Genomic DNA, 111,426 nt, shown 5'->3' on the forward strand with positions numbered 1-111,426 from the left:
CAATCATGTCCATGGTGATCACCTCTTACATCCCCGCTGAAAGTTTCAGCAGAGCAGTGGAACACCCCTGTCAATTTTCAATCGGCACTTGCCCTTTCAGACTGTCAATTTTCGGTCGGCGGCAACAGGGCTAAGCCCAAGACCATCAAAGGAATGCGTGGTGTTGACCTGGAAGTTCGATACGTTCAGGAGGATGCTGCCAACGTTTCAAAGCGTGAACTCGCAAGGTGGCTTGTAATCCCGAAGTAGGGCGTATGAACCAGCCCGGGGCGGTTCAGTACACATCTTGATTGTTTGGCTGTGCACTGCTGTGGCGTCGTTTACGAGCGCAACCACTTGCGTTACTTTCCATCGTAAATTTGATGGAACACAAAGACCATTGAGTGAACTTCAGCAACACGGAGAGTTGGTTCTCCAAATCGATGCGATAGAGTCCTGTAGGATGTTGGCAACCTATCTGAGAATCAGCAAATAGTCTTTATCAAAATACTTGCAAAGATCGTTGATCTGTATCGCCACTGGTGTGCATCTTTTCTGAGACCCTACAGATGGCGACACCGCACACCAAAACCAAACCACCCACCTCCGCTAGATTTTCAATGCACGTCCACAGAAATTTGCAACCGCCGCCCTCTCAACCGCCACCGATACCACAGCCACTGTTTCGCCCAGCTCCGCCATGACATCGCCCGCCCTTACCGACCGTGACCCCCAGACGAGTGCTGCGCCCGACGGCATTGAATGGCCTACGTGGGTGCTCTGGTTTTCGATTTGGTTTGTCTGGGGCGCTTTGCTGCATTGGTATGCGGAACTGCCCGTCTGGGTCAGCACACCCCTGATGGTGGTGGTGCTCGCGTGGTACTTGAGTTTTCAGCACGAACTCACCCATGGCCACCCCACCCGCAACCCGACCATCAATCGGCTCATCGGTTTGCCGCCGCTGGCGATTTGGTACCCGTTTGACACTTACAAGATCGACCACCTCAAGCACCACGAAGACGCGCACCTGACCGTGCCTGGCGTGGACACCGAGAGCAACTACATCACATCCGAGCAGGCTGCAAACATGGGCGCGGTCGCCCTGTGGCTCTACCGTACACAGCGCACCTTCTTGGGCCGGTTGCTCATTGGCCCGGCCATCGTTATCGTCAGCCTCGCCAGCAAAGCGGCGCGCCAACTGGCCACGGGCCAATGGCAAGAGCTCAAGGTGTGGGCGGTCCACTTGCCTTTAGTGGCGCTGTTGTTGTGGTGCCTTGAGAGCTTTACCAGCGTCTCGGCCTGGACGTATTGCTTCGGCATGGCCTACCCCGCGCTGGGCCTCGTGATGTTGCGCTCTTTGTACGAGCACCGTCCTGGCGCATTGCCAGCGCACCGCACGGTGATCAACGAAGCTGGGTGGTTCTGGCGCTTGCTGTTCTTGAATAACAACTACCACGTGGTGCACCATGCCCACCCCGAACTGGCTTGGTACCGCATCCCTGCTGCCTATGCCGCAGACCGCGCGGGCTACCACGCCCGCAACGCGGGCTTTGTGGTGCCGGGCTATGGCTGGCTGATTCGCAAGTTCGCTTGGCGGATGGTGGACAGCCCGATTTTGAGCAGTTCACAAGAGGCACCCCAGCGCACCCCCAACCCCGGCACATCGGCGGCCAAGCTGTAAGCGCATGGTCGCCGCGCTGCCCATGTATTTCCCCCCTGCGGGGACGGTGGACGCTTTCTGGTCGGCGCTTGCCCAGCGCCTGCGCGATGGGCCTTGGCCATCGCTTGCCGCACCCATCCCTGCGCAGCTGAGTTGGCCCAGCGACTACCACGCCCACTGGGCCGGTGGCGATTTTCTGATCAGCCAAACTTGCGGCTATCCACTCACTACGGCGCTGTTTGACAAAGTACAAGTCGTGGGCGCCTTTGCCTACGAGGTTGCCGGCGCCCAAGGGGTGCTGTGCACCAGCCAGCTCATTTGCCGGCAAGACGACGCCCGCAGCACGCTGGTCGACTTCCAAGGCTGCACCTTGGCATTCAACGCAACCGACTCGCAATCGGGCTACAACGCATTGCGCGCATTGGTGGCCACCAGCAGCGACGCGCGCCCGTTTTTTGGCGCCTCACTGGAGGTCGGCTCCCACGCAAACGCGATTGAAAGTGTGCGCTCTGGCCGCGCAGACCTGGCCGCCATCGACTGCGTCACGCTGGCCTTGTGGCAACAGAGCAATCCGGCGCTGGCACCACAGATTCGGGTATTTGGGCGCACCGCGCCCTATCCTGGGTTGCCGCTGGTGACGGGCTTGGGCACGCCACCTGCGGCGCTGGCTGCCCTGCGCGCGGGCTTGGCCGATGTAGCCAAAGATGCGCGCTTTGCTCGCGTCCGGACGCCTTTGCTGGTGTGCGGTTTTGTGCCGCTCGAACTCACTGACTACGCAAGCTGCCTAGAGATGCGCGCGCAGGCATTGGCGCGCGGCGTCGAGGTGCTCTAGAGTTTTGGAGCGCCGCTGGGTGCGCACGGGCCCCAGCAAGCCAGCCCAATCTTCAGGTGTGCCGCCACACCTGCCCCAGCGCGAACACCGAATTGGGCGCAGTGGGGCGCGGCGGATCGAGTTTGAGCTTTTGCAGGACACCCTTCTTGCTGGCTTTGCGCTCTTGCACCTTGAAGCCCCGGGCACGTTGGTCGTCAGCCAAGCTTTTCAGGGTGATAGTTTTCATGTGCTCGAACAAGGCGCTGTGCAAGGAGTCCCACAAAGCCTGGGTGTTGAGTACGCCCTCGCGTTCGCGCTCATCGGCCGCGTCGCGCGGGTCTTCGATGGCACCGATGATGTCCGCCACGGTGATTTGGTCGCCGCGAAAACCCAGGGTGTAACCTCCGCCGGGGCCACGGGTGCTCTCCACCAGGCCTTGTTGGCGCAGCTTGCTAAACACCTGCTCCAGGTAGGACAACGAAATGCCATGGCGCAAGGCCAGGTCCGACAGAGGCACTGGGTAGGCCTTGTCGCGCAATGCCAAGTCAATCATGGCAGTGATTGCAAAACGTCCACGGGTACTGAGTCGCATAGGAGGTCTCCTTATCGGCGCAATGGCGCCGGGTGGAGACAATGTAGGGATAATGATGCTTCGTGAAAATTCGTATTTAAGAAATTTTTACTTCGAAAATACCGATGAATTTCAAGCACCTGCATTATTTTTGGGTCACCGCCAAAGCCGGCGGCGTGATGCGCGCCGGAGAACAACTGCATACCACGCCCCAGACGCTGTCGGGACAGATCCATTTGTTGGAGGAGTGGTTGGGCCGCAAGCTCTTCAAAAAGCGAGGGCGCAACTTGGAGTTGACCGAAGACGGGCGCATTGCGCTGGCCTACGCAGACCAGATCTTTGCGCTGGGCAGCGAGCTCGAGTCCGCCGTGCGCGCCGCCCGTGGCGGCAGCAAGGTGCTAGAGTTTTCGGTGGGTGTAGCCGACTCGGTGTCCAAGTCGATTGCATACCGGCTGCTGGAGCCCGCGTTGTCGCTGAGCATGCCCGTGCGCATGATCTGCAGCGAGGGCAAGTTCCCCGATTTGCTGGCGCAACTCGCCCTCAACAAGCTCGATTTGGTGATCGCCGACGAGCCGATGTCGCGGCGCCTTAGCGTCAAGGCGTTTAACCATGCGCTGGGCCACACGGCCATGGGCTTTTTTTGCACGCCGGAGCTGCGCAGCACCCTGTTGGGACCATTCCCACAATGCTTGAATGACCAACCCATGCTGATCCAGGGCGCGCACGCGTCCGTCCGTCAGCAACTCGAAGGTTGGCTCACTCGCCACCAAATCCACCCGCGGATCTTGGGCGAGTTCGACGATGGCGCTTTAATGACAGCCTTCGGTCGTGAAGGACGAGGCGTGTTCATGGCGCCGCATGTGCTGGCAGCAGAAACCGTGGCGCAATTCGGTGTGGAGCTGATCGGCCACACCGACGAGCTGCTGGAGGAGTTTTTTGCGGTCACGGTGGAGCGGCGGATCACACACCCTTGCGTGGTAGCCATCACCGATGCGGCGCGGGGACGCCTGTTTGGTTGAGCCTCCAGCGTAAACACCAACGCGCACCACCGTGCGCGTGGACCTCCGTTGCCGCGCCCTTGCATGACCCACTTGCGTGGCGATAGCGCGCGTTGGCATATGCAAACAACCAACAATTCGTTGGCATCGGCGCGCCCGCCCCACACAATCGCCGCCTTTGCCAATGCACCGGGCGCCCCTAGGCGCTGTGCCCTACGTTTTGAGGTCCATGATGTATTCCACCCGCAGCGCCAAGCTGACCATCGCCCGCACGTTCGCAGCCGCAGTGCTTGCAGCCACCACGCTCGCCTGGAGCACAGTTGCCAGTGCGCAGAACACCTTGCTCAACGTGTCCTACGACGTATCGCGCGAGTTCTATAAGGACATCAACGCCGCCTTCATCGCCAGCTACAAAAAGAGCACCGGTAAAGATATCAAGATCGACCAGTCGCACGCCGGCTCCAGCGCCCAGGCACGCGCGGTCAACGACGGGCTAGACGCTGACGTGGTGACCATGAACACCACCGCCGATGTTGACTTTCTGGCCAGCACCGGCGTGGTCGCCAAAGACTGGAACAGGCGCTTCCCGAATAACGCCGCGCCCACCAGCTCGACCATGCTGTTCTTGGTGCGCAATGGCAACCCCAAGGGCATCAAAGACTGGGACGACCTGATCAAGCCCGGCATCCAAGTCATTGTGGTCAACCCCAAAACGGGTGGCAATGGCCGCATGGCCTACCTCGCCGCTTGGGGTTCGGTGCGTAAAAAGGGCGGCACCGACGCCCAAGCTGCAGAGTTCGTGAGCAAGCTTTACAAAAATGTGCCGGTTCTGGCCAAGGGCGGACGCGATGCCACCACCATCTTCCTACAGCGCAACATCGGCGATGTACTGATCACCTTCGAGTCGGAGGTGGTGTCGGTAGACCGAGAATTTGGCGCCGGCAAAGTGGACGCCATCCACCCCAGCAGCTCCATCGTGGCGGAAAACCCGGTGGCGGTGGTGGAACGCACCGTAGCGAAGAAGGGTACGGCGGAACTGGCAAAGGCTTACCTGAATTTCCTCTACACCGAAGAGGCGCAAGAGATTGCCGCGCAACACGCCATCCGTCCGCGCAGCCCTGCGGTGCTCAGGAAGTACGCCAGCACCTTCAAGCCCCTGGCACTGTTCACGGCAGAGGAGTACTTCGGCTCACTGGCACAAGCACAGCAGGTGCACTTCAACGATGGCGGTCAGTTCGACAAGATCTACACCGTGAAGTAAATGGGTACCTCCCGCCGCGTGCTCCCGGGGTTCCGTGTGACCCTGGGTTACACGATTTTTTACCTCTGCTTGATCGTGCTGATTCCACTGTCAGCGCTACTGTTCAAGACCTTCACGCTCACTTGGGAGCAGTTTGTGTTGGCCGTCAGCAGCCCGCGCGTCCTGGCATCGTACCGCCTGACATTTGGTGCGTCGTTCCTGGCAGCCTTGGTCAACGCCGTGTTTGGCTTGCTATTGGCCTGGGTGCTGGTGCGCTACCAATTCCCTGGAAAAAAAATCGTTGACGCCTTGGTGGACCTGCCGTTTGCATTGCCCACTGCGGTGGCCGGCATTTCGCTGACCGCTCTGCTGGCCGGCAACGGTTGGATTGGCAGCTTGTTGGAGCCGCACGGCATTCAATTGGCGTTCAACCCCAATGGCGTGGTCATTGCGCTCATCTTCATCGGCCTGCCCTTCGTAGTGCGTACGGTGCAGCCGGTGCTGGAAGATGCGGAGAAGGAGCTTGAAGAAGCCGCCACCTGCCTGGGTGCCACCCGCTGGCAGACCTTTCGCTACGTCATTTTTCCCAGCATCGCACCAGCCTTACTGACCGGCTTTGCAATGGCCTTCGCGCGCGGCGTGGGCGAGTACGGCTCGGTGATTTTTATTGCCGGCAACATGCCCATGGTGTCGGAGATCACCCCGCTGATCATCATCGGCAAGCTCGAGCAGTACGACTACGCGGGTGCCACCGCCGTGGCCACTGTGATGTTGCTGGCATCCTTTGCCATGCTGCTGGTCATCAACGCACTGCAGTCCTGGCAGCGCAAGCAAACCGGAGCGCAAACATGAGCCGCGCACCAAGCGCCGTCCGTGCGCAAACCGGAACCACCGAACCCGCATGGGTGAAGTGGGCGCTGATCAGCGTGGCCCTGACGTTTGTCGTGCTGTTTTTGGTGTTGCCGCTGGCGGCGGTGTTCACCGAGGCGCTGCGCAAAGGTTCGGATGCCTTTTTGGAAGCGCTCAAGGAGCCCGACGCCTGGAGCGCCATCCGCCTGACGCTCCTGGTGGCGGCGGTGTCGGTGCCCCTCAACCTGGTGTTTGGTGTATGCGCCGCCTGGGCCATTGCCAAGTACGAGTTCCGCGGCAAGGCGTTCTTGACAACCTTGGTAGACCTGCCGTTTTCTGTGTCACCCGTGGTTGCAGGCCTGATCTATGTGCTGGTGTTTGGTGCCCACGGCTGGTTTGGGCCTTGGCTGATGGCGCATGACATCAAGATCGTGTTTGCGGTGCCAGGCATCATTTTGGCGACCGTGTTTGTCACCTTCCCCTTCGTCGCCCGTGAGCTGATCCCGCTGATGCAAGCGCAGGGCACCGAAGAGGAGCAAGCCGCCTTGGTGCTGGGCGCCACCGGCTGGCAGACCTTTTGGCATGTGACGCTGCCCAACATCAAATGGGGCTTGTTGTACGGCGTCATTCTGTGCAACGCCCGCGCCATGGGCGAGTTTGGCGCGGTGTCGGTGGTGTCAGGGCACATCCGCGGCCAAACCAACACCATGCCTTTGCATGTCGAGATTTTGTACAACGAGTACCAGTCGGTGGCGGCGTTTGCCGTGGCGTCGCTGCTGGCGCTCCTGGCCTTGGTCACGCTGGTGGTCAAGCAATGGGTGGAGTGGCGCGCCCGCAGTGAGCAGTCCATGAACGCCTCGCTGCCTCCCGAGCGACCCAGCGGCCTGGTGGCCAGCAGTGCGGGCGCCGCCTTCAGGCCAGAGGGTGCGACCGGCTCGGCATCCGCCGCGCCGCGCCCCTAACGCGCAACCCCACGCAGAGAGACACACCATGAGCATTGCCATCCGCAATATCAGCAAAGAATTCGGTACCTTCAAGGCCCTCAACGACGTCAGTCTGGACATCGACTCGGGCGAACTGGTCGCGCTGCTCGGGCCCTCGGGCTGCGGCAAGACCACGCTGCTGCGCATCATCGCCGGGCTAGAGACTGCCGACCAGGGCAGCATTCTTTTCAGCGGCGAAGACACCACCGACGTGCATGTGCGCGAGCGCAAGGTGGGCTTTGTGTTCCAGCACTACGCGCTGTTTCGCCATATGACGGTGTTTGACAACGTGGCCTTCGGGCTGCGCATGAAGCCACGCGCCACCCGGCCTTCCGACGCCATCATCCAAGACAAGGTACACGAGTTGCTCAACCTCGTGCAGCTCGACTGGCTGGCCGACCGCTACCCCGCGCAGCTCTCGGGTGGTCAGCGCCAACGCATCGCCTTGGCGCGCGCGCTGGCCGTGGAGCCCAAAGTGCTGCTGCTCGACGAACCGTTTGGCGCACTCGATGCCAAGGTGCGCAAAGAGTTGCGCCGCTGGCTGCGCCGACTGCACGACGACTTGCATGTGACCAGCATTTTCGTCACCCATGATCAAGAGGAGGCGCTCGAAGTTGCTGACCGCGTGGTGCTAATGAACAGCGGCAAGGTCGAGCAAATTGGTTCGCCCCAAGAGGTGTGGGACCACCCGGCCAGCCCGTTCGTGTATGGCTTTCTGGGCGATGTGAACCTGTTCCATGGCCGCGCACACGAAGGCGAAATGCAGATTGGCGCGGGCAAGCAAGGTGTGCGCCTGGCCAGCCCCGAACACAGCGCCACCCAGGACAGCAAAGCGTTTGCTTATGTGCGCCCGCACGACCTGGACGTGCGCCGCTACCAAGCTGGCGAGGAGCAACACATCGGCAGCTACCAGCCCCAGCGCGGCATACCCGCCAAGCTGGTGCGCGCCATTGTGGTGGGACCGATCGCGCGCCTGGAGCTGCTGCCCTTGGACACCGCTGCCGCTGGCAGTGGCGACATCATCGAAGCGCAGATGGGCGTGCAGCAGTACACCGAACAAGCCTTCAAAGAGGGTGAGGTCTTGGTACTCACGCCGCGCAAAGCGCGTGTGTTTGTCGCCTGAAACCGTAGGCGTGACTTACAGGCCGCAGCCCCGCAGAATCAGCGACACCACATGCTCGGTGGCGCGGGCGTGGTCGGCGGTGCTAAGCGACTTGCGGCCCAACACCGCACACACCTGCACATCAAAGTCGGCATAGGTTTGGGTTGCGGCCCAGATCGTGAAGAACAGGTGCAAGGCGTCGACTGGGGCCATGCGGCCTGCATTGATCCAGCCCTGCACCACCGCGGCCTTGCCTTCCACCAGCTCGCGCAAATCGGTGGCCAAGAGGGTGCGCACCACCGGCGCGCCATGCAGCAACTCGTTAGCAAACACCTTGGAGCCGTCGGGCCGCTGGGCCGACAGCGCCATCTTGGCGCGGATGTACTGCTCCAGCGCAGCGCGTGGCTCGGCATCGACCGTGATGCCATGCGTGGGCAGCAGCCAATCGTTGAGGATGCGGGCCAGCACAGCGCGGTACAGGTCCTCTTTGCTGCCAAAGTAATAGTGCAAGTTGGCCTTGGGCAAGCCACTGCCCTGCGCAATGGCGGCCATGGTTGCGCCTTTGAGACCGGCGCGGGCAAACACCCTCTCTGCTGCAAAAAGAATCAGGGCCTCGTTCGACTGGCGAATGAGGCCCTTGGAGGCGTCTGGCGCTTTGATCATGCTTCGGGAAGCTCAAGGTTAATGTGCGCCAAGCGACACGGCACGGTGCCTGCATTCGGGTCTCTTGCCAGCAAGGCAAGAGACCCTTTAGCGCCTATGCACACGCGCCTATGCAAAGAAATGCACGGGGCTTACCTCACACGAGTTACTTCTGCGCCGCCTCCCACACCACGTGGGTGTAGGCAGCCTTACCCGGGTCCTTCTTGATGACCGGGTCGCTGCCACCACTCAAGAGGCCCTTGACGGTGCGCTCGTAGGCGGCGGGCTCCAGATAACCCAGCTTCTTGGTGCCAGCATTGGTGATCAGCTTGGCCACGTTTTCCATTTGGCGCTTTTGCACCTTGAGGTTGGAGCTGCCCGAAGTGTCGGCGGCAACCACCGCCTTGGCAGCACCCTCCGGGTCTTTCACTGCATCACTCCAACCCTTGAGCGAGGCCTTAACAAACTTGCCCATGCGGGCCACAAAGGCTGGATCTTTCAGCTTGGACTCCATCACGTACAGGCCGTCTTCCAGCGATGCCACGCCTTCCTTCTCATAGAAGAAGGTCACCAGGTCCGCTTCCTTGACGCCCGCATCGATGATCTGCCAGTACTCGTTGTAGATCATGGTGGAGATGCAGGCCGCCTGGTTTTGCAGCAGAGGATCGACGTTGAAGCCTTGCTTCATGATCTTGATGTCGGTACCGGGCTTGTTGCCCAGCTTGGCCATCCAGTTGAGGAAGGGGTACTCATTGCCACCGTACCAAACGCCCAGGGTCTTACCCTTGAGGTCTTTGGGGCTGGTCACGCCACTGGATTTTTTGCACGTCAGCATCAGGCCAGACTGGTTGAACACCTGGGCGATGTTGACCAAGGGCACACCGGCTTCGCGGGCGGCCAGGGCGTCAGGCATCCAGTTCACCACCACGTCGGCCTGGTTGCCCGCCAGCACCTGCACCGGCGAGATGTCGGGGCCGCCGGGTTTGATGGTGACATCCAAGCCTTCGGCTTTGTAGTAGCCCTTGGCAGCGGCCATGTAGTAGCCGGCAAACTGCGCTTGCGGCACCCATTTGAGTTGCACCGTCACCTTCTCTTGTGCCAACGCACCGGTGGCCACGCCCACGCCGGCCAAAGCCACAGCCAGCGCCACCACGCGTTTGGCGAAATTGGGAGAACGAATCATGAAAAGCTCCTTCAGGTTAAAAGTCAACACACCACACACATCACGCTGAGCGCACCGACGGATGCCAGAACGCCGCGCGCCGCTCCAACTGGACCAGCAACGCATACACCACCGAGCCTGTCACCGCAGCGACCACAATCGCGCCCCACACCAAGGGCATATTCATCTTGGCGGCCTCGGTCGAAATTCGAAAACCCAAGCCCTGGGTTGGCGAACCAAAAAACTCCGCCACGATGGCGCCAATCAGGGCCAATGTGGCGTTGATCTTGAGCGCGCCAAAAACAAATGGCAGTGCAGAGGGTAAGCGCAGCGCCAATAGCGTGCGGCTGTAGCTGGCGGCGTAGCTGTACATCAATTCGCGCTCGAGCTTGCCGGCGGCTTTGAGGCCGGCCAAGGTGGAGACCAGCATCGGAAAAAAGGTCATCAGCACCACCACCGCGGCTTTGGACGGCCACTCAAAGCCAAACCACATCACCGCGATCGGCGCCACACCCACCAGCGGAACCGCGCTGGTCAAAGACGCCACCGGCAGCAGGCCGCGCTGCAAAAAAGGCAGACGATCAATGGCCAGCGCTACCCCAAAACCTAGGGTGCATCCCAGCACCCAGCCCACCAGCACACCCTTGCCCACGGTCTGCACAAAGTCGTCCCACAGCTTGGGCGCATGCATCACCATCGAGTCCAGAATCAGCACCGGCGCCGGCAACAACACACGCGGCACCTCCAGCGCCGTCACCAGCAGTTGCCAAAAGTACACCACCCACAAGCCAAACACCCCAGCCGTTAGCGTGCCCACCCAGCGCGTACCTTCCAGCGCAGCAGTGCGGTGAATGCTCCACAGTGCCAACGCCGCCACGGCCAAGGTGGCCCACCAAAATCCACCGGTCGCAGTGCCTGCGCCCTGTGCAGCAGGAAACTGCAGCAGCGCCGCGGCGCACACCAAGCACGTGCCCAGCAAGGCAGTCGTTCGCAACATCACGCTGCCCATGAAAATGCCCTCATGGCCGGGCCCTCATACGCCACCCCGGTTGCGCAAGACCAAGCGCTCTGCCAGCGACACCGCCGCCGTGAGCAGCAAGCCAAGCAAGGCCGACATCAGCAAGGCCGACCAGATCTGCACCGTCTGACCGTAGTACGAGCCGGTCAGCAGCCTGGCACCCAGCCCCGCCTGCGCGCCCGTAGGAAGCTCGGCCACCATAGCGCCCACCAGCCCCGCCGCTACACCCACCCGCAACGCCGGAAACAAAAACGGTAAGGCCGCGGGCAAGCGCAAGCACCACAGGGTCTGCCAGCGCGAGGCGGCGTAGGTGTGCAGCATTTCCATCTCGATGCGCTCGGGCGAGCGCAAACCTTGCACCATGGCCACCGTGACCGGGAAGAAGCAAAGGTACATCGCGATCACCGCCTTGGGCGCCACCCCGGAAAAGCCCAAGCTACCCAGAATGACCAAGACGATGGGCGCAATCGCCAGCACCGGCACCGTCTGCGAGGCGACGATCCACGGCATGAGCGCGCGGTCCAGCGTACGCGAATGCACCACCAGCACCGACAACAGCAAGCCCAACCCCGTACCCATCGCAAAGCCCAGCAGGGTGGACTGCGCGGTCACCGCCACATGGAAAAGCAAGTTGCGGGGCGACTCCAGCGGCCATTCGGTCAGGCTCTCGTGGATGTCCTGCAGCACCTGGTGCGGCGCGGGCATCAGGGGGCGCTCCATCGCCATGGTTGCCGCAAACAAGTCTTGCGCCGAGTAGCCTGCTTGGGCATCGAGCACCCGCTCAATGGCGCCCGGCGCATTGAGCGCCCAGGCCGCGCCGTACCAAGCAAGCACGGCGCACAGCAGTACCGTCAGCACCGGCAGCGCGTCTTGCTGTACCCGCCGCCACGCAGCACCGCCCCAGGCCGGGCGCGGCGCGGCAAGCGCTGGAGCCAGGGCGTCAGCCATGGTGACCATCCGCCAGGGCCTCGCGCACTTCATGCGCCAAGGCAATGAATTCGGGGGCGTCGCGCAAGCCCAGGTGGCGCGCGTCAGGCAAAGGTGAGTCAATCACCTTGACGATGCGTCCGGGCCGGGGCGACATCACCACAATCTTGGTCGACAGGTACACCGCTTCGGCAATCGAGTGGGTGACAAACAGCACGGTGCGCCGCTCGCGTTGCCACAGTTGTTGGAGCTGCTCGTTGAGCCGGTCTCGGGTGATTTCATCGAGCGCACCGAAGGGCTCGTCCATCATCAAAATCTTGGGCTCGAACGACAGCGCGCGCGCAATCGACACACGCTGCTGCATGCCACCCGAGAGCTGCCAGGGGTACTTGCCTTCAAAGCCTTGAAGGCCCACCCGCTCAAGGTGCTCGCGCGCGACCGACTTGGCCTGGGCCTGCGCCATGCCCTGGATTTGCAGTGGCAGCGTTACGTTGGCCAACACGGTGCGCCACGGGAACAATGCTGGGGCCTGGAAAACATAGCCATAGGCGCGGGCCACGCGGGCGGCATGCGGTGTGACACCGTTGACCAGCACCTCGCCAGCGCTGGTCTTCTCCAAATCGGCCACCACCCGCATCAAAGTGGTTTTGCCACAGCCCGAGGGGCCGATGAGCGCGACGAACTCGCCGTCGGCAATGTCCAGGTCGATATTGCTCAGCGCATGCACCGGACTGTCGGCAGTGGTGTAGACCACACTGGCGTTGCGCACCGAAACGGCAGGGCGCTTGGGCGGCTTGGAATAGGATGCAGTGTCTTCGGTGGTGCTCATGGCCAGGTGCGGATTGCGCGGTTCGCAAGCTAACCAATTGGTCAACTTCCTTGGCGATACTAGCGAGTTCCATGCCAAGGCCACCACTGGGGTTTGTACTGCATCGAAATAACTGAAGGAGCGCAGCCATGTCCATCTGGCAAACCCCTGTGAGCGTAGCCAGCCTCACGCACATGAGCGAGAACACGGCGGTGTCCCATGTCGGTATTGAATTCCTGGAGGTGGGTAGCGACTACCTGGTCGGCCGCATCCCCGTCGATGCGCGCACCCGCCAGCCCTTTGGTTTGCTGCACGGTGGCGTCTCGGTCGTGCTGGCAGAAACACTGGGTTCCTGCGGCGCGGGCTTTAGCTGCACACCGGGCCACCAAGCGGTGGGGCTGGACATCAACGCCAACCACCTCAGAGGCGTTCAAAGCGGCTGGGTCACGGGCACGGCGCGCCCGGTGCACCTGGGCCGCAGCACCCATGTCTGGCAGATAGATTTGCGCAACGACGCCGGTGAACTGTGCTGCGTGTCGCGCCTGACGGTGTCGATCTTGGCGCCGCGCTGAGCCCGCGCGCAGCGCGGGGCACCACCGCCTAATACGCGCCTAACACGTGCCTGATGCGCGACTACTTCACGATGGCTGCTCCACCAAGGTGCAGCTACTGTGGCGATGCTGCTTGGCGCATGCGCTCGCTGCGCCAGTACACATCGTCGCCCACGCTGCCATCCGTGCGGTGGCGGTTGAGCGCGCGGGCCAGCACAAACATTAGGTCGGAGAGGCGGTTGAGGTACTGGCGGGGCGTTTCTTTGAGCGCCTCTTCGTTGCCCAAGGCCACCACCGCCCGCTCAGCGCGCCGGGCCACGGTGCGGCACACATGGGCCAGTGAAGCCGCGCGGTTGCCGGCGGGCAAGATGAACTCCTGCAAAACAGGCAGGGTGGCGTTGTAGTCGGCCAACGCTTGGTCGAGCTGCAGCACCGCCTCGGCCTTGAGCAGTTCGTAACCGGGAATGGAGAGCTCGCCACCCAGATTGAACAGCTGGTGTTGGATTTCTACCAGCACCGCACGGATGCCCGCCGGCATGTCCTCGCACAGCAGTACGCCCATGTGGGAGTTGAGCTCATCCACATCGCCCATGGCGTGCACCCGCAGGCTGTTTTTGGACACCCGCGTGTTGTCGCCCAGCCCGGTCGTGCCAGCGTCACCGGTGCGGGTCGCGATTTGTGTGAGGCGGTTGCCCATGCGTGTCTCCTTGAATCAAAATGGGATTATTCACCCAGAACCGATTGGCACCCCATGAACGCTCCCGCATTGCCCCAGCACCTGATCCCCCAAGCCCAGCCACGCGAGGTGCCGCAGGCCTTGCTAGACGCTTTGCAGGCGCGGTTTGGCGAACAGTTTTCAGCCGCCTTGGTGGTGCGCGAACAGCACGGGCGCGACGAGTCGGCCTTTAGCATGCCGCCGCCCGCAGCTGTGGTGTTTGCCCAAAGCACCCGAGATGTGGCCGATGCAGTGCGGCTGGCGGCCAGCGACCGGGTGCCTGTCATCCCGTTTGGCGTGGGCTCATCCCTTGAGGGACATTTGCTGGCGGTGCAAGGTGGCATCAGCATCGATGTGGGCCGCATGAGCCAGGTGCTGTCCATCAACGCCGAGGACTTGACGGTGACGGTGCAGCCCGGCGTGACGCGCAAGCAGCTCAACGAGGCGGTCAAGTCCACGGGGCTGTTCTTTCCAATCGACCCCGGCGCCGACGCCTCGCTGGGCGGCATGGCAGCCACCCGCGCCAGTGGCACCAACGCGGTGCGCTACGGCACCATGCGCGAGAACGTGCTGGCACTGGAAGTGGTCACCGCCAGCGGCGAAGTCATTCGCACCGGCACCCGCGCCAAAAAATCGTCAGCCGGCTACGACCTGACGCGCCTGATGGTGGGCTCGGAAGGTACGCTGGGTGTGATGACCGAAATCACCCTCAAGCTCTACCCGCTACCCGAAGCGGTGATGGCCGCCACCTGCAGCTTCAGCAGCCTGGCCGACGCGGTCAACACCACGATTGCCATCATCCAAATGGGCGTGCCCATTGCGCGCTGCGAGCTGCTCGACGACAACACCATCCGCATGGTCAACGCGCACTCCAAGCTCAGCCTGCGCGAAGGCGCCATGCTGCTGATGGAGTTCCACGGCTCGCCCGACAGCGTCAAAGAGCAGGTGCAAACCGTGCAAGATATCGCCAGCGACCACGGCGGGCAGGCCTTTGAGTGGGCCGACACGCCCGAGGCGCGCACCAAGCTGTGGACCGCGCGGCACAACGCTTACTTTGCCGGCATCCAATCACGCCCCGGTTGCCGCGCCATCACCACCGACACCTGCGTGCCCATCTCGCGCCTGGCCGATGCGCTCTTGGACTCGGTGGCCGAGGCGCAAGCGGCCAAACTGCCGTACTTTTTGGTCGGCCATGTGGGCGATGGCAACTTTCACATGGGGTACTTGATCGACCCGGACATTCCCGAAGAGCGGGTGCGGGCCGAGCAACTCAACTCCCAGCTGGTCGAACGCGCGCTCAAACTAGGCGGCACCTGCACCGGCGAACACGGTGTGGGCTTGCACAAGATGGAGTTTTTGCGCAGCGAAGCAGGGGATGGCGCGGTGGAGATGATGCGCACCATCAAGCGCGCGCTCGACCCGGACAACATCCTCAACCCGGGCAAAATTTTTTCGCTCTGATCGACGAAGGCCAGACCAAAACCGCTTTGAAATACCACCGCCCCAGCTGAACTACTGTGACGCGTTAAGCCGCGCGTACATGAAAAGGCGCGCGGTACATCCAGACGGTTTTGCCACCCGGCGCCGTGTAGCTGGCGGTGGGTTGCAAAACAAGCGCTTCAAACTCCAGGCTCACCAGCCACGCGCCGGGACGCAGCTCCGCCGCCTTGCGCACCGCGCGCGGCATGCTTTCGGGCCGTTGGAACAGGTACACCATGTCGTAGGTGGACCAATCTGCACGCCACATATCACCTGGGCGCACACGGGCCCAGGGGCAACGCAACGCAGCGATTAAGCACAACGGCCAACTCCGCTCCAAGCCCTGCAGACGGGCCGCCGGGTAAGCGGCGCGCAGCGCGCGCAAACCGGCACCGGTGCCGCAGCCCGCGTCCAGAATGCGCGCGCCATCCGACAAGGATGCGTGCTGTGGCAGCGCCTGCAGCGCGTCGCGCGGCGTGGGAAACAAAGGCGCATCGCGCCAAGCGTTGATCGGGTAAATCAGCAACAACACGCCCAGAGGCACCAGCCAGGCCCAGGCAGGCACCGCTGCCAGGCCCAAGGCGGGCATCGACAAAGCCACCGACAGCGGAAAGCCGCCGCCAATCCAAAGCCGGCGCCACCAGGTGCCGCCCAAGAGGCTGGCCGCCACGCCCAACGCGGTGGCCACTGCCAATCCCGTGGTAACAGATGCGCCTTGGTCCAGCAGCTGGCGAAAGACCCACCACGCAGCCGCCCAGGCACACAGCGCCGGCAAGGGCCACACATGCATCACCCTCCACCAGCGCGCAGTCCCTGCCACAAGCGGCCCTAGCGGCTGGCGCCAGGTGCGAGGCGCTCGATCAGCCCGTTGAGTTCGTCGAGCGAGCCAAAGTGGATAGTGATCTCACCCATTTCTTCCATGCGGCCATTGCGTTTGACGCGCTTTTTGACCTGCACATCGACCTGCGCAGCCAACAGATCCGACAGCTCTTCTTCCAAGCGCTTGAGGTCGCGCGACTTTTCTTTCTTGGGTTTGGGGCTGGTGAGCGAAAACTCGGCCCCCAGCTTTTTGACCAGGCGCTCGGCTTCGCGCACCGAAAGCTTCTTGCTGGCAATTTGATGGGCGGCAGTGATCTGAGTTGCACGGTCCAGGGCCAAGAGGGCGCGGGCATGGCCCATATCGATGTCACCGGCCATCAACATGGTTTGGACCGGCTCGGCCAACTGGAGCAGCCGCAACAGGTTGCTGGCCGCGCTGCGGGAACGCCCGACCGCCTGCGCTGCGGTTTCGTGAGTGAGTCCAAACTCTTTGATGAGGCGTTGCAGGCCTTGGGCTTCTTCCAGCGGATTGAGGTCTTCGCGCTGCATGTTCTCGATCAAGGCCATCGCAGCCGCAGCCTCGTTGGGCACATCGCGCACCAGCACCGGGACGCGGTCCAAGCCCGCCAGCTTGGCCGCGCGAAAGCGTCGCTCGCCCGCGATGATCTCGAACTTGCCAGCATCGGGCCCGTCGCTGCGCTTGCGCACCAGGATGGGCTGCATGATGCCCTGTGCCTTGATGCTCTCGGCCAGCTCGTACAAAGCACCCTCGTCAATGTGGGTGCGCGGTTGGTATTGGCCAGGCACCAGCTCGGTCAACAGCAATGCGCTGGGCTGGCTGGCGTCGAGTTCGGCCTGCTCTTGCGCAGTGCGCTCCACAACCTTAGGGCCCAGCAAAGCCTCCAAACCCATCCCCAGCCCCTTGGGCCTTTTCGTGACCATGTCTGTACTTCCTTATGGCTGGGCCGGCGGGGTCGAACACCCCGCAAGCAGCGAATCTACAAAAACCCGACCCTCGGGCCAGTCACCCAAACCTGAGTCAGCATTGAGGTGGCCGCGCGCGCCGTAGTCCACCCAAGTGCTGCCCCAGGCGCGGGCAAAGGCCTGCGCGCGCGCGATGTCGCAATAAGGGTCGTCGCGGCTGCCCACCAGCGTGCTTGGAAACGGCAAGGGCCGTAACACCACCGGCGACCATGAAGGCAGCACAGTGCGCAAGGCCTCGCGCTCGGGGTCGCCAGGTCCCACCAGCAACGCGCCTTGCACCTTGTGCGTATTCCGCGAAACCGCCGCCCAGGCCGCCGTCAACATGCAGCCCAAACTGTGGGCCACCAAAACGCAGGGGACACTTTGCTCCAGCACCACCTCTTCGAGCCGGGCGATCCAGTCGCCGCGCAGGGCTCGCATCCAATCGTGCTGCTCGACACGCAAGTCGCCATAGCATTGCTCCCACCGGCTTTGCCAGTGCGCGGGCCCGGAGTTTTGCCAACCGGGAAGCAACAAGACCACGGGGCTGGCCATGCTCACATGGTGCGGATACGCACGACCATCTCTTGCGCAAAGGCGATGAACGCCTGAGCGCCTTTGGACTGCGGATCAAACACCACCCCCGGCACACCATAGCTGGGCGCCTCGGCCAAGCGCACATTGCGCGGAATCACGGTGTCGAACACCTTGTCGGAGAAGTGGGCCTTGAGCTGATCGCTCACCTGCTGCTGCAGGGTAATGCGTGGGTCGAACATCATGCGCAGCAAGCCAATGATCTGCAGGTCGTCATTGAGGTTGGCCTTGACCTGCTTGATGGTGTTGACCAAGTCGGTAAGGCCTTCGAGCGCGAAGTATTCGCACTGCATCGGCACGATCACGCCGTGTGCGCAGCACAGGCCGTTGAGGGTCAGCATGGACAAAGCAGGCGGGCAGTCGATCAGCACAAAGTCGTACTCGGCGGCCACTTCAGCGACCGCTTGCTTGAGTCGCTTTTCGCGCCGGTCCAACTCGACTAGCTCCACCTCGGCGCCTGCGAGTTCGCGGTTGGCGCCCAAGATGTGGTAACCGCAGCCCGCTTGCTGTAGCTTGTCGCTGTGCACACGTGCTTGCGCAATCGACGCAGACTCGATCAACACGTCGTACACGGTGTACTCCAGCTTGCGCTTGTCCACCCCAGAGCCCATGGTGGCATTGCCCTGGGGATCGAGGTCGATCATCAGCACCCGCTGGCCCACTTTGGCCAAACCCGCAGCCAAGTTCACCGTGGTGGTGGTTTTGCCCACCCCACCCTTTTGGTTGGCAACGCAGAAAACCTTGGCCATTAAAGAAATGCCCCCACGCTTATCACTGCGTGTAGTGCGCTGCCCCCCGAGGGGGCGATCTCCGAGCGGTTTGGCATGTGCAGCGCCGTCGGCGAAGTGGGGTTGGGATGGGTGCGGTTCACTTGGACAAGGCCAATCTGATACCGAAGCCAACCAAGAACAGGCCAGCTATTTTTTCCAGAACGCGCCCCATCCACGGATTGGCACGCATGCGCTGTGCCAGAAAGTGGGTCAGCAGCGTTGCCGCCAAGCCGTACAAAAAAGTAAGTGCAGCAATGGTGCTGGCCATAAAAGCGTAAGTAACCCAGCCTTGTTGGCGCGCCGGGTCCACGAACAGCGGGAAGAAGGCCATGTAAAACAAAATGGCCTTGGGGTTAAGCAGCGTGATCATCAGCGCTTGGCGCAGGTAGTGGCGCGGTTTGATGTCCAAAACGGGCGCGGCGCCAGGTTTGGCCAACAGCATCTTGGCGCCCAACCATGCAAGGTAGGCAGCGCCCAACCACTGCACCACATGGAACGCATCCGGGTACGCGCTCAAAAGCGCGGCAACGCCTGCCACTGCCGACCACATCAGAATCTGGTCACCCAAGATCACACCCATGGTGGCGGCCAAGCCACCTGCAATGCGGCCCTTGCTGGTGGAGGTCACCAGCGCCAGATTGCCTGGCCCGGGAATGAGCAGAAAAACAATGATGGTGACGACAAAGGTGCCGTAGTCGGTGACGCCTAGCATGGGGGCCTTCCGTGGGGGAGCGCCGAGTTTACGCCAGCTTCTGGGCGGCGTTGGGCCAAGTCAGGCGGGGGAGCGACGCAACCAGACGATGCAACGTTCTGCATCCAAGCCCGGCACCTGCAATGGTTCCACGTGAAACACTGCGACACCGTCAGGCAGTGCCGTGACCTCGCTGGCTGGGTTTTTGCCCTTGAGGGCCATCCACACCCCGCCCTCCGCCAAAGCCGAAGAAGACCAGGACACGAAATCCGGCAAAGCAGCAAATGCGCGCGAACTGACCATGCCATAGGGCTCGGCCAAACTCTCTACCCGCGCATGCACGCCCTTGAGCGCTGTCAAGCCCAAACTCCCCGCCACCTGCTGAATAAACGCCGCCTTCTTGCCCACCGCGTCCACGCAATGCACCTCTAGGTCGGGCACACAGATGGCAAACACCACGCCCGGCAATCCCGCACCCGAACCCACGTCCAGCACACGGCTCGCGAGGCCACGACCCGCAGCACGCAACACCGCCAACTCACGCTGCAATGGGGGCACTGCTGCCAAGCTATCCAGCAAGTGGTGGGTGAGCATGTCCGCCGGATCACGCACCGCGGTCAAGTTGTACACCTGGGTCCATTTCTGGATTAGGTCTTGGTAGGCCAAAAGTTGCGCTACTTGCCGCTCCGACAGCGCAAGCTGCAACGCAGCTAGCCCGGCGCGTAAAGGCGCTTCCTGCGCGTGTGTTGGCATCAGGCCGCAGCTACGGTGGGTGACGGAATGTCCGCGTCACCTGTCGGCATTGCAGCGCGCTCCACGAAACCCCGCACACCGCCCTTTTTCAGATGGATGAGCAAGAGCGAAATGGTGGCCGGCGTGATACCAGAGAGGCGCGACGCCTGGCCCAAGGTGTCGGGCCGGTAGGTGTTCAAGCGCTGGCGCGCCTCCACACTCAGGGCGGACACCTGCATGTAATCCAGGTCGGTCGGCAGGCGAAGGTTTTCGTAGTGGGCACAGCGTTGTACCTCGTCTTTTTGTCTGTCGATGTAGCCGGAATATTTGGCATTGATTTCCACCTGCTCGACCACCGACACTACAAACGTGGCGGCATCCTTTGTGTGGCCCAACTGGGCCACTCCCACGTCTGCATCGCTAGCGCCGAGGTGGCCGCGCTGCGGGTCGCCAAACAATGGCAAGTTCGGATTGGCGTAGCGGCCGCCGTCCAAACCCATCAAAGCGGCGTAACGCACGTCGGGCCTGCGCAGCAGATCGGCCAAGTTGTATTCGTGCTCAATGGCCTTGCCCAAGACCCGCTCGGACTCCGCCGCTGGCAGGTTGCGCGGACTCACCCAGATGCCGCGCAAGCGCTCTGTTTCACGTGAAACAGCATCGCGTTTGCGGCAAAACGCATCCCAACGGGCGTCGTCCACCAAGCCGAGCTTGCGGCCGGTTTCGGTCAGGCGGGCGTCGGCATTGTCCTCGCGCAACTGCAGCCGGAACTCGGCGCGGCTGGTGAACATGCGGTACGGTTCGGTAACACCTTTGGTGATCAGGTCGTCCACCAGCACGCCCAGGTAGGCCTCGTCACGCCCGGGCAGCCAGGTGTCTTGCGTCCATGCGGTCTTGGCACCGGCCTGCAAGGCCGCATTGATGCCAGCAAACAGGCCCTGCGCCGCCGCCTCTTCGTAGCCGGTGGTGCCGTTGACCTGCCCGGCAAAAAACAGGCCGCGGATTTGGCGCGTCTCGAAGCTGCTTTTCAGTGCGCGGGGGTCAAAGTAGTCGTACTCGATGGCGTAGCCCGGGCGCACGATGTGGGCGTTTTCCAAACCAGCCATGCTGCGCACCAACGCGTACTGCACATCAAACGGCAAGCTGGTGCTGATGCCGTTGGGGTAGACCTCGTGCGTGTCCAGCCCTTCGGGCTCCAGAAAAATCTGGTGACTATCTTTGTCGGCAAAGCGGTTGACCTTGTCTTCCACACTGGGGCAGTAGCGTGGCCCCACACCTTCGATCTTGCCCATGAACATGGGGCTGCGATCGAAACCGCTGCGGATGATCTCGTGGGTGCGGGCATTGGTGTGGGTGATCCAGCACGGCACCTGCCGCGGGTGCATGTCCACTTTGCCCATGAAGCTAAACACCGGAATGGGTCCCAGCGGCGCATCGGTCACAGCGCCCCCTTGCCGTGCAGCGGTGGAAGCAGCGACTCCATCGCCGGGCTGCTCCAGGCACTTCGAATAGTCGATGGTGCGGCCATCCAGACGGGGTGGGGTGCCGGTCTTGAGGCGGCCCTGGGGCAGCTGTAGCTCCTTGAGCCGCGCGCTCAGCGACACCGCAGGCGGGTCGCCGGCCCGACCGGCCGCATAGTTGTTGAGACCCACGTGGATCTTCCCATCCAAAAAAGTGCCCGCCGTCAGCACCACCGCGCTGGCGCGGAACTCGATTCCCACCTGCGTCACCGCGCCCACCACCCGGTCGCCCTCCACCAACAGGTCGTCCACGGCCTGTTGAAATAAGACGAGGTTGGGCTGGTTTTCCAGCCGGCGGCGGATGGCTGCGCGGTACAACACGCGGTCGGCCTGGGCCCGCGTAGCGCGCACCGCCGGGCCCTTGCTGCCGTTGAGAATACGAAACTGGATGCCTGCCTCGTCGGTGGCCAAAGCCATCGCGCCACCCAAGGCGTCGACTTCTTTAACCAAATGACCCTTGCCAATGCCACCAATCGAGGGGTTGCAACTCATCTGGCCCAAGGTCTCGATGTTGTGGGTAAGCAGCAGCGTCTTGCATCCCATGCGGGCAGACGCCAGGGCCGCTTCTGTACCAGCGTGGCCGCCACCGACCACGATCACGTCAAAATGTTCTGGGTAACGCATGGCAATTCCAATGGTGGGGCAGACTAACGGCTGCCCTGCGCGGGTCCTGAAAAGGACGGGCGATTTTAACGTTGCCCCTGCCGAACGGCATGCCACACGCCGCACTCCGGATCGCACACCCGAATGTTGAGGAAAACCCCAAGCCGCTCTAGGCAAGGCCACCTAGTGGGCACGCACCGGTTTGTGCAATAGTTGCCCACCCTACGCAACGACCTCCGACCCAACACCTATGGAATCTGCAACCTTTGACTATCTGATTGTGGGCGGCGGCTCCGCCGGCTGCGTGCTGGCCGCGCGATTGAGCGAAGACCCCGATGTCACTGTTGCGCTGCTGGAAGCCGGTCCGGTGGACAAAAACATCCTGATCCATGTGCCGCTGGGCATCGCTGTGCTGGCCAAGAACGGGCAGGCCAACTGGGCCTTTTCCACCACCGCGCAGCCCGGACTCAACGGCCGCCAAGGCTACCAGCCACGCGGCAAGGTGCTGGGTGGGTCCAGCTCCATCAACGCCATGATTTACGCCCGAGGCCAAGCCCAGGACTATGACGATTGGGCGGCCCAAGGTAACCCAGGGTGGTCGTACCAAGAGGTGCTGCCCTACTTCCTGCGCGCCGAGGACAACGCCCGCGGCGCCAGCGCGCTGCACGCCACCGGTGGGCCCTTACATGTGCAAGACCTCACCAGCCCCAACCCGCTGGCAGCACGGTTTGTGGAAGCCGGTCGGCAAGCAGGCTTTCCGGTGAACACCGACTTCAATGGCGCCACCCAAGAAGGCGTGGGCATGTACCAAGTTACCCACAAGAATGGTGAGCGCTTTAGCGCGGCCAAGGCCTATCTCACCCCCAACCTAAGCCGGCCCAACCTCCATGTAGTCACCGATGCGCACGTCACCAAAATCCTGCTCAGCGGACGGCAAGCCACCGGGGTGGAGTTTGTGCAGGAGGGCGTGACGCAACAACTGCTCGCGCGACGCGAGGTTTTGTTGTGTGCAGGCGCACTGCAGTCACCCCACATCTTGATGCTCTCCGGCATCGGCCCGCGCCAACACCTGCTGGACCACCAGATCGTTCCCGTGCACGACCTTCCTGGCGTTGGTGAGCACTTACATGACCATTTGGACGCAGTGCAACTCATTCGAGCGCCGCGGGTCACAGAGTCCCTAGGGATTTCCTTCGGTGGCATAGGGCGTATTGCGCGGGCGGTTTTCGAGTGGCGCGCGCAACGCACCGGCCTGCTGACCTCTAACGTGGCCGAAGCCGGTGGTTTCATCAAGAGCAACCCAACGGAAGCCACGCCCGACTTGCAGCTGCACTTCGTCATTGCCAAGCTGGTCAATCACGGGCGCACCACGGTGCTAGGCCACGGCTATTCGTGCCATCTGTGTGTGCTGCGGCCCAAGAGCCGCGGCAGCGTCAAGCTCGCCAGCAACGACGCCCTGGCCGCACCGCACATCGACCCGCAGTTTCTGAGCCATCGTGACGACATGGAGAGGATGGTGCAGGGCTTCAAAATCATGCGCAACATCCTGGCGCAACCCGCGCTGGCAGCATTAGGCGGCTACGAGTCACCCAAGTCTGCAGGTGCCCAGACGGACCTGCAGATCGAGCAGTTCATCCGCGACAACGCTGACACGATTTACCACCCGGTGGGCACCTGCCGCATGGGTAGCGGCCCCTTGGATGTGGTCGACGCCGAGCTGCGGGTGCACGGCATTGGAAAGCTCCGGGTGGTCGATGCCTCCATCATGCCGCGCATCGTCAGCGGCAACACCAACGCGCCCACCATCATGGTGGCCGAAAAGGCAGCCGACATGATCAAAGCCAGCCACCGCGGCTAAAGCGACCGCTGCCGTGTCGCAAGCAAGGCCCCCGCCCACAGCGCCAGCGCTGAGCACCACAAGCCTCGCTCCAGGCCGCCCGCGCCATCGGCGATCCAGCCCACCACCGTAGGACCAAGGATCTGCCCCAGCGCAAACACCGCGGTGAAAGCACCAATGCCAGAGGCCCATGCAGATTGCGCCAGGTTGTGGCGCACCAGCGCGGTGGTCGACGCCACCACCGACAGAAACACCGCACCAAACAAAGCTCCAGAGAGCAGCACCAGCGGCCACGATGGGGTCCAAGCCGGCAAAATGGTGGCCACCCCAAGCAAACCATTGAGCACCGCCAAAGGACGGCCGTCGCGGTGACGGTCCAACAGTCCGGCCCACAAGCGGCCAGACACCATGACGGCCACGCCCAGCAAGGCATAAAAGCAAGCCGCCTCCAAGGCAGTGCGCCCCTGGGTGCGCAGCAACGCGACCACAAAAGTCATGTAACCGATGTAGCCCACGCCAAACAAGGCGTAAGCCGACAAACCGAACCCAAACTGCCGCCACCGAAAACGCTCGGCGCGCGCCAAGCCACCGCTTGCAGCCGCCGCTGGCAAACTCGCCATAGCCCGGGCAGGCCAACGCAACACCAGAGAGGCCAGCAAGCACAGCAGGCCCAGGCACCACCAGACCCAGCGCCAGCCGTGGGCCTGCCGCGCCGTCAGCTCCAGAACCCACCACACCACACCACTGGAGAGCACAATGCCCAGACCGGTGCCACCGTAATAGAGACCCAACAATAAGGCGCTGCGCGGCGGATCTTGCGCGCCCAAACGTGCGGCGAGCAAACCTCCAGCGACAAACACCGCCGCGCTGGCGATACCAGCCAGCAAGCGCTGAAGCAGTAAAGGCTCGGTTTGGACAAAAAAACCACTGAGCACCATGAAGGCGCTCGCGAACAGCGCGCCCACCCACAGCAAGGCGCTCGGACCCCAGCGCCGCATCATCCAGGGCGTAGCCAGTGCGCCCAAAAAATAGCCCAGTGCGTTGGCCGTGTTCATCGCCCCCGACAGTGCGTAGGACCAGTTCAAGTCCGAGCGCATGGCCGGCAACAGCAAGCCGTAGGAAAAGCGGGTGATGCCCAAAGACACGGCGGCCCCCAAAGACAGCGCCAAAGCCAACAACATCCAATGCCGCTCGGTGTGGGGCACGCGGTTTCCTTTCAGGGTGGTCCCAGGCGCAGCGCGCGGGTGCATGGCATTGTCACGCACAGCGCCACACCGGGTCCTAGCGCACCGGCGGCTTCCAGCGCTGCAGCAGCAAGGCGTTGGCCAGCACGCTGACCGAACTCAAGGCCATGGCAGCACCCGCCAGCACTGGGCTCATGGCGCCAAAGGCCGCCAGTGGAATACCAGCTACGTTGTATGCGAACGCCCAAAACAGGTTCTGGCGGATTTTGGACACCGTGCGCGCGGTCACATCGAGCGCCGCAGCAACCAAGCGTGGATCGCCGCGCATCAGGGTGATGCCCGCTGCATGCATCGCCACATCGGTGCCGCCACCGTGCGGGTTGGCCATGGCCATGCCCACGTCGGCTGCGGCCAAAGCGGGTGCGTCGTTCACCCCGTCGCCCACCATCAAAACGGTGCGGCCGCGCGCGCGCAACCCGGCCACCAGGGCCGCTTTGTCGGCGGGCATGGCCTGGGCGTGGACCTCAGCGGGCAAGATGCCAACGCGCGCGGCCAAGGCCTGCGCTGCACCGGCGTTGTCACCGGAAATGAGCAGCAAGTGCAACTCACGCGCGCGCAATGCGGCCACCGCCTCTCGGGCACCCGGTTTGGGCTCGTCGGCAAAAGCAAACCATGCACGCAACACCAGCGTTGCACCATCCCCGGCGCTTGCCTGCACGCGTTCGGCCAGGCCCGATACCGTGGCGCCTTGGCGCGCATGCGCATCCACTTGGTTCGCGATCGACGCCGTGTCGATGCCCAGTGTCGCCAGCCACTGCAAACTCCCCAGCAGGTAGGTCTTATCGGCCACCTGGCCTTGCACGCCGCGGCCGGGCACCGCCTGTACTTCCGACGCGACCGACACTGCGATGCCCTGCGCTTGCGCATGCGTCAAAACCGCATGGGCAAGTGGGTGCTCGGATCCACTTTGCAAACTGGCAGCGACCTCCAGCGCAGCGCGCTCCGGCATTTGCATCGCATCCACCGCGACCAAAGCCGTCAGGCGCGGGCGGCCCTCCGTCAGGGTGCCCGTTTTATCGAACGCCACCGTGTCGACCTGCTGCGCGCGTTCCAGGACCTGCGCGTCCTTGATCAAAATTCCATGGCGGGCGGCCACGCCGGTGCCCGCCATGATGGCTGCTGGTGTGGCCAAACCCAAGGCGCACGGACAGGCGATGACCAGCACCGCCACTGCATGCATCAGTGACGGCTCCCAAGCGTGACCGCTCCACCACCAGCCCACCCAAGTCGCCAGCGCCAGCGCGACCACCACCGGTACAAACACCGCGCTCACGCGGTCCACCAGACGCTGCACCGGCGCCTTGGCTGCTTGGGCGTCTTCCACCAGCGCAATGATGTGCGCCAACACCGTGTGCACCCCCACGGCGCGCACTTCCATCAGCAAACGCCCCTCGCCATTGATCGAGCCGCCAGTGAGCAAGGCGCCGGGCTCCTTGGGCACCGCCGTGGCCTCACCTGTGAGCATGGATTCGTCCACAGAGGAGCGGCCTTCCAGCACCATGCCGTCGGCTGCAATGCGCTCACCCGGACGCACCACCACGTGGTCACCCACCAACACTTCCGCGAGCGGCACCGCCATTTCACCGCCACGCCCCATCACCTGCGCGGTCTCAGGTCGCAGCGCATGCAAAGCGCGGATGGCCGATGTGGTTTGCCACTTGGCGCGGGCTTCGAGCCACTTGCCCAGCAACACCAAAGTGATCACCACCGCCGAGCCCTCAAAGTACACATGCGGCATGCCGCCGGGCGGGGCGCTCCACCACAGCCACGTCGACAAAGACCAGCCCACCGTGGTGCCCAAGGCCACCAGCAAGTCCATATTGCCTGCGCGCGCGCGCAGCGCCGCCCAACCTGCGCGATAAAAGCGCGCGCCCAGCCCAAATTGCACGGGCGTGGCAAGCATGAACTGCCATAACGCCGGCAACATCCAGTCGTGGCCCAGCAAGCCGCCCAGCATAGGGAGCACCAAAGGCGCGGACAGCAGGGCAGCAAGCACCACGGGCCATACTGGGTTGTGGGCATGTTGGGCCGACTGCCCCGCCTCACTTTCGGTGCGCGGCACATAGCCAGCCGCGCGCACCGCACGCCGCAAACGCGCCTCCATCTGCGCACCGCCCTCAAACCGCACCCGGGCAGACTCGGTGGCCAGATTGACGCTGGCCTCCTGGACGCCGGGCACCTTTTTCAAAGCCTTTTCGACCCGCGCCACGCAGGACGCACAGGTCATTCCATCGATGCCAATATCCTGCACCTGCAAAGCAGCTTCGCCTTGCGCGCCAGGTGCCAACCTAGGCTGGGATGGGGAATCAACCATGCCGGCAACACCCGCCCACAAGCGGGCTATGCTTGTGCGCCCACCACACAGCACCCCAGCACGAACCCAAGGACACCACCATGTTGCATACCTTCACTGTGACCGGCATGACTTGCGACCATTGCGAAAAAGCAGTCACCCAAGCCATTCTGGACATCGACCCACAAGCAGGCGTGTCCATCGACCGCAGCGCGCAGCACGTCGCAGTGGAGTCAAATGCAAGCCGGGAAGCGCTGACCGAAGCGATCCGCGAAGAGGGCTACAGCGTGCAGCCACCTAGCCCTTGAGCGTCTGGGCGAAAAAGGCAAGGGTGCGGTCCCAGGCCAACTTGGCAGCGGCGGCGTCAAACCGCGGCGTGGTGTCGTTGTTGAACCCGTGCTGGGTGCCTGGATACTGGTGCGCAGCAAAACGCACGTTGGCCGCTGTGAGTGCTGCCTCGTAAGCGGGCCAGGCCGCGTTGATGCGCTCGTCCACTGCAGCGAAATGAATCAACAAGGGCGCACGCACCTTGGCCGCCTCTTGGGGCGCTGGCACATTGCCGTAAAAGGGCACGGATGCAGCCAAATCGGGCAGTCGAATCGACAACAGGTGCGCAATGCCGCCGCCGTAGCAAAAACCCACCACGCCAAGCTTTCCAGAAAAGTCCGCCCGCTCGCGCAGCGCCGCGGCGGCCGCCACAAAGTCCTCGCGCGTTTTGGTTTGATCGAGCTTGCCAAACAGCTCGCGCGCGCGGTCCTCATCGCCAGGATAGCCACCCAAGGGCGACAAGGCATCGGGCGCAAACGCCATGTAACCCTCCAAGGCAAGACGGCGCGCAATGTCTTCGATGTGGGGATTCAAACCGCGGTTTTCATGCACCACCAACACACCGGGCAAACGCGCGTTGTTGCCCGCAGGACGTGCCACATAGGCCTTGACCGTGCCGTAGCCAGCGGGCGAGGCAAACTCCACCATGCGGGTGCTTACCCGTGCATCGTCTTTGGCAACCACCTGCCCTAAAGCGAAGTTCGGGCTCAAGGCCGCCAAGATGCCTGCTGCCGTCAGGCCGCCCACCGCGAACTTTTGGGCGCGCTCTAAGAACGTGCGGCGGTCTACGGAACCATGCACATAGGCATCAAAAAGAATCAGCAGTTCCTGGTCAAAATCCTGGGCGGTTTTGCGTTGCATATGAACTCCTTAAAAGACGCTAGCTTATACAAAGCCTGCGCAACTGGGAAATAGGCAGGGGCAAAAGGTGCACAACTTCGGTTAACACAAGTTTTACCTGCGCTTCGCGCAGTGCAACACGGCGCTTACACAGGGCGCAGACACTGGCGCCTGACTTGCAAGCGATACCCGCTTGCAGTTCCACTGCAAAGGAAATCTCCATGACGAAACTGTTCAAAACACTGCTGGTTGCTGGCGTACTGTCTGCGACGTCTTTGGCCGCCTTTTCACAGACTAGCCCGGCCATGATGGGCTACCACGACGGTCACCGCATGCACCAGCGCGACCCCGCCAAAATGCAAGCCAAGGTGGACAAGCACCTCGCAGACCTGAAAGCAAAGCTCAAGATCACGCCCGCCCAAGAAAACGCTTGGAGCACATTTACCGCGGCCATGAAACCACCCAGCGTGCCAGTAAACAAGGCTGCACCACCCAGCAAAGAAGATCTGGCCAAGATGCCCATGCCGCAGCGCATGGATGTGATGCGCGCACAGCGCAAGGAGCACATGGACGCCCAAGCATCCCGCATGGACAGCTACGAAAACGCGGCGAAAGCACTGTACGCCGTGCTTTCGCCCGATCAACAAAAAATCGCCGACGCTGAGCATGCCAAGCGCATGGGCAGGCACTTTGGCCAGAACCGCCATGGCGGCCGCGGTGACCACGGCAAATCCTAACCAGTTCCTCTGATTGCAATGCCCTTGCGCTGCGATGCGCAAGGGCATTTTTTGTTGGGCGCTTCTAACTAGATTATCCTCAAGCCACCATGACAAAACGTCGCGCCGCGCCCCTGCTCGTTCGGTCCATTGCCCCTCTGCAACCCCTGGCATGGTTAGCTTTGGGGTGGCGCGATATCGCTCGCGCACGTTGGGTGAGCTTGGCACATGGGGCAGCACTCGCGCTGATCGGTTTGCTCATCGTAGGCCTGGGCCACCACCGGTTTTGGTGGCTCGCTGGTGCTTTGTCGGGCTTTTTGGTGGTAGCGCCTGTTCTTGCAACCAGTTTGTATGCGTTGAGTCGTGCGATCGAGCGCGGTGAGCCGCCACGCCTGCAAGTCGTTTTCAAAACATGGCTTAACTGGCAAAACAGCCACTTCAACAAGTGGGGTAACGACTACTGGTGCATGTTGCAATTTGGCTTGCTGTTGGCTCTGGCAGCGACGGGTTGGGTGCTCACTTCGGCTGGCTTGATTACCTTGTTGGCTCCAGTACCGATACACACCCCAATGGACTTTGTCCAGCACGTGGTGTTAGCGCGCGATGGCTGGTTGTTCGAGCTGTGGTTGACACTCGGTGGCGTCATGGCTGCGCCGGTGTTTGCATCCAGTGTGATTGCCATGCCGCTACTGTTGGACCGGCGTGTCACTTTGTTAGAGGCGGTGCTCACAAGTTGGCAGGTGGTGATCGTCAATCCGCTCGCGATGGCCATCTGGTCGGGTGTGATCATGGGTTTCACCTTGCTCGGATTGGGTTCATTGATGATCGGCTTAGTGCTGGTCATCCCGATGCTTGGGCACGCGAGCTGGCATGCGTATCGGGAGCTGGTCGATCCCTCCGCTGCGCCTGCGCGTGAGCCAGACACGCCACAAAACCCAATTACAACGTCGCGCTGATGTTTGGTTTTTCTGAAGAGCAGTTAGCGGCCTTTGGCCTAAGCTTTGGCGTCGGGGGATTCATGTTGTACATGCTGTTCATCATTGGACAGCTCGCCTGGGAATCCAAAGCTGGCAGGTTTGGTACCTTCGTGCTCTTTTTGGGGCTGGCGTTTGGCATGGTGGGATTTCTTGCCAAGTTCCTCATCCAATGGGCGTTGGCGCCCTGAGCCTCAACGCCTTGCGTCTGCGGCCATGGGGCTCGAATCAACCGAACGGCTTCACACCGATGAGCAATCCGTGGAGCCACAGTGCAAAGGCGAACCACGCCAACACACCCACACCCACCGCCGCAACGGTGCCTATAGCGGTGCCAGCAGGGTACACGGTACCCTGTTCCCGATCCCGGCGACGGGCCGCAGCGAAGCACGCCACCGCCCACAGCAAGAATCCGCCAAACAACAACAGATGAGCCAGACTTCCGTTGGCCACCAAATGGGCAAAAGCCCAGATCTTCACCGCCAAGACCATGGGATGGTGCAGCCGGGCCTTGATGTGGTTGCGCGGAACATAGGCGGCAGCCAACAAGACAAAGGCAACTAAGGTCAGTAAAGACGCTGCATGGCGCATTCCCACGGGTGGCATCCACACCATCGTAGGTGTTTCGCGGGCCATTCCAAAGCCCCAAACCAACAGCACAAAGCCAGCCAAGGACAACAAGGAATACACCGCTTTGAATGTGCCTTCACCATATTGCGCCATGGTGCGCAAACGCCACTGCGGTGCAAAAATCTGCAAGGAATGCACACCCAAGAAAACTAACAAGCCCAAAACCAAATACGCCATTTATTGCCTCACAAATCGCTTGGTGCAGGGGATGCTCAAGCCCCAACCACCCTGTTTTTTCCGGTTCGCTTAGCCAAATACATGGCCTGGTCAGCTCTTGCGATTGCGTCCATACCCTTCTCTTCACTTGCTAACTGGGCGACACCCGCACTGAAGGTGATCAACACCTTTTCCGTTCCGCTAAGAAACAAGCGCTTGGTAAGCTCTCGCTGCAACCGTACCATCGCTTCAACACCGCCGTCGATCGCAGTGTCTGGCAGCAAAACGACAAACTCCTCGCCACCATAGCGTGCCAATGTATCTTGGGGCCGCATGCTTTGACGAGCCACGGATGCCAGGTGTTTGAGCGCTTCGTCGCCCGTGCTGTGCCCCAAGGTGTCATTAAGCCGCTTGAAGTTATCAATATCCAGCAAAGCAACACACAATGGTGTCTCTTTGCGGCGCACAGTGGAAATCTCGCGTTCCAAAGCCTCTTCCAGTCCTTTGCGATTGAGTGCGCCAGTCAGGGGATCGTGACGTGCTTGGGTGCTGACACGGTCAAGTTCTTGGTGCAGCTTTGCAATTTCCGCTTCGGTTGTACTGGCATGCTCTCGCATAGTGCGCAACTCATCGCGAACGATCTGACTCTCCGAGGCCATGCTACGGGTTGCGCCAACCACTTCTTTGAGAACCGGTGCAATTTCTGTCATCGACTTGGCTTGTTCAATCAGTCGAGCACTCTCTTCAAGTTTGAATTGAAAGCTTCCAGTGGTTTGTGACATCTCTGACAAGCGTTCAATGAACACCGCCAGCATATCGCGCATCTCATTCTGCGCCTGAACAGCTTTTTCCTTTGCCTCACGCTGCTTGACAATCACGTCCATCAAGCGCCGCTCCACATCGTCAAGTCTGCGCAAACTCAGTGGAGGCTTGGCAGCCTGCATCAAGGCATCCATTTGTCCCTTGAGCCACTGATCCTCAATGCTCAATTCACCAATGTTTTCGAAAACCAAGTAAAGCAACTTCAGCAACCCGGAGCGTATTTCCGCCTGATCTTCAGCCACAAACGACAAGCGATGACTGTAGCTTTTCAGACTGAGCTGCAAAGCCTGTAGATCGCTGTCAGGCTCTCTCAACGCCTGAATCAATTGCTTGCTTTGATCCAAGAATGGAGCGTCGTCGGTACCAAGTGCGGGTTGCACAAGTTCGAGCATGCGTCCCATCTGACGCAACCAGTCAGAGAGATCTACATTCATGGTGGTGTCAGGCTGTTCCCCAGCGCGCTTGGACCTGTCATCGACAGCCGCTGCGTCGTCGACCAAAGGCACAAAACCACCGTATGCCAACAAGGCGTTTTTGACACCTTCCCATTGCATTCGGTCGATTGCAAACTCTAACAAACCGCGCTGCTTCTGTTGCCCTGGCGTGCGTGTAGGAAGTGCCTGCGCGATCTCCTTGAGCTCGCGCGTGGGGAAGTACTCAACCGTTGGAATGCCAGCAATCTGGTTGTAGATGCTTTTGTAGTTCAATGGCGTGGGTGGCAACTTGCGAATCGCAAGTTGCTTGAGGGTCTCTCTCGCCACTTCAAACGGTTTTTTTTCACTCATGGGCAATGCACCAACCGGCTCAGAGAACGTAACGACAACACCACCGACACCCTCTTTCCCCTCGCATCACAGACAACGCCGCTTTGTCAAAGCACAAATCTGTGCATACATCTGGGAAAAAAAGCGACTTATCCACAGCGAACGGGTCTGTTGGAAAGTTCCCCAGTGTAGCCGTGCATTCTAGAAGCACAGTCACACACAGGGATCAGCTTACTGCAAGTTCTTGATTTGAATAGAAAAAAACAGTTTGTCCACACAATAAGCGATCCTTCTATCTACTACTACTAAGTTTTATCACTATAAAAAAGAGCTAAGACAGGAACAAGTCTGACAAAAATAAAGATCCATGAATCGTTTCCATGGACCCCAGCCGATGCATCGCAATCAAGTAAGATTTGCGAGGTTCTCTCAACCAAAGTGCAGTGTTTATCGCTACTGCGATGCCATAGAGCGCCAGCAACGTTTTCCTGATGAACTTTGAAATAAAAAGCGCTCAACTTGGCTTGGTAGCCCTTTTCTTAAAGGGCTCTGATCTTGGGGTCGTTACCCGCGATCTGATCAATCGCTTTGGTCCCGCCAGCGACAACTTTGATTTTTTTGTTCGCGAACCGGTGGTGTTCGATTTTTCTCTGTTTGATTTCAAGCAAGGTTGTCCTGACCTTTCGCATCTGGGACAAACTGCTCTGTCTTGTGGACTGGTGCCAGTGGGGTACCGCGCGGCACCACCAGCTTGGCTGGCGATGTTGGTTGAACATGGTTGGGTGGAGGTCCCGATGGATACCAAGGCCAGACCAGCTGTTTCCGCCAGCACCTCACAAGCTAGCACGCAAGTGAAAACACAATCCGTTGCTAAATCAGGCACGCAAGAAGCCCAAACTGTACCCACCATGGTGGTTGACAAGCCTTTGCGTTCTGGGCAAAAAGTGTATGCCCGGGGGACGGATTTGGTTGTGATGGCTATGGTGAACCAGGGAGCAGAAGTAGTCGCCGATGGCAACATCCATGTTTATGCACCACTGCGCGGAAAGGCCATGGCAGGTGCGCGTGGCAACACCAATGCACGTATTTTTTCTCTGTGCCTAGAGCCCGAGTTGGTATCGATTGCTGGCATCTATCGCACTAGCGAAACACCGTTGCCTAAAGACATTGCAGGCAAAGCCGCACAGGTTCGGTTGAGTACCGATGGGCAAGACAAACTCCTAATCGAAGCGCTTAAAGCATGAAAGACAAACCAACCATGACCAAAGTCATTGTCGTAACCTCAGGTAAGGGTGGTGTGGGAAAGACCACCACCAGCGCCAGCTTTGCAACGGGTCTTGCCTTGCGGGGCTACAAGACCGCGGTGATTGATTTTGATGTGGGTCTGCGCAACCTGGACCTCATCATGGGTTGCGAGCGGCGCGTGGTGTACGACTTGATCAATGTCATTAACGGTGAGGCCAACTTAAACCAGGCCCTTATCAAAGACAAGCAATGTGAAAAGCTCTATGTGCTGGCCGCATCCCAGACCCGCGACAAAGACGCATTGAGCCAAGAGGGGGTACAAAAAGTACTGGCGGACCTCGCTGCCATGGAATTTGAGTTTATTGTGTGCGACTCACCAGCCGGCATTGAAACGGGTGCGTTGATGGCCATGCATTTCGCAGACGAAGCTTTGGTGGTCACCAATCCTGAAGTCTCCTCCGTGCGCGATTCGGATCGCATACTGGGCATGCTCGCGAGCAAGACCAAACGGGCAATGGAAGGTGCCCAACCGGTCAAAGAACACCTGCTCATCACCCGTTACAACCCGGCGCGTGTGGACCAGGGCCAGATGCTCTCACTTGAAGATATCCAGGACATCTTGCGCATTCCCTTGATCGGCGTTATTCCTGAAAGCGAGTCTGTTCTGCAGGCCTCTAACCAAGGCGTACCAGCGGTGCACATGCAAGGGAGTGACGTATCGGAGGCCTACAAAGACGTGATCGCGCGTTTTTTGGGAGAAAGTAAGCCTATGCGGTTCATTGAAGCGCCCAAACCCGGCCTACTCAAGCGCCTCTTCGGAGGGAAGTGAAACCATGTCCTTGTTGTCTTTTTTGCTTGGTGAGAAGAAAAAAAGCGCAAGCGTTGCCAAAGAGCGTTTGCAAATCATCCTGGCCCACGAACGAAGCGGCCGTAACGCTGCGGAACCGGACTACCTGCCAGACTTGCAGCGCGACTTGGTAGCGGTGATTAGCAAGTACATCAAGATCAATCCCGCTGACATTAAGGTCAACCTCGAGCGCCAAGACAACTTGGAAGTGCTCGAAGTCAAGATCGAGTTGCCCGACGCGCGCTGAGCCGCACTGCTTTGCGCTAAGTGCTGGGGCTAACCTACGTGCAAGCGACTATGGTCTACAACCCGCCGCAAAACAAAACTGGAGTGCACACCAGTTACTCCGGCGATGCGGGTAATTTTGTCAAGTAGCAAGGCCTGGTAGTGGTCTAGGTCACGCACCACCACCTTAAGCTGGTAGTCGGCATCCTGGCCCGTGATCAACAAACACTCTTGCACTTCGGGCAACACAGCGATAGCCGCTTCGAAGTTCGCAAATCGTTCTGGCGTGTGCAGGTCCATGGAAATGTGGACTAGCGCTATCAAGCTCAAACCCAGTTTGCGGGCATCGAGCCTCGCGTGGTAGCCCACGATCAAACCCGCATCTTCTAGTGCGCGCACCCGGCGCAAGCAGGGCGAAGGCGACAGCCCAATTCGCTCGGCCAAATCCAGGTTGTTGATACGTCCTTCCCGCTGCAGGATGTCCAAAATCTGGCGGTCGTATCGGTCCAGTGTCATGTGCCAGTGCCAGGGTGTTGGAGGGTTGATTGACGCACAGGCATGCCCCAAAGAAGCTACGGGCGTTCAGAGTTGGACGCGCAGCCCGGGACGCGCTGGGCGAACGCGACCATCATTTGCGCCACCTGCAAGCCATCGTGCCCGTGTTGGAGGCTGTCGGTGGCGCGGGCGACCAGATCTTCACCAAGCAGGTGCTTGCGCTGTGCCAGCAAGAAGGCGCTGTAGTCTTCTACAAACTCAGGGTGACCTTGCACGCAGAACACATGCTCCCCGACGGCATAAGCGGCGATGGGGCAATGGGCATTGCTGGCCAGCAACTGGGCACCGGCGGGCAGCTCCAACACCTGGTCTTGGTGGCTCACTAGCATGGACAGTGGACCATCTTGCCAACCTTTTGCGAGCGCAGAACCGCGCCAGTCGTAGACCATGCGCCCTACACCCCAGCCGTTCGGTGAACGGCCCACTTTAGCGCCCAGGCACAGCGCGATCAGTTGGTGCCCGAAGCATACGCCCAATAGTTTCTTGCGTTGCGCAAGCAGCGCGGTGACTTGCTTGCGCAACTCAACGACCCAGGGCTGTTCGGAGAATGCATCGGCTTTACTGCCCGTCAGCACTACGACATCGTAAGTTGCAAATGAATCCGGGTACTGCTGAGTGGGTGTGTGAAACACCTCGAACTCCCAGTTTGCGCCCGCTGCACGAAACAAGCGCACAAACATGGCGGCGTAGCCTTGGTAGGTACTTGCCGCAGCGGGGTGAAGATCGTCGTTTTCGAGGATGCAGACTTTCATAAGGGGTTCATGCTACATTACCGCACCGTTTGAGACGAACCAACCGTGTAGCCGCTTTTGAGCGCCGACACACAGTCCTGCGGCAGAAGGGTTGTTGGTTCGGTTGATTTCCAAACGGTGCGCAAGCTCTTACGCCCAGCGCCTGTTTTCCTCTATTGCACATAGCCCCTGCCAGCGGCTTGTGCGTTCGTACCCTTAATGAATCACTACCAAGCTATCTCTCTTTTGTCTCCCATCACCATGGGCAAGTACCGTATTGCCGCCTGCCCCCGCCCATTGGGAAGCGGCCGTTTTGAAGCCCAGGTTTCCATCGCCAGCGGGCGTGGAAGCGCATCCACCGACCGGGTGATGCGCTTTTGCGATGACTTTTCCACCCACGAGGCCGCAGCCCACTACGCGTTGTCGCAAGGCATCAACTGGGTGTGCGAGACCACCCGGACGCAGTAAAACCGCTAAATCCAACGATAATTTCGCGCAAAAGGACTCACCATGGCCAAAGAAGAACTGATTGAAATGATGGGCGTCGTCAACGAAGTGCTGCCTGACACGCGCTTTCGCGTCACGCTGGACAACGGTCACCAGTTGATCGCCTACTCCGCAGGCAAGATGCGTAAGAACCACATTCGCATTCTGGCGGGTGACCGCGTGTCTCTGGAGCTGTCACCCTACGACCTGTCCAAAGGGCGCATCAACTTCCGCCACATCGAAGGCCGCGGCCCCATGGTGCCACGCCGCCCTCAGTAAGCGCCCTCCTCATCTTGTAAAAGTTTGCCGCTCTTGAGCGGCGATTTTTTTGAAAAGGCCACCCCATGTCATCCAACCCGGTCATTGCCCTGATAGGTAGGCGCTTGAAGCTGGCGGTAATTGGCGGTGGCCCTGGCTCTTTTATTGGCGCCATGCACCGCCAGGCCGCCAGCCTGGATGGCCGCTACGACATCGTGGCCGCAGCGTTGTCGAGCGATCCTGAAAAGGCCCGTCAGGCCGGAGTGGCCTTGGGGCTGCCACCGCAGCGTTGTTACGGTGGCGGCGCCGACCTCCTTGCCAAGGAGATGGAGCGCAGCGACCGCGCCGAGGTGGTGGCCATCATGACCCCCAACGACAGCCATTTCCCTTTGGCCATGGCCGCACTGGCGGCGGGTTTTGACGTGATATGCGACAAACCCATGACCAACACGCTGGAGCAGGCACGGGCGCTGCACGCACGAGTACAGGAAACCGGTCTGGTGTTTTGCCTGACCCACAACTACACCGGCTATCCCATGGTGCGCCAGGCACGGGCCATGGTGGCCGACGGGCAGCTTGGTGACATCCGTTTGGTGCAAGTGGAGTATGTGCAGGGTGGGCGCGCCAAAGAGGGTCCGGCACGCGTCGCTTGGAAAGACGATCCCGAGCGCGGCGGGCCGTCGTTGGTGATGGGCGACATTGGCACCCACGCCCACAATTTGCTGCGCTTCATCACCGGCCAAGAAGTCGAGCAGGTGGCCGCAGACGTGGGCGCCATCGTGCCCGGACGCGCAACCCACGACTACGCCGCTGCCATGCTGCGCATGCAAGGCGGCGCCCGTGGCATGTTCTGGGTGACGCAAGCGGCCGCAGGGGTGGAAAACGCGCTGCGCATCCGTGTCAGCGGTTCCTTGGGGACGCTGGAGTGGTTCCAGGAACGGCCCCAGCAACTGCGCTTTAGCCCGCTGGGCGCACCGGCGCAAATCCGTACCCCCAACGGTCCCGGCACCTTGCCGCTGGCCGCGCAAGCGTCGCGCATCGTGGCTGGTCATCCTGAGGGCTTTCATGAGGCTTTTGCCAACTTGTATGCGGATGCGGCCCATGCCATTGCGGCGCGCCGAACTGGCACCACAGCACCGCCCTTGGTGATGCACTTTCCCACCGCGCACGACGGGCTGGCGGGCTTGGTGTTTGTCGATGCGGTGATTCGGTCGGCCGCGCACCACGGCGCGTGGACCTCGGTCTAGGACCTAGGCGCGCAGCGCGCGGCGCGCGCGCACCGCAGCAGCGAGCGTTTGCAGCACAGGAACGGTTTGCGCCAAGCTGATGCAGGCGTCGGTCACCGACACGCCCCAGCGCAAGGCCTGGCCGGCAACGATGTCTTGGCGCCCCTCTTCCAAGTGGCTTTCCAACATCAGGCCGCAGATGCGGCCGTCGCCATCGGCAATTTGCTGTGCAACATCTTCGGCCACCGCGATTTGGCGTTGGTGTTGTTTGCTGCTGTTGGCGTGGGACACATCGACCATTACCTGGGCGCGCAAGCCAGCGCCTTGCAGCAGTGCGCAGGTGGCATCGACATCGACCCTGGAGTAGTTCGGCTGCTTGCCGCCGCGCAAGATCACATGGCAATCGTCGTTGCCGCGGGTCTCGAAAATGGCCGCCTGGCCCATCTTGGTCATGCCCATGAACGCATGCGGCGCCTGGGCAGCCAGGATGGCGTCGGTGGCAACCTTGACCCCGCCATCGGTGCCATTCTTGAAACCCACCGGGCAGCTCAGGCCCGAAGCCAGTTGGCGGTGGCTTTGGCTCTCGGTGGTGCGCGCGCCAATCGCGCCCCAGCTCACCAGGTCGCTGATGAACTGGGGAGAGAGCAAATCCAAAAACTCGGTGCCCACCGGCAGGCCCAGCGCCAGCACATCCAGTAGTAGGCGCCGCGCCATCTCCAAGCCTTGGTTGATGGCAAAGCTGCCATCTAAATGCGGATCGTTGATGTAGCCCTTCCAGCCCACCGTGGTGCGTGGCTTTTCGAAATAAACCCGCATTACCACCAGCAGGTCGTGCGACAAGGCGTCAGCCTGGGCTTGCAGGGCGCGCGCATACGCCATGGCCTGTTCATAGTCGTGGATGGAACAGGGGCCAACTACCACCAACAGCCGGTCATCGTGGCCATGCAGCAGCGCCGAAATGGCCGCGCGGCTGCGCTGCACCAGCTGTTGGGCTGCCAGAGGCACCGGCAGCAGCTCTTCGAGCAAGGCCGGTGTTATCAGGGGGCGCACCGCACGGATGCGGGTGTCGTCAATGCGGGTGCTGTCGTGGGTGGAGGTGCTGGTGTTCATGGGGCAAAGGGGTACTGCGGCGTGGCTTATAGGGTTTCGGTGTGGCCGTCGATGACCAGGTCCTGGCCGCTGATGCGAGCGCCTTGTTCTGAGGTCACAAACAAAATCATGTTGGCAATGTCTTGCGCCGACACAAAGCTGCGCAGCGACGCCGCTTGCTGAAATTGTTGGCGCACTTGGTCCTCGGTTTGGCCTGTCTTGCGTGCTTCGGCCGCAATGACGCGGTCGATGCGCTCGCCCTCGACCGAGCCTGGGCAGATGCAGTTCACCCGCACCCCGTGCGGCCCCAGCTCTTGCGCCAGTGTGCGCGTGAAGCCACGAATGGCCCACTTGGCTGCGGCATAGGGCGCGCGCCTTGGGAAGCCGTACAGGCCTGCAGTGGACGACAGGTTGACGATGGATCCAAAGCCCTGTGTGCGCAACAGCGGCGCTGCTTCACGGGCACATAAAAAAGTGCCGTCCAGGTTGACCGCCAAGCATTGACGCCAGTCTTCTAGGCTGAGGTCTTCCACCAACGCGTTGGGGCCGGACACGCCGGCGTTGTTGACCAAGATGTCGAGCCCACCCAGGTGCTCTTGCGCAGTTTGAAACAGCGCGCGCACCTGCTGCTCGTCGGCCACATCGCACACGCGGCCGGTGAGCTGTGGGTGGCGCAACAGTGAGGCTTGCAGGGTCTGTGCATCGGCATCGCAGACAAACACCTGCGCACCGGCTTGAACGAACGCGTTGGCAGTGACCAAGCCAATACCGCTTGCGGCGGCTGTGACCAGCACCCGCGATCCGCGGTGGGACTGTGTGGTGGCTTGTGTGGCGTGCAACGGCGTTGTGGTCATGGCACGGTGGTGATTTGGCTGTGCTGAGGGGACAGTAGTTCAGGGCATCCAGCGGACCTCGTGGGGCCGCCCATCGAGTTGCAGCTGGCTGATGGAGGGTGCCGAACTGGCAATCACCTGACCCCGCCGAATCACCTGCAGGCGGGTGGCGCGCAGACGGATTGCCTCGATGGTGTCGCGCGCTTGCAGCAGCACCATGTCGGCATGGCAACCGACCTCCAGGCCGTAACCCGGCAAGCCCAGAATGCGCGCGGGCTGTGTGGTGACTGCTGCAAAACATTGCCGCATGGCAGCCTGGCTGGTCATCTGCGCCACGTGCAATCCCATGTGGGCCACTTCCAGCATGTCGCCACTGCCCAGCGCGTACCACGGGTCCATCACGCAGTCGTGGCCGAACGCCACCGGCAGCCCTGCCGCCAGCAACTCAGGCACACGCGTCATGCCGCGTCGCCTGGGGTAGCTGTCGTGGCGGCCCTGCAAGGTGATGTTGATCAGCGGATTGGCCACCACATTGAGCTGTGCCTCGGCCATCAGGGCGATGAGCTTGCTGACGTAGTAGTTGTCCATGCTGTGCATGGAGGTCAGGTGCGAGCCCGTCACCCGGCCGTGCAATCCCAGCCGCTGCGTTTCAAAAGCCAAGGTTTCTACGTGGCGCGAGAGGGGATCGTCGGACTCGTCGCAATGCATGTCCACCATCAGGCCGCGCTGCGCTGCCATTTCGCACAGCAGCTTCACGCTCAACGTGCCATCGGCCATGGTGCGTTCAAAGTGCGGAATGCCGCCTACCACGTCCACGCCCATGTCCAGCGCCCGCGCCAGGTTGTCCAGGTGCTGCTGTGGGCCATGCGGGCCGCGCAGCACACCGTCTTGTGGGAACGCCACCAGCTGTAAATCGAGGTAGGGCGCGACACGCTTTTTTACCTCCAACAGCGCTTCCACCGCCAACAGGCGCGGATCGCACACATCCACATGGGTGCGAATGGCCAGCAGACCCTTGGCCACCGCCCAGTCGCAGTAGGTGAGCGCGCGCTCCACCAGTGCCTCTTGGGTCAGCAGGGGTTTGAGTTCGCCCCACAGCGCAATGCCTTCCAGCAAGGTGCCGCTTTGGTTGACGCGCGGCAGGCCGTAGCTCTGCGTGGCGTCCATGTGAAAGTGCGCGTCCACAAAGGGCGGACTGAGCAAATGGCCCTGCGCGTCAATGGTGTGGCCCGCTGGGGCGTGCAGGCCTTGGGCGACATCAACGATGGTGCCGTCGCGCACTGCAACCGACATGTTGGTGCGCCCGTCTGGCAAGGTGGCGTTGTGGATGAGAAGGTCAAGCATGGTGGGCGCTGGATAAAAGCATGTACGCGCCCAGGGGCGCGGGGCAAAAGTGTGGAGGGTAGCGCATGTGCAGCAGCGTCCAGCCCAGGTACTAGCGCTCGCCTTTGCGGTACGGCTGCATCAGTGCCTGGGGGTAGCTGGCCTTGCGGGCCACCAGCACCAGCGCGACGATAGACAGTGCGTAGGGAAGCATGAGGTAGACCTGGTAGGGAAGTACCGCCGCGCCCGACTGCTGCAAGCGCAGTTGCAGCGCATCAAAAAACGCAAACAGCAGCGCGCCCAACAGCGCCTTGCCGGGCCGCCAGGACGCAAACACCACCAGCGCTACACAAATCCAGCCGCGCCCATTGACCATATTGAAAAAGAAGGCGTTGAAGGCCGACAACGTTAGGAATGCCCCTGCCACCCCCATCAAGGCCGAGCCCAGCACCACGGCGCCACTGCGCACCGCCACCACCGACACACCCTGTCCCTCGGCGGCCTGCGGGTTTTCACCGACCATGCGTACCGCCAGCCCCAGCGGGGTGCGGTACAGCAGGTAGGCCACCACCGGCACCGCCACCAAGGCCAGCAACGTCAGCGGGGTTTGCTGCGCAAGAACCGGTATGCCCAACCACTGCATTTCTTGAAACGGTGTGATGGTGGGTGGTGTAGAGACCTTGGGAAAGCTGACGCGGTAACCGTAGTAACTCAGCGCAGTGGCCAGCAAGGTGATGCCCAGCCCCGACACATGCTGGGAGAGCGCCAACACCACGGTGAGAAACGCATGCAGGGTCCCCAGCACTGCGCCGGTCAGCGCTGCCACCAGCACCCCGCTCCACAAAGGCCAACCCGCGTACACCGCCAGCCAACCGGTGAATGCACCCGCCACCATGGTGCCCTCAATGCCCAGGTTGAGCACCCCCGCGCGCTCGCACAGCAGCACCCCCAGCGTGCCCAAAATCAGCGGCGTGGCGATGCGCAGCACCGCGACCCAAAACGCGGGGTTGCTCAGGATGTCGAGGAACTCACTCACCTCCAGCGCACCCGGTATTGCGTGAGCAGCGTGGCCACCAGCACCGAGATCAGCGCGGCGGCCACCATGCAATCGGCAATGAAGGTGGGCACGCCCACAGCCCGACTCATGCTGTCGGCCCCAACGATCACGCTGGCCACGAACACGCTGGCGCCCACCACCGCCAGCGGGTGCAGCGCGGCCAGCATGGCGATCACAATCCCGCTGTAGCCGTAACCCGGCGACATGTCCAAGGTGAGGTAGCTGGTGCGCCCCGCCACTTCGATGGCACCGGCCAAGCCGGCCAGCCCGCCCGACAGCAGGGCCACCAGCACCACAGTGCGGGTGACCGGCACACCGGCAAATGCGGCGGCGCGTGGATTGGCACCCAAGGCCCGAATGTCAAAGCCCAGCACGGTGTACTTCAACAGCGTCCACAGGCCAATAGCCAGCGCCAGCGCCCACAACAAGCCGGAATGCACGCGCGTTTGGGCAATCAGTTTGGACAGCTCTAGCTCGCTCAAGAGAGCTACGCTTTGCGGCCAGCCCATGGCGGTGGGGTCCTTCATGGGACCGTCCAGCATGAGTGAGACCAGCAGCAGCACGATGAAGTTGAGCAGCAAGGTGGTCACCACCTCATCCACACCCAAGCGCACCTTCAGCAACGCTGGCCCCAATAACAGCAGGGCACCCGCGAGCGCTGCCGCGAGCATCATCAACACAAACAATACGGCCAGTGGCAGACCCCAGCCGGTGCCACCGTGCAGGCCGCCTACCGCCACGGCTGCCAGCGCACCCATATACAGCTGCCCCTCAGCGCCGATGTTGAACAGCCGCGCCTTGAACGCCACAGTGGCCGCCAAACCCGTGAGCATCAGCGGGATGGCGCGCGTCAAGGTCTCGCTGATGGCAAAAACCGAACCCAAGCCGCCTTGCAGCAGCAGCAAAAACGTGCGGGCCACCGGTGCACCGGCCCACACCACCAGGAGTGCGCCTACCAGCAGGGTGAATCCCAGCGCGCCCAGCGGTGCAAGCAGCAGCGCAAGCGGTGCGGTGTGCTCGCGCTTTTCAAGCCGCATGGAGCGCCCCATCGGTGGTGGCCGGACTGGGTGTTGCACCGGCCATGGCCAGGCCGATGGATGCGCGGCTCCAATCCTGCGCGGGCCAAGCTGCGCTGAGATGGCCGCCATGCATCACCGCCACCCGGTCACCCAGGGTGAGCACCTCGTCCAGATCGTCCGAGATCAGCAGCACCGCGGCCCCGGCGTCGCGTGCTGCCAGTAGCTGGGCTTGCACATAGGCCACCGCGCCGATGTCCAAGCCCCAGGTGGGCTGGTGGGCAATGATGAGGCGGGGCGTGAAGGCTGGGTTGTTGGGCTCGAGCAGCGCGCCTGGGTGCATTAGCGCGCGCCCAAGCACCAGCTTTTGCATATTGCCGCCCGAGAGCGAACGCGCCGCCGCGTTCGGGCCACCGCCGCGGACATCAAAGCGTTCAGTCACCGCCTGCGCATAGGCCTTGGCCGCGCTGCGCCGCACCCACCCCAGGCGCGAAAAAGCGCTGCTGCGCAGTCGCTCGGACACTGCGTTTTCCCAAACGGGCAAATCACCCACCACCCCCACGCGGTGGCGGTCCTCCGGAATGCGGGCCACCCCTTGGACGACCAATTCGGCGGGCGAGTGTGGCAGCGCCTTGCCCAGCATCTCGATGCGGCCGGCCGTGGCGCGGCGGGTACCGCACAGCACCTCGGCCAGTGCCACTTGCCCGTTGCCCGACACCCCGGCAATCGCCACGATTTCGCCACTGCACAGGGTCAGTGACACGCCATCCAAGTGTTCGCGCGCGCGCGCAGTGCTGACCTGGTGCAGCACGCACACCGCCTGGCCAACGCGCTGCGCTGGCCTGCGCTGTGGAATGCCCACGGCGTGGCCGACCATCCATTGCGCCAGTTCTGCCTGGGTGGTGCCTTGGGCCTGCGCCTGCGCTACCAGCTTGCCCGCGCGCAGCACCGCCACCCGGTGGGACACGCGCAGCACCTCGGCCAGCTTGTGGCTGATAAAAATGATCGACAGACCTTGCGCCACCATGTGCGACAGCACGGCAAACAAGGCTTCGCTCTCTTGCGGTGTGAGTACGGCGGTGGGCTCGTCCAGAATCAGAATGCGGGCGCCGCGGTAGAGCGCCTTGAGTATTTCGACTCGTTGGCGCTCGCCAACCGAAAGCGTGGCCACCAGCGCATCGGCATCGACGCCCAGGCCAAAGCGCCGGCCCACCTCGGCCAGTTTGGCGCGGGCTGCAGCGCGGCGCGTCACCGGTTGCCACAGCGACTCCGAGCCCATCATCACGTTGTCGAGCACGCTCAAGTTGTCGGCCAGTGTGAAGTGCTGGTGCACCATGCCAATACCCGCGGCAAGGGCCGCTTTGGGGTCGCCGGGCGGCAGTGGTTTGCCAAACACGGTGATGCTGCCGGCATCGGCGGTGTAGTGGCCAAACAGGATGGAGACCAAGGTCGATTTGCCCGCACCGTTTTCGCCCAGCAGCGCCAGGATCTCGCCAGCGCGCAGCTCCAGCGAAATCGCGTCGTTGGCCACCAGCGTGCCAAAGCGCTTGCTGATGCCTGCCAAGGAGAGAACGTAGTCGCTCATGGAGGTGCTGATAACGTGGATTGCCTGTCCGCGTTCAGCATGGCGCAAGCCCACAAAAAAGCACCCCGCATGGGGGTGCTTTGGGTGGAGTTGCTATGGCGCCATGCCACGTCAGGTGGCTTACTTGGCGGTGGACTTGGGTTGGTTGTCGTTTACCACTACGGTGAACTTACCATCGAGAATGGCTTTTTCCTTGGCCCGCATCTTGGCCACCACATCGGCCGGTACTTTCTTTTCGAAGGTGCCCAAAGGCGCCAGCGATGAACCCTTGTACTTCATCATCGAATACTGGCCGTAGTCCTCGGCAGTGAACTTGCCTTCTTTGACCATCTTGATGGCACGGTCGGCCGAGGGCTCAAAGTGCCACAGCGCAGAGGACACCACGGTGTCGGGGTACTGGGCTTGGGTGTTGATCACATTGCCAATGGCAAGCTTGCCTTTTTCTTTGGCCGCATCCGACACACCAAAGCGCTCGGCATACATCACGTCAGCGCCTTTGTCGATCATGGCAAAGGCGGCTTCCTTGGCCTTGGGCGGGTCGAACCAGCTGTTGATAAAGCTCACGCTGAACTCGACCTTGGGGTTGGTCTCTTTGGCGCCAGCCATGAAGGCATTCATTAGCCGATTGACTTCAGGAATGGGGAAGCCGCCGACCATGCCGATTTTGTTGGTTTTGGTCATACCTCCAGCCACCATGCCCGACAGGTAGGCCGGCTCTTGGATGTAGTTGTCAAACACGCTGAAGTTGGGTGCCGCGGGCTTGCCGCTCGAGCCCATCAAAAAGGACACCTTGGGGAAGTCTTTGGCCACCTTGCGCGCCGCAGCTTCGACAGCAAACGCCTCACCCACGATGAGCGTGTTGCCGGCCGTGGCGTACTCGCGCATGACGCGCTCGTAGTCGGCGTTGGACACGTTCTCGCTGGCCTTGTATTCGATCTCGCCGCGCGCCTCGGCCGCCTTGAGCGCGGTGTGTAATCGCCCGGCCCACTGCTGCTCAAACGGTACGGTGTAAATGCCGGCCACCTTGATTTTGGCTTGGGCCAGCGCCAAGCCAGGGGTCAGCACCGAGGCGCAGGCCAGCGCAGCCAGGGCCACCGTGTGGCGGCGAGAAATTTTTAAAGACATAGACACTCCAGAGTTAAACCACAACCAAAAAAACCGCTGCATCGGCAGCCCGTACAAGGGCACGCAGCCCCTTGATTCATTGCCGTTGGCGCATGCAGCTTACGTGCCAGCGCGCTCCAACATCGCGTGTAGCAGCACGTTGCACCCGGCGGTGATGTGCTCTTGCTTGGCGTCTTCGATCTCGTTGTGGCTGATGCCGTCCTTGCAGGGGATGAAGATCATCCCGCTGGGTGCCAGCTTAGCCATGTAGACCGCGTCGTGCCCGGCACCAGATACGGCGGGCATGTTGGAGTAACCCAGCTTGGCCGCTGCGCGCGCCACCGCATCGATGCAGTCCTTGTGAAAGCCGATGGCCGAGTAGCTCGACACCAATTCAATCTTCACCTCCAGGCCTGCCTCTCGGGCTACCTTGGCAGCAAACGCTTTGACCTCGTCGGCCATCTGGTCCACCAGTGCGTCAGTGCTGTTGCGCAGATCGATGCTGAATTTGACGCGCCCGGGAATCACGTTGCGGCTGTTGGGAAACACCTGCACCATACCCACCGTGCCGCGCCCGTGTGGTGCGTGACGCAATGCGGCGGCCACCACCTCTTGCATGATGCGGGCCGACACCTGCATCGCGTCTTTGCGCAAGCCCATGGGGGTGGGGCCGGCGTGCGCCTCCATGCCGGTCACGGTGCAGTCAAACCAGCGGATGCCCAGCACGCCTTGCACCACGCCGATGGTGACGTCGTTGTCTTCCAGCACCGGGCCTTGTTCGATGTGCGTCTCAAAGTACGCGCCAATCGGGTGGTCGCCCGGCTCTTGCGTGCCGATGTAGCCAATACGCTGCAACTCCTCCTTGACCGAAACGCCGGTGGTGTCGGTGGCGGCGTATGCGTGCTCCAAGGTGAAGGCTTTGGCGAACACGCCCGAGCCCATCATGACCGGCACAAAACGCGAGCCCTCTTCGTTGGTCCAGAACGCGACCTCGATGGGTGCTTCGGTTTCTATTCCCAGATCGTTCAAGGTGCGCACCACTTCAATGCCGGCCAGCACACCGTAGTTGCCGTCGAACTTGCCGCCGGTGGGCTGGGTGTCGATGTGGCTGCCGGTCATGATGGGCGGCAGGCTGTTGTTGCGCCCGGCGCGGCGCATGAAGCCGTTGCCGATCTTGTCGATGGTGATGGTCATGCCGGCATCGCGGGCCCAGCCCAGCACCAAGTCGCGGCCTTGTTTGTCGAGGTCGGTGAGGGTGAGGCGGCAGACGCCGCCTTTGGGGGTGGCGCCGATCTTTGCGAGCTGCATGAGGGAGTCCCACAGGCGGTCGCTGTTGATGCGGATTTGGGAGATGTCGATGGTGGTTGCTGTGGTCATGCTGGTTTGCTTTCTTGTTGCGGTCGGTTGCTGGGGCTGGCCTGGGTTTTCGGGTTTTCCGGGGTTTCGTCCCGGGGCCGACTCACTTTTCTTTGCTTCGCCAAAGAAAAGTAAGCAAAAGAAAGGCGAGCCGTGGAGCGTGCCCCTGCGGGGTACCTTGCGCTGCTCGGCTTGGGCGGGGTCGTGCGCAAACTCGCTGCGCTCAAACATGCGCCCGCCCTGATCCGCCCAATCCTGCGCTGCTCAGCACGCTCCAATGGCGTTGGGGGCGACGTGGTTAGCAGGTACGTCAGCCCGTCACTACGACCGCAGCGCCGCCAAATGCGCGCACCCAAACCCGCACCGTAACCCACCGAGCCGAAACCCGTAACCGGCGCACAAAAACCAAATCGGCTGTTAAAGCTCCCCTTCACCCCGGCGGGGGTGAAGGGGCGGGGGGGTAGGGGGGGAAAATCCAACATCTTTACCGAACAACCGCAGTAGGTTTCAACGCCTCCGCCCGCAACTGCGAAGCTGCAAAGTTCGCCCCAAACGCCGGCCGCTTGATGTAGCGCCCCTTGCCCGCCACCGCCCGCAAGTCGCCCTGCACAAACACCAGCTCACCCTGGCTGATGGTGTGGCTGGGAATGCCCTTGACGGTGCGGCCCTCGAAGATGTTGAAGTCGCCCTTGCTGAACTGCGTTTTGGCCGACAAGGTCTTGGTGCCTGCCGGGTCCCAGACCACCAGGTCGGCGTCGGCACCCACCGACACGCTGCCTTTGTGGGGGTACATGTTGAAGAGCTTGGCGGTGTTGGTGGAGGTGATGGCCACGAACTCGGAGGGCGTTAGCCGCCCGGTGTTGACGCCTTCGTCCCAGATCACGGCAAGGCGTTCTTCCACGCCGCCGCAGCCGTTGGGGATTTTGGAGAAGTCGTCTTTGCCCGCCGCCTTTTGCGCGGCGCAAAAGGTGCAGTGGTCGGTGGCGGTCGTGTGCAGGTTGCCGCTTTGCAGGCCGCGCCACAAAAACTCTTGGTGGCCCTTGGGGCGAAACGGTGGGCTCATCACATGGGCGGCGGCGGTGGCGAAGTCGGGGTGGCGGTAGACGCTGTCGTCCACCACCAGATGCCCAGCCAGCACCTCGCCGTACACACGCTGGCCACGCGCACGGGCGCGGGCGATGGCCTCGGCGGCCTCGATGCAGCTCACATGCACCACGTAGATCGGCACGTTGAGCACCTCGGCAATTGCAATGGCGCGGTTGGCGGCTTCGGCCTCGACCATGGGCGGGCGCGACAGCGGGTGGCCCTCGGGACCCATGATGCCCATCTCGGCGACCTGCTTTTGCAGCAGGTAGACCAGCTCGCCGTTCTCGGCGTGTACGGTGGGCATGGCGCCAAGCTCAAGCGCGCGCTTGAAGCTGTTCACCAGCGTTTCGTCGTCGCACATGATGGCGTTTTTGTAGGCCATGAAGTGCTTGAAGCTGTTCACGCCCTCTTGTTGCACTAGCAGGCCCATGTCGTGGCTGACCTGCTCGCTCCACCAAGTCACGGCCACGTGGAAGGTGTAGTCGCCCGCCGACTTTTCTGCCCAGCCGCGCCAGGTGTGGTAGGCCTCCATCAGGCTTTGCTGCGGGTTGGGAATGACGAAGTCGATGATGGTGGTGTTGCCCCCGGCCAAGCCGGCGGCGGTGCCGGTAAAGAAGTCGTCCATGGTGACCGTGCCCATGAAGGGCAGCTGCATGTGGGTGTGCGGGTCGATGCCGCCGGGCATGACGTACTGCCCACCCGCGTCCACGACAGTGGCGCCTGCGGGCGCGCTGAGGCCTTGACCCACTGCGACGATTTTTCCGTCTTGGGTGAGTACGTCTGCAAGTGCTGCGCCGTCGGCATTGACTACGGTGCCGCCACGAATCAAAAGGCTGGTCATGGGAGGTCTCCTGGGGTGGGTCGCGTTACGAAGAAGTGGTTTGGGTTCTGGCCGTTGCTACGAAGTGTTACAGGGTGCCACTAGGCGGCGCTGGGCGCGGGGTTGCGCATCGGGTTGTTGGGGTGGGTGGTCCAGTCGGCGTGGGTTGCGGCCACGGCCTTGCCGGTGCGCGCGTCCACCTCGCCGGGTGCCAGGTCGCGCAGGCTGATGCAGTCGGGCACCGGGCACACGGTCACGCACAGGTTGCAGCCCACACATTCGTCTTCTTTCACCTCGAAGCGGCGCTTGCCGTCCACCATGTTGGTGATGGCCTGGTGCGAGGTGTCTTCGCAGGCAATGTGGCAGCGCCCGCACTGGATGCAACTGTCCTGGTTGATCACCGCTTTGCTGATGTGGTTGAGGTTCAGGTAGCGCCAATCCGACACCGTGGGCAGCGCTTTGCCAACGATTTGGCCCACCGAATCAAAGCCCATCTCGTCCATGTAATTGGACAGGCCGTCGGCCATGTCTTGCACGATCTTGAAGCCGTACACCATGGCTGCGGTGCACACCTGCACGTTGCCTGCGCCTAGTGCCAGGTAGTCGACCGCATCGCGCCAGGTGCCGATGCCGCCTATGCCCGAAATCGGCAGGCCTGCGGTCTGCGGGTCGCGCGCAATCTCGGCGACCATGTTCAGCGCAATCGGCTTGACTGCCGGGCCGCAGTACCCGCCGTGCGAGCCCTTGCCACCGGTGGACGGGCTCATGGTCAGCGAATACGGGTCCACCCCCATGATGGAGTTGATGGTGTTGATGAGCGAGACCGCATCGGCCCCGCCTTGCTTGGCCGCGCGCGCCGGGTTGCGGATGTCGGTGATGTTGGGCGTGAGTTTGACGATGACGGGCAGCGTGCAGTACTGCTTGCACCAAGCGGTGACCATTTGGATGTACTCGGGCACCTGGCCCACCGCAGCGCCCATGCCGCGCTCGCTCATGCCGTGCGGGCAACCAAAGTTGAGCTCAATTCCGTCGGCCCCGGTGGCCTCTACGCGCGGCAAGATGGCCTTCCAGCTCGACTCCACACACGGCACCATGATGGACACCACCATCGCGCGGTCCGGCCACATGCGCTTGACCTCGGCAATCTCGCGCAAGTTGACTTCGAGGTCGCGGTCGGTGATCAGCTCAATGTTGTTAAAGCCCAATAAGCGCCGGTCTGGCGAGAGCAGCGCGCCGTAGCGCGGGCCATTGACGTTGACGATGGGTGGCCCGGCCTCGCCCAGCGTTTTCCAGACCACGCCGCCCCAGCCGGCTTCGAAGGCGCGGTGCACGTTGTAGGCCTTGTCGGTGGGTGGTGCCGAGGCCAGCCAAAACGGGTTGGGGCTGTGGATGCCAGCAAAGGAGGAGTGCAAATTGGCCATGGTGGTTTCTCGAAAGCGTTGCGTGGGCTTGGACGTGAGCGAGGGTGTGTTGTGGCGTTGGTGCGCTGCGTTAGGTTTGCGCAGTGGGCAGTTTGGTGCAGCGCCCAGCTTCAGGCGGCCGTCAGGCGCGCGTGTATGGCCAAGGCGGATTGCTTGCCGTGCTCTACCGCTTCGACCGTCAGGTCCAGTCCACCGGCACGGCAGTCGCCGCCGGCCCATACGCCTGGCAGGTTGGTCTGGCCCACCACGTCGGTGGCAATGCGCCCGTCTTGGAGGGTTAGGCCGCTGTGCGCGAGCACCGGGTTGCCAAGCTGCTGGCCAATGGCTTTGAGCACCACATCAGCGTCCAGGCGGACTTCGCGCCCGGTGGGTTGCAGCTTGCCCTGCGCCATGGTCTGTTCTGCAAAACGCACGGCCGCCACGTGGCCGCCGCCGTTGTCGATGATCTCTGCTGGCGCAAGCCAGTGGTGCAGCACCACGCCGTGCGTCTGCGCCCACTCCTGCTCGGTGGCGGAGGCGGACAGGTGTTCTGGCCCGCGCCGGTACACCATGTGCACTTCCTCGGCGCCCAGCAGCTTGCTTTGCACTGCAGCGTCGACCGCTGTCATGCCACCGCCAATTACCACCACCCGCCGTCCCACGGGCAGGGTGGACAAGTCGCTACTCTGGCGCAGCCGGGCGATGAAGTCGACCGCGTCTTGCACGCCGTCCAGGTCTTCGCCGGGCACACCCAGGCGGTGCGTGGAAGACAGGCCCATTCCCAAAAACAGTGCGTCGTAGTCTTGGCGCAGCGCCTCAAGTTGGGCGGTGGTTTCCAGCTTCCAGTTGGGGCGCAGCTCGATGCCGCCGATGGCGAGCAGCCACTTCACCTCGGCCTGCGCAAAATCATCCGGCGTTTTGTAACTGGCCAGACCGTACTCGTTGAGGCCACCGGGCTTGGGCCGCGCGTCGAACACCACCACGTTGTGGCCGTGGCGCGCCAGCACGTGCGCGCACGCCAGTCCCGCCGGGCCTGCGCCCACCACCGCCACCGTCTTGCCGGTGGCCGGGGCGCGCGTGAAGATCTGCGGCTTGTCGCTCTCCATCAAGGCATCCACCGCGTAACGCTGCAACCGCCCAATGGCCACCGGGCGGTCCTCTTGCGTGTTGCGCACGCACACCGCCTCGCACAGGTTTTCGGTGGGGCACACCCGCGCGCACATGCCGCCCAGGGGGTTGGACTCCAAAATGGTGCGGGCCGAGCCACGCACATTGCCGTCGGCAATGCGCTTGATGAACGACGGCACATCAATCTCGGTAGGACAGGCCGTGGCGCAGGGCGCATCAAAGCAATACAAACAACGCTCAGCTTCCAGCAGCGCCTGCGACGACGTCAAGCGCGGCGCGGCATCGGCAAACCGCTTGGCGTACTCCGCATCCGCAAGGCGACCGGCCCGGATATCAGGTGGGGTAGAAGTAGACACGCACGCGACTCCTGTCTGCAAAGTGGTTGAAATCTGACCGTTCGGTCAAGATGCGCAGCGGATGCTAGCAATCCGCATGCCACGCTGTAACTAGGTATTTGCCCGGTGGGGGGGCCGGCTGCTGAAAGTCATTCAATGTTGTGGGTTTTGCTTTGCAGGGCGCTATGTCCGCGCCAGGGAAGGCATCGGTCCGCCACGGCGTGGGCAGCACTTGTACCTGTGGAAGCCATTCGGCTCAACCAAGGCGCGCCTTGCCGAATGGCTTCTTACTGGATATCTTCCGGGGGTTGGCGGCGCACAATGCGGGCACGCAGCGAGACCCCGACGTGGCAATGACGGGATTGAATGATGTATTGAAAATCAGTGTTGCACGCCTTCGATATGCCGGTCATATCGATGTTTACAGGTCAAATATTCATGAAAGCTCAATCGTTTTCCCTGTTAATGAGCCTCGCCGTTTGCTTTTCTGCGGAGGCTGCGCCGTATGCACATTTCAACAATGCAACTTGCAGCATTGGACAGTACGCGAATGTTGGCAAATATCTGGGGAAAAGCTACAAAACCCTTCCAAAGGAGATTTTGGAGATTGGTGCTACCGGTGGCGATGTCGAACATCACACAATCTGGGAGGGATATGAAAGCACACTAAAGTATTTCAATTTGCCAGAAAAGAATGTCGAAGGCATTTCTTTCGATGTATACAAGCAGCAAATTGTGTCTGTACGACTTAACTTTAGTGATCGATCCATTACAAATGGCGTGGTTGATTTTAATCAGATTATGAATTCATGCGGCAAGCGAGTTGATCAGTATTGCTCGGTACACAACAAGGATGTAGAGGTTATCATTGCAAATGAAAATACAATTACGATACAATATTCGAGGGTGATGACACAAATTTATGGTTTTCCATTGAAATATTCAACTCCCTGTGCTCTCTACTGAGAGCCAGACAGCGATAAAATTATTTCAAAACCTGACAGCGAAACAGCGCCTTGAACTTTGATTGTCATTCCTACGTGTTGTAACAAGAACTTCAAATCTCCTTCCTTTTGAAATGGCTCCTAGTACATGCCAGATGCGCTGGATACCGTGCGAGAGTATCTGTCTCCATTTGGTTCGCTTGGGCGCAACTGTTTAGCAAATTGAAGCATTTCAAAAAATTCTCAAGGATGCTGGCAGTGTGGAGCCTCCACCTGCGGACCACCCCTTCCTCCAATTGGCTGCGCGCCCGGACTTTATTCTGACCCCCCCACATAGCGTGGGCCAGTGAGGAGGCGGTACAGGCGCTAGCCCATCAACTGGTAGAAAACATGGAATGCTTTGCACGGGGCACCCCTAGAAACGTCGTGAGCTAGGTTGCGGCTTAGTGGATGGACGTGAAACTGCCAGTCCGCATGGTGGAGTTCCTCGACTACGCGCAGGTGTGGGCAACAAAAACACTTTGAATGACGTTCAGTAGCGCGGATGAGTTCCCTAGGACGCTGTGCCAGATAGGCTGATCCGGACGACCCGCAATTGAACCGGGTGCTTGGGTCGCAGGGTCACATGCAGTTCGGGCTCACAAGGTGCGGCGTCGGCTGGTAGCGCCAGTTCAAAGCGCTGCAACAGCATGGCCGACAGCAGCGTCATCTCCAGCATGGCGAAGTGCTGGCCCAGGCATACCCTGGGCCCGGCACCAAAGGGCATCCAGGCGCCTTTGGGGATGGGTGGCGCACCGTCCAGAAAGCGCTCGGGGCAAAAACTTTGGGCGTTCGCAAACCAGCGTTCGTCGTGCTGCAGCACCCAGGGTGTGATACGCAACATGGCGCCCTTGGGAATGTGCCAGCCACCTACTGTGATGGGCGCGGTGGTGCGCCGGCTCATGATGGCGGCCACTGGGGGGTACAGGCGCATTGCCTCCTTCAAGGTGGCGCCCAGCCAGGGCAGTTGTGCGATGTGATGGGGGCCTGGCGTGCCGTGGCCCACAACGGCCAGAACCTCTTGTCGCGCGCGTTGTGCCATATCGGGGTGTTCGGCCATCAGTCGGCTCCACCACAGCAGGGCCGTGGCCGACGTTTCGTGCCCGGCCTGGAAGCTCACCATGCACTGGTCATACACCTCCTGGTCAGACAAGGCAGTTCCTGTGACCTCGTCACGCAGCGCCAGCAGGCGCCCTAGCAAATCTTGCTGCGCAGCTTGCTTGGCCTGGGCTGCGATCGCGACTTTGCGGCCGCTGATTTGGCTCTGAATTAGCTGCCTGAGAGTGCGCAGCGCCTTGCGTTTGGCAGCCTTGCCCGGCAGAGGCAGCCAGTCTGGCAGGGTGAACAATTGAAACATCTCGTTAAAGGCAAGCGCCGACAGGGTCTGCGTTGCTTGCGCGGCGGCGTCAGACTCGTCTTGCACGGCGCGGCTGAACATGGTGCGCAAGATCACATCCATGGCTACCCGACTCCACAGCGTGTCCATCTCTACCAGGGCATGGGGCTGGTTGTCAGGCACCAGTTGGTCAAAGGCCGCTTGTGCGGCAGCGGTCATCAACTCGGCATAACCGTCCATCTGTTTGGGACTGAAGGCAGCCATCAGCATGCGGCGCTGGCGTTGCCACGTGGCGCCCTCAGTGACCAACACACTTTGGCCAAAGATCTGCGCAAACACGTCAATGCCGCGCTCCCAGCGGATCAGTGAATCGGCATGGGTGACAAGAGCCTCGCGCACAAGATCGGGCGACATCAAATCCCACGCGTGCTCTTTGCCTAGCCGCATGCAGCTGATGTCGCCATAGTTGCGCTGTAACTGGGTGAGAAAGCCCAGGTAGTCTCGCTTCATCTCGAAGAGCAGGGGCAGGCCCCACCAGCGAGACACGGGGCCGGGAGGATGCTGGCTGGGCGGTAGCTTGGTACGCATGGGCCGCATGGTGTCGCTGCGCCTTGCCCCTGTATTGAACGATAGCGACATGGCACTGCTGATGCCAGGCCGCCCCGGCGAAATACACTTTCGGCAGTGGCAAGCCCCGTTACCAACAACATTGCATTTGATCCCGCGCTGTGGCCCAGCGGCACGCTGTGGCTGCCCCGCGCGTCGCTGTCGGCTTGTGTGCGCGCAAGCGTAGTGCGCAACACGCTGGGTGCTCACCATACGGATGCGCAACGGGTGAACCACTTTCCTGCGACACCTCTGTGCAGCCTGAGCTGGTGGTTTAGCGGCAGTAGTGTGCGCTTGGCCACTCCAGGTGCTACCACGGAAGACGGTACCGTCGAGCCAGGCGCAGGTACGCCCATGCCAGGGCGGTGGGTGCTGTGCGGCCCACAAACGCAACCGAATTCCTCTTGGTGCCCAGGGCCGGTGCACGCGATGATTACGCTATTCATGCCGGACGCATTGCATGCTTTGACACAGCTGCGGGCGACCGATTTGGTCGACAGATTCGTCGACGCCAGCGCGGTGCTGCCGCCCGACTGGCTGGCAATGTGCCAACAGGTGCAAGACGCGTTAGACGATGCGCAGCGTTTGCACGTGATGGAAGAGTTTCTGGAGCCACGCTGGCAGCAGTGCAGGCCCAGCCAAGCATCACTCCAACATCGCTATTCAGACTGGGTAGCCCACCTGACGCAAAGGGCCGCCGTGTCTGCGCCCGGACGCAGCCTGCGCCAGGTTGAGCGTCGCATCAAGCAATGGGCGGGTTTGCCGCTGCGTGAGCTACGCATCATGGGGCGCTCTGAAGAGGCCTTTTACGCGAGCACAACACAGGCCGCACAAACGGCCGATAAACCCGATTGGGCGCAGATCGCCGCGGACATGGGCTACTCTGACCAATCGCACTTGATCCGCACCACACGCCGCATCACCGGTTTCACACCGGAAGCATTGGGCAAGGGAATTCAACAGCACGAGAGCTTCTGGGCCTATCGCTTGTGGATGTGAGGAGGAACGTTGGCGCCAGCCGAAAACTGGCTGCCAGTACCAATTGGTGGCGACGATCCGCAATTGGGCAATATCTGAAGCAGTGAGAGCTTTCGGCCTGCCGCTGCCTGGCATGCGTCTGCTTAGTGCCACAAGCCGTCATACGCGGGAAGGAGCAGTCCGGCGTTCTGACATGCGCATGGCGCTATCCAGGTCTTCCATGTTCATGTAGCAGCCCTGCAGATGGCGCTCGCCGCTGTTGGGGTCAAAACTTTTGCGTCCATGCAGAATGCGGTTGTTGTCATAGGCAATCAGTTCGCCCGGACGCAGCTTCAGGTTCAAGTGATAACGCGTGTCCCGCAGCAAAGCCCACAGTGCCGCAATCGCCTCGTACATGGGTGCTACCAGATCTTCCGAGACCTGCAGGCTAGAACGCAGCCAATTGTTGAAGCGCACTCGGGTGAGTTGCCCACCAGAGCCCAGTGCCAGCATCGGGGCAGTGGACCGGATGTCGCAGTTGGCATCATGGAAGCGGAACTCCACCAATTGCTGGCTCAGCAGCGCAAAGGCCTTGGGATTTCGGGCACGCAAATCCTCGGCGACGCGAAAACCATCGGCGAACAGTGACTCTCCACCGGTGACGCTGCTCTTGAGACAGCTGAGCATCTGCACGTCCGGCGGGAAACGCCAGTTGACCAAGTCATTGTGCAATTCCAATCCCAACGCCGTGTAGGCCACGGCGTTGGGATTGGGCATGGAAATGACGTCGTAGTGATCGCCAAAATTTGTATGGCGTACCGGTCCAATGCGCCGAGCAACATCCAACAGCTTGCCAGCCTCCTGAGGCACGCCTTGCAGCAAGACAATGCCGTGGCTGCGTATGGCCGTTATCCATGCACACAGTCCCTCTTCCGTGTTCATGTAGGCACCAAAGTCCACGGTCGGCACCGATCCGTTCAAACCCGCATCCCAGAGTGTGTGCGTGGCCTTTGCCTCGTTGCGGGCGGCGCTGCTGTGGCAATGCTGCCTGAGCCAGGCTGTGCCAAAGCGCGAAACATGTTGCTCGGATCCCTGGCTGAAGTGAACTTCCAGTACATCAGGCGTGGTCTGTGCAACTTGCGTGATGCGTGGTGGCTCGTGGTCAATGAACATATAAATCCGCTCCATGGCCTGGGGGTGGCGGCATGAAGGGCAGTCACAGTTATCACGCAACCACATGCCCTCAAAGCGGCTGGCCCGCCCGTCATCCCAGTGCAGCTTCAGGGCCTGACCATCGTGCGCAACCTGGCGCACGCCGTGCGATGCGGCCGCAGTTGCGCGATCCGCCATAAGAGAAGACTGGTGCTGGGCAGCGGGTGCGGTGTTCATCATCGTTTGCGCCTTCATGGGAGATGCGACGCATGCTAGGTTGGCTGACCGGAGGCGACAAGCAATGGATTCAGCGGGTACATCATTAGATTTTCTATAGACTGACTTTCATGAAGGACACCAATACCCCGTTGAATTGGCTGCGTGCGTTTGAGGTCTCGGCACGCCATCTCAATATTTCCGCCGCTGCAAGGGAACTGCACGTTACGCCCGCTGCAATCAGCCAGCAGGTTCGCCTGTTGGAGCACCGCGTGGGTGTGGCCCTGTTTGAACGCAACGCGCGCGGGGTCCGCCTGACACGTGCTGGAGAAAGCCTATTGCCGGTTTGCCGCGAGTCTTTTGAGCGAATGGACGCCGCGTTGCTGGAACTGTTTGGAAAACGCAAGGGAAACCGATTGGTTGTGCGCGTCTTGCTGGGATTCGCGCGCACCTGGTTGCTCAACGCTGTGGCGGGCTTTACTGCGCTGCACCCGGACATCCCGATTCGCCTGGTTGCGTCGGTCTGGTCTGGTGAGCCGCTGGATGCCAGCGTGGACGTGGATTTGCGTCTGGCATCGTCGTCTCCCAAGGGCTTGGAGGCCCATCAACTCACACACGATGCCATATTCCCCGTTTGCGAACCCAGCCTGGCACGGCGCCTGCAAAGAAATGATAAGGCGATGGATTGGTCAGGTCAGACGCTGCTTCACACCATCGGGTTTGCGCAAGGGTGGCAACATTGGATGGCCGAATCACAAATCAAACGCAAGACGCAGGCCACCGATATCGAGTTTGATTCAGCCCAACTGTGCCTTGAAGCAGCATCACTTGGGCATGGCATAGCGCTGGCCCGCAGCAGTTTCGTGAGCGACTATCTCGACAGCAAGCGTCTCGTCGCGTTGCGCGGAGCGAGCCTAGAGGCCAAGGACAACGTATTCTTAACGGTAGCACTGGGACTCAGCGCACAGGCGCCGGCTGCTGTTTTTCGGGACTACTTGCTAAGCAAAGCGGAGCCGCCGCCAACGCAATCGCATCAGCCCTGAAGAAATGGTCCGGTTTTCAGATAAGCAGGCCGCAGTGTTGTCGTTCGATTTACAAGTGATTTGGGCCCTGCGGCTAGCGGGGGCAACAGATTCTCACAACACAGGTCTACACAGGACAAAAGCCCGTGCCATCTCTTCTTCAAATAATCCGAACACTTGAGGTCGAACTTCACCACCCAGACGTTCGCCGCAACCCAGCGCGCCTTGCGCAGTTGCTGCATCCTGAGTTTCATGAAGTCGGCCGTTCCGGCCGCATATACAGCCGGGAAACCATCATGGAGCTCTTGACCACACAAGACTCGCAGTTTGACGTGGTATCGGACAACTACATAGTCTCGGAACTGGGTCCCGGGGTGGCGCTACTTTCATACCGCTCGGCGCATATCGACCAGAGCAATAACTTGGTGAACCACACTCTCCGATCGTCCGTCTGGCTCAAGACAAACGCAAGTGGTTGGCAACTTCGTTATCACCAAGGCACCTCAGCAGCGGAAAAGTGGTGAGCTGATGTCGCATGTTGATGTCGGCCGAAAACTGACGGCGGGAAGTCGATCGGCGGGCACAGAAGAGTAACCTACAGGATCAAAGCGCCTGAGAAGCCTGCACAATGCGCTAACGCAATGCTCTAGCGCTGCAACGCCGCGGCGACTGATTCGCGCTGAGTCCACAGTATTGGCATCTTCATTGTTTGCAAATCGGGGTTGTTTTGCTGTTTGGTTAGACCCCGCACTAGGAGGCTCATGCCCATGTTCACCGCCGAATTCCTTATAACGTCATTCATCGTGGTGTTGATACCGGGGACAGGCGTCGTGTTCACCGTGTCTACGGGTATTGCCCAAGGCAGGCGTGCAAGCTTCTTCGCTTCGGTCGGCTGCACGCTGGGAATTTTTCCACACCTATTGGCCACAATTTTTGGTCTGGCTGCCGTCATGCACACTAGCGCGCTGGCATTTCAGGTACTCAAGTACGCTGGTGTGGCGTATCTGCTTTACCTCGCAGTTGCCACATGGCGCGATCGCTCAGCTTTTGCGGTGCAACCCATGCTGGGTAATAGCAGTGCCACGAGTTTGGTCACAAAGGCTTTCTTGCTGAACATTCTCAACCCTAAGCTCACCATTTTCTTTCTAGCCTTTTTGCCGCAGTTCGTGCAGCCTGGTGCCGCCTCTCCATTGGTCCAGCTTCTTGGTCTTAGTGCAGTCTTCATGGCAATGACCTTCGCGGTGTTCATCACCTACGGTCTTCTCGCCCATGCTTTCCGCAAAGTTGTAATTGAATCTCCGCGCGCTCAGGCTTGGCTTCGTCGCGCGTTTGCTGCCGCATTTGCCGGGCTCGCTGTACAGTTAGCCAGAGCAGAGCGTTGACGTCGATACTTCTTTAGGCTAACTAGTGGAGCGCATCGGATTTCAATCAAAAGCGCGCCCCTCGGAGGGCACTATCGAGTTCTCACGTGAGGGCGTCGCGGACGATGAGCCGTTTACATGCGAGGCCATGGCGGTGTTCCATGCGCCTGTTAAACAACAGCATTCGGCGACATGAGCAATACCTCTCGCCACATTGCTGCCGCACTTGCCTGGCTGATTGCGCTGCCTATCTTTGCGTTGGCTCTGTTTGCGTTTGGCGTTCTGCCGAGTTCACAGGTGTATTCGGTACTTCTATCGCTCGTCTGGAGCATTGGTTTGGCGGCCATCTTCTGCTCGTGGGCACTGCGCGATGCGCCAGCTCATGGTAAGTCACGCAACGTGGCGCTCGGGTTTACGGGTGCATGGTTTCTAGTTTTCTTCCTCGCAGTTATCCCATACCTGTTTGTTACGCGCGGCGCGAAGGCCGGTTTGGTCGCCGCGCTCAAGTTTGTGTCCTTGTGCCTAGGTATCGCAATCGTCTGGCTGGGCGCGCCAGTCGTTGTCGGTCGCCTCTTGTAGATTGACTCTATGACCGCCGCCTTCTACGACCAGCTTGCTCCGTACTATCACCTGCTCTATGGTGATTGGGAAAGCTCAATTGCCACGCAAGGTGCAGCACTTGCCACAATGCTTCACAAAGCAGGCGTACTCCCGGGTGATCAAGTGCTTGACGCGGCCAGCGGGATCGGAACACAAACCCTTGGCCTTCTTGAACGTGGCTATCGGGTAACAGCCTCCGACATTTCGCCGGGAGCGATTGAGCGACTCAAGGTCGAACTGTCGCGTCGCTCTCTTCAGGCCACAGCGTTTGTCGATGACCTTCGCACGCTTAGCCACACGCCATCCGAGTCCATGGCTGCCGTGCTTGCGTGCGACAACAGCATTCCGCACATCTTGTCTGACGGTGAACTGCTCCAGGCTTTCCGAAGTTGCTACCGTTGCCTCCGGCCAGGTGGTATTGCTGCCTTTTCGGTAAGAGACTACGCGGCGATCGAGCGAATCAACCCAGACGTGCGCCCTTACGGCCTGCGCCGCGAGGCGGGGAATCGTTTCCTTGCAGTGCAGGTTTGGGAGTGGGACAACGACCAATACGATCTGCGCGTCTACCTCACGTCAGAATCAGCAGAAGGCATTTGCGAAACCCGGGTCCTGCGGAGCCGTTACTACGCCGTTTCAATCGAGCGCCTACTGTTGCTGCTTGCAGAAGCCGGGTTTGTTTGCGCTGAGAGACGAGACGACATACTCTTTCAGCCTGTACTTTTGGCGCGTCGGCCAAATACGGTCTAGCCCGTCTGCAGGGATACTCCGTGCGCTGACGTCGACCCCATGTCACAGACACCTTGTTGTTCTGCCAGAAGGAGTCCAAGATGCCCAAGCGGGGATACGGCGAAAAACTTGGACTTTTCATGTCGCAATCCCAAGGCGCGCACAGTAGGGGCAACTTACAGGCCACAGGCGCTGCCGCCGAGCAATAGCCCAACTGTCAGACATCACCTAGGAAATGCCGTGCCCTCCTACGCTGCACTCATCAACCGCGACACAGGCGGACGCTGCGACGTGTCGCCCATCTTTGCTGATCCACATGCGTTTGCAGACTTAGTGAATGACATGTCAAAGGCGTTCATCGAATCCAAGGTGACTGCTGTCGCGGCGATAGATGCATTGGGATTCATACTGGGCTCGGCGCTCGCGCTTCAACTGAAAGTGCCGCTTTTTCTGATCCGCAAGGGCGGCAAACTACCCACCGCTGTAGACCGTGTGACCTTTGTCGACTACTCCGGAATTGACAAAGCACTTGAACTTGCCAAAGGCGTTGTGGATTGCGGCGCGCGGGTTCTTGTAGTTGACGAGTGGATCGAGACTGGAACGCAAGCGCAAGCGGCAGCAACACTGGTTCAACGCCAAGGCGGTAAGGTCGTAGGCATCTGCGCCATCAATATCGATGACACCGCAGGGACACAGGATCTCCGTGACCGCTATCACTGTGTGTCGGCCGTAACTGCCGTTCGATGATGATTGACCTGTGCAGAGAATTGCCAGCCGCATTGGCATAAATGCCCACCCTGGTATCTAACACCAGGTCCGCGACTTCGCCCGATTCGGTCGAAATGCGCACACGGTGGCGCCCAAGTCGACATATAGAAAAAACACTTTCTGAATGACCCAAGACTGTGAAAACACGAGCTTGAGTGACCTTCAGCGGCTGTTGCCGGAGTTTCGGCTCTCCGAGCCCTATTCGTTAGTTGGACTCCAGACTTGGCAAACAGCTCGCTGCGCCAGCCGCTTACGCCCCCATTTCCGGATAGTCGGTGTACCCCTTGGCACCTGGAACGTAGAAGGTTGCCATGTCAGCCTCGTTCAGCGGCGCATCCTGCAGCATGCGATTGACCAGATCGGGGTTGCCAATGAAAGGGCGACCGAAGGCGATCAGGTCGCCCAGCTTGCGCGCAAGCGCGCTCTGCGCACGCTCGCGGTCGAAGCCGCCACACAAAATGAATGCACCGTTGAATGCCTCGCGCAGCGCGAGCGTAAAGTCTGCGGGTACCGCCGGAGCACCTATGGCTGCATGGTCGACATGGTGCAGGTACAGCAGATCGAGTTGTGACAAGCCCTGCGCAAGCGCCAGAAACTGCGCGCGCACTTCAGGAAAGTCACCTGTGCCGTTGAACACGCCATAGGGCGACAGGCGCATGCCCACCTTGTCGGCGCCGATGGCCCCAATGGTGGCGCTCGCAATTTCCAGGGCCAGGCGGTTGCGCGCCTCGATGGTGCCGCCATAGATGTCGGTTCGGGTGTTGATCAACGGGTTGAGAAACTGCTCGATCAAGTAGCCGTTGGCCCCATGCAGCTCAACGCCGGCAAAGCCCGCTTTGATGGCCAGCCGGGCGCTCTCCACATACTCCTCTTTGACCTTGACGATGTCGTGAATGCCCATGGCACGCGGCGCGCTGTAGGGCTGCATGCCGGCGGTGTCGGTAAACATCTCGCCTGGGCAGGCCACGTCGGTTGGCCCCAGCACCTCTGCCCCGCTGGGCAGGTTGGCCACATGGCCGACCCGACCGCAGTGCATCAACTGCACAAAAATTTTGCCGCCTTTGGCATGCACCGCATCGGTAACCACTTTCCAGGCAGCCACATGGGCCTCATTGAACAGGCCGGGTATGCGCGGGTAGCCCAGCGCATTGGCACTGGGCGAGGTGCCTTCCGTGATGATGAGACCTGCCGTTGCACGCTGGCTGTAGTACAGAACCATGAGCGGGTCGGGTACGTGGTCGCGGGTGGCGCGACTGCGCGTCATGGGTGCCATGACGATGCGGTTGGCAAGTGACAGGCCGCGCAGGGAGTAGAGGTCAAACAGCATGGGGGTGTCCTGGTAGGTGGTGGAAGCCTCCATTGAGAAGAACATGCCTCTTCGTGTCGGTGCGTTTGCCAACGCATCCAAGCTGTGATCTGGCAAGCGCAAGGAATGGGCAACCCAGTGCGCGTGTCATTGGCCGCTGCAGGTGTGTTGGTTGGCTAACAGACGCCACAGGGTGCGCGGTCTCAAACTGGGCCACACAGGGCGCAGCGTCGCTGGTCGGACCCAAACACCCACTAGATATGAAAGCCCATCATGCTCAAAGGCAAAGTTGCATTGGTTACCGGCGCGTCGTCCGGCATCGGGCGAGCTACTGCATTGGCGTTCTCCCGGGAGGGGGCACAGGTAGTGGTGTCTGACGTCAACCAAACGCAGGGTGAGGAAACTGCTTCCTTGCTCCGGGCCCATGGCGGCGCGGCGATTTTTGTGTGCACCGATGTCGGCGTCGCCGCTGAAGGACAGGCTTTGGTGGCTGCTGCGATTGCTGAATATGGACAGCTCGACATCGCCTGCAACAACGCAGGCATTGGCGGACAGAGTGCGCTGACCGCCGACTACCCGTTGGACAGTTGGGCGCAAGTGATTCAAGTCAATCTCAGCGGCGTCTTCTATGGCATGCAGGCACAGATTGGCGCCATGCTCAAGTCCGGGGGCGGCTCCATCATCAACCTGGCCTCAGTTCTGGGTGCAGTGGGCGGGCCACGGTCACCTGCGTACACCGCAGCCAAGCATGGTGTGATCGGGCTGACGCAAACAGCAGCATGGGAATATGGCGCGAACAAGATTCGCATCAATGCCGTGGGCCCCGGCTTCATCCACACCCCGATGGTGAAAAACTTAGAGGCCAACGCGCAGGTCAATACAGCGCTGATCGCCGCACACGCGCTCGGGCGCTTGGGGAATCCGGAAGAAGTGGCCGAACTCATTACCTGGCTGGCATCCGACCGTGCGTCCTTCGTCACAGGCGCGTTCTATCCCGTGGACGGCGGCTACCTTGCGCGGTGAACTTGGGCTGGGAGACCACGTGTTGTGAAACCAAGTTGCCGCAAGGCGTCTTCATGACCGGGCTGCTGTGGCTGGGGCTCGCTTTGGGCCTGCTGCTTGGCAGTGGGCTCGCAGCGCGCAGCATGGGTGCCCATCGGTGGGCCACGCTGGTTCGCTCGCACCTGCAGCAGCTCGAATCGGGCAGCGTTGGAGCGCACGGGCGCTTGCCCTCACCCACGAAGTTTGACGCGCGTGAACTCGGCGGCCTGCCAGCGCCAGTGCAACGCTACTTTCGCGCGGTGCTGGCCGATGGGCAGCCGATCATTGCTGCGGCCACCCTGTGGATGACAGGCAGCATGAACTTGTCGGTGACCGCCGAGCAATGGAAACCCTTCACGTCGCAGCAGCAGGTGGTCACCCGCAAACCAGGTTTCTTGTGGAATGCGCGGGTGGCAATGTTTCCCGGCATCCCAGCGCACGTGGAGGACAGCTACATCGCTGGCCATGGCAGGTTGATGGCGAAGGTGCTGGGTTGGTTCACGGTGGCCCAGTCCGAAGGCCAAGGCGAGATCGCCCGTGGCGAGTTAATGCGCTACTTTGCGGAGAGCCCGTGGTACCCCACGGCGCTGCTGCCCAGCCAGGGCGTGCAGTGGAAGGCGGTGGATGCTGCTGCTGCCACCGCCACCATGGTGGATGGCCCGATCACCTTGACGATGCTGTTTCGCTTTGGCGATGCAGGCCTGATCACATCGGTGCATGCCGACTCGCGGGGTGCTGGCGTGGGCAAGGACGGGCGCATGGTGATGCTGCCCTGGGACTGCGCCTTATCGGACTACCGGGCCCAGGACGGCATGCTGATCCCCATGGCCGGTGAGGCGGCGTGGGTGCGGCCCGAGGGCCGCAAGGCGTACTTCGTTGGTCGCATCACATCGCTGCGTTACGCGTTATTACCATGATGTGGCGGCACGGGCTGCAGCGCCAACCGCTGCTCGGCTTTTGCGTGCTGGCGTTCGGCTGGTCATGGGGCTGTTGGGGGCTAGCGGCGGCACTCAAGCTCCAGCTGGCGTGGCCCGCGCAGGTGCTCATGTTCGCGGGCGGCTTTGGGCCCAGTATTGCTGCTGTGTTGGTGGTGTGGAGCGGGCGTGGTCGAAGTGGATTGCGCACTTGGCTGCGGGACTGCATGCAGTGGAACGTGGGCTGGGGTTGGTTCGCATTGGCTTTTTTCGGACCGCTGGTGGTGGTGGCGCTGGCCGCAGGTTTGCATGTCGCCTTGGGCGGCAGCATGCCGCCGTCACCGGCTTGGGGGCAGATTCCGCTGGCGGTGATCAACCTCTTTGGGGTGCTGCTGTTGGGCGGGCCACTGGGTGAGGAGTTCGGCTGGCGCGGATACGCGTTGCCCCACCTGCAGGTGCGCATGGGGTGGCGTTTGGCCAGCTGGCTCGGCATACACGCGGCAGCGTGGCAGCAGCCTTGGCGCTGCACACCGCGATCAATTACTGGCCCGCCATCGTGCCCGTAATGCCCACCTTGGAGAACAACCGGCCTTACCTGCTGGTGGTGGTGATTCAGGTGGTGCTGGCGGCGGGGCTGATGGTCTGGCCTGGGCACGCGACCTTGGCTACGCGCAGGGTTGAGCCGACAACGTGAACTCCTTGTTCCTCGCGCATGCCGTGGTCTCTATGCCTCTCACACCACCACAGTCCGCCCATAAAACCCGACCTGCTCCGCAGCCGTCATGGTGACGCCAGGTCGGTCGAAAAATGCAAAGATCGCGACGATGCGCTCGCGGGGCCCCTGCACTGGCACCACGCGGTGCAAAGTGTTGACGCCACGAAAAACGTTCAGCGCGCCCGGCTGCAGGCGCACTTGCTGTACCAAAGGGTCCTCACCGCGCAGCAGCGCAGCCACGCCGTCGTAGTTAGGTGAATCCGCACTGCGCAGGTTGGTTCGGTACTCCAGCTCTCCACCAGACAGTGCCGCCTGCAAGAGGATCGTGGTGGTGAATTCCGACCGGTCAAAGTGCCAGTTCAAAGCCTCTCCCGCGCGACTGGCTTGGACGTTGACCCGCGCCATCGGGTCGTCCATGCAGTAAAGCGCCGCCTTGCCCATGGTCGCGGCAAGAAAGTCTGCAAACGGCTGCCATTCGTAGAGCGCGATCACCGGATTGCCTTGCAGCTGGTCGGCACACAGCGTGTGGTTGACCGTCTCGACCGCTTGGAGCGCCGGATGGTCAGGCGACAATCCATCAACACGGTCTCGAAAGTAAATGTTGTGCTTGCGCGCATGGCGAAACGATTGGGTTGCCATGCTCGGCCCGACAGCTTGCGCTGCGGCCGAGGTCGCGGCTGGAAGCAAGAATCCCGGCAAGTCGAACATGCCATCGGCCGCAAGCCGGCGCCGGCAATCGGCCACCAAGTTCCCATACGCCGGGGTGTCGGGGCGGTGGATGGGGTAGGTGTGAAGATCAATCAGATGGTCCATCGCACAGAACTTTCATCGTAGACAAACACCTGGCCAGGTTCGGCAAGGGCAGCCTAGCGCTGCTACCGTGGTAGCTGCGGCTTAGGCCAGCAGCCTGCCGGTGGTTTCATGGCCGAGCTTGAAGACACTGACCACTTGCACCAGCGTGCTGGCTTGGGTATTGAGGCTTGCAGCTGCGGCTGCGCTCTCTTCTACCAACGCAGCGTTCTGCTGTGTGGCCTGGTCCATCTGGCTGACGGCCTGACCCACCTGTGCCACACCGTTACTTTGCTCGACAGAAGCGCTACTGATCTCACCCATGATGTCGGTCACACGGCGGATCGAACTCACCACCTCGCCCATGGTCTGACCGGCTTGGTCCACCAGCGCGGTGCCCTGCTCCACGCGCTCAGCGCTGGCGCTGATCAGGCTCTTGATCTCTTTGGCCGCTTCGGCGCTGCGTTGTGCCAGGCTGCGCACTTCGCTGGCCACCACCGCAAAACCCCGGCCCTGCTCGCCGGCGCGGGCGGCTTCCACAGCCGCATTAAGTGCAAGGATGTTGGTCTGAAATGCGATGCCGTCAATGGTGCCGATGATGTCGGAGATCCTCTTGCTGGACTCGCTGATGCCCTTCATGGTTTCAACGACCTGGCCGACCACTTCGCCGCCGGTGATAGCCACGCCTGAAGCAGCTTGAGCCAGCTGGTTGGCCTGTTTGGCATTGTCGGCGTTCTGGCGCACCGTCGTGCCCAACTGCTCCATGGTCGCAGCGGTCTCTTCCAGCGCGCTGGCTTGCTGCTCCGTGCGCTGGCTCAGGTCCTGGTTGCCTTGGGCGATCTGCGCGCTAGCGGAGGCTACGCTCTCGGCATTTCCACGCACTTCAATCACCACACGCGCCAAGGCGCTCTGCATCTCACCCATGGCAGAGATCAAGGGCGAGAACTCGTCGCGCTTGGAGTCGGTCACCGCGCGGGTGAAGTCACCGTCTCGCACCCTTTGGGCAGTTTCACTCACCTCGCGCACCCGACCGCGCAGTCCATTACCAATGGTCCAGGCTAGCAGCATCAAACCCACGGCGATGGCCATGCCCATCACGATGACGGCAACCCGTGTGCTCTCAGCCGGCCCACGCACGGCGGCAACCTGCGCACTCAAGGTGTCTTGTTGGTACTTCACCGTGTCGGCAATTTGCGTCAACAGCGCATTGCGCGCGGGAATTGTCTTGTCGACCAGGAACTCGAAAGCTCCGGCGGTGTCGCCCGCAGTGATCTTGGCGATGTTGGCGCCGCCCACGGCCCAGAAGTTGGCGGTCGCGCCCTTCAACCCCTCAACGCGCCTGCGGCCCTCCTCGGTGGACACGTTCTTCTCGAAGTCGGCCATCAGTGCATCGACCGTGGACTTGATCTCACCGACGTTGGCCAATGTGGCAGCCCGTTCTTCTGGCGTTCGCGAGAGCATTGCGTGGCGCAACTGCAGCGAAGCGCGGGTGATACTCAATTCGAAGTCGGCCATGCGATCGAGTTGCGGCAACAGCACGTTTTCAGCACGCTGTGTACCCGCGTCGATCTGGCCCAGCTGTTGGGCCGTATACACCGAAGAGCCGATGAGGCCGAGGATGACCATGGCCACAGCGGCATACAAGCGGCCAATCAGGCCAAACGATGTGAGTGATTTCAATTTAACTTCTCTTTCAATGTTGCGTGGTGGTCGGGCTTGGCATGGCAATGTAGTGATGCGCCTGGCGTGAACTGAGCCTTTGAAGCCGGGCGCGGGCCTGATCTGACGGTGTCGGTGTTGTTGGCAGCGTCCAGTGCCTGGGCCGCTCGCAGGACCAAATTTCTTGCACACGCAAGATGTCCATGCCGTATTCGTCTGCGCCGAGTCGCAATGTGGGCACCTCGCGCGGGACGACCATCCGCTGGGCGGCGGTGGTCTGAAGTTTTTCTGTAGTGTTGACGCTCATTGTTCATCTTCGTCCGTTCCCTCTTTGGACTATCGGCCATCCATGGTGTGAGGTCAAGGCTGAAAAAAGGACTTTTGCACGCCTGTCGCTCAAGCAACACAGACCACCTCACTTTCGACTAGATGGATGCGGGTAGTTGCACGTAACCGATGACTGCGCTTGCGCCGTCGGGTGCGCCTGTGCTCTGGCTGCGACTCGGCTATAGGCGAAGACCGCTTGGCATCGGACAGCCAAACCTCATCGAGGTTCCGCCCATCGCGTCGCACACTCCAAGTCGTTTTGGAGCGACTTCAAAACCGCAACATTGCTGTGTGGGGGGTCACACCAGCACCGCATCCACCGGCCGTCGCAACGATCGCGGCATGAGCGGCCCCCGACCGAAGCGCACCACGAGGTCCGGGCGCTGATCGCCAAGGCCCAGAGCAGAAGCAAACGGCAGCCGCACTGCTGCCACTTCAACCGGTTGGTTGAGGAACGCATTGCGGATGCCCAGCGCTGTGGCCTGCAGCGCGAAGCGCTCGTAGCAGCGCCCCACCTCCACCCAATTCGCCTTATCTGCCCGTTCACCCACAAACAGCGCGATGCCCGCAGAACTGCGCACCTGCCTTGAATACTTGTCGTTATCGCTCTTGGGCGTGAGGATCCAGCGCAACGCCAGATCGCCAATCCAGGTCGGGATGTTTGGGTTACCCGAGCACAGGCTGTACAGGCCGTCGCGTGTACGAACCGCATCGGCACCGTTGAAGCGGATCCAGGCTTTGAGCTCCTTCATGAAGGCAGGGTCGGCCAGCTGCGCAGTGTTGGCTTCCATCACGTACTCCAGCGTCTGCTCCATGGCGGCGCGGTCGGTCTGCAACAGCAAGCGCACGCTGTCTGAACTGCCGGCGCTTTGAAGCAGGGCCTGTTCTTCGGCAGAAACTGGCGTGCTGTCGTAGTCTGCGCGCGTGGATTGGCGAATGGAAATTGCGCTGAACATGGGGGTCGCCTGCGCCCGAACCGGCTCCAGCATGACGCGCACAGCACCGGTGGCCGCATCGAATTGCGCATCCCCCCGTAAGCCGTGTGCGAGGGCCGCCTGGACCAGGTTTTCGGTTGCGCACCCCAGCGAGACAAAGAGGTGGTGATCGTCCGGATCTACAGCCGGGCAGCGGCGTGCCAGGTCGGGCAGGATCGCAATGGATCGGCCGTTGCCCTCCAGCGCGAACTTCCAACACTGCGTGTTGTGGCTGGAAGGCGCCAGCGTGGCGTAGCGCACCAACTCACGACGCAGGGCGACACCATCCCGAGCGGTAGGGGCGCCTGGATGCCAGATGCGCTCGGCGACCGTGTCATAGCGCTGGTCCTCAGACTCCATCGAACAGCTGGCCAGCGTAGGCGTCGCGGCCGCGATCAGCCACGGCACAGTGGCGGAAAACCGTCGGCGGGTGATCATGGCATCGCGCCCTGATCGCCCGGGCGGGCGGTGAGGGTCCGTTGGTCCGCGGACCGCACGTGGACTTTGGGCTGGCAGAGGTGCATAGGGGGTCGTCCTTCGTGCCAACGGGCCTGTCAGCAGCTTGACTCTGCGTTCGACCGCCCGCCGTGTCTGTTCGGTGCCGTACTGTGCGCAAGCCAACTTACTTTTGCCCTGTATCTGGCCAAGCTTGGTCATGGGTACTTCTGTCATCACGCCGGTTCCCGGCAGCCGCCAAGGATTGAGCGCGTCCGAGGCGGCACACCGGCTGCAGCGCGACGGTCCGAACACGCTCGGACCGCAGCAAAAGCGCAGCTTCTGGCACTTGATGGGTGAGCTGATCCGCGACCCCATGCTGCAGCTGCTCATCGGTGCGGGCGTGGTCTACCTGTTTTTGGGCAGCACGGGCGAGGCACTGATGCTGCTCGGCTTTGTGGTGGTGAGCATTGCCATCAGCGTCAGCCAAGCCCAGCGGACCAAGCGCGTGCCAGAAACGCGGCGCGGTCTGACCTCAGGCTGGAAGCCACATCAGTTTGTTGAGGGTGCGCTAAAAACCCGCTTCGTACCTGACCAACGTCAGATCAAAGCGAGAAAGGGTGGCATCTAACGCTTGCAGGTACTTTCCACGTAGTCAAGAGGCGCATGCGACAGGCGTTCCTTGTTAAGGATACTTTGAGCGTAGGCGTGAGGTAAAAGTGTCTGAAAACGACGAGGCCGCACATCAAGCTATTTGGCCAAGCCTGACTTACGCCACTGCTGCAACACAGTCGCGACATACTTCTTTTGACAATCGTCCTTGTTGCCAAACGCGCGTGGCGAAAAACACTCAGGGCCGTCTGATGCATATTCAGAGCGATAAACCACTTCATAAATTTGTCCAGGCGATTGCGGCTGAAGTTGACTCAAGCTGCCGACCCAGACGCGACCGTCCACGATACGATCCCCCGTCGAGTAAGTCGCCAGCGTAAAGTTGCTGAGTTTTTGCATCCAAACATGCGAGTAGCCGGGTGGGATGACGGGTCTGATTTTTTCGGTGTGCAACACATAGTCCGCATCGATGCTCAGACCCTTTAGCTCCTTAACCATTTCCTTGGCTATCGGCTCGTATCTCCACGCTGCGTTGTCCTGCTTGGAGTAAACCATTCCGCTTGGCAAATACTCAAACTCGATCCCTAGATCGACCACAACGAGCACCTTTTTGACTGGCAAAGGCGCCACGATTGCCTTCTGCTCTGAACGCACTACGGGATCTGCCACGGTCGCGCATCCGGCTAGAGCACCGATAGTTAGCAAAACAAGTAGCCACTTATGGAGAATATTCATCATGTTCGCTTTCGGCTGGGCCCTGCTGTGTTCTCGGCACTAAGTATGTTCAACGCACGCTTGGAAATGGTACTCGACCTGGCTGAAATCACTGATCGCAAACACATACAGAATCATCAGGTCAGCTTCGTTAGAGTTGTTAATCTGGTGCCGGGCATTGCCAGGAATGAACAGCATTCTTCCGGGTTCGACTTGATGCACCACGTCCTGAATGGTGACCGTTCCACGTCCTGACAGTGTGAAATAGGTTTCCGGCTGTGCGTGGCGATGGGGCTCCAGCGATTCACCTGTTCTGAGGCGAACGACGCCCATGGTCATGTCGTTTTGGCAACCGGAATGGCTGCCCAGCAACTCCTTCCACTCCGCCTTGCCGCGCAGGGCCACCTGATCGGGTGGCCAGCCCGTCCATTCAAGCTCATCAAGGTGTTTGGAGGCGACTTGCATGGAATATCTAGCCGAGTTGGAAGGCCGCCATTCTAGGAGCCGCGCGATACGCTGGCCTGCGCGCTAAGGCAAGTGACCCACCAGATCTCGGGCCGACTCCTGAACAATGTCCTTCATGGAAACGTATTCCTCCGCGATGGATTCATGCGACACGGTGGACTCTTGGGCACCTTCCCACGCCACCGAGCCGTCCTGGCTATCCCAGATCTGGAGGAACAGCCGGATCGTGCTGGTTTTGGTTTCCAGCACGCGCACGCCCAGAAAGCCGAACCGGCTTTTGGATTCTTGGCGAAACGCGCCGAGTTTCAATTGGGCCAGATACCGTGTCTTGGTAACCTTTGCGACCTTCTCCAGCGTCTCGCGATCAAAGATGCCGGTCAAACGGTAGTCTTCGAACATCTGCCGGTATTCGCGCGTGAGCCCTTGGCGGTTGATTGCGCTGAGCGTCTGCGACAAGGACATGACGCCGAGGTCCGGCCTGCGCTGGAGCAGTACTTCTGTGAACGACATCGCCAGGGCTTGCTTGTCTTCTTCTTGTCCCGTGATGGACGAGGGCGTGATGAAGGCAATGCCGCCCGCGCGCAAATCGTCCCGCTGCAGCGCCACCACCAACACCTGCGTCGTCGGGATGCTTTGCTGGGTTTGGGCCTGAATCTGCTGGTTGGCGCAGGCGCCTAGCAGGGTGGACAGCCCAATGGCTATCAGTACGCTGCTGGCAATTCGTTGGCTTGCAATCATGTTGCGTCCCGGGAGTAAAGCTTCTCCCCACACTAGACAAGCAGCAAGCCTGTCACCGTGCTGTAGCGCACACACCGATGACCCGTCCGATGCCAACATCAGCCGGTCTTTCCCGCCCGAAGTACCATTGCCAACGCTGCGGCGAAGGTTTGGCCCCGCACGCATTCGCACCGCCCTCTGGAGAGATTTGCATGGCCCATGCCGCCTTTCACTGGCAAGACCCTTTTTTGTTGGATGCCCAACTTAGCGATGATGAGCGCATGGTGCGCGATGCGGCTGCCGCATATTGCCAAGACAAGCTGTTGCCACGTGTGACCCAGGCTTTTCGGGATGGCAGCACCGACCCGCTGATTTTTCGGGAAATGGGCGAGCTGGGTCTTCTGGGCCCGACCATCCCCGAGGCCTATGGCGGCCCGGCCCTTAACTACGTGAGCTACGGCTTGATTGCGCGCGAGGTGGAGCGGGTGGACAGCGGCTACCGCTCCATGATGAGTGTGCAAAGCTCGCTGGTGATGCTGCCGATTTTTGAGTTCGGCACCGAAGCGCAGCGCCAAAAGTACCTGCCCCGTCTGGCCCGTGGCGAATGGATTGGCTGCTTTGGTCTGACCGAGCCGGACCACGGTTCGGACCCCGCCTCCATGGCCACGCGGGCCCACAAGGTACCCGGCGGCTACAAGTTGACGGGCACCAAGATGTGGATCAGCAACAGCCCGATTGCCGATGTGTTTGTGGTCTGGGCCAAAGAGGTGTCCGAAGGCGGCGCAGTCGGCCCGATACGCGGTTTCATTTTGGAAAAAGGCATGGCGGGCCTGAGCGCGCCGACCATCCACAGCAAGGTGGGGCTGCGCGCCAGCATCACCGGCGAGATCGTGATGGACGGCGTGTTCTGCCCCGAAGAGAACGCGCTGCCCGAGGTGCGCGGCCTCAAAGGGCCGTTCACCTGCCTCAATAGTGCGCGCTACGGTATTGCCTGGGGCGCTTTGGGTGCAGCCGAAGACTGCTGGTTGCGCGCCCGCCAATACACCCTGGACCGCCACCAGTTTGGGCGCCCGCTGGCGGCCAACCAGCTCATCCAGAAAAAGCTGGCCGATATGCAAACCGAAATCGCCTTGGGCCTACAGGGCTGCCTGCGCTTGGGCCGCATGAAGGACGAGGGCAGCGCGTCGGTAGAAATTACTTCCATCCTCAAGCGCAACTCCTGTGGCAAGTCACTTGATATCGCCCGCATGGCGCGCGACATGATGGGCGGCAACGGCATCAGCGACGAGTTCGGCGTGGCACGCCACCTGGTGAACCTGGAGGTGGTCAACACCTACGAGGGCACGCACGATATCCACGCGCTGATTCTGGGCCGTGCCATCACTGGCATCGCTGCGTTCTCCAACTGAGCCCTGCGCGTAAGTTTCACCATGTACCAAATGATGCTAACCACCTTGCGCCTTCTGCTTACCCTGGTCACTGCGGTCCTGGTGTCACCATTGCACGCGCAAGAAGGCGGCGTGTGCCGCAGCGTGTGCGAGACTGAAAAAACGCAGTGCCGGGCCGGCACCGTGTCGGGTACCACTGCAGCCGGCTTGGCCGCAGCCGGTGTCGTGGCCCTGGGGGTGGACCAGGGGCGGGTGATAGAGCGCATCATTGAGACACCGTCGGTGCTGGATAAGCAACGCGACATGCGCGACGTGCTTGATGCACGCCAACGTGCCGCCAGCGAATCTAAGTCGGTGCGCCGTGCCTTGGACGACCGGTGCAATAGCACCTACATGCGCTGCATTGGCAGTTGCATTCCCGAGCCGACCGCCCCGAAGTAGGCACCATGGCCAACCGCTCCACCTTGCTATCGCGCCTACCGCCGGGCCTTCCTTTGTGGTGCCTGGGGCTGCCCCTGTTGGCGATGGTGGTGCTGGTCGCCACCTGGGGGCAAGGTTTGGGTCTGGTGCTGGGTTTGTTGCTGGCAGCGATGGTGTTCGCCGCCGTGGTCAGTGCGGTGCACCACGCCGAGGTGGTGGCGCACCGGGTGGGCGAACCTTTTGGCACCTTGGTTCTGGCGGTGGCGGTCACCACCATCGAGGTGGCGCTGATCGTGGCGCTGATGTTTGCCGGTGGCGAAAGCGCCAACACCTTGGCCCGCGACACCGTGTTCTCGGCCTTGATGATTGCCTGCAATGGCGTGGTTGGCTTGTGCCTGGTGGTGGGTGGTTTGCGCCACGGCGTGCTGGCCTACCGCGTCGAGGGCACCAGCCCGGCACTGGCCTCGCTGGCCGCGTTGGCGGGCTTGGCTTTGGTGCTGCCCAACTTCACCACCACCACGGCGGGCCCCACCTACAGCAGCGCCCAGCTCGCCTTTGCCGGGGTGACCGCTTTAGCGCTGTACGGCGTGTTTGTGTTTGTGCAAACCGTGCGCCACCGGGACTACTTTTTGCCGGTGGACAACCACGACGAAGACAGCCACGCCGCATCGCCGCCCAACTGGGTGGCCTGGACCAGTTTGGCGTTGTTGCTGGTGTCTCTGGTGGCGGTGGTGGGCTTGGCCAAGGCCTTGGCGCCCGCGCTGGGCCAGGCGGTGTCGCAAGCGGGCTTGCCGCATGCGGTGGTGGGCGTGGTGATTGCGCTCATCGTGCTGCTGCCCGAGACGGGCGCGGCGGTGCGCGCGGCGCACGGCAACCGCGTGCAAAGCAGTTTGAACTTGGCGCTGGGCTCGGGCCTGGCCAGCATCGGGCTGACCATTCCGGTGGTGGCTGCGTTATCGCCGATGTTTCCCTTTGCGCTGGTTTTGGGCTTGCCGCCCTCCCAGGTGGTGTTGCTGGTGCTTACCTTAATCATCAGCACCCTGACCTTGGGCAGCGGCCGGGCCACGGTCATGCAAGGCGCGGTGCACCTGGTGGTGTTCTTTGCCTTTTTGTTTTTGACGCTGGTGCCCTAAAAGGCACAAGCCCGCGCGCATGGCAGCCACGCAAGCCGCTTTGTCCCACCTGAAGGTACTGGACCTCTCGCGGGTGCTGGCCGGGCCGTGGTGCACCCAGATGCTGGCCGATTTGGGGGCTGATGTGGTCAAGGTGGAACGCCCGGGCAGCGGTGACGACACGCGCCATTGGGGTCCGCCGTTCCTGCAAGATTCAGATGGCACAGACACGCCGCACGCCACGTACTTCACCGCCTGCAACCGCAACAAACGCTCCGTAACGATCGACATCGCGCAGCCGCAAGGCCAGGCGCTGCTGCGCCAGCTGGCGCAACAAAGCGACATTCTGGTGGAGAACTTCAAGGTAGGTGGCCTGGCGCAGTACGGGCTGGACTACGCCAGCTTGAAGGCACTGCACCCCGGTTTGATTTATTGCTCCATCACCGGCTTTGGTCAAGATGGCCCTTACGCGCAACGCGCTGGCTACGACCTGATGGTGCAGGCCATGAGCGGCATGATGAGCATCACCGGCCAGCCCGAGGGCAGCCCGACGCGCGTGGGTGTGGCCTTGACCGACCTGTTCACCGGTGTCTACGCGACCAGCGCCATCCTGGCCGCGCTGGAGGTACGCAACCGCACCGGTGCAGGCCAGCACATCGATATGGCGCTGCTGGACGTAGGCATGGCCATCCTGGCCAACCAGGCCGCTGGCTTTTTGAATACCGCAGCGGTGCCGCTGCGCCAGGGGAATGCGCACCCTAGCCTTGTGCCCTACCAAGACTTTGTGACACAAGACGGCGCGATGCTGCTCGCGGTCGGCAATGACGGCCAGTTTGCGCGCTTTAGCGAGATCGCGGGCCACCCGGAATGGACACAAGACGCGCGCTTTGCCACAGGTGCTAACCGGGTTCGCCACCGTGAGGTCTTGGTACACCTCATTCAGGAGGTGACCCGCACCCGGAGCACCGCCGACTGGATTGCCGCGCTGGAACACCACGCCGTGCCCTGCGGTCCCATCAACACGGTGGCACAAGCATTTGCCGATGCCCAGGTGCAAGCGCGCGGCTTGCAGGTGGAACAGGCCACTGGTGCGTACGCCCAAAGCCAGTCCGGCGTGGCGTCCATCATCACCGTGGCCAGCCCCTTGCGCCTGCAGGCCACGCCACCGGTCCTGCGCAACGCGCCCCCCGCGTTGGGCGAACACACCGAAGCGGTATTGACGGAGCTAGGTTTGGGCGCGGCTGAGATTGCAGCACTGCGAAACGCAGCGGTGATCTAGCGCTTAGTCGGGCGCTGCCCAGAAGACACGCACCTGTGACACGCTGCCTTGGGTGCATCCGGCGGCCAGGGTGCAGTTTGCTAGTGTCGCTGGTTGCGCAGTGTTCTGTGGCGCAGCCGGCTTGCTGAAGGACGCCGTCGCCGATACTTGGCAGGCTGCGCTCATGCAGGGCGAGGCCGATGGATCGAAGGTGCTGAGGAAGCCGTCAATCACAAAGTTTATTTTGGCTGCGAGCACGCTTTCCGTCGTTCTGCCGCTTTGCCCCGATGCCAGCAGCCTGCCGTGGATGGTGACCACCGACAACCCTTCGTTGGAAGAACCGGGGTTGATGAAGACTTGGTTGCCCGCTAGCACGTTGCCAGCCACCTCCTGGCTGTCTTCAAGATGAATGTTTCCCCCCGAGAAGGCCGCACCCTGGTACGACCCGGCTACCAGTGCCGCATTGCCCAGCGCGAGCGCTGGGGTACGCAGTATGCGGTTGTCGGGATCACAGAAATTGGTGGCAAGCAGCGTACCGGAGCAGGCCCGAGCTGAGGACACCGTGTTAATTGCCGAGATAAAGACAAATCCAGTCGCTCTGATGTCGCCTGTGGCCAGGAAGGAGCCAACGTAGGAGTTTTGCTGTAGCTCCAAGTTGCCATCAAACCAATAGGCGCCGATCGGCATGTTGGTGTTCCCTATAGTCCAGGTGCGCTCAGCCGGGGCGTACGCGATGCATGGCTGCCCGGGGACAGCCGGAACACAAAAACCAATCGCCGCATTGGCCTGCGTTGGCAGGGTGCATACAGGCACCAGCGCACTTCCAACTCTTTGCATGGTGGTTTGTGTACATATGCGCATCACTCCCAACAGCACATCAGAATCTTGCGGGTGCACCCCGAGGTAGTACTTGCCAGGTGCGATGCCGCTGACGTCCTTGACGTGCAACACTATTTTTCCGTCATCTTCTGTGGTGAAGACATAGTTGGCTTCTCCGCGAAGGTAGTTCACGTCGATCTTGAAAGTTTCGGGCAACACACTTTGCATCACGGGCACCGCGACCTGAGGCAGGCGCACCACGGGCCTTGTGTTCACGCGCATCACGTTGACTGGCGGCACCAAGACCTCCAGCAGCGGTGGTGTGATCGCGCCGCCGACCTCGCCTTGCTCCACCGTGCTTTGGCGCGGCACGTAGCTGAAGTCCCCATTGCCGCGCAACATGCCTTGAATGCCCATGCCATAGCTGCGTGGCACCAGGGCGACTGCGCCATGGGCCAAAAGGTCTTTCACCGTGCCCTGTAGCGTCACGTTGCCGCGCGACGCAAGCGTGGTGCTGCCGCTGTCGCCGCTGTAGGCCTCAATGTCACCATTGGTTTCAACACTGTCTGCCGATGCGTTGCTGGTCCAGCTGAGCTTGCCCTCGGAGCGCAGGACGGCAATGCGCGCTTCCTCCGAGACCGACACATCGCCGCTGCTCTGCAAGTGTGCGATCGTGCCGCGCGTTGCGTTCACCGCGCCATTGCTGATGGCTGATCGCAGCGTTTTACTCGACTGCATGTGTATTGCGCCCATGACACGGGCGGTGCCTATGCTTGCACTGTCTTTGACCAGCAGGTTTTTGTCAGTGCAGACCGTTTCGATGGTGGTTGGGCCACCTACCGTAATGTCGCCTGTTGCACACAGATTGGATAGGTTAAGGGTAAAGCCGCCGAGGTCGACGTTGCCATCCACAAAGATCGACGCGTTTTCTCCACCCAAGAAGCGGATGGTGGCATTCGATGCATCCAGGTCACCGCGAATGACCAAGGTGCTCGGCGCAGTCGGTCTGGGGCAGGTGCCCGTCACCGCGCAGGGGTTGGGCCGCACCTGGAAAGTCACACGTACTGCGGCGGAGCTTTGGGTTTGTGTTGCCTCTGCGGCATCGGCCGCCTCCACGCGCACTGACAACTCCTGTGCGCCGTTAACCAGTTCGTTGGACATGACCTGGGCGGTGATGCGATAGCTTGCCTGGTCGCTCAGGGTGATGTCGATCGCCGTGCCTGGAAGGAGCCCCGCAACATACCCTGGCTCGGCCTCACCGAGCGCGACCCGCAAGGCGTCGGCTGCCTTCCAAGCGCGCGCATGGACCGTGGTCGTGTTCTTGAGCATCGCTGCAACCTCTTGGCTGCTGCGCACATGGTTGACCCTGGCCAGTACCAGTGCGGCGGTGGCCAGTCCCACCACCAAGACCATCAAGAGGGCAGCAAAGCCGGATTGGCGTGTGGCGCGGTGGGGGTGCATTGGCTTACCTCGTGATGTTGGTCAGGCACACCTGCGAGGTGAAGCTGCGCGTACGTTCTGCGCTGCTTGCGCTGCTCGTGGGTGCGGTGCTGGTGAAATCGGTCAGTCGCAGCACCAGGCCTGTGGTGTTGCCACGCCCGATCTGGGTAGAAAAAGGCGCACAAGTCCCTGCGTTAGGGTCCACAGAAAACACCGTACCGATGGCCAATGCACTGGTGGTGTTCGAGCTGGTGCGCGTTGCGGCGATGGTCTGTACCTGCCAGTCGATGGCGCTCCAGTCGGTACCCGCGCTGGCGCAGCGCGCTGGTGTGAGGTGCAGCAGCGCGCCACCTACGGACACCAGGCCAGCGCACCAGACCTCGTCCGGCAGTTGCGCGCTGGGGCTCCAGGACCAGACCAATGCATTGCCCACCACCGTCGCGCCATTAGAGGTCGCCAAGAGGCTTTGCAACTCGGCTTGCAGGCGGCCACCGACACCGTCTACAAACTGGGCATTGCGCAGAAGCACGATATCAGTGTCGGCCGATGCAGACGGGCCTGACACACTTCGGATGCCGAAGCCGGCTTGCATGACCAGACTCGACACCGCTTGCATAGCCAAGGCAGACTCTACATCCTGTTGGGTGGTCTCGCGCGCATCGACACTTTGCCGCAGGTTCACACGGTACAAGGTGATAGAAGCAGCAACCGCCATAGACCCCAGAAGCAAGCCAACCATCAGGGACAGCATCGACAAGCCCCGTACGCTGTGCCAAGGTGTGCGGCGCACGCTACTCCCGCACGGCCAAGGTTTGCCCGCCCAATAGGTCATTGTCAGTAAGGGACAAGGAAATCATCGGCACGCCGCTGCGTACGAACAGATGTCCGACGGTGGCTGCCACTGTGTTGGTGCAGGACACAGTCAGGGGCATGGCGCGGCCTTGAATGACGATGGTCGGTGGCACGCTCGTGGTGCACAGGGAAGCACCCTGCACCTCCAGAAGATTGCGCATCTGGCTGATGGCCTGGATCTGGATGTCTGAGTAGGCGCCAATTGCAATGGCTCTGGCCATAAGGTATGCGGGGCCACCGGCCAAGATACCCACAATCACCATGGCGATGATGGACTCAAACAGCACCTCGCCCGCAACGGCGCGCCGTCCATGCCTAGTACAACTGCACCTCACGGCTAAGCCCCCCTTTCTGGACGGTGAGTTGCAATCCCGTGGAACACGGTTGGCTGTCCAACGACACCTGCACGGGCAGCCCCAGGGAGTCCAGCGCGGCGCACTGAAAAGCCGCCGGGGCAACGGCCGGCGTGGCGCTGCTTTGCGCAATCGTGATGCCTGGTCCCAAGGGCGCCGACCATACATAGTCAGCGCCGCACCGCAGGGCGGTGCCGCGTTGAACGTACAGTGTGCCGTTGCTGGCGCATAGCGTGGCCGACTGGGTCCCGGCCAGCGCGCCGCCTGGGTTGGAGATGGCCAAAGCCTTAGTCCGGGTGTACAGGTGCTGCACCAGGCTGGCGGCCTGCTGGAGTGCGGCAGCGCTGGACCACTTGCTAGAGAGCGGCAAGGTCATCATCGATATGAGCGCGGCCACACCGATGACCAGCATGAATTCGATTAGGCCAAAACCATGCTGGTCACTACACGATTGGCTCATAGCCATGCGCTTCCTTTGCCGCATCTGGTATCGATCACTTTGGTGTTCTTCTCGTCGATGGAGAGCGCACAGCCCTGTAACAGTGCAGATTCCCCCACCGCACGCAGCACATAAGTGTTGCTTGTGCTTTCCGCAATGGTGTAGACGAAGTCGGCCGCCTGTGCGGGCTTCCAGCTCGCGAGCAGCTGCATGGTTTGCGCAGTGGTCGTGGTTGCCGCGGGGTAGGCGTTGGGGGTGGCCATGGCATGTGCGTTTTCCATGGCCAGAACCAAGGCCACCAGATCGGCTTGGGCTGCCCGAAGGCGTTGTGTCTTGATATAGCCGGTGTAACTTGGTAGCGCAATGCTGGCCAGAATTCCGACGAGCGCAACCACAATGAGCAGCTCCATCAACGACACCCCTCGGCCCCATGGGCCGGGGCGCGGGGTGGCGCAGTGCTGGATGGTGTCCGACCGCGACCGCTCCAGCGCGCGGACGTGACTGGTGATGCAGGCGTCGCCTTGCTGCTCTGGTGCCATGGCTGCGTTCACTTGCCTCAGGCGGGAACTGGGTGACTCCCGCCGAGTTGGTAGAGCAGCTGATCAAACGAAGAGTTGGGATCGGTGACGCGGTTGATGCGGTGGCTTTTGGTGAGCTCAAGCCATGCGTTCATTTTGCAAAGACGTAGCTTGCCGTAGGAAAGTCGCAGCCATCCGGAGGATTCAAGTTTCAAAATGCACTCAGAGAACAGCGTGCGGGACACGCCGCACAGGGCGGCCAGAATTTCTTGCTTGACTCGAATTTCTACCCCGGCGTCAGACTTGCCGCTGGCTTGGTTGCCTGCGCTTTGGGCAAGCGCCTCGCCCACCTGCGCTAGGCCCAGCACCACGCGAACTGCCGGGTTGCAAAACTTCATCAACATCAGCATTTCGGACGACTTCTGGAACTTCCATGCGATGTTTCGCGACACGTAATGGGGAAACTCTGTCTCGGTATCTAAGAGCTTGCGCATCACACTGGCGGGCAGGCGCATGACCTCGGTGGACGTAAGGCAGACGTAGTCTTCGAAGCTAGGTTGCGATGTCAGGATGGACTGCTCGCCAAACCATGCACCCTCGCCGTAGATGTTGATGGGTGCGAGCTTGGTCGGGGAAATGGAAACTGAGGATGCCACGAGCCCCTCGATAACAAGGTGCCAGTGATCAAAGTTGCTGCCCTTTTTGACAATGACGTCCGCAGCTTCGTAGGAACGAATGCTCACAATGTCGTGGAGCATGCGGCAGGTAGTGTCGGAAAGACCTACCCGCTTGAGCTGTTGAAATCTAAAGTTGTTGGAGAACGCGGAGGTAAATGTCATGTGTCAACCCTGGTTGATGGGCCTGTGCCCATATGAAGTACAACTACCGAAAGCCTGCGCCGCGCCTCAAGCCGAATGGAGGAGCACCCCTAATCGCAAGGCTTGGCGTGCTAGTAACGCGTCAATCTTGTTTCTGGATGCATAGGGACGTGCGATTTGTGAAATAAGTCCAAACACCCTGCGGCGGCGGGTTGCATCGACGACGCATGAGGGACCGCGAGCGAGGTATGGCTTGGTGTCGGCCGGGACAATTCACCCTTACCGACAGTCCGATAACCCAGACATCGGACCAATGTGCTTTCTAAGCTATTCGGGGGGCTGAAGTTCAGTGGGCGGTGTACCGGTTGCAGGGTGGGTTCGGTGCCCGGCTAAAATCGTTCTGCGCCGATTTGCTCCAGCTTGCGGGCGCTCTACAAATTCCGCTAAATACGGACAGAAGCCCTGCACAGGGGGGCTCCCGTACTTTGCGGCGCCGGTTTTTTTGCGGGTTTACCGAGTTGACGGATGTGTACATGCCCTTGATTGCCACGACGCAAGTCATGCACTTTGCGGCACCGCTGCGGCTGCAATCGGGTGCGTCTGTGCGCGACTACACCCTGGCGTTTGAGACCTACGGCGCACTCAATGCCGATAAGTCCAATGCGGTGCTGGTGTGCCACGCGCTCAACGCATCCCACCATGTGGCAGGCAGTTACCCTGACAAGCCCAAGTCCGAAGGCTGGTGGGACAACATGATTGGACCAGGCAAGCCGTTGGACACGAACCGCTTTTTTGTCATAGGCATCAACAACCTGGGATCATGTTTCGGCTCCACCGGGCCCATGCATACCAACCCCGACACTGGCCGCGTGTATGGCGCAGACTTTCCGGTGGTTACCGTCGAAGACTGGGTCCACGCGCAGGCGCTGTTGCTAGACCGTTTAGAAGTTGCACGGCTTGCCGCCGTCATGGGCGGCTCGCTGGGCGGTATGCAAGCGCTGGCCTGGGCGTTGCAGTATCCGCAACGGGTGGCGCATGCGGTTGTCATCGCGAGTGCGCCCAACTTGACCGCAGAGAACATTGCCTTCAATGAAGTGGCGCGACGGGCCATCGTCACCGACCCCGACTTCCATGGCGGCCACTTTTATGACCATGGCGTTCTCCCAAAACGCGGCCTGCGCATAGCCCGCATGATCGGCCACATCACCTACCTGAGCGACGACGTGATGAACGAAAAATTCGGCCGCCAACTGCGCAGCGCCGCACAGGCGGTGGCAAGCGTGGGGGCCACCGAGCCAGCGCCGGGCCGCCCCCAGCAGGCGAGCACCCCCTTGGGGGGCAGCGCAGCACGCGCAGTGGCAAGCGTGGGGGCCTATCGCTACAGCACCCAGGAGGTGGAGTTCCAAATCGAGAGCTACTTGCGCTACCAAGGCGACAAGTTTGCGGAGTACTTTGATGCCAATACGTACCTGTTGATTACGCGCGCCCTGGACTACTTTGACCCCGCACGTACACACGGTGGTGATTTAAGCCGTGCCTTGGCCGCTGCAACGTGCAAGTTTTTGCTGGTGAGTTTCACCACCGATTGGCGCTTTAGCCCCAGCCGCAGCCGCGAGCTGGTCAAAGCCTTGCTCGACAACAAACGCAATATCTCGTACGCCGAGATCGACGCGCCCCATGGTCACGACGCCTTTTTGCTCGACGACCCGCGTTACCACAGCGTGGTGCGGGCCTACTTTGACAATATTGCGCGCGAGGTGGCCGTATGAGCGACGCCGCCATTCAACACGCCCTGGCCGAGCTGGTGCCCCGGGGGGCGCGCGTACTCGACCTGGGCTGCGGGGACGGTGCCATGCTGGACTACTTGCAGCGCACCCGCGCCTGCACCGGCTATGGGGTCGAATTGGACGGCGCCAATGTGCTGGCGTGCATGCAGCGGGGCGTCAACGTCATCCAGCTCAACTTGGAGGCCGGCCTGGCCTTGTTTGAGGACGCATCCTTTGATGTGGTGCTCCAGATCGACACCCTGCAGCACCTGCGCAATGCGGAGACCATGTTGCGCGAGACGGTGCGGGTGGGGCGCGTGGGCATCGTCGCCTTCCCTAACTTTGCGCACTGGCACAACCGTTTGAGCGTGTTGCGTGGACGCATGCCGGTGACCAAGCGCCTGCCATATCAGTGGTATGACACGCCCAACATTCGCGTAGGCACCCACGCCGATCTGGCGATGCTGGCGCAACGCAACGGTTTGCGTGTGCTCGACAGTTTCGGTTTGCAAGAGGGCCGCACCGTGCGCTTCGCCCCCAATCTGTTGGCGGGAACTTCGGTCTACAAGTTGGCCGCTTAGTGGGTGCGTTGCGGCTGCGGAGTGCTGGCGACGTCCGGGCTTTTGGCAGTGACATGGCATGATGGCGGCTCCATTTTGAGGGAGCCCCATCGCCATGAACGCCCGAGTCCCCACCGCACCCTTCAACGCCACTCAGGCGCTTGGCCAAGTCGCCCAAGCTTGGGACAGCAGCATCGTTGCGCAGCTGCAGGATTACATCGGCATACCCGCCAAGTCCCCCATGTTCGATGCCGACTGGCAGGCCCATGGCTACCTCGACACCGTGGTGCGCAACACCGCATCCTGGATGGAGTCGCAAAAGGTCGACGGCCTGACCCTCGAGGTGGTTCGACTAGAGGGCCGCACACCGGTGCTGTTTTTTGAAGTGGCCTCCACCCAAGTCTCCACCCCAAGCACATCCGCCCAAACGGTGCTGATGTACGGCCACCTGGACAAGCAGCCCGAGTTTTCCGGCTGGCGTAACGACCTGGGCCCTTGGACACCGAAGCTGGAGGACGGCAAGTTGTATGGCCGCGGTGGCGCCGACGACGGTTACGCTGCCTATGCGGCCATTGCCGCGATCCAGGCGCTCAAAACCCAGAATGTGCCGCACCCGCACATCGTCGGGTTGATCGAGTCCTGCGAGGAAAGCGGCTCGTACGATCTCATGCCCTACCTCGACGCCCTTCGCCCCCGACTGGGCGATGTGGGCTTGGTGGTGTGCCTGGACTCAGGCGCGGGCAATTACGATCAACTTTGGCTCACCACCAGCTTGCGCGGCATGGCCAGCGGTGTACTCAAGGTGCAAATCCTCACCGAGGGCGTGCACTCCGGCGACGCCAGCGGGCTGGTGCCCTCGAGCTTTCGCATCATGCGCCAGGTGCTCGACCGGCTCGAAGACAGCGCCACCGGGCGCCTGCTGCCCGCCAGCTTCCATTGCGAGGTGCCGGCAGAACGGCTCGCACAGGCCCAGGCCACAGCGGCCATCTTGGGCGAAGAGCTATACAAGCGCTTTCCGTGGGCGCACTACGACTGTGGCGGCTCCACCGCCTTTGCGCTGCCCACCACCACCGACCCCACGCAGGCACTCCTCAACCGCACTTGGACGCCCACGCTCAGCGTCACCGGCGCCGACGGCTTTCCGGACTTGGGCAACGCCGGCAATGTGCTGCGCCCCTACACCGCTTTCAAACTGTCTTTGCGTTTGCCCCCGCTGGTGGAGGCGGACCGGGCGGTGCAAGAACTCAAGGCATTGCTCGAAGACAACGCGCCCTACCAGGCCCGCGTCACCTTTGAGCGCGGTTCCGCCGCCACCGGCTGGAACGCGCCCGATACCGCACCCTGGTTGCAGACCGCGCTGGACGCGGCATCCACCTCACATTTCGGCGCGCCGTGCGGCTACATCGGTCAAGGCGGCACCATCCCCTTGATGAACATGCTCTCGCAAGGATTTCCCAAGGCGCAAATGATGGTCTGTGGCGTGCTTGGCCCCAAGAGCAACGCCCACGGCCCCAACGAGTTCTTGCACCTGCCCTACGCCAAGAAGCTCACGGCCGCAGTGGCCCAGGTGATCGCGCAGATGCCATGAACGCCCCTGTGCGTTCCACTTGCAACGCCAAGGACGGCAGCCCACTGGCGCTGTACGACTGGCCACCCGCGCTCGGCGTGCCACAGCGCGGCGTGGTCATCGTGGTCCACGGTCTGGGTGAGCACGCCGGCCGTTACACCCAGGTGGCAGAGCAACTCAGCAGCTGGGGGTTTGGGGTGCGTGCCTACGACCAATATGGCCATGGCGCGTCGGCTGGACCGCAGGGTGGACTACCCCAGGACACGCGTCTGTTGGACGACTTGGTCGAGGTCGTGGACGCCACGCGCCAGCGCATGGAGCCCCGTTCACCGCTGGTGCTGCTGGGCCACAGCCTGGGCGGTCTGGTGGTGGCGCGCTTTGTCTCGTTGGCGCTGCGTCCGGTGGACGGGGTCGTTCTTTCGTCCCCCGCGCTGGACCCGGGGCTGAGCCCGTTTCAAAAACTCTTGCTGGCGCTGCTGCCCCAAATTGCGCCGAACTTGCGCGTGGGCAATGGCCTCAAGCCCCAGTACCTGTCGCACGACCCTGCCGTGGTGCGCGCCTACCGCGCAGACCGGCTGGTGCATGACCGCATATCCGCCAGGCTGGCGCAGTTCATTGCCCAGGCGGGTCGCGCAACCTTGGACCTGGCCAGCCAATGGACCGTGCCCACGCTTTTGATGTACGCGGGTGACGACCACTTGGTCAGCCCGCAAGGCAGCCGCGACTTTGCCCGTGCTGCGCCCCAGGCGGTGGTCACTGCGGTGTGTTTTGACGCGCTGTTCCATGAAATCTTCAACGAGCCACAGGCGAGCGAGGTGTTTGCCACCCTGGGGCAGTGGCTCGACCAGCGCTTCTAAGCAGCGCCCAAGCGGCCCGTGCGCCGCTGCCAAGCCAGCCAGCCCAGCGCCAGCGCGGTCAGCAGCACCGGAAAGAGCGAGCCCAGGTTGAGCAACGTCCAGCCTTGCGTGGTGATCAGTGCACCCGAGGCGAACGAGGTAAGCGCCATCACCGCGAAAACGCAAAAGTTAATGGCCGCCTGCGCCCGGTCTTTTTCCTCTGGCCGGTAGGCGTCCAATGACAGCGTGGTGCTGCCGGTGAACAAAAAGTTCCAGCCGACGCCCAGCAAGAACAGCGCAATCTCAAACTGCAGCAGCGCCACTCCCGTGAGTGCCACCGCAATACACGCCACATTGAGGACCACACCGACCGCCATCACCTGCATCACGCCAAAGCGTTTGATCAAGGTGCCAGTGAAAAAGCCCGGCGCAAACATGCCAATCACATGCCACTGCAGCACCACTGCCGCGTCGTCGAAACCCAGGCCGCACTGCTGCATAGCCAGTGGCGTGGCGGCCATCAGCAAGTTCATCACGCCATACCCGAGAGATGCTGCCGCGCATGCCACGGCGAACACTGGTTGCCGCAAGATCTCCCACAGCGGGCGCCCGGGTGCAGCCTGGTGCTTTGCCACTGGCGGGGCAGGAAACGCAATGCCAGCCATGAGCACCATGCCCAAGAGCGCCACACCGGCCAGTGCGAGGTAGGCGCCGACAAAGGGAGTGACGGTCAGGCTGCGGGTCTGCCCTGCCAGGTTGGGCCCGGCAATGGCGCCGATCAGGCCACCAGCGAGCACCCAGGACACCGCCTTGTCACGAAACGCTGGTAAGGCCAGCTCGGCAGCCGCAAAGCGGTAGAGCTGCCCATTGGCTGCGTAATAGCCCGCCACCACCGTGGTGCCCACCAGCAGCCAAAAGTTGTGGCTGTACACCGCCCACGCGCCGACCAGTGCCGACACACAGGCCACCAACAAGCCGAGTTGGAACGACGTGCGGCGCCCAAAACGCGACTGGCTTTGTGCCACCAGCGAGGTGCTCAGCGCGCTGCCCACCACATAGCCCATCACCGGCAGCGTGGCCATCCAGCCCAAGGGGGCCATCGCAAAACCCACCAAACCGTTGATGGCAATGAAGGTAACGTTGTTCGTCAAAAACAAACCTTGGCAAAGCGCCAGCAGCCACAGGTTGCGGTTCATGCCAACACCGCCAATGCCGCCAGTGCCGCGGTCTCTGCACGCAGCACCCGTGCGCCCAGCGAGACGGCGGCAAAGCCGGCAGCGATGGCAGCGTCTTCCTCTTGCGCGCTCAGGCCACCTTCGGGGCCGGACAAAAACACTGCAAACGCAGCGTCAGGCGCGCATTGGGGTGCTGGCTCTTGCATCTGCACTAAGTTGCGCAACGGCACAGACCCATTGCGCAAGGACAGCAGCAGGCGTTGGGCGGACCGGGATGGTGCTGTTGTGTCGCCTTGCGCCTTGAGCCACTGCACCAGATTCAGCACCGGGTGCACTGTGGGCACGCGGTTGCCGCCGCACTGCTCGCACGCGGCAATCGCCACGCTTTGCCAGTGCGCAACCTTTTTATCGGCGCGTTCACCCACGAGGCGCAAGACGCTGCGCTCGGTCATTAGCGGCTGAATGCTGGCCACACCCAGTTCGCTGGCCTTTTCCACCAGCCAGTCCATGCGGTCGTTGGCCGGCATGCCCACAGCCAGATGCACGGCGCGGCGTGGCTCGCGCTCCACGGCGTGGTGCGCGCCGACCGTGACCCGCACATGGCTGCGCCCCATCTCGATGACAGTGGCATCAAACTCGCCGCCCAAGACGCCGCGGTGCGTTGTGCCCTCTGCGGTGTCTGCTGCATGAGCGCTCCACAGCGGTCCATGGTTGAACAGCGTGATGGCGTCCCCCGGTTGCAAACGCAGCACCTGCGCGTGGCGCGCGGCGCCCGCAGGCAAATCCAGCTTCTGGCCGGTGGCCAAGGCAGCAGGACAGTAAAACCGGGGCATGGATGGCGCGCGCTAGACGCGGCCAAAAGCAAACGCGCTGGGCACCTCGATGCCATCGATCTGTTCGACCAGACGCAGCAAGGGCTTGAGTTCGCGGTAGCGCGCGCAGGTGGCGCGGATGTAGTGGATGAACCGCGGAGTGTCTGCCAGGTACTGGGGCTTGCCGTCACGCAGGGTCAGCCGCGCAAAAATGCCGGCCACCTTGAGGTGGCGCTGCAGCCCCATCCACTCCACGCCCCGGTAAAACTCGCCAAAGTCATCGCCCACCGGTAGGCCCGCTTTGCGCGCCTTTTCCCAGTAGCGGATCGTTACGTCCAGACAAAAATCCTCTTCCCAACTCAAAAACGCATCGCGCATCAGACTGGCAATGTCGTAGGTAATGGGCCCGTACACCGCGTCCTGAAAGTCCAGCACCCCAAGCGATGCAACCGGCAGCGCAGTGTGCGCAGCGGCCATCAAGTTCCTGGGCATGAAGTCGCGGTGCACATAGACGTTGGGCCAGCGCAGGTTGTTTTGCACGATGCAGTCGAACGCCGCATCCAGCGTGGTGCGTTGTACGGCATCGAGCGTGATGTTGCGGTGTTGCGCCACATACCACTGTGGGAACAAGCCCAGTTCACGGCGTAGCAGCGCCTCATCGTAGGCTGGCAGCACACCGGGTAGGGATGCCAGTTGCCATTGCACCAAGACGTCGACTGCGTTGAGGTACAGGTCCAGCGGCGGCGCAGCAGTGCGGTCGATGACTTGCATCATGGTGTGATTGCCCAGGTCGGTGAGCAGCAAGAACCCGTTGGCCTCATCCCATGCCAAAACCTCAGGCACCCGCAGTCCAGCCTCATGCATCAGGCGCGCCACCTTGACGAAGGACGTGCAGTCTTCCTTGTCTGGCGGCGCGTCCATGATGACCAAGGTGCCCGTCGCGCCATCGATGCGCAGGTAGCGCCTAAAGCTTGCGTCTGCAGAGGCGATGCGCAGGCTGGCACGGTTCAGTTGGTGTTCAGACGCAAGACCCGCCAACCACGCGTCAAACCGTGATTCGCGTTTCGTGTCCGCCCATGGCACCGCTGCGTTAACTGCTGTGGAGCTGGTTGCTGTGGGGGGTGGCGGTACGGGGGCGTAGGGGGTGCTCATGGATAATCGATTCTACAAACCCAAGCGAGTTTCAAGCCTCTATGCGCTATGCCCCATACCCTGCTGCACCTCCGATAAGGCGGTTGCTATGGGTGTGGGTCGTGGCATGTATCTGCAGTATGTGGGTCACAGCCGTCGGTGCGCAATCCACCCCAGCGCCAGCGCAGAACGACGACACCTTGCAGTTGCGATCCAGCCGAGCGCTCGCCCCAGAATTGACACCAGAGCAGCGCAAGAACGCGCCCGTGTTTTTGCAGGGCGACTCCATGACCGGGCGCACTGACCTTGATGCTGTTGTAGAAGGCAACGCCGAGCTGCGCAAGTCCGATACGGTGCTGCGCGCCGACCGGTTGGAATACGACCAGGCCAGCGATGTGGCCAAGGCCATTGGCAATGTGCGTTTGAACCGCGGCGGCAATGTGTACGAGGGTCCGCGCATGGAGCTCAAGATTGATACCTTCGAGGGATTTTTCGAGCAACCGCGCTACCAGTTCCCGCAAAACGAGGGCCATGGCGAGGCCTCGCGCGCCGAGTTCATCGATGCCGCGCACACCGTGGTCTACAACGCTACTTACACCACCTGCAGGCGCCTACCCGGACCGAGTTGGATGCCAGACTGGATTCTGCGTGCCGCAACGATCCGCTTGGACAACGATGAGGATGTGGGCGTGGCCGAAGGTGCCTACCTCAGCTTCAAAGGCGTTCCACTGTTGCCGGTGCCTGCGATCAGTTTTCCGCTATCGGAGAAGCGCAAGTCTGGCTTGCTGCCCGTCTCTCTGGGCATCGACAACGTCAACGGCTCGGAGATCACAGCCCCGTACTACTGGAACATCGCGCCCAACCGCGATGCCACCTTTTCGCCCATGTTGATGACCAACCGTGGCGTCGATGTAGGCGCCCAGTTTCGCTACCTGGAGCCCCGATACCAGGGCGATGTGCTGCTGCATTACATGCCCAGCGACGCATTGCGCAGCGCAGACCGGTGGTCGCTGGGCTGGGCCCATAGCGCGAGCGTCAGCACCGGTATCGGTGCGCTCGAACCTGTGGGTGTGTCCCTCAACATCAACCGGGTGAGTGACAACGATTATTGGCGTGACTTCACCCGCTCAAGTTCCAGCGTCACGCAGCGCTTGCTGCCGGCGGATGCACAGGCACGGTGGTCCAGTGGCGACGCCAGCGGCACGGTGCATGTGCTGCGTTGGCAGACCTTGCAAGACGTCACTGCCCCGATTGTTCCGCCCTACGACCGTTTGCCCCAGCTCACACTGCGATATGCGCCGCAAAACAGGACGGGTCTGGATTGGTCGGTGGACGCGGACTTCACCCAGTTTGAGTCGGACCGCGCACGTACCTTGCAGCCCAACGCCCAGCGCAGCTTTGCGCTGCTGCAGGTCAGCCGTCCGGGTTGGAGGCCGCAAGGTTTCTTCACCCCCAAACTCCAGCTGCATGCATCGACCTACCAATTCGATGCGCTACTGGCCGACGGGTCGCGCAGTGCCACCCGCGTGATCCCTACTGTTAGCCTGGATAGCGGCCTGGTGTTTGAACGCGAGACCCGTTGGGGCGCACAGGACATGGTGCAGACCCTGGAGCCGCGTGCGTTCTATGTCTACACGCCGTACCGCGACCAAAGCCACTTGCCCAACTACGACACCGCAGTCAACGATTTCAACTTTGCCAGCATTTACACCGAGAACGCGTTTGCAGGGCACGACAAGATCGCCGACAACCACCTTGTGACTTTGGGCCTGACCACGCGCTTCCTGGATGCACCGACCGGTGCCCAGTTGGCCCGTTTTGGCGTAGCGCAGCGCCTGCGCTTTGACGACCAGCGCGTCACCATCGACCCCAACGCGGCGCCCTCTTTGGCGGGCATCAGCGATGTGCTTTTGGGTGCCACGGTCAATCCCAGTGCGCAGTGGGCGGTGGATTCCACGGTGCAGTACAACCCCAAGACTGACCAGTCCGAGCGCGCCACCGTGGGCTTGCGCTACCAGCCCGGCCCGTACCGCATCCTTAATCTGGCCTACCGCTACCAGCGCGAGAGCAGTGAACAGCTCGATACCAGTTGGCAGTGGCCCATCAACGATTTGTGGGGCGACCGGGGCCAAAACCTGGGCGCCGGGCGCGGCCAAGGCGAAGGACGTTACTATGCCGTGGGTCGTTTGAACTACAGCATCACCGAGCAGCGCATGGTCGACTCGGTACTGGGTGTTGAATACGATGCGGGCTGTTGGCTGGGCCGCGTGGTGATCTCCCGCACCCAAACCAGCAGTGTGACAGCGACGCAGCGGATCATGTTTCAGCTAGAGTTTGTGGGCTTTACCCGCTTGGGGATTGACCCCCGAAGCACCTTGACACAGAGCATTGCGCGTTACCAAAATTTGCGCGACCCAGGCAGCGCCGGCAGCGGTAGCCGCTTTAGTAACTACGACTAAGCATCACCATGAAACACCAGTTGTGGGCTCTGGCCCTTGCGGCCTGCGGCCTGTGTCAAACGGACGCGGCGCACGCCCAGCGGGTTGTGCAGGCCGACTTCATCGTCGCCCTGGTCAACTCCGAACCGATTACCAACAACGAACTGCGCGCAGCCATCGCGCTGATCAAGGACCAGCTGGCTGGACAGCGCCAACCTATCCCCGCTCCGGACGAATTGCGCCAAGCGGTGTTGGAGCGCTTGGTGAACGAGCGCGCGCAGCTTCAAGTTGCAAAGGACATTGGTATCCGCGTCGACGAGAGCACGGTGGATGCGGCAGAGCAAAACATCGCGCGCCAGAACCAGCTTGACCTGGCCGGGCTTCGCAACAGCCTCGCCAGCGACGGGATTGAGCTGTCGGCGTTTCGTTCGCGCCTGCGCGACCAGTTGGTGCTGACGCGCTTGCGCGAGCGTGAGGTGGAATCACGCGTTCGGGTGAGCGAGTCGGATGTAGACCGTTATCTCAGCGATTTGCAGGCCAAAAACAACGACCCCTTGGTGCAGGAAATCAACATTGCACAGTTGTTGGTAGCGGTGCCTGAAAACGCCAGCCCCGACCAGCTTGCCAGCCTGCGTGCGCGCGCCCAAGGACTGCTGCAACGGGTTCGGGCGGGTGAGGATTTTGCGGTGCTGGTGGGGCAGTTTTCGGACGCGCAGAAGACCGAGGGCGGCCAGTTGGGGCTGCGCCGTGGCGAGCGCTACCCAACGCTTTTTTTGGAAGCGGTGGGCGGTGTGGCCACAGGAGGTGTATCAGAGGTCATTCAATCCGGCGCGGGCTTCCACATCCTGAAGGTGGTTGAGCGTAGGGCCGCCATTCCCACAGTGAGTGTGGTGCAAAGCAGGGCACGCCACATTCTGTTGCGCACGTCCCCCGAGTTGAACCAAAACGCAGCCATTGAGCGCTTGCTGGCTTTGCGACAACGCATCATGTCGCGCCAGTCCGACTTTGGCGCATTGGCACGTGAGTTTTCGCAAGACGGCAGCGCGACGCAGGGCGGCGACCTGGGCTGGGCGAGCCCGGGCATGTTTGTTCCAGAGTTTGAAGAGGTGATGAACCAACTCGCCACGATGGAAGTAAGCCAGCCGCTCGTGTCACGCTTTGGCGTCCATTTGATCCAGTTGTTGGAGCGCCGCAGGGTCGAGCTCAGCCCAAGTGAGATGCGTGAGTTTGTGCGCAACACACTGCGCCAAACTCGAATTGAAGAGGCCTACGCCAACTGGTCGCGCGATGTCCGGGGCCGCGCCTTTGTCGAGCTGCGCGAGCCGCCGCTCTGATCGATGAAGCACATTGCCCGCAAGCGCTTCGGCCAGCACTTTCTATCCGATCAGGCAACCATCGACGCGTTGGTGCGCGCGATCAACCCCAGCGCGCGGGATCGCATGGTCGAGATCGGTCCAGGATTGGCCGCCCTGACACAACCTTTGGTAGAACGCTTGGGACACCTCACGGTCATTGAGCTCGACCGCGATCTGGCGCAGCGCTTGCGCGACCACCCGCATCTCACGGTGGTGGAGTCCGATGTGCTCAAGGTGGCATTTGACGACTTGCCCGTGCCGCGGGCCTCTGTGACGACGGCACCAAGTAGCACATCGGCCCCCAGCGCAAGCGATGTACAGCAGAAGCTGCGCGTAGTTGGCAACCTGCCGTACAACATCTCGACACCGATTCTTTTTCATCTGTTGGCGTATGTCGATGGCATTGAAGACCAGCACTTCATGCTGCAAAAAGAGGTGGTGGACCGCATGGTCGCCGCGCCTGCCAGCGCCGACTACGGCCGCCTGACGGTGATGCTGCAGTGGCGCTATGCGATGGAGGCGGTGCTTGCGGTGCCGCCGGAGTGCTTTGACCCGCCGCCGCGGGTCCACAGCGCGGTGGTCCGCATGGTGCCTCGCCCTGCGCCGCAGGGGCTTAGCGCCGACCTGTTGGGTGAGCTCGTGCGCGTTGCCTTCGGCCAGCGGCGCAAGCTGCTGCGCCACACCTTGGGCCGCTGGTTGGAGGAGAAAAACTATGCAGGCAATTTCAACCTGCACCGCCGAGCCGAAGAAGTCTCTGTGGAGGACTATGTGGCGCTGGCGCGAGAGGTGGGTGCTGCTGCTAGCACCCACGTGCAGCCCGCTGCATGACGGGTGTCACGCTAGGGCGGGCAACACGTGAAGCTGCTCAGGCAGCCGCCAGCCAATAGCCGGCGTTGAAGGGGCTGCTCATGCGCAATGCCAGGGGGGACACGTCCACGAGCTTGTCCGTTGGCATTTTCTCCCCAGTTTCAGTCATCAGATCGATACCCGACAGGGTCTGTGACCCGGTGTGATCGCTGCTAGCCTCGTTAGCCCGTTCTGCTTGGCTGGTGTGTGCAGAACGGGCTACAGAAAAGAATAGAAGCATCTGAAGGGTATCTTTCTGTCCCCCCAATAGTCGGCTGTGTCGCGAAAGATGTCTAAAAGTTGCTCACGCGCCTCTTTGTCGAACTTGGCGTTGGCAGGAATGTGCTCCAGCACCGATATAAAGCCCGGCTGCGGTCCCGACTTGTAGACCGGGTCGGTCAAGCTGTCGTAGAGCGCATCGAAGTTTTTTCCGACCTGGGTAGGCAGCATGAACTGCTGGCCGATGAGGTCCAGCACATCTTGCTTGGACTGCGCGTTGGCGAGGTTGGCGTACAAAAAGTGGTGTCCCAAACCCCGTGCCGCTTCCTGCAAATCGTGCACCCTGAAGGCGCGTATCGACTGAACGATATTGGTTCTTACGGTTCGAAGTGGCATATCCATCCCCGATTCTCTTTCTTAAAGTACAAAAAACTAAGGCACGATCTGGCGAAAGCTCGCGTAATGATCGGCGGTGTAATAGCACGCGTCGGGCGCCTTGGGGGCGCCGCCACACACAATTCTTCGGGCCCCGCGATTTTTCGCTCTGGGCGTTTTTACGGTGTACTCACGGTAATAGCCCCGCGGATGGAGGGGCAACAAGCGCTCTCGGTTTGCGAAGACTGTGCCGTCTTTCTCATAGGGAAAAGGGCCCCCTTGGTGAATCAACCGGTAAGTCTCTTGGCCTTGCTCCGGCAAGCTGCTGACCGCAATGGCCCCCGTGGAAACCCTTGGTGACTCTCCAACAGAGAAGCCAGCACCGAATACAACAGCCGCAATTGCTACCAAGCCAGTAAGCACTAACTTGACTACTTTATTGCCCACTTGTAAGCCCCAGCGCAGTCGCAAGCATTTGCAAAAAACCCAAGCCGCGAGTGTCGCGTATTCGGCCCAATAAAGCAACACCTTGCCCGCTAAAGTGGCAAGGTTGGACCTCCAAATAGCGCCACTCACATGGTGCTATTTGGGGCGTTTCAGGTCCGAGTGGCGTTGGCGTCGGCCACCGTCAGGGCGGTCATATTGACGATGCGCCGCACCGTGGTGCTGGCGGTCAACACATGAACCGGTTGAGCTGCGCCCAGCAACACCGGCCCAATGGCGATGTTGCCGCCTGCTGCCGTTTTGAGCAGGTTGTAGGCAATGTTGGCTGCGTCGATGTTGGGCATCACCAGCAAGTTGGCGTTGCCCTGCAGCGCGCTGTTGGGCATCAGCACTTTGCGTGCCTCGCCGTCCAGTGCCAGGTCACCATGCATTTCCCCGTCTACTTCCAGCCAAGGCGCTTCGCGCTGCAGCAAGGCCAGGGTCTTGCGCATTTTGACGGCGCTGGCCTCGTTGCTGCTGCCGAAATTGGAGTGGCTCAACAGCGCGACCTTGGGGTTGACGCCAAAGCGCAGCATCTCCTCGGCGGCCATGACGGTGATCTCGGACAACTCTTCGGCGGTGGGGTCGTAGTTCACATGGGTGTCGACGATGAACACCTGCCGTCCTGGCAGCATCAGTCCATTCATGCAAGCGTAAATCGGCACATCCTGCTGCGTGCTCGGGCTGCCGTCGGGGCGCTTGCCGATGACCTGGTCGATGTAATGCAAGTGCAAGGCGGTGGTGCCCCAGGTGCCGCAGATCAGGCCGTCCACATCACCTTTGTGCAGCAGCATGGATCCGATCAAGGTCAGGCGCCTGCGCATCTCGATCTTGGCCACCTGCACCGTGATGCCCTTGCGCTCGGTCATGCGGTGGTAGGTTTGCCAGAAGTCGCGGTAACGGTGGTCCTGCTCCACATTGACAACTTGGTAGTCGACGCCCTGCTTGAGGCGCAAGCCAAACTTTTCGATGCGCTCGGCAATGATGGCTGGTCGGCCAATCAAGGTGGGCATGGCCAAACCTTCGTCGACCACGATCTGCGCCGCGCGCAGCACCCGTTCGTCTTCGCCCTCGGCATACGCCACACGCTTCTTGAGCGCCTTCTTGGCCGCCGCAAAGATGGGCTTCATCATCGAGCCCGAGGCGTAGACAAAGCTCTGCAGGCGTTCGCGGTAAGCATCGAGATCGCTCACCGGCCGCAGGGCCACGCCGCTATCGGCAGCGGCTTTGGCCACGGCGGGCGCGATCTTCATCATCAGGCGCGGATCGAAGGGCTTGGGGATGAGGTACTCCGGGCCAAACGCAAGTTGCTCGCCCACATACGCGGCGGCAACCACTTCGCTTTGCTCTGCCTGCGCCAGCTCGGCAATCGCATGCACCGCTGCAATTTCCATCTCCAGGGTGATGGTGGATGCGCCTGCGTCCAAGGCACCACGGAAGATGTAGGGGAAGCACAGCACGTTGTTGACTTGGTTGGGGTAGTCGGTGCGGCCGGTGGCCATGATGGCGTCGCTGCGCACGGCCTTGACCTCCTCGGGCAGGATTTCTGGCGTGGGGTTGGCCAAGGCAAAGATCAAGGGGTTGGCCGCCATGCTCTTGACCATGTCTGGCTTGAGCACACCGCCCGCTGAAAGCCCCAGAAAGATATCAGCGCCCGCAATCACGTCGCGCAGCGTGCGCGCATCGGTTTTTTGGGCAAACACCGCCTTGTCATCGTCCATCAGCTCGGTGCGGCCCTCGTACACCACGCCGGCCAAGTCGGTGACAAATATGTTCTCGCGCGGGATACCGAGCTTGACCAGCAGACCCAGGCAGGCCAGCGCCGCAGCGCCCGCGCCCGACGTCACCAGCTTGACCTGCTTGGGGTCTTTGCCAACCACCTTCAGGCCGTTGAGCATGGCGGCGCCTACTACGATGGCGGTGCCGTGTTGGTCGTCGTGGAAGACCGGAATCTTCATGCGCTCGCGCAGCTTGCGCTCAACATAAAAGCAGTCTGGCGCTTTGATGTCCTCGAGGTTGATGCCGCCAAAGGTGGGCTCCAGCGAGGCGATGATGTCGACCAGCTTGTCGAGGTCTTGCTTCTCGTTGATTTCGATATCAAATACATCGATGCCCGCAAACTTCTTGAACAGCACCGCCTTGCCTTCCATCACCGGCTTGGCGGCCAGCGGGCCAATATCACCCAGACCCAACACTGCCGTGCCGTTGGTGATCACCGCAACCAGGTTGCCCCGGCTGGTGTACTTGAAGGCGTTATTGGGGTCCTTGACAATTTCTTCGCAGGGTGCGGCCACGCCAGGAGAGTAGGCCAGCGCCAGGTCATGCTGATTCACCAACTGCTTGGTAGCGGCGATGGCAATCTTGCCGGCGGTGGGAAACTGGTGGTACTCCAACGCAGCCCGGCGCAGTTCGGCGCGTTTCTCGGGGGTGTTAGACGAACCTGTTGGGCTGCCGGCGGAAGATTCTTGGGTCATCGTGTGTCCTCTGCATTGGAGGCGTTTGCGCAGGCGCAGCCCCACTTTGGTCTAGGGCTGTGGATTGTAGACCCCGCACTTTGCGGGGCTGGGCGTGTAGCACCAGGCTTGCCAACGCAGACGACAAGACGCACCGCGCCCTACAACACCGTGGATTTGCCCAACTCGACGCGGCGTGGGGTCTGCGTGCCAGTGAGTACAAAGCCGCGCTGCACACCCTGCGCGTCGATGAATCGCCAGACGCCTGCGCCCTGCGCATCGCTATCGGCCACCCAATTGCCAACCGTTGCGGGGTGAGGTGCCGCCACCACGATAGGCAGCGCAGGGGTTTTGATGGTCACGGGCATCAAGGGGAACGCCAAAGCCGTGGGCTGACCGGCCAGGCCTGCAGCGAGTGCGCGCGCAGCGTTCATGATGGGCATGACGTACGGCAGCGTGCGCTGGCCGGCCACCGCGTACTGCGCGCAGTCGCCCAAGGCGTAGACCTGCTGCGCAGAGGTTTGCAGATGCGCGTCCACCACGATGCCGCGCTCGCAAGTCAAGCCTGCGGCGGCTGCCAAGACCGTGTCGGCGCGCAGACCAATGGCGCTGAGCACTGCGTCGGCCTGCAGCTGGCTACCGTCGGAGAGCGTGACCGCCAGGGCTGTGCCAGCCGCGCTGTCGACCGACTGCACCGTGCGACCCAGGTGCCAGTGGGCACCCAGCGCATGCAGCGCGTGTTGCAACGCCACGCCTGCGGCTTCAGGTAGCAGCGCCGCCAAGGGGCGCGGGGACGGGTCCACGATATGCACCTGGTGCCCGGCTTGCAACAAGTCGTTGGCGAACTCGCAGCCGATCAGTCCCGCGCCAACCAACACCACCGTTTTTGCCGCGCCATCGGCAGCGCCATTGCTCGCAACCGCGCCTGCCCCCAGGGCCTTGTAGAACGCCGCAAAGTCGGCCAGGGAGTTCACCACCTTAATGCGGTCGGTGGCATTGCCTTGCACCGGTGCACGGATGGGCAGTGCGCCGGTAGCCAGCACCAACTGGCTGTACGGCAAAGTGGACGCAACACCGTTGGTGAGAACCTGCACCGTCTTGGCAGCGGTGTCGATCTGCGTGGCCTGCGTATGCGCCAGCAATGTGACGCCCAGGGTCTCCACCATCTTGGCGGCCGGGGTGCTGACCAGTTGCTCGGGCGTGCGCTTTTGGGCGAAGGCGTTCGAGAGCGAGGGCTTGGCGTAAAAGTCACCGTTGTCGGTGGTGATCACCACCACACGCGTGGTCGTGTCGAGCTTGCGAAACTCGCGCACCGTAGTCCAGCCGGCCAGACCGGCGCCGATGATGGTGATGGGCTGCATGCAATCAGACCTCGACGACTTCAAAGTCCGCCTTGGCCACGCCGCAATCCGGGCAGGCCCAGGTCGAGGGCACATCGGCCCACAAGGTGCCGGGGGCGAGGCCGTCTTCGGGGCGACCCGCTGCTTCGTCGTACACAAATCCGCAAACAACACAAACGTAGGTTTTCATCTTCAGTCGCTTTCTCAATTAAGTGATTGGGGGTCAGGCGCTGACCTTGGCAAGCTGGGCTTGGTAGTGCTTGGCGTGGCGCTCTTCCACCTTGGCCAAGGCGGCAAACCGCTTTTGTGCTTTCTCCAAGGTGGCTTTGAATTGTGCCGCGTGGAGCTTGCTCTCCGCGATTTGTTCTTGCATCTCGGCTGCGGCAGCGGCGTTGCCTTCGAGCTCGGCCGTCTTGCGAAAGCCGGGGTACATCTCGGTGTACTCGTAGGTCTCGCCGTCAATGGCAATCTGCAGCGCCTTGGCCGGCGTCATGGTTTCCTTGGGGTAGAGCAGATCAAGGTGGCCAAAGGCGTGCATGACTTCTTGGTCGGCGGTCTCTTCAAAAGTGCGTGCCGTGTCCTCGTCGCCCATGGCGCGCGCGAGCTTGGCGAAGTAGCGGTACTTGATGTGGGCCATGGACTCGCCGGCAAAAGCAGCTTCCAAGTTGGCGATGGTTTGGATTTCGGGACGGTGTTGCGTGCTCATGGTGGTTTCCTGTGGGTTGGAATGGACGGGCAGGGTGTCTTGCAAAGCAGGGTGGATGGTAGGCCGCAGGCTGTGCTTGGGCCAATCGATTGTGGCTAAGGCAGCGATAGCTTCTGTGCGCCAACCAGCATTGCGGCGCTGCCCGCCGACGGACTCGGTCGGCATGGTGAAATACATGCCAATGCCAGCGGCTGCTGGCCACTCTGCACTGTGGAACCACCCATGTCACCTACCGATTCGCACGCCAAGCAGACCACGCCTGCCAACCGCACCGGCCTGCGGCTGAACCCTGCACAGGAGCGCGTCCATGCGCTATGACCTGCTCGTAATCGGCGGAGGATCGGGCGGTGTGCGCGCGGCCCGCATCGCCGCCAACCACGGCGCGCGCGTGGCTTTGGTGGAGCAATACCGCATGGGCGGCACCTGTGTGATTCGCGGCTGTGTGCCCAAAAAGCTGATGGTGTACGCCTCGCGCTTTGCCCAAGAGTTTGAAGAGGCAGCCGGCTTTGGCTGGACACTGGGCGAACGCCGTTTCGACTGGGCGCAACTCAAAGCCCGGCGTGATGCTGAGGTTGCGCGCATCGAAGCCATTTACCGCAGCAACTTGCTCAAGGCGGGTGTCACTCTGTTCGATGCCCGCGCGGTACTGCAAGACGCCCACACGGTGCGTTTGTCTGATGGCAGCACCTTGGCTGCAGACACCATCTTGGTGGCCACCGGCGGCTGGCCCGACGCGGGGCCGCCGGTACCGGGCCAAGAGCTTGCAATCGACTCCAACGGATTTTTTGAACTGGCGCAGCAGCCCCGGCGGGTGGTGGTGCAAGGCGCCGGCTACATCGCATTGGAGCTGGCCTGCGTGCTGCGGCTGCTAGGCAGCGAAGTCACCGTCGTGCTGCGCGCAGCGCAAATCCTGCGCGGTTTTGACGAGGAGCTGCGCACGCACCTGGCGCAGGAGCTCGCTAGCGTGGGCATCCGCTTTTTGGCGGGGCACAGCATCACGCGGATTGAACATGCCGGTACCGCCTCAGACGCGGATGCGTTTGGTGCTTTGGCTGTGCACATGGAGCACGCAGGCGGCACCGAGGTGCTGGAGGCCGACTGTGTGCTGCGCGCCTTGGGCCGCAAACCCAACACCCAGGGCCTGGGCCTGGAGGCTCTGGGCGTGGTGCTCGATGCGGCCGGTGCCGTCGTGGTCGATGCCCACTCGCGCAGCTCGGTGCCCTCTGTGTACGCGGTGGGGGATGTGACCAACCGCGTCAACCTCACGCCCATGGCCATCCGCGAAGGGCATGCGTTCGCGGACAGCGTGTTCGGCAAAACGCCGCGCGTGGTGGACCACACCCTGGTGCCCAGTGCGGTATTCACTACGCCCGAGCTTGGCACCGTGGGGCTCACCGAAGAACAGGCTTTGCAGCAGTACCCGCAGCTCGATGTCTACCGCACCGTGTTTCGCCCGATGAAGGCCACGCTCTCGGGCCACACCTCCAAGGTGTTTTTCAAGCTCTTGGTGGATCGCGTGAGCGACCGCGTGCTGGGCTTCCATGCCGTGGGCCCGGACACCGGAGAGATGGCGCAGCTGGTGGGCGTGACCCTGCAGCTGGGCGCCACCAAAGCCGCGTTTGACGCCACGCTGGCGGTGCACCCGACTGCCGCCGAAGAGCTAGTCACCCTGCGCACACCCGCCGTGCGCCACAACCTCTGAGCCCGCGCAGCAACTCTATGGACATGCATTTACACAGCCACCGGCGTGGCGCTTTGTTGGTATTTGGTTCGGCAGCGGTCTGGAGTTTTGGTGGCGCGATTGCGCGCACCTTGCAGATCACCGACAGCTGGGCCATCGTGTTTTGGCGCTCGGTCTTTGCTGCTGCGTTCTTGCTGGCTTTCATGCTGTGGCGCGACGGGCCGCGCGCCACCGCGCAAAGCTTTCGCAGCATGGGCTGGCCGGGCTTGGGCGTGGCGCTGTGCTTTGCCACCGCATCCACCGCATTCGTGGTGGCGCTGGCCTACACCACGGTGGCCAATGTGTTGCTGATGCAAGCAGGCGTGCCCCTGCTGGCCGCGCTGATGACCTACCTGCTGTTTGGCGAGCGCATTGCAGGTGCGACCTGGGCCGCCATTGCAGCGGTGATTGCTGGCGTGGGCATCATGGTCTCGGGTTCGCTGGGCGGGCAGGTGTCGCCAATAGGCGACGGCTTGGCGCTGTTGGTGGCGGTGGTGTTTGCCAGTGCCACTGTCATCACGCGCCGCCACGCCGATGTGCGCATGATGCCTGCGGTGTGCACCGGCACCCTCATCGCTGCGGTGGTGGCCTCGACCCTGGCCGCGCAGTTCACCATAGGCGTGGCCGACACCGTGCTGCTGTTCTTGTTCGGAGCGATGAACTTGGGACTGGGCTTAGCCATGTTTGTCACCGGCGTGCGTCTGCTGCCCTCAGCGCTGGCCGCACTCATCGGCGTGGCCGAGCCGGTGCTGGGGCCGTTGTGGGTATGGCTGTTCCACGGCGAGCTGCCCGGGGCGCGCACGCTGGTGGGTGGTCTGGTGGTTTTTGTGGCGCTGCTGGCCCACCTGGGCTGGCAGTTCCGGCAGCAAAGCAAGATGGCTGTGAGCCCATGAATCCCGCATGCAAGTGCCTGCCCCCATGTCTATCGAAACCCTGAACACCCGCGCTGCACTCCCCAGTTCGATGCAGGCGGTAGTCACCACCGGCCTGGGCGGCTTTGAGCGTCTGTTATTCAAAGAAGTGCCTGTGCCCATCCTGCAGCACGGCGAGGTGCTGCTGCAGGTGCTGGCGGCGGGCCTGAACAACACGGACATCAATACCCGTGTGGGCTGGTACGGCACGGCGCTTGACGCTCGACCGAGCACGGAAGGCACGCCCAACGAAGACAGGCCCACGGCAGCACAGCCCCATGCGCCTATAGCCAGCGGTGCTGCGGCCAGCGCGCCCGTTGCCGGCTGGAACGGCGCGACACCGTTTCCGCTGATCCAGGGCGCGGATTGCTGTGGCCGCGTGGTCGCTCTGGCACCTGATGTGGCGTCGGCAGCAGGAGCGCCCGCCTTGGGCCAGCGCGTGCTGGTGCGCGCCTGTATGCGAGTGGCTGGCTTTGGTGCACCCGACACCCGCTGGCTGGGCACCGACTTCGATGGCGCGTTTGCGCAGTACGTCAAGGTGCCGGCCTCCGAGGTGTTTGCAGTCGATTGCAACTGGAGCGACGCCGAACTGGCCACCATTCCCTGCGCCTACGGCACCGCCGAAAACATGCTGCAGCGCGCAGCGGTCAGCGCGGCAGACCACGTGCTGGTCACTGGCGCGTCGGGCGGTGTGGGTTCAGCAGTCGTGCAACTTGCCAAGCGCCGCGGCGCGCGGGTGAGCGCCATTACCACCCGCGACAAGCAAGACGCGGTGCGCGCCTTGGGCGCCGATACAGTGCTGTGCCGCGAGGACGATCTGCTGTTGCACTTGAGCGGGGCCAGCAGTTGCAGTGGCAGTGGTGATGGCGCTGGCAGCCGCGTGGTGGACGTGGTGGTAGACAACGTAGCCGGCGCTGGCTTTGCCACACTGCTCAAGGCGCTACGCCGGGGCGGCCGCTATGTGTCATCCGGCGCAATTGCCGGCGCGCAGGTGGCGCTGGACATGCGCGAGCTCTACCTCAAAGACCTCACGCTACTAGGCTGCACCGCCTGGAGCGACGCGGTGTTCCCTGCCCTGGTGGGCTACATAGAACGCAACGAAATCCGCCCCCTGCTGGCCGGCAGCTTTGCGCTGCACGAGCTGGCGCTGGCGCAACAGGTGTTTATGGAGAGGCGGCACGTGGGGAACTGGGTGGTGGTGCCGGTGGTGGGGTGAATGTTGGCTGCGCTCGATGTTTGACACGAGCAGCTCGACCCAGCTTGCCGGGCGACTCCTCTCGATGGAGGGGTTGGGCGTCATGCTTGCGCGGCCAGTGCCTCAAGCTCCGGGCGAAGCAAGGATGCACTTCCAACATGGCAGAGACCATACGCAGCAAATGCCTCGGCTTCTTCTGTGAGGTTCTCGCTTTTTGCGCAGGCGAGCAAGTGCAAAAGCCATTCGGACCTTGGTTGAGCCAAAGCCCGCGCTGTCGTATGCGCCGGCTGAGAAGTTGGCAGCCGAAACTGCATTGAAGCCGGAGTTAGGGCCGCAAGCTCGCTGGAAAAGCTCGTTTCCTTTGCGGAGATACACCGCCACTGCTGCCTGTACCGCCGACAGCATGCTCTCTTCGGTGAGCTCGTGCTCCCACCACTGATCGGCTTTTGTCTCGGAGAGCCGGCAGCGGAACTCACAAAGTTCTTCTCTTATCTTTTTCGGATCTGGTGTGTTGCCCAGTACGTCCGGTATGGCAAGAGGATGGACGGCGAGATTGACAGCAAACGACCCACCGTACCTTGAACCCTGGACATTCACCACGTGCAACCAGGAACCGCTTGTTCGGCGGAATGTTCTGCCCGAACCTGAAAATCCGTCTTTCCGTAGCTCTGGAGCTAAGGCAGCGCGTATTGCGGTTTCGAGGCGCGGGGAAGTTAGATTGCTCATGACGCCCAACGCCAGAATTCACTGGGCGCCGAAGGCGATCCAATGGAATGACCTGTTATGCAGCGACTCACGCGCTGCCCCACAGCCTGAAGGGAACATGATGGGCAGCATTTGCAAAGTCTTTGTCTGACGACAGCAGCGTCATCTCATATCGCCCGCATAGCTGAATCAAGAGCGCATCAATAGTGCCAATTTGCACACCGCCCCTGCGACAGGCGTTTCGAACCTCAGCTGCCGCGACATGATCTTGGCGATCCGGCTGGATCAACGGTAGTGCACCGAAACGCTCGATGATGGCTTCCTTCGCCTTCGGGCCATTGAATCCCTGCAACAGTTCCTGAAGAACCAAGCCCGTCGTTACGACCGAATCTGCTCCCGTGAGCGCTTCGCGCAAGGCAAGTACTTCCTTGGCATCATGGGTGCCGTCACGGCGCAACGCCAATGACCAGACGCTGGTGTCAACCAGAAGCGTCATGACCTTGAGCGCTCTACCTTGTAATCGTAGGTGGAGTCCCATTCCAGCTTTCCGAATAGTTCGGAGACACGCCGCTGCTCGCGCCTGGCGACGAACTCCCGCAGGGCAAGCGTCACCGCCGCCTTCTTCGTCGACTCTCCGCTCATAGCGACGACGCGATCAAGCAGGGACGGATCTAACGCGAGATTGGTTGCCATGTTGCACTCCTTGTGTAGCAGTCTACACATCGAAACAATCAAGTGCAAGCGACGGTTAGCTTCGCTGCATAACGAATGAAAGGGACTTCCCCGTCCCAAGCGAGCCGCGACCCGCAGGGGTTGCAGTTGTCGGCAACGAAGTGCCACGATGGAGAGGGGACTCTTTTCATCAACTCAACTGTTGAGTGGAAGGGGAAGTCATGACAATCGTAACGGCTGTCCGAGCAGTTCATATCCTGGGCCGAGGCCAAGCCTTCACTAGCCCGTCACTAGAAATGCAGTCTGTCTGATTCAGTTACTACGGTCGCGCATGACCGTATTCAGGTCTAAGCCCATGTTCGGTCAACTCGATAACCCTTCTGCGACAGCACCATCGTGCATAGCGAATGCAGCCCGAGCGTCGGCTCATCTTCAAGGTTGTAAACAAGGCTCAAAAAAGTAAAACATCAACACAGCTACTTGACTAAACGGGAAGTTCCGCTATGGGGGTTAGGCGTCACTCCGCCGAGCCGACAGAAGTTGGCATGGCAGAAAAAGCACTACCCCGTACTCTGACCCAGGTTTTGGCGTCTAGCTGCCGCTACCCTGGCTTAGCGCCTTGATGAACTCAGGATCATCTAACAGTTGCTCAATGCTCAGCTTGATAGTCTCATTCAGTGCACCAAGCGGATTTCCGAACTTGGCCGTCTTTCGCGTCACGCTCTTTGTTGAAGTGTATGTGGGGCGTCCCGACACTTTGTCCGTCACCGTGTATGTGACCTTGAAGGTCCAGTCGATGCTGTAACCCAAATCGTCTATCAGGAAATCTTGGACATCTCCTGTGAGAATCTTAGATCCGGGAGCGACCTTGATGCCAACGAAGCGGAGCTCGGTGAATACTGCCTCACGCACAAAAGTTGACACCTCGCGGTCAAGAATCACCTCGCCCATAGCTGTATTGCGAATCTGATTCTTTGAAATAGGTTTTGATGATTTTGGATCAACGGCGGAGTACTTGAACTCTCCAACTTCAATAGTTCCTTGCGCGGACTTAGTTGAACTTGGTGCGTAGGTGACCGTCAAACCCTGAGGTGTTCCGCATCCGACTAGAGCGCCAGCAAGAAGGGCGACAACTGATATACGGAGAAGACGACGGGTGTGGACGGAAGATATCGGTATGGTTGTCATATTCGAATGAGTGTGTGAGTTGAAATGTAAGGCCGCGAGTAGCGCAGCTTGCGCGACAGTTCCTACCAGCGATTATGGCATCGAAGGGTGGCCTCGCGGCATGAAGAACGCGGCGCGTGCGCTAAGGTGAGGGGTTGCAGGGGAAAACTCAGATGCTTTTTCAGTGACGCCAAACGAATAAAAGGGACGTCCCCGTCCCAAGCGAGTCGCGACCCGCAGGGGTTGCGGTTGTCGGCAACGAAGTGCCACGATGGAGAGGCGAATCTTTTCATCAACTCACTTGTTTTTCTGGAAGGGGAAGTCATCGCGATCGTAAAGGGTTGGAATCGACCTTGCAAAGAACGTCTTTGCGGTGCACGGCGTGGATGAACTGGGTAAGCCCGTGCTGGTGCGACCTGAAGTACCACGCGCCAACTGCTCGAACTCATCGCCAACCTGCCGCCCTGCCTCATTGGCATGGAACCCTGTTTGAGATCACAGCATGCAAAACGCCTATATCCAGTTGAGCGCCCATGTTCGGTCAACTCGATAAGCCTTCTGCGACTGCACCGTCTCGCAGAGCGAATGGAGCCCGAGCATCGGCTCATCTTCAAGGCAGTAAGCACGGATCAAGAAAGAAAACATCACCACAGCTACTTGACGAAACGGGAAGTCCCACTAGAGGGGTTAGGCGTCACGGGGCTGATCTAGCTGGTTGACTAGAACTATCTGCTGGAACTTGAGCTGAAGCAACTGGGTTAGGTTTTGGCAATTCATTTATTGCCACAGGGCGCGTAATGTATCCAGTGAACATTGAAAGAAATAGGCAAGATATCGCCATAAAGGCGGATGGAACCTGACTTGCCTGCGCATGTACTGGTTGCTGGATTAGAAGCATTACATACATAACTGCAGCGATTACGGCGAACGAAACAAACATAGAGGGCGGAAGGCGTAAAAAGATGCAGAGGGCAGGTACGGTGAAGAGCGCTGGAAGAAACGGACTGCTTTGACTTCCGCCCGATGTTGCGACCAAGTAGGCAATGAGAAACAGATCCATAACGAATACTGTGGCGATAGCACTTGACGCGGAAATAGTGTTAATTCCGACGCCCTGAAAAATCGGACTCCAAATTGAATAAAGCTCATCGGAAATCAGAAGGGCTGCGAATGATGCAAGCGCGACAAAGAGGGTTGGAGATCGGCGGAGCTGAACTTGGCCATGGATAGAATCGCCCAAGAATCTGGTGCTCGCGCCACTGGGCTTAATCCCGCGGTAAAGTGAAGCGGTAATGGCGAGGAGTGTGATCAGAAGAAGCTGCACAAGAAGCGTGGCGGCAGCGACGTTCAGCGGCTGAATGGATTGCTCTGGCTGCACTCAACGACCCTCTAGTTGTGACGCCCAACGTTGGCGATGATTGGACGACACCAGCGCACTGACCGCCGAAGAATGGCTGTGTCGCTGGCCGCCGTTGGCGATCCAATCGATCAACAGGTTAAGTTGCTTCTTCACGATGTACTCCTACCTAACATGTAAAGTGCAAATTGTCGATTATGCCCAAGTGGTAGCTCTTGGCCGTCTTGCAGCATGGACCAGTCATTGTCGTTCAGATATATCTGCGTGTCAGTTGTCCCGTGGATTAATTCCACGAGCGGCTCGCTGGTGGAGCTAATTCGCAATTCAATTCTTTCATCACGCAGCAACGTAAAGTCATGCGCCCAAGGCTCGATCCAGTACGTGTGCGGTGTTTCCGCACGGTTTTGAAAGATAAGCACGACGCGAGACATTGAAGCAACTTAACTTATGGTTTATCTGACCAAACACCGGATAACAACAATCTCGGTCGTTAAACAAAGTCGCATGGCACCCCCAAAAAGTGTTTGAAATCAATCCTGTAGCGCATCACGCTGGATGCATGAACAGATATAACAGAATCGAGAAACCTGACTGGGTACCTCCCCGGTCCGTCAAGCTGCTCGATCAGGTGCGCTAACGGGTTCGCTGCCTGCATTGCAGCTTACAGACCGAGAAGGCTTATGTCCACCGGGCCGAAGCGCTAGTGTTGTGGGCAGCCCGCTTGATGCGGTGTTGTTGGGTAACTGCAGGCCCAGTCTGCGGAAAGTGGGGGAAGGACTGCAACGTATCGGAAGCCGGCTCAGGGGAAATCCGCTGCGTAGCGAACCCCAGTTGTCTGAAGCTCAATCCAGATTCGGCATATCGGGACGACTTTGCCAAAGTTGAAACCCATTCCACCCCGGAGACCAGTCGCGCTTCGCAGGCTTGTTTTGCTGGTCAACGCGCGTTGAGCAGATCGGCCACGTCCAGCAGGATGAATTCGTTGTCGTCGGCTGTGTTGGGCTCCCGGCTGCTGGAGAACGGCAGGTTGTTGTCGTTGCCTACGATGATGTGGCGGGCGTCCACCACATCAACGTTCTCAATAGTAAAAAACGGGAACGTCAATACTCCGTTGGTAAGCGGCTTGCGTGCCAGCCCCTTCGGGTCCTGGATGGCCATGAGGTCGATGTAGCCCACCTTGCGCACGGCGGCGCCAGCATTAGCGTCGCTCAGTTCCACCTTGTAGACGCGCTTGAACTTGGCCAAGTCATGGAAACAGTCGGTGCGCTTTTGTCCCTCTGGGCAGGCTTTGTCCGCCGTGCCTTCACCGTTATCGCGCTCAATGATCAGACCGGTGGTGGCGTCAATCATGTTGAAGTCGCCAATGGCGTGGTGGTTGGCCTCCATGACGTACTTCCAGTGCCGACCCGTCCATTGCTCGGTGGCCACATCAAACTCCAGAACGCGCAGATAGTGCTTGCTTTCGATCTGCTCAAAAACCTTGCCCTGTGCGTCCCACATCGCGCCTTCGAGCAAGGCATAGAGCTTCTTGCCGTCGGGCGAAGCGGCCATGCCCTCAAAGCCCTTGGAGCGACGCACCTAGAAATCCACCGCACCACCTGGCGCACCGGGTGTAGTCACTGCGGGGTGGTCGGGGGAGCGCACCACCTTGCCATCGACCTGTGTTTCGTACACAGCTTGCACGCGTCCCTTCATGTCGACCTTGATAAGGAACGGTCCAAGTTCGTCGCCAATCCAGAGGGAGCCGCCCGCGAGCTGAAAACTCTCGGTGTCGAAGTCGGAGCCGGTCAGGTAGCGCTCCTTGGTGCCTTCATTAGCAATGCGGAAAGGCACCTTTTTGTATGGGTCGCTCAGGAAGATGGTCTGCAGCCGCTTGATGCCCGAATGGCCTTGCAGCGGCTGGCCTTTGAAAGGCAGGCTAACCCCGGTAGGGCGGCCTGCAGACAGCCCTTCAACCGAGCCTATGGCGTCCACCCGCTTTCCCGTCGTGAACTTGCCACTAACCTGCAAGTCAGCCGAAGCGTTTTTGGGGGCAGTAACAAACGACTTCGCCGGCAACACCGCGTGGCTGGAAAGCACGGCGTGATACCGGTGAGGATGGCATGACGGAATAGTGACGTATCACCGCCCCAAACGCCCACCCCGACGCCGCCAAGAGCGGCACCACTCAACCCCGCATCAGCGCCTCAATCGCCCCCACCTCCACCGGCACACCCCGGCTGATGAGTTCGCAGCCGGTGGCGGTGACGATGGCGTCGTCTTCAATGCGGATGCCGATGTGGTGGAACTGCTCGGGCACGCCGGGTGCGGGCCGCACGTAGATGCCGGGCTCGATGGTCAGCACCATGCCGGGCTGCAAAATGCGCGCCGGTCGGTTGACCAGCGTTTCGCCGGTGAGCGCGTCCTTGCGCTCGTGGCGAATGCCCAGTTCGGTGGGCTCGGTGTAGGCGCCGCAGTCGTGCACATCCATGCCGAGCCAGTGGCCGGTGCGGTGCATGTAAAACTGAAAGTAGGCGCGCTTCTCGATCACGTCGTCCAGCGTGCCCACTGTGTTTTTGTTGAGCAAACCCACATCCAGCATGCCTTGCGCTAACACCTTGACGGTGGCTTCGTGCGGGTCGGTAAAGCGGGCTCCTGCGCGGGTGGCCGCCACCGCCGCGTGCTGCGAGGCCAGCACCAGTTCGTAGAGCGCGCGCTGCGGCCCGGTGAACTTGCCGTTGGCCGGGAAGGTGCGGGTGATGTCGGAGGCGTAGCCGTCCAACTCGCAGCCCGCGTCGATCAGGACCAAATCGCCGGAACGCACCAGCCCGGCATCGGCGCGGTAGTGCAGCACGCAGGCGTTGGCACCCGCCGCCACGATAGACCCGTAGGCGGGGTACTGCGAGCCGCCGGCGCGAAAGGCGTGCAGCAGCTCGGCATCCAGGTGGTACTCGCGCACCTCTTTGCCCTCGCGCAGCATGCGTGCGCAGGTTTGCATGGCGCGCACATGGCCTTCAGCGCTGATGGCGCAGGCGCGGCGCATGGTGTCTTGCTCGGCTGCGTCTTTGGTCAGGCGCATCTCGTCGAGCGGACCGCACAGGTCGCGCTGTTGCTGGGGGCACAGGGCACCAAAGCGCACCCGGGCGCGCAGCGTGTTGAGCCAGCCGTCCACCTGGGTCTCCAGCCCTTTGTGGGTCGCAAACGGAAACCACACCGCATCGCGGCCGTCGAGCAGGCCGGGCATGTGCGCGTCCAGCGCGGTCACTGGGTAAGCGGCGTCAATGTGCAAGGCTGCCGGTGCGGCGTCGGGGCCCAGGCGCACGCCGTCCCAGATTTCGCGCTCCAGGTCTTTGG

At 61.3% G+C, this 111,426-nt stretch carries 110 protein-coding genes and 4 pseudogenes (1 of these 114 only partly in view); 50 read left to right on the forward strand and 64 right to left on the reverse strand.

Annotation, left to right across the window (positions count from 1 at the left end; translation table 11 throughout):
- The first annotated feature begins 679 nt into the window (after positions 1-679).
- Both ACILRC_RS07125 and ACILRC_RS07130 read left to right on the forward strand, forming a co-directional pair.
- Positions 680-1,660, forward strand: coding sequence for a fatty acid desaturase (locus ACILRC_RS07125; protein WP_395668667.1), 981 nt, complete (start codon positions 680-682; stop codon positions 1,658-1,660).
- Positions 1,661-1,664: 4 nt separating this feature from the next.
- Positions 1,665-2,471 carry a phosphate/phosphite/phosphonate ABC transporter substrate-binding protein gene (locus ACILRC_RS07130; RefSeq protein WP_395668668.1) on the forward strand — a complete coding sequence of 269 codons (807 nt, stop codon included), beginning with the start codon at positions 1,665-1,667 and terminating at the stop codon, positions 2,469-2,471.
- Positions 2,472-2,523: 52 nt separating this feature from the next.
- On the opposite strand, the gene ACILRC_RS07135 is transcribed toward ACILRC_RS07130, so the two are convergent.
- On the reverse strand, positions 2,524-3,042 hold the full coding sequence (locus tag ACILRC_RS07135; RefSeq protein WP_395668669.1) for an Rrf2 family transcriptional regulator: 519 nt from the start codon (positions 3,040-3,042) through the stop codon (positions 2,524-2,526).
- A 104-nt stretch (positions 3,043-3,146) separates the two neighbouring features.
- Between ACILRC_RS07135 and nhaR the strand changes: the two genes are divergently transcribed.
- From nhaR to ACILRC_RS07160, 5 genes are all read left to right on the forward strand, one after another.
- Positions 3,147-4,040, forward strand: coding sequence for a transcriptional activator NhaR (gene nhaR / locus ACILRC_RS07140; RefSeq protein WP_395668670.1), 894 nt, complete (start codon positions 3,147-3,149; stop codon positions 4,038-4,040).
- Positions 4,041-4,248: 208 nt separating this feature from the next.
- A complete protein-coding gene (locus ACILRC_RS07145; RefSeq protein WP_395668671.1) occupies positions 4,249-5,280 on the forward strand; it encodes a sulfate ABC transporter substrate-binding protein in 1,032 nt (343 codons plus the stop codon).
- Positions 5,281-6,111 carry a sulfate ABC transporter permease subunit CysT gene (gene cysT, locus ACILRC_RS07150; protein WP_395668672.1) on the forward strand — a complete coding sequence of 277 codons (831 nt, stop codon included), beginning with the start codon at positions 5,281-5,283 and terminating at the stop codon, positions 6,109-6,111. It begins immediately after the preceding gene.
- Complete coding sequence (gene cysW, locus ACILRC_RS07155; protein ID WP_395668673.1) at positions 6,108-7,070, forward strand: sulfate ABC transporter permease subunit CysW; 963 nt, start codon at positions 6,108-6,110, stop codon at positions 7,068-7,070. Before cysT ends, cysW begins: the two co-directional genes overlap by 4 nt.
- A 28-nt stretch (positions 7,071-7,098) precedes the next feature.
- Entirely contained in the window at positions 7,099-8,214 is a 1,116-nt protein-coding gene (locus ACILRC_RS07160) for a sulfate/molybdate ABC transporter ATP-binding protein (RefSeq protein WP_395668674.1), read from the forward strand.
- A 15-nt stretch (positions 8,215-8,229) separates the two neighbouring features.
- Here ACILRC_RS07160 and ACILRC_RS07165 read toward each other — a convergent pair whose 3' ends face one another.
- The 5 genes from ACILRC_RS07165 to ACILRC_RS07185 all read right to left on the reverse strand — a co-directional run bounded on the left by ACILRC_RS07165 (position 8,230) and on the right by ACILRC_RS07185 (position 12,771).
- Positions 8,230-8,856: a TetR/AcrR family transcriptional regulator gene (locus ACILRC_RS07165; RefSeq protein ID WP_395668675.1), complete on the reverse strand. Its 627-nt coding sequence runs from the start codon at positions 8,854-8,856 to the stop codon at positions 8,230-8,232.
- 145 nt (positions 8,857-9,001) lie between these two features.
- Positions 9,002-10,018 (reverse strand): ABC transporter substrate-binding protein, encoded by a 1,017-nt coding sequence (locus tag ACILRC_RS07170; protein ID WP_395668676.1) that lies wholly within the window; start codon positions 10,016-10,018, stop codon positions 9,002-9,004.
- A gap of 40 nt (positions 10,019-10,058) precedes the next feature.
- A complete protein-coding gene (locus tag ACILRC_RS07175; RefSeq protein WP_395668677.1) occupies positions 10,059-11,006 on the reverse strand; it encodes an ABC transporter permease in 948 nt (315 codons plus the stop codon).
- 24 nt (positions 11,007-11,030) lie between these two features.
- Positions 11,031-11,963 carry an ABC transporter permease gene (locus tag ACILRC_RS07180; RefSeq protein WP_395668678.1) on the reverse strand — a complete coding sequence of 311 codons (933 nt, stop codon included), beginning with the start codon at positions 11,961-11,963 and terminating at the stop codon, positions 11,031-11,033.
- Entirely contained in the window at positions 11,956-12,771 is an 816-nt protein-coding gene (locus ACILRC_RS07185) for an ABC transporter ATP-binding protein (protein WP_395668679.1), read from the reverse strand. The genes ACILRC_RS07180 and ACILRC_RS07185 overlap by 8 nt, the downstream gene beginning before the upstream one ends.
- A 128-nt stretch (positions 12,772-12,899) precedes the next feature.
- On the opposite strand from ACILRC_RS07185, the gene ACILRC_RS07190 reads away from it, so the two are divergent.
- Positions 12,900-13,322: a hotdog fold thioesterase gene (locus ACILRC_RS07190; protein WP_395668680.1), complete on the forward strand. Its 423-nt coding sequence runs from the start codon at positions 12,900-12,902 to the stop codon at positions 13,320-13,322.
- 94 nt (positions 13,323-13,416) lie between these two features.
- Here ACILRC_RS07190 and ACILRC_RS07195 read toward each other — a convergent pair whose 3' ends face one another.
- Positions 13,417-13,998, reverse strand: coding sequence for a cob(I)yrinic acid a,c-diamide adenosyltransferase (locus ACILRC_RS07195; RefSeq protein WP_395668681.1), 582 nt, complete (start codon positions 13,996-13,998; stop codon positions 13,417-13,419).
- Between the two features lie 54 nt (positions 13,999-14,052).
- Between ACILRC_RS07195 and ACILRC_RS07200 the strand changes: the two genes are divergently transcribed.
- Positions 14,053-15,477, forward strand: coding sequence for an FAD-binding oxidoreductase (locus ACILRC_RS07200; RefSeq protein WP_395668682.1), 1,425 nt, complete (start codon positions 14,053-14,055; stop codon positions 15,475-15,477).
- Between the two features lie 64 nt (positions 15,478-15,541).
- Here the strand turns inward: ACILRC_RS07200 and ACILRC_RS07205 are convergent, their stop codons facing one another.
- From ACILRC_RS07205 to mnmG, 7 genes are all read right to left on the reverse strand, one after another.
- Positions 15,542-16,285, reverse strand: coding sequence for a class I SAM-dependent methyltransferase (locus ACILRC_RS07205; protein ID WP_395668683.1), 744 nt, complete (start codon positions 16,283-16,285; stop codon positions 15,542-15,544).
- Between the two features lie 38 nt (positions 16,286-16,323).
- Positions 16,324-17,256 carry a ParB/RepB/Spo0J family partition protein gene (locus tag ACILRC_RS07210; RefSeq protein WP_395668684.1) on the reverse strand — a complete coding sequence of 311 codons (933 nt, stop codon included), beginning with the start codon at positions 17,254-17,256 and terminating at the stop codon, positions 16,324-16,326.
- A 12-nt stretch (positions 17,257-17,268) separates the two neighbouring features.
- A complete protein-coding gene (locus tag ACILRC_RS07215) occupies positions 17,269-17,832 on the reverse strand; it encodes an RBBP9/YdeN family alpha/beta hydrolase (RefSeq protein WP_395668685.1) in 564 nt (187 codons plus the stop codon).
- A gap of 2 nt (positions 17,833-17,834) precedes the next feature.
- Positions 17,835-18,620, reverse strand: a complete 786-nt coding sequence (locus ACILRC_RS07220; protein ID WP_395668686.1) for a ParA family protein — start codon at positions 18,618-18,620, stop codon at positions 17,835-17,837.
- A gap of 118 nt (positions 18,621-18,738) precedes the next feature.
- Positions 18,739-19,353, reverse strand: a complete 615-nt coding sequence (locus ACILRC_RS07225; protein WP_395668687.1) for a LysE family transporter — start codon at positions 19,351-19,353, stop codon at positions 18,739-18,741.
- 60 nt (positions 19,354-19,413) lie between these two features.
- Positions 19,414-20,085, reverse strand: coding sequence for a 16S rRNA (guanine(527)-N(7))-methyltransferase RsmG (rsmG, locus tag ACILRC_RS07230; RefSeq protein WP_395668688.1), 672 nt, complete (start codon positions 20,083-20,085; stop codon positions 19,414-19,416).
- Positions 20,085-22,205 (reverse strand): tRNA uridine-5-carboxymethylaminomethyl(34) synthesis enzyme MnmG, encoded by a 2,121-nt coding sequence (gene mnmG / locus ACILRC_RS07235; RefSeq protein WP_395668689.1) that lies wholly within the window; start codon positions 22,203-22,205, stop codon positions 20,085-20,087. Before mnmG ends, rsmG begins: the two co-directional genes overlap by 1 nt.
- 229 nt (positions 22,206-22,434) lie before the next feature.
- On the opposite strand from mnmG, the gene ACILRC_RS07240 reads away from it, so the two are divergent.
- Positions 22,435-24,042 carry a GMC family oxidoreductase gene (locus tag ACILRC_RS07240; protein ID WP_395668690.1) on the forward strand — a complete coding sequence of 536 codons (1,608 nt, stop codon included), beginning with the start codon at positions 22,435-22,437 and terminating at the stop codon, positions 24,040-24,042.
- Here the strand turns inward: ACILRC_RS07240 and ACILRC_RS07245 are convergent.
- Positions 24,039-25,202 carry a YbfB/YjiJ family MFS transporter gene (locus tag ACILRC_RS07245; RefSeq protein WP_395668788.1) on the reverse strand — a complete coding sequence of 388 codons (1,164 nt, stop codon included), beginning with the start codon at positions 25,200-25,202 and terminating at the stop codon, positions 24,039-24,041. The two genes, ACILRC_RS07240 and ACILRC_RS07245, sit on opposite strands and share 4 nt — an antisense overlap.
- Positions 25,203-25,302: 100 nt before the next feature.
- Positions 25,303-27,579, reverse strand: coding sequence for a heavy metal translocating P-type ATPase (locus ACILRC_RS07250; protein WP_395668691.1), 2,277 nt, complete (start codon positions 27,577-27,579; stop codon positions 25,303-25,305).
- A gap of 80 nt (positions 27,580-27,659) precedes the next feature.
- Between ACILRC_RS07250 and ACILRC_RS07255 the strand changes: the two genes are divergently transcribed.
- Positions 27,660-27,866, forward strand: coding sequence for a heavy-metal-associated domain-containing protein (locus ACILRC_RS07255; protein WP_395668692.1), 207 nt, complete (start codon positions 27,660-27,662; stop codon positions 27,864-27,866).
- Here ACILRC_RS07255 and ACILRC_RS07260 read toward each other — a convergent pair.
- A complete protein-coding gene (locus tag ACILRC_RS07260; protein WP_395668693.1) occupies positions 27,856-28,746 on the reverse strand; it encodes a dienelactone hydrolase family protein in 891 nt (296 codons plus the stop codon). The genes ACILRC_RS07255 and ACILRC_RS07260 overlap by 11 nt on opposite strands.
- A gap of 200 nt (positions 28,747-28,946) precedes the next feature.
- On the opposite strand from ACILRC_RS07260, the gene ACILRC_RS07265 reads away from it, so the two are divergent.
- The 3 genes from ACILRC_RS07265 (at position 28,947) to ACILRC_RS07275 (ending at position 30,606) form a co-directional block, all read left to right on the forward strand.
- Positions 28,947-29,462, forward strand: coding sequence for a Spy/CpxP family protein refolding chaperone (locus tag ACILRC_RS07265; RefSeq protein WP_395668694.1), 516 nt, complete (start codon positions 28,947-28,949; stop codon positions 29,460-29,462).
- A gap of 89 nt (positions 29,463-29,551) precedes the next feature.
- Positions 29,552-30,397 (forward strand): DUF2189 domain-containing protein, encoded by an 846-nt coding sequence (locus ACILRC_RS07270; protein WP_395668695.1) that lies wholly within the window; start codon positions 29,552-29,554, stop codon positions 30,395-30,397.
- Entirely contained in the window at positions 30,397-30,606 is a 210-nt protein-coding gene (locus tag ACILRC_RS07275; RefSeq protein ID WP_395668696.1) for a DUF2788 domain-containing protein, read from the forward strand. Before ACILRC_RS07270 ends, ACILRC_RS07275 begins: the two co-directional genes overlap by 1 nt.
- Positions 30,607-30,643: 37 nt before the next feature.
- On the opposite strand, the gene ACILRC_RS07280 is transcribed toward ACILRC_RS07275, so the two are convergent.
- Positions 30,644-31,222: an NnrU family protein gene (locus ACILRC_RS07280; protein ID WP_395668697.1), complete on the reverse strand. Its 579-nt coding sequence runs from the start codon at positions 31,220-31,222 to the stop codon at positions 30,644-30,646.
- Between the two features lie 35 nt (positions 31,223-31,257).
- Entirely contained in the window at positions 31,258-32,808 is a 1,551-nt protein-coding gene (locus ACILRC_RS07285) for a GGDEF domain-containing protein (RefSeq protein ID WP_395668698.1), read from the reverse strand.
- A 470-nt stretch (positions 32,809-33,278) separates the two neighbouring features.
- Here ACILRC_RS07285 and minC point away from each other — a divergent pair, with 470 nt between their 5' ends.
- The 3 genes from minC to minE are packed head-to-tail and all read left to right on the forward strand — an operon-like array spanning position 33,279 to position 35,126.
- Positions 33,279-34,031, forward strand: coding sequence for a septum site-determining protein MinC (gene minC / locus ACILRC_RS07290; RefSeq protein ID WP_395668699.1), 753 nt, complete (start codon positions 33,279-33,281; stop codon positions 34,029-34,031).
- Positions 34,032-34,045: 14 nt separating this feature from the next.
- Positions 34,046-34,861 carry a septum site-determining protein MinD gene (minD, locus tag ACILRC_RS07295; protein WP_395668700.1) on the forward strand — a complete coding sequence of 272 codons (816 nt, stop codon included), beginning with the start codon at positions 34,046-34,048 and terminating at the stop codon, positions 34,859-34,861.
- A 4-nt stretch (positions 34,862-34,865) separates the two neighbouring features.
- Complete coding sequence (gene minE, locus ACILRC_RS07300; protein WP_395668701.1) at positions 34,866-35,126, forward strand: cell division topological specificity factor MinE; 261 nt, start codon at positions 34,866-34,868, stop codon at positions 35,124-35,126.
- A 29-nt stretch (positions 35,127-35,155) separates the two neighbouring features.
- Here the strand turns inward: minE and ACILRC_RS07305 are convergent, their stop codons facing one another.
- Both ACILRC_RS07305 and ACILRC_RS07310 read right to left on the reverse strand, forming a co-directional pair.
- Complete coding sequence (locus ACILRC_RS07305; protein ID WP_395668702.1) at positions 35,156-35,620, reverse strand: Lrp/AsnC family transcriptional regulator; 465 nt, start codon at positions 35,618-35,620, stop codon at positions 35,156-35,158.
- 56 nt (positions 35,621-35,676) lie between these two features.
- Positions 35,677-36,411 carry a glutamine amidotransferase-related protein gene (locus ACILRC_RS07310; RefSeq protein WP_395668703.1) on the reverse strand — a complete coding sequence of 245 codons (735 nt, stop codon included), beginning with the start codon at positions 36,409-36,411 and terminating at the stop codon, positions 35,677-35,679.
- Positions 36,412-36,609: 198 nt separating this feature from the next.
- Between ACILRC_RS07310 and ACILRC_RS07315 the strand changes: the two genes are divergently transcribed.
- From ACILRC_RS07315 to ACILRC_RS07325, 3 genes are all read left to right on the forward strand, one after another.
- Positions 36,610-36,858: a hypothetical protein gene (locus ACILRC_RS07315; RefSeq protein WP_395668704.1), complete on the forward strand. Its 249-nt coding sequence runs from the start codon at positions 36,610-36,612 to the stop codon at positions 36,856-36,858.
- A 42-nt stretch (positions 36,859-36,900) separates the two neighbouring features.
- A complete protein-coding gene (infA, locus tag ACILRC_RS07320; RefSeq protein ID WP_395668705.1) occupies positions 36,901-37,155 on the forward strand; it encodes a translation initiation factor IF-1 in 255 nt (84 codons plus the stop codon).
- Between the two features lie 65 nt (positions 37,156-37,220).
- A complete protein-coding gene (locus ACILRC_RS07325) occupies positions 37,221-38,381 on the forward strand; it encodes a Gfo/Idh/MocA family protein (protein ID WP_395668706.1) in 1,161 nt (386 codons plus the stop codon).
- 3 nt (positions 38,382-38,384) lie between these two features.
- Here ACILRC_RS07325 and ACILRC_RS07330 read toward each other — a convergent pair whose 3' ends face one another.
- The 11 genes from ACILRC_RS07330 to ACILRC_RS07380 all read right to left on the reverse strand — a co-directional run bounded on the left by ACILRC_RS07330 (position 38,385) and on the right by ACILRC_RS07380 (position 52,513).
- Positions 38,385-39,470: a 3-deoxy-7-phosphoheptulonate synthase gene (locus ACILRC_RS07330; RefSeq protein ID WP_395668707.1), complete on the reverse strand. Its 1,086-nt coding sequence runs from the start codon at positions 39,468-39,470 to the stop codon at positions 38,385-38,387.
- A gap of 26 nt (positions 39,471-39,496) precedes the next feature.
- Positions 39,497-40,303 (reverse strand): SDR family oxidoreductase, encoded by an 807-nt coding sequence (locus tag ACILRC_RS07335; protein ID WP_395668708.1) that lies wholly within the window; start codon positions 40,301-40,303, stop codon positions 39,497-39,499.
- Between the two features lie 39 nt (positions 40,304-40,342).
- Positions 40,343-41,626 (reverse strand): amidohydrolase family protein, encoded by a 1,284-nt coding sequence (locus tag ACILRC_RS07340; protein WP_395668709.1) that lies wholly within the window; start codon positions 41,624-41,626, stop codon positions 40,343-40,345.
- 91 nt (positions 41,627-41,717) lie between these two features.
- Positions 41,718-42,641, reverse strand: a complete 924-nt coding sequence (locus ACILRC_RS07345) for an ABC transporter permease (RefSeq protein WP_395668710.1) — start codon at positions 42,639-42,641, stop codon at positions 41,718-41,720.
- Positions 42,638-43,699: an ABC transporter permease gene (locus tag ACILRC_RS07350; protein WP_395668711.1), complete on the reverse strand. Its 1,062-nt coding sequence runs from the start codon at positions 43,697-43,699 to the stop codon at positions 42,638-42,640. The genes ACILRC_RS07345 and ACILRC_RS07350 overlap by 4 nt, the downstream gene beginning before the upstream one ends.
- On the reverse strand, positions 43,689-45,263 hold the full coding sequence (locus tag ACILRC_RS07355) for an ABC transporter ATP-binding protein (RefSeq protein WP_395668712.1): 1,575 nt from the start codon (positions 45,261-45,263) through the stop codon (positions 43,689-43,691). The genes ACILRC_RS07350 and ACILRC_RS07355 overlap by 11 nt, the downstream gene beginning before the upstream one ends.
- Before the next feature lie 120 nt (positions 45,264-45,383).
- Positions 45,384-46,388, reverse strand: a complete 1,005-nt coding sequence (locus ACILRC_RS07360; protein WP_395668713.1) for a BMP family protein — start codon at positions 46,386-46,388, stop codon at positions 45,384-45,386.
- 99 nt (positions 46,389-46,487) lie between these two features.
- Positions 46,488-47,744, reverse strand: a complete 1,257-nt coding sequence (locus ACILRC_RS07365) for a Zn-dependent hydrolase (RefSeq protein ID WP_395668714.1) — start codon at positions 47,742-47,744, stop codon at positions 46,488-46,490.
- A 463-nt stretch (positions 47,745-48,207) separates the two neighbouring features.
- On the reverse strand, positions 48,208-49,650 hold the full coding sequence (gene hydA / locus ACILRC_RS07370) for a dihydropyrimidinase (RefSeq protein WP_395668715.1): 1,443 nt from the start codon (positions 49,648-49,650) through the stop codon (positions 48,208-48,210).
- Between the two features lie 80 nt (positions 49,651-49,730).
- The gene (gene preA, locus ACILRC_RS07375) at positions 49,731-51,050 is read right to left on the reverse strand and encodes an NAD-dependent dihydropyrimidine dehydrogenase subunit PreA (protein ID WP_395668716.1); all 1,320 of its coding nucleotides are present in this window, start codon (positions 51,048-51,050) and stop codon (positions 49,731-49,733) included.
- A gap of 110 nt (positions 51,051-51,160) precedes the next feature.
- The gene (locus tag ACILRC_RS07380) at positions 51,161-52,513 is read right to left on the reverse strand and encodes an NAD(P)-dependent oxidoreductase (protein WP_395668717.1); all 1,353 of its coding nucleotides are present in this window, start codon (positions 52,511-52,513) and stop codon (positions 51,161-51,163) included.
- A gap of 417 nt (positions 52,514-52,930) precedes the next feature.
- On the opposite strand from ACILRC_RS07380, the gene ACILRC_RS07385 reads away from it, so the two are divergent.
- Entirely contained in the window at positions 52,931-53,458 is a 528-nt protein-coding gene (locus ACILRC_RS07385; protein ID WP_395668718.1) for a hypothetical protein, read from the forward strand.
- Between the two features lie 226 nt (positions 53,459-53,684).
- Positions 53,685-53,871, forward strand: a pseudogene (locus ACILRC_RS07390) (glycerate dehydrogenase); the annotation flags it as partial.
- A 118-nt stretch (positions 53,872-53,989) separates the two neighbouring features.
- Here the strand turns inward: ACILRC_RS07390 and ACILRC_RS07395 are convergent.
- Positions 53,990-55,399, reverse strand: coding sequence for a cytochrome P450 (locus ACILRC_RS07395; protein WP_395668719.1), 1,410 nt, complete (start codon positions 55,397-55,399; stop codon positions 53,990-53,992).
- 447 nt (positions 55,400-55,846) lie between these two features.
- Here ACILRC_RS07395 and ACILRC_RS07400 point away from each other — a divergent pair, with 447 nt between their 5' ends.
- Positions 55,847-56,416, forward strand: a complete 570-nt coding sequence (locus tag ACILRC_RS07400; protein WP_395668720.1) for a hypothetical protein — start codon at positions 55,847-55,849, stop codon at positions 56,414-56,416.
- Positions 56,417-56,554: 138 nt separating this feature from the next.
- Here the strand turns inward: ACILRC_RS07400 and ACILRC_RS07405 are convergent, their stop codons facing one another.
- Positions 56,555-57,763: a TauD/TfdA family dioxygenase gene (locus ACILRC_RS07405; protein ID WP_395668721.1), complete on the reverse strand. Its 1,209-nt coding sequence runs from the start codon at positions 57,761-57,763 to the stop codon at positions 56,555-56,557.
- A gap of 110 nt (positions 57,764-57,873) precedes the next feature.
- On the opposite strand from ACILRC_RS07405, the pseudogene ACILRC_RS07410 reads away from it, so the two are divergent.
- From ACILRC_RS07410 to ACILRC_RS07440, 7 genes and pseudogenes are all read left to right on the forward strand, one after another.
- Positions 57,874-58,062 (forward strand): annotated as a pseudogene (locus ACILRC_RS07410) (LysR family transcriptional regulator); the annotation flags it as partial.
- A gap of 60 nt (positions 58,063-58,122) precedes the next feature.
- Positions 58,123-58,785 carry a LysR substrate-binding domain-containing protein gene (locus ACILRC_RS07415; protein ID WP_395668789.1) on the forward strand — a complete coding sequence of 221 codons (663 nt, stop codon included), beginning with the start codon at positions 58,123-58,125 and terminating at the stop codon, positions 58,783-58,785.
- A 125-nt stretch (positions 58,786-58,910) separates the two neighbouring features.
- On the forward strand, positions 58,911-59,288 hold the full coding sequence (locus ACILRC_RS07420; protein ID WP_395668722.1) for a DUF4440 domain-containing protein: 378 nt from the start codon (positions 58,911-58,913) through the stop codon (positions 59,286-59,288).
- A 243-nt stretch (positions 59,289-59,531) separates the two neighbouring features.
- Positions 59,532-60,146 carry a LysE family translocator gene (locus ACILRC_RS07425; protein ID WP_395668723.1) on the forward strand — a complete coding sequence of 205 codons (615 nt, stop codon included), beginning with the start codon at positions 59,532-59,534 and terminating at the stop codon, positions 60,144-60,146.
- Between the two features lie 171 nt (positions 60,147-60,317).
- Positions 60,318-60,704, forward strand: coding sequence for a hypothetical protein (locus ACILRC_RS07430; protein WP_395668724.1), 387 nt, complete (start codon positions 60,318-60,320; stop codon positions 60,702-60,704).
- Positions 60,705-60,713: 9 nt separating this feature from the next.
- Positions 60,714-61,472: a class I SAM-dependent DNA methyltransferase gene (locus tag ACILRC_RS07435; RefSeq protein ID WP_395668725.1), complete on the forward strand. Its 759-nt coding sequence runs from the start codon at positions 60,714-60,716 to the stop codon at positions 61,470-61,472.
- A 219-nt stretch (positions 61,473-61,691) separates the two neighbouring features.
- Positions 61,692-62,198: a phosphoribosyltransferase family protein gene (locus ACILRC_RS07440; RefSeq protein ID WP_395668726.1), complete on the forward strand. Its 507-nt coding sequence runs from the start codon at positions 61,692-61,694 to the stop codon at positions 62,196-62,198.
- Between the two features lie 271 nt (positions 62,199-62,469).
- Here the strand turns inward: ACILRC_RS07440 and ACILRC_RS07445 are convergent, their stop codons facing one another.
- The gene (locus ACILRC_RS07445; protein WP_395668727.1) at positions 62,470-63,546 is read right to left on the reverse strand and encodes an alkene reductase; all 1,077 of its coding nucleotides are present in this window, start codon (positions 63,544-63,546) and stop codon (positions 62,470-62,472) included.
- Positions 63,547-63,798: 252 nt separating this feature from the next.
- Between ACILRC_RS07445 and ACILRC_RS07450 the strand changes: the two genes are divergently transcribed.
- The 4 genes from ACILRC_RS07450 to ACILRC_RS07465 are packed head-to-tail and all read left to right on the forward strand — an operon-like array spanning position 63,799 to position 66,174.
- Entirely contained in the window at positions 63,799-64,548 is a 750-nt protein-coding gene (locus ACILRC_RS07450; protein ID WP_395668728.1) for an SDR family NAD(P)-dependent oxidoreductase, read from the forward strand.
- A 53-nt stretch (positions 64,549-64,601) separates the two neighbouring features.
- Complete coding sequence (locus tag ACILRC_RS07455; protein WP_395668729.1) at positions 64,602-65,483, forward strand: DUF6920 family protein; 882 nt, start codon at positions 64,602-64,604, stop codon at positions 65,481-65,483.
- Positions 65,480-66,046 (forward strand): type II CAAX prenyl endopeptidase Rce1 family protein, encoded by a 567-nt coding sequence (locus ACILRC_RS07460; RefSeq protein ID WP_395668730.1) that lies wholly within the window; start codon positions 65,480-65,482, stop codon positions 66,044-66,046. Before ACILRC_RS07455 ends, ACILRC_RS07460 begins: the two co-directional genes overlap by 4 nt.
- Complete coding sequence (locus ACILRC_RS07465; protein WP_395668731.1) at positions 66,046-66,174, forward strand: hypothetical protein; 129 nt, start codon at positions 66,046-66,048, stop codon at positions 66,172-66,174. Before ACILRC_RS07460 ends, ACILRC_RS07465 begins: the two co-directional genes overlap by 1 nt.
- A 39-nt stretch (positions 66,175-66,213) precedes the next feature.
- Here ACILRC_RS07465 and ACILRC_RS07470 read toward each other — a convergent pair whose 3' ends face one another.
- From ACILRC_RS07470 to ACILRC_RS07480, 3 genes are all read right to left on the reverse strand, one after another.
- A complete protein-coding gene (locus ACILRC_RS07470; RefSeq protein WP_395668732.1) occupies positions 66,214-67,008 on the reverse strand; it encodes a hypothetical protein in 795 nt (264 codons plus the stop codon).
- 81 nt (positions 67,009-67,089) lie between these two features.
- Entirely contained in the window at positions 67,090-68,664 is a 1,575-nt protein-coding gene (locus ACILRC_RS07475) for a methyl-accepting chemotaxis protein (protein ID WP_395668733.1), read from the reverse strand.
- 605 nt (positions 68,665-69,269) lie between these two features.
- Positions 69,270-70,382 (reverse strand): Acg family FMN-binding oxidoreductase, encoded by a 1,113-nt coding sequence (locus ACILRC_RS07480; RefSeq protein ID WP_395668734.1) that lies wholly within the window; start codon positions 70,380-70,382, stop codon positions 69,270-69,272.
- 217 nt (positions 70,383-70,599) lie between these two features.
- On the opposite strand from ACILRC_RS07480, the gene ACILRC_RS07485 reads away from it, so the two are divergent.
- Entirely contained in the window at positions 70,600-71,010 is a 411-nt protein-coding gene (locus tag ACILRC_RS07485; protein ID WP_395668735.1) for a cation-transporting P-type ATPase, read from the forward strand.
- Between the two features lie 119 nt (positions 71,011-71,129).
- On the opposite strand, the gene ACILRC_RS07490 is transcribed toward ACILRC_RS07485, so the two are convergent.
- The 3 genes from ACILRC_RS07490 to ACILRC_RS07500 form a co-directional block, all read right to left on the reverse strand.
- The gene (locus ACILRC_RS07490; protein ID WP_395668736.1) at positions 71,130-71,729 is read right to left on the reverse strand and encodes a hypothetical protein; all 600 of its coding nucleotides are present in this window, start codon (positions 71,727-71,729) and stop codon (positions 71,130-71,132) included.
- Between the two features lie 36 nt (positions 71,730-71,765).
- Complete coding sequence (locus ACILRC_RS07495; RefSeq protein ID WP_395668737.1) at positions 71,766-72,170, reverse strand: cupin domain-containing protein; 405 nt, start codon at positions 72,168-72,170, stop codon at positions 71,766-71,768.
- A 63-nt stretch (positions 72,171-72,233) separates the two neighbouring features.
- Positions 72,234-72,908 carry a hypothetical protein gene (locus tag ACILRC_RS07500; protein WP_395668738.1) on the reverse strand — a complete coding sequence of 225 codons (675 nt, stop codon included), beginning with the start codon at positions 72,906-72,908 and terminating at the stop codon, positions 72,234-72,236.
- 191 nt (positions 72,909-73,099) lie between these two features.
- Between ACILRC_RS07500 and ACILRC_RS07505 the strand changes: the two genes are divergently transcribed.
- From ACILRC_RS07505 to ACILRC_RS07520, 4 genes are read left to right on the forward strand one after another with little or no spacing between them, the layout of a single operon-like run.
- Positions 73,100-74,296 (forward strand): acyl-CoA dehydrogenase, encoded by a 1,197-nt coding sequence (locus ACILRC_RS07505; RefSeq protein ID WP_395668739.1) that lies wholly within the window; start codon positions 73,100-73,102, stop codon positions 74,294-74,296.
- Between the two features lie 21 nt (positions 74,297-74,317).
- Positions 74,318-74,716, forward strand: coding sequence for a hypothetical protein (locus tag ACILRC_RS07510; RefSeq protein WP_395668740.1), 399 nt, complete (start codon positions 74,318-74,320; stop codon positions 74,714-74,716).
- Between the two features lie 5 nt (positions 74,717-74,721).
- Positions 74,722-75,828 carry a calcium:proton antiporter gene (locus tag ACILRC_RS07515; protein ID WP_395668741.1) on the forward strand — a complete coding sequence of 369 codons (1,107 nt, stop codon included), beginning with the start codon at positions 74,722-74,724 and terminating at the stop codon, positions 75,826-75,828.
- Between the two features lie 19 nt (positions 75,829-75,847).
- Complete coding sequence (locus ACILRC_RS07520) at positions 75,848-77,086, forward strand: CaiB/BaiF CoA transferase family protein (protein ID WP_395668742.1); 1,239 nt, start codon at positions 75,848-75,850, stop codon at positions 77,084-77,086.
- A 3-nt stretch (positions 77,087-77,089) separates the two neighbouring features.
- Here ACILRC_RS07520 and ACILRC_RS07525 read toward each other — a convergent pair whose 3' ends face one another.
- Genes ACILRC_RS07525 through ACILRC_RS07550 form a run of 6 tightly spaced genes read right to left on the reverse strand, consistent with a single transcriptional unit; the run spans position 77,090 to position 82,325 of the window.
- Entirely contained in the window at positions 77,090-79,345 is a 2,256-nt protein-coding gene (locus ACILRC_RS07525; protein ID WP_395668743.1) for a hypothetical protein, read from the reverse strand.
- A 4-nt stretch (positions 79,346-79,349) separates the two neighbouring features.
- Complete coding sequence (locus ACILRC_RS07530) at positions 79,350-80,081, reverse strand: hypothetical protein (protein ID WP_395668744.1); 732 nt, start codon at positions 80,079-80,081, stop codon at positions 79,350-79,352.
- A 34-nt stretch (positions 80,082-80,115) separates the two neighbouring features.
- A complete protein-coding gene (locus ACILRC_RS07535; protein WP_395668745.1) occupies positions 80,116-80,463 on the reverse strand; it encodes a hypothetical protein in 348 nt (115 codons plus the stop codon).
- Between the two features lie 28 nt (positions 80,464-80,491).
- Positions 80,492-80,989 (reverse strand): Tfp pilus assembly protein FimT/FimU, encoded by a 498-nt coding sequence (locus ACILRC_RS07540; RefSeq protein WP_395668746.1) that lies wholly within the window; start codon positions 80,987-80,989, stop codon positions 80,492-80,494.
- The gene (locus ACILRC_RS07545; RefSeq protein ID WP_395668747.1) at positions 80,986-81,507 is read right to left on the reverse strand and encodes a type IV pilin protein; all 522 of its coding nucleotides are present in this window, start codon (positions 81,505-81,507) and stop codon (positions 80,986-80,988) included. Before ACILRC_RS07545 ends, ACILRC_RS07540 begins: the two co-directional genes overlap by 4 nt.
- Before the next feature lie 17 nt (positions 81,508-81,524).
- A complete protein-coding gene (locus ACILRC_RS07550; protein WP_395668748.1) occupies positions 81,525-82,325 on the reverse strand; it encodes a Crp/Fnr family transcriptional regulator in 801 nt (266 codons plus the stop codon).
- Between the two features lie 512 nt (positions 82,326-82,837).
- Between ACILRC_RS07550 and ACILRC_RS07555 the strand changes: the two genes are divergently transcribed.
- The 4 genes from ACILRC_RS07555 (at position 82,838) to ACILRC_RS07570 (ending at position 87,054) form a co-directional block, all read left to right on the forward strand.
- Complete coding sequence (locus ACILRC_RS07555) at positions 82,838-84,073, forward strand: homoserine O-acetyltransferase (protein WP_395668749.1); 1,236 nt, start codon at positions 82,838-82,840, stop codon at positions 84,071-84,073.
- Positions 84,070-84,651 carry a methionine biosynthesis protein MetW gene (gene metW / locus ACILRC_RS07560; RefSeq protein ID WP_395668750.1) on the forward strand — a complete coding sequence of 194 codons (582 nt, stop codon included), beginning with the start codon at positions 84,070-84,072 and terminating at the stop codon, positions 84,649-84,651. The genes ACILRC_RS07555 and metW overlap by 4 nt, the downstream gene beginning before the upstream one ends.
- A gap of 94 nt (positions 84,652-84,745) precedes the next feature.
- Positions 84,746-86,218: a M20/M25/M40 family metallo-hydrolase gene (locus tag ACILRC_RS07565; RefSeq protein ID WP_395668751.1), complete on the forward strand. Its 1,473-nt coding sequence runs from the start codon at positions 84,746-84,748 to the stop codon at positions 86,216-86,218.
- Positions 86,215-87,054 carry a lysophospholipase gene (locus ACILRC_RS07570; RefSeq protein ID WP_395668752.1) on the forward strand — a complete coding sequence of 280 codons (840 nt, stop codon included), beginning with the start codon at positions 86,215-86,217 and terminating at the stop codon, positions 87,052-87,054. Before ACILRC_RS07565 ends, ACILRC_RS07570 begins: the two co-directional genes overlap by 4 nt.
- On the opposite strand, the gene ACILRC_RS07575 is transcribed toward ACILRC_RS07570, so the two are convergent.
- Genes ACILRC_RS07575 through ACILRC_RS07585 form a run of 3 tightly spaced genes read right to left on the reverse strand, consistent with a single transcriptional unit; the run spans position 87,051 to position 90,172 of the window.
- On the reverse strand, positions 87,051-88,229 hold the full coding sequence (locus ACILRC_RS07575; protein WP_395668753.1) for an MFS transporter: 1,179 nt from the start codon (positions 88,227-88,229) through the stop codon (positions 87,051-87,053). The genes ACILRC_RS07570 and ACILRC_RS07575 overlap by 4 nt on opposite strands.
- Complete coding sequence (locus tag ACILRC_RS07580; RefSeq protein WP_395668754.1) at positions 88,226-89,041, reverse strand: 16S rRNA (uracil(1498)-N(3))-methyltransferase; 816 nt, start codon at positions 89,039-89,041, stop codon at positions 88,226-88,228. The genes ACILRC_RS07575 and ACILRC_RS07580 overlap by 4 nt, the downstream gene beginning before the upstream one ends.
- A 12-nt stretch (positions 89,042-89,053) precedes the next feature.
- Positions 89,054-90,172: an aminoglycoside phosphotransferase family protein gene (locus ACILRC_RS07585; protein WP_395668755.1), complete on the reverse strand. Its 1,119-nt coding sequence runs from the start codon at positions 90,170-90,172 to the stop codon at positions 89,054-89,056.
- Positions 90,173-90,291: 119 nt separating this feature from the next.
- Between ACILRC_RS07585 and ACILRC_RS07590 the strand changes: the two genes are divergently transcribed.
- From ACILRC_RS07590 to rsmA, 3 genes are read left to right on the forward strand one after another with little or no spacing between them, the layout of a single operon-like run.
- Positions 90,292-92,610, forward strand: coding sequence for an LPS-assembly protein LptD (locus ACILRC_RS07590; RefSeq protein ID WP_395668756.1), 2,319 nt, complete (start codon positions 90,292-90,294; stop codon positions 92,608-92,610).
- 8 nt (positions 92,611-92,618) lie between these two features.
- Positions 92,619-93,923 (forward strand): peptidylprolyl isomerase, encoded by a 1,305-nt coding sequence (locus tag ACILRC_RS07595; RefSeq protein ID WP_395668757.1) that lies wholly within the window; start codon positions 92,619-92,621, stop codon positions 93,921-93,923.
- 3 nt (positions 93,924-93,926) lie between these two features.
- Positions 93,927-94,772 carry a 16S rRNA (adenine(1518)-N(6)/adenine(1519)-N(6))-dimethyltransferase RsmA gene (gene rsmA, locus ACILRC_RS07600; RefSeq protein WP_395668758.1) on the forward strand — a complete coding sequence of 282 codons (846 nt, stop codon included), beginning with the start codon at positions 93,927-93,929 and terminating at the stop codon, positions 94,770-94,772.
- A 237-nt stretch (positions 94,773-95,009) separates the two neighbouring features.
- On the opposite strand, the gene ACILRC_RS07605 is transcribed toward rsmA, so the two are convergent.
- From ACILRC_RS07605 to ACILRC_RS07630, 6 genes are all read right to left on the reverse strand, one after another.
- Positions 95,010-95,411 carry a barstar family protein gene (locus tag ACILRC_RS07605; protein ID WP_395668759.1) on the reverse strand — a complete coding sequence of 134 codons (402 nt, stop codon included), beginning with the start codon at positions 95,409-95,411 and terminating at the stop codon, positions 95,010-95,012.
- 30 nt (positions 95,412-95,441) lie between these two features.
- Complete coding sequence (locus ACILRC_RS07610; protein ID WP_395668790.1) at positions 95,442-95,831, reverse strand: ribonuclease domain-containing protein; 390 nt, start codon at positions 95,829-95,831, stop codon at positions 95,442-95,444.
- A 149-nt stretch (positions 95,832-95,980) separates the two neighbouring features.
- Positions 95,981-98,341, reverse strand: coding sequence for an NADP-dependent malic enzyme (locus tag ACILRC_RS07615; RefSeq protein WP_395668760.1), 2,361 nt, complete (start codon positions 98,339-98,341; stop codon positions 95,981-95,983).
- A gap of 140 nt (positions 98,342-98,481) precedes the next feature.
- Positions 98,482-99,681: an FAD-dependent oxidoreductase gene (locus ACILRC_RS07620; protein ID WP_395668761.1), complete on the reverse strand. Its 1,200-nt coding sequence runs from the start codon at positions 99,679-99,681 to the stop codon at positions 98,482-98,484.
- Between the two features lie 4 nt (positions 99,682-99,685).
- The gene (locus ACILRC_RS07625; protein ID WP_395668762.1) at positions 99,686-99,850 is read right to left on the reverse strand and encodes a rubredoxin; all 165 of its coding nucleotides are present in this window, start codon (positions 99,848-99,850) and stop codon (positions 99,686-99,688) included.
- Positions 99,851-99,883: 33 nt separating this feature from the next.
- Positions 99,884-100,366: a rubrerythrin family protein gene (locus tag ACILRC_RS07630; RefSeq protein WP_395668763.1), complete on the reverse strand. Its 483-nt coding sequence runs from the start codon at positions 100,364-100,366 to the stop codon at positions 99,884-99,886.
- A 307-nt stretch (positions 100,367-100,673) separates the two neighbouring features.
- Between ACILRC_RS07630 and gorA the strand changes: the two genes are divergently transcribed.
- The 3 genes from gorA to ACILRC_RS07645 are packed head-to-tail and all read left to right on the forward strand — an operon-like array spanning position 100,674 to position 104,213.
- Positions 100,674-102,068 carry a glutathione-disulfide reductase gene (gene gorA, locus ACILRC_RS07635; protein ID WP_395668764.1) on the forward strand — a complete coding sequence of 465 codons (1,395 nt, stop codon included), beginning with the start codon at positions 100,674-100,676 and terminating at the stop codon, positions 102,066-102,068.
- Between the two features lie 17 nt (positions 102,069-102,085).
- Positions 102,086-102,979, forward strand: coding sequence for a DMT family transporter (locus ACILRC_RS07640; protein ID WP_395668765.1), 894 nt, complete (start codon positions 102,086-102,088; stop codon positions 102,977-102,979).
- 25 nt (positions 102,980-103,004) lie between these two features.
- Positions 103,005-104,213: a zinc-binding dehydrogenase gene (locus ACILRC_RS07645; protein WP_395668766.1), complete on the forward strand. Its 1,209-nt coding sequence runs from the start codon at positions 103,005-103,007 to the stop codon at positions 104,211-104,213.
- Between the two features lie 102 nt (positions 104,214-104,315).
- Here ACILRC_RS07645 and ACILRC_RS07650 read toward each other — a convergent pair whose 3' ends face one another.
- The 4 genes from ACILRC_RS07650 to ACILRC_RS07665 form a co-directional block, all read right to left on the reverse strand.
- Positions 104,316-104,918: a DUF4304 domain-containing protein gene (locus tag ACILRC_RS07650; RefSeq protein ID WP_395668767.1), complete on the reverse strand. Its 603-nt coding sequence runs from the start codon at positions 104,916-104,918 to the stop codon at positions 104,316-104,318.
- A gap of 67 nt (positions 104,919-104,985) precedes the next feature.
- Positions 104,986-105,393, reverse strand: a complete 408-nt coding sequence (locus tag ACILRC_RS07655) for a PIN domain-containing protein (RefSeq protein WP_395668768.1) — start codon at positions 105,391-105,393, stop codon at positions 104,986-104,988.
- The gene (locus ACILRC_RS07660) at positions 105,390-105,590 is read right to left on the reverse strand and encodes a type II toxin-antitoxin system VapB family antitoxin (protein WP_395668769.1); all 201 of its coding nucleotides are present in this window, start codon (positions 105,588-105,590) and stop codon (positions 105,390-105,392) included. The genes ACILRC_RS07655 and ACILRC_RS07660 overlap by 4 nt, the downstream gene beginning before the upstream one ends.
- 570 nt (positions 105,591-106,160) lie before the next feature.
- Entirely contained in the window at positions 106,161-106,652 is a 492-nt protein-coding gene (locus ACILRC_RS07665; protein ID WP_395668770.1) for a hypothetical protein, read from the reverse strand.
- A gap of 430 nt (positions 106,653-107,082) precedes the next feature.
- Here ACILRC_RS07665 and ACILRC_RS07670 point away from each other — a divergent pair.
- Positions 107,083-107,249 (forward strand): annotated as a pseudogene (locus ACILRC_RS07670) (IS110 family transposase); the annotation flags it as partial.
- Between the two features lie 181 nt (positions 107,250-107,430).
- Here the strand turns inward: ACILRC_RS07670 and ACILRC_RS07675 are convergent.
- The 4 genes and pseudogenes from ACILRC_RS07675 to ACILRC_RS07690 all read right to left on the reverse strand — a co-directional run.
- On the reverse strand, positions 107,431-108,114 hold the full coding sequence (locus ACILRC_RS07675; protein WP_395668771.1) for a hypothetical protein: 684 nt from the start codon (positions 108,112-108,114) through the stop codon (positions 107,431-107,433).
- Positions 108,115-108,249 (reverse strand): hypothetical protein, encoded by a 135-nt coding sequence (locus ACILRC_RS07680; protein ID WP_395668772.1) that lies wholly within the window; start codon positions 108,247-108,249, stop codon positions 108,115-108,117.
- A 780-nt stretch (positions 108,250-109,029) separates the two neighbouring features.
- Positions 109,030-110,205, reverse strand: a pseudogene (locus ACILRC_RS07685) (esterase-like activity of phytase family protein).
- Positions 110,206-110,260: 55 nt separating this feature from the next.
- Positions 110,261-111,426: the 3' portion of an aminopeptidase P N-terminal domain-containing protein gene (locus ACILRC_RS07690; RefSeq protein WP_395668773.1), read on the reverse strand. It continues 220 nt past the right edge of the window; 1,166 of the gene's 1,386 nt are visible here — the last part of the coding sequence; its start codon lies off the right edge, out of view; the stop codon is at positions 110,261-110,263.

The sequence above is a fragment of the Rhodoferax sp. genome (assembly GCF_044236835.1).
GTDB lineage: Bacteria > Pseudomonadota > Gammaproteobacteria > Burkholderiales > Burkholderiaceae_C > Allorhodoferax.

Excerpts from the sequence above, each read along its gene's own strand:
- ACILRC_RS07125 (WP_395668667.1), top strand. The coding sequence starts at position 680 with ATGACATCGCCCGCCCTTACCGACCGTGACCCCCAGACGAGTGCTGCG.
- ACILRC_RS07130 (WP_395668668.1), top strand. The coding sequence starts at position 1,665 with ATGGTCGCCGCGCTGCCCATGTATTTCCCCCCTGCGGGGACGGTGGAC.
- ACILRC_RS07135 (WP_395668669.1), bottom strand. The coding sequence starts at position 3,042 with ATGCGACTCAGTACCCGTGGACGTTTTGCAATCACTGCCATGATTGAC.
- nhaR (WP_395668670.1), top strand. The coding sequence starts at position 3,147 with ATGAATTTCAAGCACCTGCATTATTTTTGGGTCACCGCCAAAGCCGGC.
- ACILRC_RS07145 (WP_395668671.1), top strand. The coding sequence starts at position 4,249 with ATGATGTATTCCACCCGCAGCGCCAAGCTGACCATCGCCCGCACGTTC.
- cysT (WP_395668672.1), top strand. The coding sequence starts at position 5,281 with ATGGGTACCTCCCGCCGCGTGCTCCCGGGGTTCCGTGTGACCCTGGGT.
- cysW (WP_395668673.1), top strand. The coding sequence starts at position 6,108 with ATGAGCCGCGCACCAAGCGCCGTCCGTGCGCAAACCGGAACCACCGAA.
- ACILRC_RS07160 (WP_395668674.1), top strand. The coding sequence starts at position 7,099 with ATGAGCATTGCCATCCGCAATATCAGCAAAGAATTCGGTACCTTCAAG.
- ACILRC_RS07165 (WP_395668675.1), bottom strand. The coding sequence starts at position 8,856 with ATGATCAAAGCGCCAGACGCCTCCAAGGGCCTCATTCGCCAGTCGAAC.
- ACILRC_RS07170 (WP_395668676.1), bottom strand. The coding sequence starts at position 10,018 with ATGATTCGTTCTCCCAATTTCGCCAAACGCGTGGTGGCGCTGGCTGTG.
- ACILRC_RS07175 (WP_395668677.1), bottom strand. The coding sequence starts at position 11,006 with ATGGGCAGCGTGATGTTGCGAACGACTGCCTTGCTGGGCACGTGCTTG.
- ACILRC_RS07180 (WP_395668678.1), bottom strand. The coding sequence starts at position 11,963 with ATGGCTGACGCCCTGGCTCCAGCGCTTGCCGCGCCGCGCCCGGCCTGG.
- ACILRC_RS07185 (WP_395668679.1), bottom strand. The coding sequence starts at position 12,771 with ATGAGCACCACCGAAGACACTGCATCCTATTCCAAGCCGCCCAAGCGC.
- ACILRC_RS07190 (WP_395668680.1), top strand. The coding sequence starts at position 12,900 with ATGTCCATCTGGCAAACCCCTGTGAGCGTAGCCAGCCTCACGCACATG.
- ACILRC_RS07195 (WP_395668681.1), bottom strand. The coding sequence starts at position 13,998 with ATGGGCAACCGCCTCACACAAATCGCGACCCGCACCGGTGACGCTGGC.
- ACILRC_RS07200 (WP_395668682.1), top strand. The coding sequence starts at position 14,053 with ATGAACGCTCCCGCATTGCCCCAGCACCTGATCCCCCAAGCCCAGCCA.
- ACILRC_RS07205 (WP_395668683.1), bottom strand. The coding sequence starts at position 16,285 with ATGCATGTGTGGCCCTTGCCGGCGCTGTGTGCCTGGGCGGCTGCGTGG.
- ACILRC_RS07210 (WP_395668684.1), bottom strand. The coding sequence starts at position 17,256 with ATGGTCACGAAAAGGCCCAAGGGGCTGGGGATGGGTTTGGAGGCTTTG.
- ACILRC_RS07215 (WP_395668685.1), bottom strand. The coding sequence starts at position 17,832 with ATGGCCAGCCCCGTGGTCTTGTTGCTTCCCGGTTGGCAAAACTCCGGG.
- ACILRC_RS07220 (WP_395668686.1), bottom strand. The coding sequence starts at position 18,620 with ATGGCCAAGGTTTTCTGCGTTGCCAACCAAAAGGGTGGGGTGGGCAAA.
- ACILRC_RS07225 (WP_395668687.1), bottom strand. The coding sequence starts at position 19,353 with ATGCTAGGCGTCACCGACTACGGCACCTTTGTCGTCACCATCATTGTT.
- rsmG (WP_395668688.1), bottom strand. The coding sequence starts at position 20,085 with ATGCCAACACACGCGCAGGAAGCGCCTTTACGCGCCGGGCTAGCTGCG.
- mnmG (WP_395668689.1), bottom strand. The coding sequence starts at position 22,205 with ATGCGTTACCCAGAACATTTTGACGTGATCGTGGTCGGTGGCGGCCAC.
- ACILRC_RS07240 (WP_395668690.1), top strand. The coding sequence starts at position 22,435 with ATGGAATCTGCAACCTTTGACTATCTGATTGTGGGCGGCGGCTCCGCC.
- ACILRC_RS07245 (WP_395668788.1), bottom strand. The coding sequence starts at position 25,202 with ATGTTGTTGGCTTTGGCGCTGTCTTTGGGGGCCGCCGTGTCTTTGGGC.
- ACILRC_RS07250 (WP_395668691.1), bottom strand. The coding sequence starts at position 27,579 with ATGGTTGATTCCCCATCCCAGCCTAGGTTGGCACCTGGCGCGCAAGGC.
- ACILRC_RS07255 (WP_395668692.1), top strand. The coding sequence starts at position 27,660 with ATGTTGCATACCTTCACTGTGACCGGCATGACTTGCGACCATTGCGAA.
- ACILRC_RS07260 (WP_395668693.1), bottom strand. The coding sequence starts at position 28,746 with ATGCAACGCAAAACCGCCCAGGATTTTGACCAGGAACTGCTGATTCTT.
- ACILRC_RS07265 (WP_395668694.1), top strand. The coding sequence starts at position 28,947 with ATGACGAAACTGTTCAAAACACTGCTGGTTGCTGGCGTACTGTCTGCG.
- ACILRC_RS07270 (WP_395668695.1), top strand. The coding sequence starts at position 29,552 with ATGACAAAACGTCGCGCCGCGCCCCTGCTCGTTCGGTCCATTGCCCCT.
- ACILRC_RS07275 (WP_395668696.1), top strand. The coding sequence starts at position 30,397 with ATGTTTGGTTTTTCTGAAGAGCAGTTAGCGGCCTTTGGCCTAAGCTTT.
- ACILRC_RS07280 (WP_395668697.1), bottom strand. The coding sequence starts at position 31,222 with ATGGCGTATTTGGTTTTGGGCTTGTTAGTTTTCTTGGGTGTGCATTCC.
- ACILRC_RS07285 (WP_395668698.1), bottom strand. The coding sequence starts at position 32,808 with ATGAGTGAAAAAAAACCGTTTGAAGTGGCGAGAGAGACCCTCAAGCAA.
- minC (WP_395668699.1), top strand. The coding sequence starts at position 33,279 with ATGAACTTTGAAATAAAAAGCGCTCAACTTGGCTTGGTAGCCCTTTTC.
- minD (WP_395668700.1), top strand. The coding sequence starts at position 34,046 with ATGACCAAAGTCATTGTCGTAACCTCAGGTAAGGGTGGTGTGGGAAAG.
- minE (WP_395668701.1), top strand. The coding sequence starts at position 34,866 with ATGTCCTTGTTGTCTTTTTTGCTTGGTGAGAAGAAAAAAAGCGCAAGC.
- ACILRC_RS07305 (WP_395668702.1), bottom strand. The coding sequence starts at position 35,620 with ATGACACTGGACCGATACGACCGCCAGATTTTGGACATCCTGCAGCGG.
- ACILRC_RS07310 (WP_395668703.1), bottom strand. The coding sequence starts at position 36,411 with ATGAAAGTCTGCATCCTCGAAAACGACGATCTTCACCCCGCTGCGGCA.
- ACILRC_RS07315 (WP_395668704.1), top strand. The coding sequence starts at position 36,610 with ATGAATCACTACCAAGCTATCTCTCTTTTGTCTCCCATCACCATGGGC.
- infA (WP_395668705.1), top strand. The coding sequence starts at position 36,901 with ATGGCCAAAGAAGAACTGATTGAAATGATGGGCGTCGTCAACGAAGTG.
- ACILRC_RS07325 (WP_395668706.1), top strand. The coding sequence starts at position 37,221 with ATGTCATCCAACCCGGTCATTGCCCTGATAGGTAGGCGCTTGAAGCTG.
- ACILRC_RS07330 (WP_395668707.1), bottom strand. The coding sequence starts at position 39,470 with ATGAACACCAGCACCTCCACCCACGACAGCACCCGCATTGACGACACC.
- ACILRC_RS07335 (WP_395668708.1), bottom strand. The coding sequence starts at position 40,303 with ATGACCACAACGCCGTTGCACGCCACACAAGCCACCACACAGTCCCAC.
- ACILRC_RS07340 (WP_395668709.1), bottom strand. The coding sequence starts at position 41,626 with ATGCTTGACCTTCTCATCCACAACGCCACCTTGCCAGACGGGCGCACC.
- ACILRC_RS07350 (WP_395668711.1), bottom strand. The coding sequence starts at position 43,699 with ATGCGGCTTGAAAAGCGCGAGCACACCGCACCGCTTGCGCTGCTGCTT.
- ACILRC_RS07355 (WP_395668712.1), bottom strand. The coding sequence starts at position 45,263 with ATGAGCGACTACGTTCTCTCCTTGGCAGGCATCAGCAAGCGCTTTGGC.
- ACILRC_RS07360 (WP_395668713.1), bottom strand. The coding sequence starts at position 46,388 with ATGTCTTTAAAAATTTCTCGCCGCCACACGGTGGCCCTGGCTGCGCTG.
- ACILRC_RS07365 (WP_395668714.1), bottom strand. The coding sequence starts at position 47,744 with ATGACCACAGCAACCACCATCGACATCTCCCAAATCCGCATCAACAGC.
- hydA (WP_395668715.1), bottom strand. The coding sequence starts at position 49,650 with ATGACCAGCCTTTTGATTCGTGGCGGCACCGTAGTCAATGCCGACGGC.
- preA (WP_395668716.1), bottom strand. The coding sequence starts at position 51,050 with ATGGCCAATTTGCACTCCTCCTTTGCTGGCATCCACAGCCCCAACCCG.
- ACILRC_RS07385 (WP_395668718.1), top strand. The coding sequence starts at position 52,931 with ATGAAAGCTCAATCGTTTTCCCTGTTAATGAGCCTCGCCGTTTGCTTT.
- ACILRC_RS07395 (WP_395668719.1), bottom strand. The coding sequence starts at position 55,399 with ATGCGTACCAAGCTACCGCCCAGCCAGCATCCTCCCGGCCCCGTGTCT.
- ACILRC_RS07400 (WP_395668720.1), top strand. The coding sequence starts at position 55,847 with ATGATTACGCTATTCATGCCGGACGCATTGCATGCTTTGACACAGCTG.
- ACILRC_RS07405 (WP_395668721.1), bottom strand. The coding sequence starts at position 57,763 with ATGAACACCGCACCCGCTGCCCAGCACCAGTCTTCTCTTATGGCGGAT.
- ACILRC_RS07425 (WP_395668723.1), top strand. The coding sequence starts at position 59,532 with ATGTTCACCGCCGAATTCCTTATAACGTCATTCATCGTGGTGTTGATA.
- ACILRC_RS07430 (WP_395668724.1), top strand. The coding sequence starts at position 60,318 with ATGAGCAATACCTCTCGCCACATTGCTGCCGCACTTGCCTGGCTGATT.
- ACILRC_RS07435 (WP_395668725.1), top strand. The coding sequence starts at position 60,714 with ATGACCGCCGCCTTCTACGACCAGCTTGCTCCGTACTATCACCTGCTC.
- ACILRC_RS07445 (WP_395668727.1), bottom strand. The coding sequence starts at position 63,546 with ATGCTGTTTGACCTCTACTCCCTGCGCGGCCTGTCACTTGCCAACCGC.
- ACILRC_RS07450 (WP_395668728.1), top strand. The coding sequence starts at position 63,799 with ATGCTCAAAGGCAAAGTTGCATTGGTTACCGGCGCGTCGTCCGGCATC.
- ACILRC_RS07455 (WP_395668729.1), top strand. The coding sequence starts at position 64,602 with ATGACCGGGCTGCTGTGGCTGGGGCTCGCTTTGGGCCTGCTGCTTGGC.
- ACILRC_RS07460 (WP_395668730.1), top strand. The coding sequence starts at position 65,480 with ATGATGTGGCGGCACGGGCTGCAGCGCCAACCGCTGCTCGGCTTTTGC.
- ACILRC_RS07465 (WP_395668731.1), top strand. The coding sequence starts at position 66,046 with ATGCCCACCTTGGAGAACAACCGGCCTTACCTGCTGGTGGTGGTGATT.
- ACILRC_RS07470 (WP_395668732.1), bottom strand. The coding sequence starts at position 67,008 with ATGGACCATCTGATTGATCTTCACACCTACCCCATCCACCGCCCCGAC.
- ACILRC_RS07480 (WP_395668734.1), bottom strand. The coding sequence starts at position 70,382 with ATGATCACCCGCCGACGGTTTTCCGCCACTGTGCCGTGGCTGATCGCG.
- ACILRC_RS07485 (WP_395668735.1), top strand. The coding sequence starts at position 70,600 with ATGGGTACTTCTGTCATCACGCCGGTTCCCGGCAGCCGCCAAGGATTG.
- ACILRC_RS07490 (WP_395668736.1), bottom strand. The coding sequence starts at position 71,729 with ATGATGAATATTCTCCATAAGTGGCTACTTGTTTTGCTAACTATCGGT.
- ACILRC_RS07495 (WP_395668737.1), bottom strand. The coding sequence starts at position 72,170 with ATGCAAGTCGCCTCCAAACACCTTGATGAGCTTGAATGGACGGGCTGG.
- ACILRC_RS07500 (WP_395668738.1), bottom strand. The coding sequence starts at position 72,908 with ATGATTGCAAGCCAACGAATTGCCAGCAGCGTACTGATAGCCATTGGG.
- ACILRC_RS07505 (WP_395668739.1), top strand. The coding sequence starts at position 73,100 with ATGGCCCATGCCGCCTTTCACTGGCAAGACCCTTTTTTGTTGGATGCC.
- ACILRC_RS07510 (WP_395668740.1), top strand. The coding sequence starts at position 74,318 with ATGTACCAAATGATGCTAACCACCTTGCGCCTTCTGCTTACCCTGGTC.
- ACILRC_RS07515 (WP_395668741.1), top strand. The coding sequence starts at position 74,722 with ATGGCCAACCGCTCCACCTTGCTATCGCGCCTACCGCCGGGCCTTCCT.
- ACILRC_RS07520 (WP_395668742.1), top strand. The coding sequence starts at position 75,848 with ATGGCAGCCACGCAAGCCGCTTTGTCCCACCTGAAGGTACTGGACCTC.
- ACILRC_RS07525 (WP_395668743.1), bottom strand. The coding sequence starts at position 79,345 with ATGCACCCCCACCGCGCCACACGCCAATCCGGCTTTGCTGCCCTCTTG.
- ACILRC_RS07540 (WP_395668746.1), bottom strand. The coding sequence starts at position 80,989 with ATGAGCCAATCGTGTAGTGACCAGCATGGTTTTGGCCTAATCGAATTC.
- ACILRC_RS07545 (WP_395668747.1), bottom strand. The coding sequence starts at position 81,507 with ATGGCACCAGAGCAGCAAGGCGACGCCTGCATCACCAGTCACGTCCGC.
- ACILRC_RS07550 (WP_395668748.1), bottom strand. The coding sequence starts at position 82,325 with ATGACATTTACCTCCGCGTTCTCCAACAACTTTAGATTTCAACAGCTC.
- ACILRC_RS07555 (WP_395668749.1), top strand. The coding sequence starts at position 82,838 with ATGCCCTTGATTGCCACGACGCAAGTCATGCACTTTGCGGCACCGCTG.
- metW (WP_395668750.1), top strand. The coding sequence starts at position 84,070 with ATGAGCGACGCCGCCATTCAACACGCCCTGGCCGAGCTGGTGCCCCGG.
- ACILRC_RS07565 (WP_395668751.1), top strand. The coding sequence starts at position 84,746 with ATGAACGCCCGAGTCCCCACCGCACCCTTCAACGCCACTCAGGCGCTT.
- ACILRC_RS07570 (WP_395668752.1), top strand. The coding sequence starts at position 86,215 with ATGAACGCCCCTGTGCGTTCCACTTGCAACGCCAAGGACGGCAGCCCA.
- ACILRC_RS07575 (WP_395668753.1), bottom strand. The coding sequence starts at position 88,229 with ATGAACCGCAACCTGTGGCTGCTGGCGCTTTGCCAAGGTTTGTTTTTG.
- ACILRC_RS07580 (WP_395668754.1), bottom strand. The coding sequence starts at position 89,041 with ATGCCCCGGTTTTACTGTCCTGCTGCCTTGGCCACCGGCCAGAAGCTG.
- ACILRC_RS07585 (WP_395668755.1), bottom strand. The coding sequence starts at position 90,172 with ATGAGCACCCCCTACGCCCCCGTACCGCCACCCCCCACAGCAACCAGC.
- ACILRC_RS07590 (WP_395668756.1), top strand. The coding sequence starts at position 90,292 with ATGTGGGTCACAGCCGTCGGTGCGCAATCCACCCCAGCGCCAGCGCAG.
- ACILRC_RS07595 (WP_395668757.1), top strand. The coding sequence starts at position 92,619 with ATGAAACACCAGTTGTGGGCTCTGGCCCTTGCGGCCTGCGGCCTGTGT.
- rsmA (WP_395668758.1), top strand. The coding sequence starts at position 93,927 with ATGAAGCACATTGCCCGCAAGCGCTTCGGCCAGCACTTTCTATCCGAT.
- ACILRC_RS07605 (WP_395668759.1), bottom strand. The coding sequence starts at position 95,411 with ATGGATATGCCACTTCGAACCGTAAGAACCAATATCGTTCAGTCGATA.
- ACILRC_RS07615 (WP_395668760.1), bottom strand. The coding sequence starts at position 98,341 with ATGACCCAAGAATCTTCCGCCGGCAGCCCAACAGGTTCGTCTAACACC.
- ACILRC_RS07620 (WP_395668761.1), bottom strand. The coding sequence starts at position 99,681 with ATGCAGCCCATCACCATCATCGGCGCCGGTCTGGCCGGCTGGACTACG.
- ACILRC_RS07625 (WP_395668762.1), bottom strand. The coding sequence starts at position 99,850 with ATGAAAACCTACGTTTGTGTTGTTTGCGGATTTGTGTACGACGAAGCA.
- ACILRC_RS07630 (WP_395668763.1), bottom strand. The coding sequence starts at position 100,366 with ATGAGCACGCAACACCGTCCCGAAATCCAAACCATCGCCAACTTGGAA.
- gorA (WP_395668764.1), top strand. The coding sequence starts at position 100,674 with ATGCGCTATGACCTGCTCGTAATCGGCGGAGGATCGGGCGGTGTGCGC.
- ACILRC_RS07640 (WP_395668765.1), top strand. The coding sequence starts at position 102,086 with ATGGACATGCATTTACACAGCCACCGGCGTGGCGCTTTGTTGGTATTT.
- ACILRC_RS07645 (WP_395668766.1), top strand. The coding sequence starts at position 103,005 with ATGTCTATCGAAACCCTGAACACCCGCGCTGCACTCCCCAGTTCGATG.
- ACILRC_RS07650 (WP_395668767.1), bottom strand. The coding sequence starts at position 104,918 with ATGAGCAATCTAACTTCCCCGCGCCTCGAAACCGCAATACGCGCTGCC.
- ACILRC_RS07655 (WP_395668768.1), bottom strand. The coding sequence starts at position 105,393 with ATGACGCTTCTGGTTGACACCAGCGTCTGGTCATTGGCGTTGCGCCGT.
- ACILRC_RS07660 (WP_395668769.1), bottom strand. The coding sequence starts at position 105,590 with ATGGCAACCAATCTCGCGTTAGATCCGTCCCTGCTTGATCGCGTCGTC.